This is a genomic window from Billgrantia endophytica, assembly GCF_002879615.1.
Taxonomy (GTDB): Bacteria; Pseudomonadota; Gammaproteobacteria; order Pseudomonadales; family Halomonadaceae; genus Halomonas; species Halomonas endophytica.
On the sequence record NZ_PNRF01000010.1, the window covers coordinates 1 to 112,056 of the forward strand.

The window sequence follows — 112,056 nt, forward strand, 5'->3', positions numbered from 1 at the left end:
GAGGGCGTGCTGACCATCACCGCCATTCCCACCCCAGAACCCGAACCGACGCCGGACCCCGGGGCGGCCGTCATGCCCCCCGGCTACCTGGCGGCGCTGGGCTCTGCTCATACTCAGGCCCGCACCCAGGCCGAGGAGCAGGACCGAGCGGGTGGCGACATCGACACCCGCCTGCCGGCGGGTGACGAAGAGGGTGAGGCTGGCGGCCTCTACCGGGTCGTCGACGGCGGGCTGCGCCTACCGCCCGACCTACCCACGCTTTGACACGATATCGGTCCCCCGCCCCATGCCTCGCTTCGGCAGCGGGGCGGGGGATTGACCTCGTCTTCCCATCAACCACCTGTCTTTTCATCAACCCCGTCTTCCCAGGAGTATCACGATGCGCTTTCACCTTTCCCGGATGGCCACGGCCATGGCGCTATCCGGCCTGCTGCTGCCGTTGGCCCAGGCCCAGGTCACCCCCGACGCGGGCCAGTCGATTCGCGAGATCGAACAGGCACCCCTGTCGCTGCCGACGCGCCAGACCCTAGACCTCGAACTGCCCGACGACCCCGCCGGCGAAGCCGAGCCCGGCGGGCCGAGCCTGTGGGTCGAAGGCTTCCGGCTCTCCGGCAACCGGGCCATCGCCGACGACACGCTGCTCGCCCTGCTCGACGACCTGCGCCAGCGCACCCTCGGCCTCGGCGAGGTACGCGGCGCCGCCGAACGGATTTCGCATCACTACCGCGAGCGCGGCTATCCCCTGGCGCGGGCCTACCTGCCCCCCCAGGAGATCGAGGACGGCGTGGTCGAGATCGCCGTGCTCGAAGGCCACTACGGCGAGGTACGCCTCGACAACCGCTCACGCCTGCGCGACGGCGCGCTCGCCACGCCGCTGGCGGCCCTGGCCGCTGGCGACGCGGTACGCGCGAAGACCCTGGAGCGCAGCCTGCTGCTGTTGCAGGACATCCCCGGCGTGGCGGCCCGCGCCACTCTCGCCCCCGGCAGCGAGCCCGGCACCAGCGACCTGCTGATCGAAGCCGACCCCGGCCCGCTGCTCAGCGGCTCGCTGGAGGCGGACAACCATGGCAACCGCTACACTGGCGAATACCGCCTGGGCGGCACCCTGCACCTCAACAGCCCGCTGGGCCTGGGCGACCGCCTGAGCCTGCGCGCCCTGGGCTCGGACGAAGACCAGCAATACTACCGCGCCGCCTACCAACTGCCCGTCGGCCCCTGGTCGACCCAGCTCGGCGTCGCCTACTCGGACATGGACTACGAGCTGGCCCGCGACTTCAGCGATCTCGACGCCCACGGCAACGCCCGCATCGCCAGTGGCTACGCCATCCAGCCGCTGCTGCGCAGCCGCGACCTCAGCCTCTACGCCCAGTTGCAGTACGACGACAAGCGCCTGCGCGACCGCATCGACCTGTTCGACCAGCGCAGCGACAAACGCTCGCGGGTCGTCACCGCAGCGCTCCACGGCAACAGCCGCGACGACCTGTTCGGCGGTGGTGTCAACGCCTTCGGCCTGGCCTGGAGCCACGGCCGGCTGAGTCTCGACGATGCACTGGACGAACTGATCGACCGCCTGACCGCCGACACCCAGGGCCACTTCAACACCCTCTCGCCGAGCCTGGTGCGGCTGCAACGCCTCGATGAGCGCTTCTCCCTGTATGCCCGGCTCCAGGGCCAATGGGCCGACAGCAACCTCGACTCCTCGGAAAAGTTTGGCCTCGGCGGTGCTCATGGCGTGCGCGCCTACCCGCAGGGCGAAGCGCTGGGCGACCAAGGCTACCTGGCCAATCTCGAACTGCGTTACGCGCTGACCCCCGCCTGGCAGCTTTCGAGCTTCCTCGACCATGGCCGGGTACGCCTCGACAAGGACCCCTGGAGCGATGGCGACAACCACCGCAGCCTCTCCGGCGCGGGGGTCGGCGCCACCTGGGCCGCCCACGGCTGGTACGTCAACGCCGTGGCGGCGTGGAAGCTGGGCAGCGACGAGCCGCGCAGCGACTCGGACCGCAGCCCGAGGATATGGGCGCAGGTCGCCAAGACCTTCTGATATCCTGACAAGATAGAGACCCAAGAGAGAGACCAAGGAGAGCCAGACATGAGCCACAAGATGCATGCCGATTGGCAACGGATGGCCGCCAGTCTGACCTTCGAGACCCGTGCCTTCATCGACGACACCTTCGCCGAGGCGGCAAGCGGCGAAACCTTCGAGGCCATCAACCCCGCAACCGGCGAGCTCCTGGCCCGTGTGGCCAGTTGCGACGCGCCGGATGCCGAGCGCGCGGTACAGTGTGCCCGCGCCGCCTTCACCCGTGGCGAATGGTCGCGCCTGGCCCCTGGCAAGCGCAAGAAGATCCTGCTCGGGCTCGCCGACCTGATGGAGGCGAACAAGCATGAGCTGGCGCTGCTCGACACTCTGGACATGGGCAAGCCCGTCTCGAGTTCGCTGGGCGACATGGCCGGTGCCATCGCCTGCATCCGTTATCAGGCGGAGTGTATCGACAAGCTCTACGGCGAGGTGGCGCCTACCGGTGAAGAGGCCCTGGCGCTGGTGCTGCGTGAGCCTCTCGGTGTGGTGGCCGCCATCGTGCCCTGGAACTTTCCGCTGATGATGACCGCCTGGAAGATCGCCCCGGCGCTGGCAGCCGGCAACAGCGTGATCCTCAAGCCCTCGGAGAAGTCTCCACTGTCGGCACTGCGCCTGGCGGCGCTTGCCCGGGAAGCGGGTGTTCCGCGTGGCGTGTTCCAGGTGTTGCCCGGTTTCGGGCACACCGTGGGCAAGGCGCTGGCACTGTCCATGGAGGTCGACTGCCTGGCCTTTACCGGCTCCACCCAGGTGGGCAAGCAGTTGATGCAGTACGCCGGGCAGTCGAACCTCAAGCGGGTCTACCTGGAGTGCGGTGGCAAGAGCCCCAATATCGTCTTTGCCGATTGCCGGAACCTGGACAAGGTGGCCCGGCATGCCGCCACCGCGATCTTCCACAACCAGGGCGAGGTCTGCATCGCCGGCTCCCGCCTGCTGGTGGAGAATTCGATTCGCGAGGCGTTCATCGAGAAGGTGCTGAAGGCCGCCGAGGGCATGCAGCCCGGCGATCCACTGGACCCGGAGAGTTTCATGGGCGCCATCGTCGATGAAACGCAATATCGGCGTGTGCTCGACTTTATTCGCCAAGGGGTGGAGGAGGGGGCGCAGCTGCGAGCCGGCGGCCAGTCCCTCGAGGGGCCCGGGTTTTTCATCCCGCCCACGGTATTCGATGGCGTGACCTCGTCGATGGCCATCGGGCGAGAGGAGATCTTCGGCCCGGTGCTGGCGGTGTTCGGCTTCGACAGTGAAGAGGAGGCGGTCGCCATGGCCAATGACACACCCTACGGGCTTGCCGCGGGGCTGTGGAGCCAGGACATCGATCGTATCATGCGCGTCACGCGCAGGCTGCAGTCCGGGCAGGTGTTCGTCAACAACTGGGCCGGTGGCGACCAGACGATGCCCTTCGGCGGAGTCAAGCAGTCGGGTAACGGCCGCGACAAGTCCCATCACAGTCTCGAGGAGTATTCCGACCTCAAGAGCGTGTGGATTGCCCTGGGCGGCTGACCACGAAAAGTGGTGCCAACTGCAAAGCCGGGGGGGCAGGGGTCGGTATGGCCGGTATACTGGCCCGGTCTCCCTGCGATGAGCGGTTTCTAATGGATTCGATGGACGCACTCCTGCATTCGCCCTGGTTTGCCGCCGTGCTGTCGGCGCTGGCGGCCTTTCTCGTTGCCTTTGGCCTGGCTGGCTGGCTGGCGTCGCGACGTCGAAACGGCGAGCGGCAGCGCCACGAGACGGCCATTGCCGAGCTCAACGAGCAGCTCGTCATGCGCGACCGACGGCTCGATGCGTTGAACCAGGCGCTGAGCGCAGCGCAACTGGCCGAAGCGCGTCTCTCCACCATCCTGGAGCAGAAACAGCAGCACTTCGCCGAGCAGGTCACGCTGCTGCGGGAGAACCGTGATCAGCTCAAGCAGGAGTTCGAGAACCTGGCCAACGAGATACTGGAACGCAAGGGGCGGGCTTTCTCGGAGCTGTCACAGAAGCACATCAGTGGCCTTCTGCAGCCGATGCAGGCCGAGATGAAGGGCTTTCGCGACAAGGTGGAGTCGATCCATCGCTTCGATACCGAGCAGCGCGCCAGCCTGCGCACCGAACTCAAGCACTTGCAGGGCCTCAACCGCGAGATCACCGACCAGGCCGATCGGTTGACCCGGGCACTGCAGGGGCAGAAGAAGGTGCAGGGCAACTGGGGTGAACTGATGCTGGAGAACGTACTGGAAGGCTCCGGCCTGCGTGCCGGAAAGGACTACCGGCGCGAGGTCAGCTTTACCACCGAGAGTGGCCGCCGTCGGCCCGATGCCATCGTCTATCTGCCCCAGGGCAAGCATCTGGTCATCGATGCGAAGACATCGCTTTCCGCCTATGTGCGTTACGTCAATGCCGAAGAGGAGCCTGGGCGTGGGCAGGCATTGGCCGAGCATGCCCGAGCCGTGGGCGACCGGATTACCGAGCTTGCCGACAAGCACTACTACGATCTGCCCGGGCTCAATTCCCCGGAAGTGGTGGTGATGTTCATACCGGTGGAGTCCGCCTATGTCGAGGCATTGACGTTCGACGAGGCGCTCTTTCAGCGGGCCATCGAGAACAACGTGCTGGTGGCCACGCCCACGACCCTGTTGACCAGCCTGAACATCGTGCGTCAACTATGGCGCTTCGAGGACCAGAGCCGCCATAGTGCCGAACTGGCCAGTCGGGCCGAGACGTTCTACAATAAGCTGCGGCTGTTTCTGGAGAGCATGCAGGAAGTGGGTGGCAAGCTCGACGGGGCCCGCGACAGTTATGACCGCGCCATGGCGCAGCTGGTCAACGGCCGCGGCAACCTGATCAAGCAGACCGCCGAATTCCAGGCCTTGGGCGTGGCGGTGAAGAAGGAACTGCCCGCCGAACTCGTCGAGCGGGCGCGCCTTGAGCTGGATACGACGCGCACGATGTCAGGCGATGCCGGGCGTGAAGGCTGAGGGGTAGGCATGTATGGCTTGAATCCAGGAGTCAGGTGTAGGCCCCAACAGCGATTTTTCCCACCCTGTGGGAACGCCCGGTTCGATGCCTCGACTTTGCGTCGCGACTTTCAATTCGTCGATTTATTCAGCGTTTCCCTACTTGAACCAGGCTCTCTACAGTAAAAGCATCAAAACGTCCTGGCCGGTGTACAGCAACTGACCAGCCGGCAGGCCTCCCCGCCGGGGTTGCGGAAACGGTGGGGGACGTTGGTGTCGAAATAATAGGCTTCACCCGGGCTCAGCATGCGCGTTTCGGCACCGATGGTGATCTCGATTTCCCCTTCCAGCACCACGCCGGCTTCCTCGCCCTGATGGGCGATCATTTCCCGGCCGGTATCGGCGCCAGGCGGATAGGTTTCGACCATGAAGGCCAGGGCCCGGCTGGCCCGGTTGGCGCCCACCAGCTTGTAGATGACATCACCACTGCCCATGTCCGCCAGTTCGTCCGCGCCATAGAACACCTGGTCGCGGCTCTCCAGGTCCATGGTGAAGAAATCGCCGACGCTGATGGGTATGGCGTCGAGGATCTTCTTCAATGAGCTGACCGAGGGGCTGACCTTGCTCTGTTCGATCAGGGAGAGACTGGAGTGGGTGACGCCGCAGCGCTTGGCCAGCTCGCGCTGGGAAATGCCGCGCAGCGTACGCAGGGCGCGTAGACGTGCGCCTACGTCATCCGTCATCCTGATCTCCTCGTGATCCCGCGACAGGGGCATGACGCGCCATCGGCGGCCTGCCCCCGTCGAACTCAGCAGAGCGCGTCGAGCTTCTCTTTCAGCAGTTGGTTGACCTGCTGTGGGTTGGCCGTACCCCGCGAGGCCTTCATCACCTGGCCGACGAAGTAGCCGATCATCTTGCCGCGCTTGTCCGGTTCCGCGTCGCGGTACTGGGCCACCTGGCCGGGGCTGTCGGCAATGACCTGGTCGATCATCGCTTCGATGGCGCCGCTGTCGGTGACCTGCTTGAGCCCCTGGGCCTCGATGATGTCATCGGCCTTGGTGCCTTGTCCGTTCCACAGGGCCTGGAAGACCTGCTTGGCGGCCTTGCCGTTGATGGTGTCGTCCATCACCCGGGCGACCAGTTCGCCGAGCTGACGGGCAGAGACGGGGCTGTCGGCGATGGGCAGGCCTTCGCGGTTGAGTGCGCCAGAGAGTTCGCCTTGCACCCAGTTGGCGGCCTGCTTGGCATCGCCGCAGACGTTCTTGGCCTCCTCGAAGAAGTCGGCCATCTCCCGGGTGGCGGAGAGAACGCTGGCATCGTAGGCCGAGAGGCCCAGTTCGGTTTCGAAGCGAACCCGCTTTTCAGCCGGCAGCTCCGGCAGGTTGCCGCGCAAATGGTCGAGGTAGGCCTGATCGAGCACCACCGGCAGCAGGTCGGGGCAGGGGAAGTAGCGGTAGTCGTTGGCTTCCTCCTTGGTGCGCATGCTGCGGGTTTCGTCACGATCGGGGTCGAACAGGCGGGTTTCCTGCACCACCTTGCCGCCTTCCTCGATCAGTTCGATCTGGCGTTCCATTTCGAAGGCAATCGCGCGTTCGACGAAGCGGAAGGAGTTGACGTTCTTGATCTCGGCGCGGGTGCCATAGGCTTCCTGGCCCTGGGGGCGCACGGAGACGTTGACGTCGCAGCGCATCGAACCCTCGGCCATGTTGCCGTCGCTGATGCCAAGATACGTCACGATGGAGTGAATCGCCTTGAGGTAGGCGGCGGCTTCCTTCGCCGAGCGCAGGTCAGGTTCGGAGACGATCTCCAGCAACGGAGTGCCGGCACGGTTGAGATCGACCCCGGTCATGCCGTGGAAATCCTCATGTAGCGACTTGCCGGCATCTTCCTCCAGGTGGGCGTGGTGGACCCTGATGCGCTTGGTACTGCCGTCATCCAGGGTGATCTCCACCTCGCCGGCACCGACGATGGGGTGATACATCTGGCTGGTCTGGTAGCCTTTGGGCAGGTCGGGATAGAAGTAGTTCTTGCGATCGAACACCGAGACTTCGGGGATCTCGGCGTGGATCGCCAGGCCGAACTGTACGGCCATGGCCACGGCGGCTTCGTTGAGTACCGGCAGAACGCCCGGTAGCCCCAGGTCAACGGCGCAGGCCTGTGTGTTGGGCTCGGCGCCAAACGCCGTGGACGCGCCGGAAAAGATCTTCGAGCGGGTGGCGAGCTGGACGTGGACCTCCAGCCCGATCACGGTTTCCCATTGCATCAGGCGTTCTCCTCGGCAAAGGCGGGACGACGACGGTGCCAGTCGGTGGCCTGCTGGAACTGGTGGGCGACGTTGAGCAGACGGGCTTCGGTGAAGTGGTTGCCGAGGATCTGCAGGCCTACGGGGCGGCTGCCCACGAAACCGGCCGGCACGCTGATGCCGGGAATGCCCGCCAGGTTGACGGCGATGGTGTAGATGTCCTGCAGGTACATCGAGACCGGGTCCTTGTTGGCCCCCAGGTCGAAGGCCGGGGTCGGCGAGGCCGGCCCCATCAGCACGTCGACCTCTTCGAAGGCATCGAGGAAGTCCTGGCGGATCAGTCGGCGAACCTGCTGGGCCTTCTTGTAGTAGGCGTCGAAGAAACCCTCGGAGAGGGTATGGGTGCCGATCAGGATGCGACGTTTGACCTCGTCGCCGAAGCCCTCGGCGCGAGAGCGCTTGTAGAGGTCGATGAGGTCGGCCGGGTTCTCGCAGCGGTGGCCGAAACGCACGCCGTCATAGCGCGACAGGTTCGAGGAGGCCTCGGCCGGGGCGATGACGTAGTAGGCCGGGATGGCGTAATGGGTGTGTGGCAGGCTCACCTCGCGCACGGTTGCGCCCATCGACTCGAAGACCTTGATCGCCTCGCGGGTGGCGGTTTCCACTTCGGGGTCGAGGCCGTCACCGAAGTATTCGCTGGGCAGGCCGATCTTGAGGCCATTGAGCGGTGCGGCGAGCTCTTCGGCGTAGTCGGGCACGCCACGAGCCACGCAGGTCGAATCCCGCGGGTCATGGCCGGCGATGGCGTTGAGCAGCAGGGCGCAGTCTTCGGCGCTCCGGGCCATGGGGCCGGCCTGGTCGAGGCTCGAGGCGTAGGCGATGATGCCGTAGCGCGAGACGCGCCCATAAGTGGGCTTCAGGCCGGTGATTCCGCAGAAGGCGGCCGGTTGGCGGATCGAGCCACCGGTATCGGTGCCCATGGCGGCCGGTACCAGGCCGGCGGCGACGGCTGCCGCGCTGCCGCCGGAGGAGCCGCCGGGCACGGCGCCGAGATCCCAGGGGTTTTTCACTGGGCCGTAAAAGCTGTTCTCGTTGGAGGAGCCCATGGCGAACTCGTCCATGTTGGTCTTGCCCAGGCTGACGGTGCCGGCGGTGGCGAGCTTCTCGACCACGCTGGCATCGTAGGGCGAGACGAAGGTGTCCAGCATCTTCGAGCCGCAACTGGTCTTCACGCCGCGGGTGCAGAAGATATCCTTCAGGGCCAGCGGCAGGCCGGTGAGGGGGCCGGCATTGGCGGCCGATCGTGCGGCATCGGCCGCATCCGCCGCGGCGAGTGCCTGGTCGTAGGTCACGGTGATGAAGCTGTTCAGCTGGCCGTCGAGGCGATCGATGCGACCGAGCAGGTGCTGGGTGAGCTCGCGGCTCGAGCATTCACCGGTCTCGAGGGCTCGGGCGAGTTCGGCAAGGGTCTTGTCATGCATGCGGCATGGCTCCATGAAGTCGTGCCGTTAACGAAAGAGGGCGCGTGCGGTCATTCGACGACTCGTGGCACCAGATAGAGTCCGTTCTCCACCGCGGGTGCGCAACGCTGAAACGCTTCACGCTGGTCGGGTTCGGTCACTTCGTCGGCGCGCAGGCGCTGGGTGGCATCCAGCGGATGGGCCAGGGGTGCGACACCCTCCGTATCGAGGGCCTGGAGCATGTCGACCATCTCGAGAATGCGACCTAGATCGTCGACATAGCGGGCGGCTTCGTCGCCGTTCAGGCCAAGACGGGCCAAGTGGGCGGCCCGCTGCACATCTGCGTGTTCAAGCGCCATGGGCTGGGTGTCCTCACAGGGATTGAGGGGATAAACAGCAGGAAAATGTACCACATTCAGGACGTGACGGGCACTCTTCTCGAGGCAAGCGTTGTGCCATGTCGCTTGCTGCGACGGGGCCGCGATGATACCGTTTGCGTCCGCACAGGGTCCCCGGTCTGCACTAGGTAACGACGTCCATGTTCAAACGCTTGAGGGGGCTGTTCTCCAGCGATTTATCGATCGATCTGGGTACGGCCAATACACTGATTTATGTCCGTGGTCGCGGCATCGTGCTTGACGAGCCGTCGGTGGTGGCGATACGCCAGTCCGGAAACATGCGCAGCGTGGCCGCGGTTGGCGCCGATGCCAAACGGATGCTGGGTCGCACGCCGGGCAACATTACCGCCATCCGTCCCATGAAGGATGGGGTCATCGCCGACTTCACCGTCACCGAGCAGATGCTCCAGCATTTCATCCGCAAGGTCCATCAGAGCACCTTCCTGACACCCAGCCCCCGGGTGCTGGTGTGCGTGCCCTGCATGTCGACCCAGGTCGAGCGCCGTGCCATCAAGGAGTCGGCCGAGGGTGCGGGCGCCCGCGAAGTCTTCCTCATCGAGGAACCCATGGCGGCTGCCATCGGCGCCGGCTTGCCGGTGGACGACGCTCAGGGTTCCATGGTGGTGGATATCGGTGGGGGCACGACCGAAATCGCCATTATTTCGCTCAACGGCGTGGTCTACTCCGAGTCCATCCGTGTCGGCGGTGATCGCTTCGACGAGGCGATCACCGCCTATGTGCGCCGCCATTACGGCAGCCTGATCGGTGAGGCCACCGCCGAGCGTATCAAGGAAGAGATCGGTTGTGCCTATCCCGGCGGCGAGCTGCGTGAGATCGACGTGCGCGGTCGTAACCTGGCCGAAGGCATACCGAGGAGTTTCACCCTCAACTCCCACGAGATCCTCGACGCGCTGCAGGAGACTCTGGCCTCGATCGTTACCGCGGTGAAGAGTGCCCTGGAACAGTCCCCGCCTGAGTTGGCATCGGATATCGCCGAGCGTGGCTTGGTGCTGACCGGCGGTGGTGCGCTGCTGCGCGACCTGGACAAGTTGATCGCCGAAGAGACCGGCCTGCCGGTGATCGTGGCCGAGGATCCGCTGACCTGCGTTGCTCGCGGGGGTGGCAAGGCTTTGGAAATGATCGACCGCCACACCTTCGAGCTGCTGTCCAGCGACTGACGTTCGAATAGTGCGGGGGGCCGACCATTAAACCGCTGTTCTCTCACGGATCGGTGCCGGGCTATCGCATGCTGCTGTGTGTGATGGCCGCTTCCGCCCTGATGTTCGTCGACCATCGGTTCACTCGGATGGAAGACGTCCGCGCCCAGCTTTCCACGGTGGTGGCGCCTATCCAGTGGATGGTGGCCGTGCCCAGCGACGTGTTGGCGTGGGGGTCGCTGGCGCTTTCGGACCAGCGGGCCCTGGTGGAGGAGAATCGACGGCTGCGTGAGCAGATCCTGCACCTGTCCCACCGTGTGCAGCACATGGCCAGCCTCACCGCGGAGAATGTCCGCCTGCGCGAGCTGCTGGGCGCGGCGGCGGGAAATGAGACCCCCTACATCACGGCCGAGTTGCTTTCCCTGGATGCCGATCCTTTCACCCATCAGATGGTGATCGATCGTGGGCGCCGCAATGGTGTCTACGTGGGGCAGCCAGTCATGGATGCGTCGGGCCTGGTGGGTCAGGTGACGGCGGTTTCCGCCTATTCCAGCCGTGTGTTGATGGTGGCGGATGCCAGCCATGCGCTGCCGGTGCAGGTCAACCGCAACGGCCTGCGCTTCATCCTTCAGGGCAGTGGTCGGTACGATGAACTGCACGTCCTGCACGTACCCGAAACCGCCGATATCCGCGAGGGAGATCTGCTGATCACTTCCGGCCTCGCCGGGCGCTTTCCCGCCGGTTATCCGGTGGCGCGCGTGGCCGAGGTGGTATATGACCCGGGGCAACCCTTCGCCAAGGTCACGGCAACGCCCGTGGCCCGGCTGCAGCGTTCACGCCACTTCCTGCTGTTGTTCCCGCCCGATCCTGCCCCCGTGCCCGACGACGAGGAGTGGGACCGAGAGTTGCCCGGAGGCATCGATAACGATGCCATGTTCCCCGAGCCGGCCACTGAGGAGGGCTTGGATGGCTAGCGCGCCTCGTACCGCTCTACCCTGGGTCTGGCTGACATTGCTGCTGGCGCTGTGCCTGCAGGTGATGCCACTGGCCGAGGACTGGCAGATCTGGCGTCCCGACTGGTTGGGGCTGATGCTGATCTACTGGTGCATGTCCGCTCCCGATAGGGTCGGTGTCTTCCATGGCTTCGTCCTGGGTATCCTGCTGGACCTGATCGAGGGGGCGCCGCTGGGGCAGAATGCCCTGACGCTGTCGTTACTGGCCTTCCTGGCGGCGTTGATCTACCCCCGCTTTCGTACCTACTCGCTTCTGCAGCAAGCCTTGCTGATACTGGTGCTGCTGGGATTGGTGCAACTGGTCGAGCAGTGGCTGCGCACGTTGTTTGGACCTTTCTCGATGCATCTGGCCTTTCTGGTGCCTTCGCTGATCGGTGCCGTCTTGTGGCCCTGGCTGACGACCATGTTCCAAGCCATGGAGCGGCGACTGGCAGGGGTGGAATGACCAGGAGTTGGACGGCATGACCGATGTGACCACCCTGCCGGCGCTATGTCTGGCATCGGCCTCTCCGCGGCGTCGCGAATTGCTTGCCTCCATCGGTGTCGATGTGGAGGTGTGCCCAGTGGATATCGATGAGGCGCCACGCGCGGGGGAGCCGGCCGATGCCTATGTCTCACGCCTGGCCCGGGAGAAGGCGCATGCCGGCTCCCGTCTTTCTGCGCTGCCTGTGCTAGGGTCGGATACCGCAGTGGTATGCGATGGCGAGATACTGGGCAAGCCGCACGACCAGCATCATGCGGCCGAGATGCTCCGTTCGCTGTCGGGTCGTGTACATCGGGTGCTGACGGCCGTGGCGGTGACGGGGCCGGCAGGGATGCTCGATGCCTGTGTCGCGACGCGTGTCGTCATGCGCGAGATAGCCGACCAGGAGATAGCCGCCTACTGGGCGACCGGCGAGCCAGCCGACAAGGCGGGGGGGTATGCCATTCAGGGGCTGGCTGCGATCTTCATCGAGCGTATCGAGGGTAGTCATTCCGCCGTGGTGGGACTGCCGCTTTACGAGACCGCAATGTTACTGTCACGTCAGGGCGTGCCATTATGGAACGGTGCTGTCGGCTAATGGGGCATGCCATAATGCTCCGAAGACTGGATTGGACAAGGATTTCCGCATGAGCGGCGAAGTACTGATCAACCTGACGCCGATGGAAACCCGGGTGGCCGTGGTGGAGAACGGTGTGCTTCAGGAAGCGCTCATCGAGCGCACCCGACGACGCGGTATCGTTGGCAATATCTACAAGGGGCGCGTGGTGCGGGTGCTGCCAGGCATGCAGGCAGCCTTTGTCGATATCGGGCTCGACCGCGCCGCTTTCATCCATGCCCATGAGGTCATGCCGCCGGGTACGCCAGCCGACGAGCAGGTTTCCATCGGCCAACTGCTGCATGAAGGCCAGGCTCTGGTGGTTCAGGTCACCAAGGACCCGATCGGCACCAAGGGCGCTCGCCTGACCACCCATCTCTCGGTGCCATCCCGCTATCTGGTCTACATGCCCGACTCTCCTCACCATGGCGTCTCCCAGCGCATCGAGGACGAGCGCGAACGGGATCGTCTCAGGGAGTTGCTCGAGCTTTGCCAGGAGCAGCAGGAGCTCGAGGTGACCGGTGGCTTCATCGTGCGTACGGCGGCCGAGGGGGTCGGCAGGGACGAGCTCCATGCCGACATGCACTTTCTGCTACGGCTGTGGCGAAAGGTCAGTGAACGCAAGATCACCGCGCCAGCGCCGAGTGTCATCTACGACGATCTGCCGCTCTTCATCCGCACCCTGCGCGACCTGATGCGAGACGAGATCGAGAAGGTGCGCATCGATTCCCGGGAAAACTACGTCAAGCTGATCGAATTCGCCGAAGAGTTCATGCCTGACTCGTCGGCACGTATCGAATACTACCCTGGCGAGAGGCCGATCTTCGATCTCTACAGCGTCGAGGACGAGATCCACAAGGCACTGGGGCGCAAGGTCCAGCTGAAGTCCGGTGGTTACCTGGTGATCGATCCCACCGAGGCGATGACGACCATCGACGTCAATACCGGTGGGTATGTGGGGCATCGCAACCTCGAGGAAACCATCTTCAAGACCAATCTCGAGGCGGCCAACTCCATCGCCCGGCAGCTCCGCTTGCGTAACCTTGGCGGCATCATCATCATCGACTTCATCGACATGGAAGACACGGAACACCAGCGCCAGGTACTCCGGGTACTGGAAAAGGCGCTGGAGCGGGATCACGCCAAGACCAAGTGCACCGGCGTGACCGAGCTTGGGCTGGTTCAGTTGACACGCAAGCGCACGCGGGAAAGCCTGGAGCAGACCTTGTGTGAAGCCTGCCCCACCTGTGGTGGACGCGGCACGCTGAAGACCGCGGAGACCGTCTGCTACGAGATATTTCGTGAAATACTGCGGGAAGAGCGAGCCTATAACGCAGAGACTTACATGGTGCTGGCGTCCCAGTCGGTGGTGGACCGGCTGCTGGATGAGGAGTCGGCTGCCGTGGCCGACCTGGAAAGCTTCATCGGCAAGACCATTCGCTTCCAGGTCGAGAATCACTACTCCCAGGAGCAGTACGACATAGTGCTGATGTGAGTCTTCGATGCATCCGATACGTCTGGTAAGCCGCTGGGTCCTGACGCTGGCGGCCATCTTTCTGGCATCGGTGGCCCTTCTGGTGCTGACGCTGCGCCTGGCATTGACCCAGGTCGATCAGTTGGTGCCACGTGCCGAACGCCTGCTGGAGGCCCGCTCCGGGGCGTCGGTCACGCTTGAGTACATGCAGGCCAGGCTGGCCGGGCTCGATCCTGTACTGGAAAGCGGGGGGCTCACCATCCATGCCCACGAGGGTGACGGGGCGCTACCGCTGCTGGAAATCGAACGCGCGCGCCTGCGCCTGGCGACGGCCGCCAGCTTTCGCGATGGTTTCCTGGTGGTGGAGGATGCGCGCCTGACAGGGCTGACACTGCACCTCTACCAGGACGACCAGGGCGGCTGGCACTGGCCCGATCCCGCTGATATTCCCCCCGAACTCATTCCCGATGGCGACTTCGACCTGGATACCCTGGACTTCTGGATCGGGGTGTTGCTGCGTCAGCGTGCCTGGGTGGAGGATGTCCGCCTGGTGCTGCATGGTCAACAGCAGCGTGTGGACATGTATTCCCCGCGCCTGTTGTTGACCGGCGACGAGCGGCACGCCCATCTCGAAGGCGAAGTTCATCTCGAGGGCCAGGAAGAGCCCTCCTTGCAAGCCGCTCTGAACGTTTTTCCCGGCCCTGGAGGACTGAGCGATTTCAGCGCTGCCTTGCAGGCCGACATGAAGCTCGACACCTTGATCGATCTGGTGGAGCTGTTTGCCTACGACGATCCCCTGCGTCTCGAGGAGGCCCAGGGAAATGCGCGCCTTTGGGGGCGCTGGCACCGCGGCTCGCTGGCCGATGCCCGGCTGGATATCGATATGCCGCGGCTTGCTCTGAGTCGTGATCAAGGCATCATCCTTCTGGAGCCGTTCAGGGCTCGTGGCCAGTGGTTGCGCAGTGAGGACGGCTGGGAGGCCTGGCTGCAGGGTGATGCCTCGGCCGCCGACCGGGCGGAGCCCGAGGAGCTCGAGCATCAGGAGAAGCCGGCGCTGCCGCATTTCTGGCATTTGCGCCATGGCGAGGATGGCTGGTGGCTCAATACCAGCGAATTCGAACTGGCGTCTCTGGCCGCATGGCGGGATCACGTCCTGTTGCCTGAAGGGCTGAGCCGGGCGATCGATACCCTGGAGCCTCGTGGCTTGGTATCGGGCCTGGGGTTCGGTCACAAGGATGGACACTGGGTGGCGCAGGCAGCCTTTCATCAGGTGGAAGTTTCGCCCTGGGATCAGGTGCCGGGTGGAGGCCCGCTGGATGCGTGGGTGGAGGCGCGGGACTTTTCCGGGCGAGTGCACTTCACCGGCGTTGGCGAGCCGACCCTCAAGCTGCCCGAGTTGTACCGTGAGCCCATGAGCTTGACACATGCCAGTGGCGAGGTGGCCTGGTCCTACGATGGGCCCCGCAGCTTCGTCAGTGGTCGGCGCATGCGTGCTGGCTGGCAGGGCGCCGAGGTGGAGGGGGGCTTTGGCCTGGCTGTCGGTGGTGGGACACGCGGTGGTCTGGGGTTGAGCCTGCAGTTCCGTGATATCGATGTTCTGGATCGCCCGCTCACCGATTGGTTGCCATACGGTTTGCTCGGTGACGAACTCGATGCCTGGCTGGCTGGCGGTATTGCCGGCCGGGTGCCCCAGGGAGCACTGAGACTTCATTTGCCGCTGTTTCGTGGTAGTGAAAAGGTCCCCCCCGTCATGCAACTGGCCCTGGATATCGAGCAGGGTCGCCTGCCCTTTGCGCCCGACTGGCCAGCGTTGGACTCCGTGGAAGGGACCTTGCGGGCGGGCATCGACACCCTGGAGGCCGAAGTCCACTACGCCGAAAGCCTCGGGGTCGAGGCACGCAACGGCCATGTCACGCTTGCCGACGAGCTCCTGCGTGTGAGCGGTGACCTGGCGGCCGATGCCGATGCGTTGCGTCGCTATCTGCGTGCCATTCCGGTGGATGGCATGGAACGGGTCGATGACTGGCATGGCGCCGGAAATGCGGAAGGCGAGCTGACGCTGAGCCTGCCTCTCGGTGCGCCAGAGGACCTCGTGCTGGATCTCGAGACGGCGGTAGCTCTGGAGCGGGTGGAACATCAGGGGCTTGGTATTGTCTTTCGTGAGGTATCAGGCCCTCTCGCCTGGCGACAGCGTGGTGAAGACGAGGCCGGGCTGGAGGGCCAGTTGGAGGCGCGCCTGCTGGGTGGGCCCATCATGGCCGATATCGACACCCCGGCGGGTCGGGTCGACCTCGAGGGGGCCATCGAGATGGCCCGGTTGAGCGAGATGGACGCCATGCCTGATCTCGGCGAGCTGCTGACGGGGCGACTGCCCTGGCAGGGCAGGCTGCGCATGAATGAGCGCAGCACGTTCCGGCTGGACAGCAGCCTGCAGGGGGTGGGCATCGACCTGCCTGAGCCCCTCGGCAAGGAGCCTGAGGAGTCACGCCCTCTGTGGCTGGATTATGATATCGATGGGGGCTATCTGGAAGCCGAGCTGGGTGGCGAGCTGCGCATGCGCTGGCGGGATGTGCCGGGGTCCGGCCTCGGGCAGGGGCAGGTCTGGCTGGGCCTGCCCGACGCGCCGGCCTGGCCCAGTGAGGAAGGCTGGGAAGTGGATATCTACCAGTCACGGCTCGACCTCGAGGAGTGGGGAAACGCCCTGGCACCGCTGGCTGATGGAGAGGGGGCCGCCTTGGGAGGGGCGGCGCTGCAGAGCGTGAACGTCGAAACTGCCTGCCTGGTGGGGCCAGACGACTGCCTGGGCGTGATGACGGCGCAGGCCCGCCCCCTTGGTGGCAACGGCTGGCATGTGGATCTCGAGGGTGGTCTGCTGGCTGGGCATCTCGACTATCGTCCCACGCTCGATAACCCACTGGATATTGCCCTGCTGCGCCTGACCCTGGATGGGCTGCTTCCTGCCCAGACGGAAGGCGCCGGTGCGTTGCTCGACGAGCTCGACGTGCCTCCCGAGCCGACTCCCTTGCCGGACTGGGTGGGGCAGATACCGGATGGGCGGCTGCGAATCGCCGATATCGAGTACCAGGGCCGTCAGGTTGGGCCGTTTACGGCCCATTGGTACAGCCGCCCCGACCGGTTGACGGTGTCGCCATTGGGCCTGACCCTGGGCCAGGTGTCCGCCCGCGGCGAGATAATCTGGGAATCCGCGGGGCCGGGTGACACGCTGACCCGTTCACGTCTCGACCTGGATGGCAGGGATCTCGGTACTGCCTTGGAGAAGCTGGGTCAGCCGGTGAGCATTCGTAGCCGCGATACCCGGGTGAGAAGCCAATTGGCTTGGCCCGGCGCTCCCTGGCAGTTCGCCCTGACGCGCTCCCGAGGCAGCATTGAGGCAGAGTTGCGTGATGGTCGCTTCGTCCAGTTGGAGTCGCCCACGGCAAGGCTGGTCGGCCTGCTCAACGTGGACAACCTGGTTCGCCGCTTGCGCATGGACTTTTCCGACGTGACCGGGCAGGGTACAGCGTTCGATCACGTGGTCGGTGCGGCCACCCTTTATGAAGGCGTGCTCGAAACACAAGGGCCCGTGAAGATTGACGGACCGGCCACGACCTTCACTCTCGAAGGCACCGTTGACCTTGCCCGACGGGAACTCGACCAGCGCCTGGGCGTCACAGTGCCAGTAAGCAGCAGTCTTCCGCTGGCAGCGATTCTCGCCGGCGCTCCGGTGGTAGGCGGAGCACTGTTCATTGCCGATCGCCTGTTCGGCAGCGCTCTCGACCGGGTCACCCGAATTCACTATCGCGTCCGCGGTCCTTGGACCGCGCCGGATATCACACTGGAAACTGCCGAATGACGACACGACCACATGCCATGCTTGATGCCGCCGCCGAGATCCTGTTGCGGCCAGGGGGGCTGGACCTGGAGTCGCTCGACGCCGGCCTCGGTCATGTCCTGACCCCCGGAGTCGATTACGCGGATCTCTATTTCCAGCGCAGCTGGCACGAAAGCTGGGTGTTGGAGGATGGCGAGGTCAAGGAGGCCGGGTACAACATCGACGGCGGGGTTGGCGTGCGTGCCATGTCGGGTGAAAAGACCGGCTTCGCCTATTCCAACCAGATCACGGCCGATGCCCTGGCTGAAACCGGCCGCACGGCTTCCGGCATCGTTCGCAGCGGCACCTCGCTGACCGGTGCGCCGCCAGTGATCACCCGGGCCACGGTGCGCTATGACGCGATCGATCCTCTTTCCGGGCTGTCGGCCGAGGAGAAGGTTGCCCTGCTCAAGGTGGCCGATGGGGTAGCCCGCGCCGCGGATCCCTCGATCACTCAAGTCAGCGCGTCACTGACCGGCGTGCATGAGGTCGTGCTGGTCCGTGCCAGTGATGGCACCCTGGCGGCTGATGTCCGGCCGCTGGTTCGCTTCAACGTCAGTGTCATCGCCGTGAAGAATGGGCGTCGTGAGCGCGGCAGTGCCGGCGGTGGTGGACGCTACCCCATGGCGCGCCTGCGCGACGACAACGTGGCCGAGCGCTTTGCCAGGGAGGCGGTGCGACAGGCTCTGGTCAACCTGGAAGCCGTGGCTGCGCCAGCCGGACAGTTTCCCGTGGTGCTGGGGCCGGGTTGGCCCGGAATTCTGCTCCACGAGGCGGTAGGGCATGGCCTGGAGGGAGACTTCAATCGCAAGGGGAGTTCTGCCTTTGCTGGCCGGATGGGGCAGCGGGTGGCTTCACCGGGCGTCACGGTAGTGGATGACGCCACGCTGGCCGACCGCCGGGGCTCGATGAGCGTGGATGACGAGGGAACGCCGGGTCAGTACACCCCGCTGATCGAGGATGGCATCCTGACCGGTTACATGCAGGACAAGCTCAATGCCCGGCTCATGGGGATGGCTCCCACCGGTAACGCGAGGCGTGAATCCTTCGCTCACATGCCGATGCCGCGTATGACCAACACCTATATGCTGGCCGGGCAGGACGTACCCGCCGATATCATAAAGAGCGTCAAGCGTGGTCTCTATGCGGTGAGCTTCGGTGGTGGGCAGGTGGATATCACGTCGGGCAAGTTCGTGTTTTCGGCAAGCGAAGCCTATCTGATCGAGGATGGCCGCATCACCGCGCCGGTCAAGGGCGCCACCCTGATCGGCAATGGCCCGGAAGCCATGGGCCGTGTCTCGATGGTTGGCCATGACCTGGAGCTCGACACGGGGATCGGGGTCTGTGGCAAGGAAGGGCAGGGTGTGCCGGTCGGTGTCGGTCAGCCGACACTCAAGCTGGATGAATTGACCGTTGGCGGCACCCAGTCCTGAAGGGATGTCAGAGCTTGGCGGTATCCCTGATCAGCCGGAACAGGCGGCGGGAACTGGTGGGCGGCTTGCCCTGGTCACGCTCGCGGCGGGCGTTGCGGATCAACTGGCGCAGGGCCTGTCGGTCCACGTCCGGGTAATCGACGATGAAGGTCTCGACGGCTTCGTCGCCTTCGTCGATGAGGCGGTCGCGCCATTGCTCCAGGCGCTGAAAGGCCAGGTCGCGCCGGTGGGATTCCTGTTCGATCCTGTCGAAGACCGCCTGGATGGCTTCAAGGTCTTCGCGCCGCATCACCTTGCCGACGTACTGCATGTGACGGCGGCGCCCTTCGTGGGAGCGGATGCGTGATGTTTCCTCGACGGCCGCCAGCATATCGTCCGAGAGCGGAAGTCGGGCGCGTTCGGCAGGCGTCATGGCGATGATTTTCTCGCCGAGCGCCTGCAGTGCATGCATTTCGCGTTTGAGCTGGGATTTACTCGGCCGCTCATCGGCCGGAGAGGGAGAATCGAAGGTCATGCCGCATCCAGGTAGCAAGGTGTGTACGTCGAAGAATCATCGTCTGGCGCCAGTATAACAGCCCGCCGAGTCACGGCGGGATACCGACACGATTGAAGGCCGGCTCGAGGGTCGGCGGATGAGGGAGAATCGCATGACACAGGCTTTCGATGCCATCGCCCAGCAGCAGTTGCTGGAGTCCCGTGCGCAGCAGGCGCTGTCATTGGCCCGTCGACTCGGAGCCGATGCTTGCGAGGTCGGGGCAAGCGTCGACCAGGGGGTTGGCGTCAGCGTGCGCGAGGGAGATGTGGAGACCGTCGAACTCTCCCGTGACCAGGGTATCGCGGTGACCGTCTATGTGGGGGCGCGCAAGGGAAGTGCTTCCTCTACCGATGCCGGTGAGGACTCGATTCGCGCCGTCGTGGAGAAGGCGCTGGCCATCGCTCGTCACACCGGCGAGGATGCCGCCTCGGGGCTGGCCGATGCCGAGCTCATGGCAACACACCTGCCCGACCTGGATGTGCACCATCCCTGGGACCTTTCCACGGAGCAGGCCATCGAGATTGCCTTGGCCTGCGAGTCGGCGGGCCGTGGAGTCGCAGGAATCCGCAGCTCCGACGGTGCGTCGCTCTCCAGTGGCGAAGGGGTGCGGGTCTATGCCAACAGCCATGGTTTCCTGGGCAGCCAGCGTGGCAGTCGTCACTCCCTTTCGTGCATGCTGATTGCCGAAGACGAAGGGGGCATGCAGCGTGACTATGACTATACCAGCGCCCGTCATCCAAGGGATTTGCTGGCGCCGGAGTCCATCGGCAGGAGCGCGGCCGAGCGTACCTTGCGTCGCCTGGGTGCGCGTCGTCCAGTGACGGGACGCTTGCCGGTATTGTTCGACCCCAGTCTGGCCAGCGGCTTGATCGGTCACCTGATGAGTGCCATTGCGGGGGGCTCACTCTATCGCCAGTCTTCCTTCCTCTGCGACCGGTTGGGCGAATCGCTCTTTCCGGAGTGGTTCTCGCTGGGCGAGCGCCCCATGGAAATGGGTGCCATGGCCAGCTCGCCCTTCGACAATGACGGTGTACAGACCCGCAACAATACGTATATCGACAAGGGATACCTGGCCAGCTACATGCTATCGGCCTATAGCGCTCGTCGACTGGGCATGGCGACGACCGGCAACGCCGGAGGGGCACGCAACCTGCGTCTTGACGCTCCGCTGGTAGCGAGAGATGAGCTGCTGGAGAAAATGGGGCGTGGGGTCTTGGTCACCGAGCTGATGGGGCAGGGCGTCAATGGTGTCACTGGCGATTATTCACGCGGCGCGGCTGGCTTCTGGGTCGAGAATGGAGAGCTCCAGTATCCGATCGAGGAGTTCACCATTGCCTCCAACCTGCAAGCCATGTTCAAGGGGCTGGTCGGGGTCGGGCGTGATATCGATACCCGGGGAAGCATCCATACCGGTAGCTGGTTGATCGATGAAATGACCGTCGCGGGAGGTTAGGGGTCAGGCATCTTCCTCGAAACGAGCATCGAAGAGCGCGCTCAAGGCGTCCAGCACCTGCTCGGCGTCTTCCCCCTCGGCATCAATGATCAGTTCGGTTCCGCATGGAGCACCGAGCATCAACAAGGCCATGATGTTGCTCGCATCGGCCTTCTGCCCGCTGTGGCTGACGGACACACGAGCCTGAAAGGGCTGACAGCACTGCACCAGCTTGGTGGCTGCCCGTGCATGCAGGCCGCGCTTGTTGGTCAGAGTAAACTTGCGGCTGGCCACACTCAGGATTCCTTGCATTCGGGTGGCTCCGGGGCCGGTTCTGGGGTCGGGGTAACCGGCGTATGAATGCCGAGTTCGCGGTGGCGCAGCCGAACATCAGGCTGATCCTGGGCTAGGTGGTGGGCAAGTCGTTCAGCCAGGTAGACGGAGCGGTGCTGCCCACCTGTACAGCCGATGGCGACGGTGAGATAGCTGCGGTGACTGTCTCGATAGGCCGGTAGCCATCGCTCGATCCAGGCGATGATGTCATTCAGCATGTCCCCGACCAGAGGATACTGTTCAAGAAAAGCAACGATGCTGGGTTCACGGCCGGTGGCCGAGCGTAGGCGTGGATCCCAGTAAGGGTTCGGGAGGCAGCGGGCATCGAAGACGATATCGGCATCGAGGGGCACCCCTCCCTTGAAACCGAAGGATTCCACGGTGAGGGTGAGCTGATCGGCCCGATGGCTGGCCACCTGGTCGGTAATCCGGCCCCTCAGGTCGTGTACTGACAGACGCGAGGTGTCGATGATAAGGTCCGCCAGGTTGCGAATGTCACTAAGCGTCGTGTCTTCCGTCTCGATGGCCTCGCCCAGCGTCATGTCGCTGCCTCGTGTCAGGGGATGGCGTCGGCGTGTGGCGGAGTATCGCTCCAGCAGGATACGGGCATCGGTCGTCAGGTAGATCACCTGGCAGTCCACCTGGCGTTCGCGGAGTTCCTCTAGCAGACGAGGGAAGCGTTCCAGCGCATAGGGCAGGTTGCGAGCATCGATACTGACGGCAATGGACGACTGGGCGGAAGAGCCGCTGCGAAGCTCGTCAACGAGGGATCCCAGCAGCATGGCCGGAAGGTTGTCGATGGCATAATAACCGAGATCCTCTAGCGCTTGCAGTGCGATCGACTTGCCGGAGCCGGAGCGGCCACTAATGATCACCAGCTGCATGGCGGGTCTCCTGGTCGGTTGGCTGGCCGGGCGGCCCGTATGGCGTCAGGCCGAGGTGTATCGTCGGATTGCCTCAGTAAGCCGTTCATGCAGATCACGCTGGCTTTCACTCTTGCGCAGGCGTGAGCGGGTCTCCGCATCGTTCATCACGCTGGCGACCTGGCTCAGTAGCGCCAGATGAGTTTCGTCGGCCTCTTCCGGTACCAGAAGGACGAACACCAGGTCGACGGGCTCTCCGTCGATGGCGTCGAAGTCAATGGGTTCGGCCAGTTTGAGGAAGGCGGCAACGGGGCCGTGGCAGTGCGGGCTGCGGGCATGGGGAATCGCCACGCCATGACCGATCCCGGTGCTACCCAGGCGTTCTCGGCCGATCAACCTGTCGAAGACCTCCTGGCTCTCGAGGCTCGGGGTGTTCTGGGCGATAAAGGTGCTGAAGAACTCCAGCACCCTTTTTTTGCTGTTCCCAGGGACGCCATACAAGGTGCGCTCCGGGGGCAGAATGGTTTCCAGTGTCATGGCTACTCAGCGAATACCGGCGCCTTGGGCGCGGGCTTGGGCCTTTTCTTTATGCTTGACCAACTGGCGGTCGAGCTTGTCGGTGAGGGCATCAATAGCGGCGTACATGTCCGGGTCCATGGCTTCGGCATGGAGGTCGGCGCCAGCGGCATGCAGGGTGCAGGCGGCCAGTTGACGCTCCTTCTCCACAGAGAGCGTGACATGGACATTGGTGATGTTGTCGTAGTGGCGCTGCACGCGGGTCAGCTTTTCGTTGACATAGTCACGCAGGGCATCGGTCAGTTCAACATGATTGCCGGTAATATTGACTTGCATGACAGGCTCCTCCGTCCTTCGAGTGGTCGTTCGATTGTAACCCTTTTTACTGCTGAGCAAACCCCTGCGGAGGGCTTTTCGCACCCGGGAACTCGAAGTGGGAAGCGATGCTCACCGGAAGCGCTTGCGCTCGCTGGAGGAAGGAATGCCCAGGGCCTCGCGATACTTGGCGACGGTGCGTCGGGCAACCCGTATGCCATCGTCGGCCAGCAGATCGACAAGCCGGCTGTCCGAGAGGGGCTTGCGCGGGGGCTCGTCCTGGATCAGCTTGCGAATCCGGGCGCGGATCGCCGTGCTGGAATGGGCATCGCCTTCCCCCTCACCACCTCCGACATGGCTGGAAAAGAAGAATTTCAGTTCGAAGACGCCCCGGGGGGTATGAATGAATTTCTGAGTGGTGACTCGGGAGATCGTCGATTCATGCATGTCGACGGTCTTGGCGATGTCGGCCAGGATCAGCGGGCGCATGGCCTCTTCACCTTGTTCGAGAAAATCGAGCTGACGGGCCATTATCTCTCGCCCGACCTTGAGCAGGGTGTCATTGCGGCTGGCCAGGCTTTTCATCAGCCAGCGCGCTTCCTGTAGGTGGTCCTTGAGGAACTGGTTGTCCGGGCTTTTGTCGGCACGACGCACCAGAGCGACATAGTCGGGTTGAATGCGCAGCCGTGGCAGGGCTTCTGCGTTGAGTTCGATGCGCCAGCCGCGATCGTCGTGGCGGGCCACCAGGTCTGGCGTTATGTAGTTGCCCCCCACCTCGGCATACGCACTGCCGGGGCGCGGGTCGAGGGAGCGGATCAACCCGACGACCGCTTCCAGTGACTCGTCGTCCAGCCCCAGGCGGCGCTTGAGCAGGCGGCGATCGTCGGCGGCCAGGGCTTCGAGGAACTGGCGTACGAGGCGCCTGGCCTGGGGCAGCAGGGGCGTATCATCCGGCATGACCGCCAATTGCAGCATCAGGCATTCGCGCAGGTCGCGGGCGAAGATCCCGGTCGGCTCGAACTGTTGCAGGCGCAACAGGACCTGCTCGACTTCGCGGGTAGGCAAGCCTTCCAGTCCCTGCTGGCGAAGCCCGTCGCGAATCTCGTCCAGCGACTGGGCGAGATAGCCGGCGCTGTCCACGGCGTCGATCAGGCTCTCGGCTATTTGTCGCTGGCGCTCGCTCAGGTTGGTCATCGCCAGTTGCCATATCAGGTGACTGGCAAGGCTCACGCTGTCGGCCTGGCGCTCGAAGTCCGGCCCTTCACCGCTGCCGCTGCCGCTCATGCCGTGATCGGGGTAGGTATCCGTCCAGTCGCTGTCCGTGGAAAGTTCGGAGGGGATTTCACTCGCCCAGTCGTCCTCGCTGGTCTCGGCCGCCGCTTGCTCGCCGAAGCCGTCGTCGAGCTCCAGCATGGGGTTGGCCTCAAGCGCTTGCTGGATTTCCTGGCGCAGATCGAGCGTCGAGAGCTGCAGCAGGGCGATTGCCTGCTGCAGCTGGGGTGTCATTGTCAGCTGAGTGCCGACACGAAGTTGCAGTGATGCTTTCATGGCCATGAGGAATAAGGGGCTCATTTGCCGGAAAACCCCACCCTAGACCGCTGAAGAGCGACTTGCAAGCCATTTCTGTGCAATAAACATGCCATTGGCAAGTTGCGCGCCATTGACACGTATTTTCATGGTTATCAGTTGCTTGTAGCGGCAACTTGTGGCAAGTCCACCTGTGGCAGGTCAGAGGCGGAAGTCTTCACCCAAGTAAACCTCCCTTACCCGGCGGTTTGCAAGGATGGCGTCTGCATCGCCTTCGGCAATGATCTGGCCGTCGCCGACGATATAGGCGCTGTTACAGATGTCCAGCGTTTCACGAACGTTGTGATCGGTGATCAGTACGCCGATATCGCGAGCCTTGAGCTGACGAATGATCCCCTTGATCTCACCCACCGATATCGGATCGACCCCGGCAAAGGGCTCGTCGAGCAGGATGAAGGCCGGCTCTGTCGCAAGGGCCCGGGCGATTTCCACTCGGCGCCGCTCACCACCCGACAGGCTCATGCCGAGATTGTCGCGGATGTGGGTGACATGGAAATCCTCCAGCAGCTCTTCCAGGCGGGCATGACGTCCCGCCCGGTCGAGATCCTTGCGGGTCTCGAGGATGGCCATGATGTTGTCGGCCACCGAGAGCTTACGGAAGATCGAAGCCTCCTGGGGCAGGTAGCCGATGCCGGCACGAGCCCGTTCGTGCATGGCGGCTCTCGACAGGTCGAGGTCATCGATATGGACCTCTCCCGCATCGGCCCGAACCAGACCCACGATCATGTAGAAGGAGGTGGTCTTGCCGGCCCCGTTGGGCCCGAGCAGGCCGACGATGCTGCCCTGTTCGATGGACAGGCTGATGTCGTGGACGACTCGGCGCCGCTTGTAACTCTTTGCCAGGTGAGTGGCGCGAAGGGTCTTCATGGGCACTTCAGCGCTCCGGTTGCAGGGTCATGCGCACGCGCTGGCGTCCTTCGACACCTTCACCGTCGGAACGGGCCTGGACGACGCGACTATCGAGGAAGTACTCCAGATAGCCGCCATCGAAAGTGTCGCCGCCCTGATGCAGCTCGGCGCGGTCGATCAATTCCACGCGGCGTTCGGAGACATGATAGATGATGGTGCGTCCCCAGCCGCGCACGATGGGTTCGTCGGGGTCTGGCTGCTGTTCGATGTAGGCGCGCTCTCCGGTGGCGGTAGCGCGGGATAGCTCACCGGCGGCGTTGCGTCGAATCTCGACCCGATCGCCTGTTACCTGCATTGAACCCTGCCGAATGTCCACGTCACCTGTGTAGATTGCCGTCCCCGCGCGATCATCCAGGTCCAGGCGATCGGCTTCCACCTCGATGGGTGCATTGGCATCGTCTTCCGCTGTCTGGGCCTGTGCCAGTGTCGTGAGCCCCATGCCGGCCAACAGAAGGCCGCCAAGTATCAGGGCAGGCAGTGACTGTGGAGTTCGCATCATGGCTCGGAGTCCTCGTGAGTGGCGGTGCGGCCTTCCGGTGGATGATGGCCGCGAACATTGTCGGTCAATCGCGCACGGTTGTCATGGATCCAGGCATCGAAGCGGTCACCGCTCATGTGCTGGGGGGGCTGTTGCAACAGCGCGGGGGTGTCGCTCCAGGCGTGCCCGATATCGGCGTCGAAGTGCAGGATTTCGGTGTCGAGCTGCCAGCGTTCCTCCGGGGCGAAGAGGCGGGCGTCGCCCGTCAGCGTCAAGGGGTTGCCGCCCGGCCCGAGTCGACCCTGGTCGCCGCTGGCGATCCACAGCCTCCCTTCCTGATCGAACAGGTGAGCCACCGGCGTGACCGCACGGATGACGTCATCATGGGGCGTATGCACCAGACGCGGACTGTCGAGTCGTTGATGCGCGCGCCCCTCCATGTCGAAACGCGTCAGCCTGGCGTCTTCGAGATAATAGCCGGGTTCGCCTGCGTCATCGGTGGGTACCGGCCCGGGGAGGGGGGTATCCCAGGGGTCGAGCCACACCAGCAGGCCGCCCAGGCCGAGCAATATCAGCAGCAGCCATATCCGGAACGAAGGGCGCAATCGGCGCAGCCACAGGGAAGGCATGGTGTCAGCGCTGGATGTGGAGGTAGGTGTCGACCAGGGCGTCCCGGTGCCCCTGTGCCTCCAGCAGGGTGTCGCAGATTTCGCGTACGGCGCCATGGCCGCCGCTGCGCTCGGTGACCCAGTCGGCCAGGGCCTGTATGTATGCTGGTGCCCCCGGCACGGTGATGCCGATACCGGCCCGCTTGATCGCTGCGAGATCAGGCAGATCGTCACCGCAATAGGCGACCTGGTCGAGGGCGAGATTCTTGCGGGCGCACAGTTCCCGCAGGGTTGCCAGCTTGTCCTCGCAGCTCTGGAAGACATGATCGATGCCCAGGGAGGTCGCGCGGTGGCTGACCATGGAGGATTCGCGCCCGGTGAGCAGGGCGACCTGCAGACCGGCACGGCGCAGCAGCTTGATGCCCAGTCCATCCTGGGTGTGGAATGCCTTGATCTCTACGCCGTCCGCTTGAAAATAGAGGCGACCATCGGTCAGTACGCCGTCTACATCCAATGCCAGTAGCCGGATCTGGCGCAGACGGTCGAGGAGCCGGGGGTCGATGGTCGGGGATGCCAGAGCCATGGGCTCTCCTTCGTTCATGGGTCGTCAGATCACGCCGCTGCGCAGCAGATCATGCATGTGCAGGGCGCCCACCGGGTGCCCTTCGTCGTCCACGACAGCCAGTGCCGTGATGCGATTGTCTTCCATGACGCGAACTGCCTCGGCAGCCAGTACGTCTGGAGAGATGCGCTTGCCGGGGCGGGTCATGACGTCGTCGACCGTGAGTCGGCGGAAATCATGGTGCTGGTCGAGGGTGCGCCGAAGGTCGCCATCGGTGTAGACACCAATCAAGCGATTCTGCTCATCGACCACGCATGTAAAGCCGAGGCCCTGGCGGGTGACCTCCAGCAGGGCATCGCGCAATGGGCTGCCCAGCGGTACGCTCGGTAGCCGCTCGCCCTGGTGCATGAGGTCGCAGACGCGCAGCAATAGCCGCTTGCCGAGGCTGCCGCCGGGGTGCGAGCGGGCGAAATCCTCGGCCGTGAAGCCCCGGGCCTCCAGCAAGGCCACGGCCACGGCATCGCCGAGTGCCAGGGCGGCGGTGGTCGACGCGGTAGGGGCCAGGTCCAGGGGGCAGGCTTCGCGAGCCACGCCTGCGTCCAGATGGGCATCCGCATGTCGTGCCAGCGTCGAGTCGGGGTGCCCGGTCATGCTGATCAACGGTGTCCCCATGCGCTTGAGCAATGGCAGTATGGCGGTGACTTCTGCCGTCTCACCCGAGTTGGACAGCGCCAGAACCACGTCCCCGGGCGTGATCATGCCCAGGTCGCCGTGGCTGGCTTCGCCGGGGTGCACGAAAAAAGCCGGCGTGCCCGTGCTTGCCAGGGTGGCGGCAATCTTGCCGGCAATATGGCCGGACTTGCCCATGCCGGTAACCACTACCCGGCCCTGGCAGGCGAGCATCAGCTCGCAGGCGCGGTCGAAGTGGCTATCGAGGCGGGAGCCAAGTGCGGCTACGGCCTGCTGTTCGATCTCAAGCGTGCGTCGTGCGCTGTCCCGTAGCGGAGACGCGTCGGCGGCAGGGTTGGGGGAGGGCGTGGTCGGGTCGGTAGTCATGCGATAATTGTTGCCCTTCGTGGGGTTTCGCTCAAGTGGCGCCGTTTCCCGCACCAGTAAGAGGGAGGTGGCATGGACGCGGTGGACCACGGCAACGACATGGGCGCTTATTAGACGTGCTGAGCTGGCAAGGTGCAAGCATGAGACAGCGTTGGGCTGGCGCCGCGAGACCGGGTTAGGATACGATGTTCGATAATTTTTTCGACGGGCGGTGGATGATGACCGATTCCCCCTTCGTGGTGGTGGAGGGTCTGCATTTCTCACGAGGCGACAAGGATATCTTCCGCGGTGTGGACATGCGCATCCCCCGTGGCAAGATTACCGCCATCATGGGGCCTAGCGGGACTGGCAAGACCACGCTTCTCAAACTGATCGGTGGACAGCTTGCGCCTGATGCGGGCCATGTCAGGATCGACGGTGCCGACGTGCATGCCCTGTCGCGCAAGGCGCTGTTTGCGCTGCGCCGGCGCATGGGCATGCTGTTCCAGAGCGGCGCGCTGTTTTCCGACCTCAGCGTCTACGAGAACGTTGCCTTTCCACTGCAGGTGCATACCGATCTTCCCGAGGCGATGATCCGTGACGTGACCCTGATGAAGCTGCAGGCCGTCGGCCTTCGCGGTGCTCGCGACCTGTCGCCGGCAGAGCTCTCCGGCGGTATGTCCCGGCGAGTCGCTCTGGCCCGGGCCATTGCCCTGGACCCCGAGTTGATCCTCTATGACGAGCCATTCGTCGGCCAGGACCCGATCTCCAAGGGCGTGCTGGTGCAGTTGATCAGGAAGCTGAACGAGGCCCTGGGCCTTACCTCCATCGTGGTGTCGCACGACATCGAGGAGACACTGTCCATCGCGGACTATGTCTATGTCATCGCCGATGGACAAGTGATGGCCCATGGCACGCCGCAGACGCTGGACGTGGACGACGACCCGCGGGTCAGCCAGTTCGTGCATGGCGAACCCGACGGGCCGGTGCCCTTTCACTACCCGGCGACCGACTTTTTCCGCGACATCCTCGATACGGAGAGGCGCTGATGATCGGGCAGATTCTCAACATGGGGCGTCGTGGTTGCGAGGTGCTCGAGGCCCTGGGCCGGGCGGGCCTGTTCCTGGTGCAGTCGGCTGTGGGTTGGCCGTCGCGAGAGGGCTGGTACTTGTGGCTGCGCCAGATGCATTTCGTTGGTGTCTTGTCCCTGGCCATCGTGCTGGTTTCGGGGCTGTTCATCGGTATGGTGTTGGCTCTGCAGGGCTACACGATTCTGGTCGACTTCGGTGCCGAACAGGCATTGGGTCAGATGGTGGCGCTGTCGTTGCTGCGTGAGCTGTCACCGGTGGTGGCCGCCTTGCTGTTTGCGGGTCGTGCCGGTTCGGCGTTGACGGCCGAGATAGGGCTCATGAAGGCGACGGAGCAGCTCACCAGCATGGAAATGATCGGTGTCGACCCGCTGCGGCGGGTGGTGGCGCCCCGCCTGTGGGCTGGTTTCGTCGCTCTGCCGCTGCTCACCATCGGCTTCAGCGTGGTGGGTGTCTATGGCGGCTATCTCGTCGGCGTCGAGTGGCTGGGGGTGTTCGAGGGGTCCTACTGGGGCAATATGCAGTCCAGCGTCGATTTCATTGGCGATATCGGCAATGGCATGGTCAAGAGTATCGTTTTCGCTCTGGTGGTGACCTGGATCGCGGTCTTCCAAGGCTACGACCTGGTGCCTACCTCGGAAGGTATCTCTCGTGCGACGACGCGTACGGTGGTCTATTCCTCCCTGGCGGTACTCGGCCTGGACTTCGTGCTGACAGCCCTGATGTTTGGAGGACTTTCGTAATGTCGGAAAGATTTATTGTGAAGCTCGGAGAAGCGGGATGAAGCGCAGCAAGACGATGGAACTGGGGGTCGGTCTCTTCATGCTGGCTGGCATCCTGGGGATGCTGTTCCTGGGGTTGCGTGTCAGCGGCCTGACCTTTACGACCCCGGGGGATACGTTCCAGCTGGAGGCCAACTTTGCCAACATCGGCAGCCTCAAGCCACGTGCACGCGTCACCATGTCCGGCGTTACCGTGGGCAGGGTCAGGGCTATCGAACTGGACACCGACTGGTACGACGCGCGTGTCGTGCTGGAGCTGGACAGCGGGCTGGAGGGGCAGCTTTCCCGCGATACCACTGCTGCTATCCTGACTGCAGGTCTGCTCGGCGAGCAGTACGTCGGGCTTTCCGTGGGCGGTGATCCGGAGACGCTCGGTGACGGGGACACCATCCGCGACACCCAGTCGGCGATCGTGCTCGAAGAACTCATCCAGCAATTCGTGTCCAATATGGTCAGCGACTGAGGCTTGGCCTCCTATCATCCCACTTCGCTTCTTTCGAGGTCATTCATGAAACTGACGACCCCTGCTCCCGCTTCCCTTCGCCTGCTGATGCTTGGGCTCGGCCTGGCACTTTTTTCGCTGTCGTTTTCCCTGTTGGCGCAGGCTGCCCCCGAGCGCAGTCCCGAACAGGTGATTCGTGACAGTATCAATGAAATGATGGGTCAGATCGAAGGGCGTGAAGAGTATTACGCCGACAACATCAATGAGCTCAAGGCGCTGGTGGACGAGAGTCTCGATGATATCGCCGACTTTCGCTATATCGGCGCCAGTGTCATGGGTCGTTACTTCCAGAATGCCACTCCCCAGCAGCGCTCCCGCTTCGTGAACACCTTTCGCCAGACTCTGATCGATACTTATACCAAGGGTCTGGTGACATTCGATTATCGGGAGTTGAGGGTGCTGGACAGCCAGCGTCCTCCGCGGCACGAGGACCAGGCCAGTGTTGCCATGGAAGTCGTCGCTGTCGACGGCACCGTCTATCCGGTCAACTATACGCTGCGTCTCGCCGACGGCCAGTGGAAGGTGGCCAACGTCATCGTCAATGGCATCAACCTGGGGCTGACGTTCCGCAACCAGTTCGATCAGGCCATGCGCGACCACAATCGCGACTACGATGCCGTGATCGATCACTGGGCTCCCGAACTGGCAGTCGAGGAGCTCGAAGAGGGTGGCGATGCATGAGTCGCCTTCTCGACAGCCGAGGCATCTCGCTCGAGGCCGGCCCCGAGGGGCTGGTCGTAACCGGGGAGGTCGACTTTGGCGTGGCGACAGAGCTGGCCGAGGCCGGCTCTGCCTGGTTGAAGGAGCAGCCCGCCGGGGCCCGTGTGACGCTGGACCTGTGTGGCGTCGAACAGGTCAGTAGCGCAGCCTTGACCGTACTGTTGGAGTGGACTCGGTGTGCCCGGGCCGCCGGTGTCAAGATTCGCTCGGTGCGCCTCTCTGCCCCCCTGGCCCGGCTGACCCGGGTGGCCGGCCTTGACACCATGCTGCCGATTGACGACGCTTCCTGCCGCTGAACCTCTGCATGTCCGGCATCGCCAAGCGCGGTGCTTTTCATTACCATGTAGGCAATCCGTTATTCTGGCGCCGCTCCTGTCTCCGAGCCGTGTGCCATCCATTTCGATCTACAGGAGTTCCGGTTTCCATGCAACCCAGTGACGTCAAGGCACTGCTCGAGGCTCGTATCGAGAGCTGCGATTTCCATATCCAGGGGGAGGGCTGCAACTTCCAGGTCATCGCCGTGGGCGAGGTGTTCGATGGCCTGTCACCGGTCAAGCGACAGCAATTGGTTTATGGCGCCCTGTCCGAAGAGATTGCCTCCGGTGCCGTTCATGCCGTGAGTATCAAGACCTATACGCCGGCGCAGTGGTCAGTCGCGCCGGAAAATGCGGCTTCACAGAATCAGGGTGCCTGACGGCCGGACTCTACATGGACAAGTTGATCATTACCGGCAACGGCCCCGTCGATGGCGAGGTCTGGGCCAGTGGCGCCAAGAATGCCGCCCTGCCCATTCTGTGTGCCACACTGCTGGCTGACGAGCCCGTGGTCATTGGCAATCTGCCGCATCTGCAGGACATCACGACCACGCTGGAGCTGCTTGGGCGCATGGGTGTCGAGCCGGTGATGGGCGAGAAGATGACCATCCAACTGGATGGCTCCCAGGTGAAGGATTGTCACGCGCCTTATGAGCTGGTCAAGAAGATGCGTGCCTCCATCCTGGTGCTCGGCCCTTTGCTGGCCCATTTCGGACACGCGGACGTTTCCCTTCCCGGTGGATGCGCGATCGGCTCGCGGCCGGTGGACCTCCATATCCGCGGCCTGGAAGCCATGGGTGCGGAGGTGCGGGTCGAGAATGGCTATATTCGTGCCCAGGTGGATGGTCGTCTCAACGGGGCCACCATCTTTTTCGACACCGTCACGGTGACGGGCACCGAGAATCTGCTGATGGCGGCAACGTTGGCGTCCGGCACCACCGTTCTCGAGAATGCCGCCCGCGAGCCGGAAGTGGTCGACCTGGCGGAATGCCTGATCAAGATGGGGGCGAGGATCAGCGGTCACGGCAGCGATACCATCCTCATCGAGGGGGTGGAGCGCCTTCACGGGGCCTATCACGATGTGATGCCCGATCGTATCGAGACCGGTACCTTCCTGGTGGCGGCCGCCCTCAGTCGTGGCAAGGTGCGTGTCCGCAGCACCCGCGCCGACATCCTCGAGGCGGTGCTGGCGAAGCTGGAAGAGGCCGGAGCCAGGATCACGATCGGCGACGGCTGGATCGAGCTGGACATGGAGGGGCGTCGGCCCAGACCGGTCAATATTCGTACCGCGCCCTATCCGGCCTTCCCCACCGACATGCAGGCCCAGTTCGTGGCACTCAATGCCGTGGCGGATGGCACGTCCCGAGTAGTGGAAACCATTTTCGAGAACCGCTTCATGCACGTTCAGGAGTTGAACCGCATGGGGGCGAAGATCGCGCTGGAGGGAAACACGGCGATGATCACCGGTGTCGAGCGGCTCTCCGGTGCTCCGGTCATGGCAACCGATCTGCGTGCCTCGGCTTCGCTGGTTATCGCCGCCATGATGGCCGATGGCGAAACCCTGGTGGATCGCATCTATCATATCGATCGCGGTTACGAATGCATCGAAGAAAAACTGCAGCTGCTAGGAGCTCGGATTCGGCGCATCCCCGGCTGAGCGGGGCGCGGGTCCAGTAGCTTCCGACCACAGGCGAGACCATGAGCAAGCAACTGATTCTGGCCCTCTCCAAGGGCCGTATTCTGGACGAGACCCTGCCGCTGCTGGCCGATGCCGGCATCGTTCCGGCAGAAGACCTTGGCAAGAGCCGCAAGCTGCTGTTCGATACCAACCTGGACGACGTCAAGCTGGTCATCATTCGTGCTACGGACGTGCCTACCTATGTGCAGCTGGGGGCTGCGGATATGGGGGTTGCCGGCAAGGACGTGCTGCTGGAGCACGGTGCCGAAGGGCTCTATGAGCCACTGGATCTCGAGATCGCCGGTTGCAAGTTGATGACCGCCGGCATCGATGGCGCGGAGCCGGCCCGCACGCGTCGCCGCGTTGCCACCAAGTTCGTCAACGTGGCGCGTCGCTATTACGCCGAGCAGGGTATCCAGGCCGAAGTGATCAAGCTTTACGGTGCCATGGAGCTGGCCCCGCTGATGAACCTGGCCGACGAAATCGTCGATATCGTCGATACTGGCAACACCCTGCGCGCGAACGGGATGTCGCCGCGTGAATTGATCGCGCCGATCAGCACTCGCCTGGTGGTGAACAAGGCGTCCATGACCATGAAGCACGCCCGCCTGAAGCCGTTGATAGCACGTCTTGCCGAGGCAGTGACCCGGCGCCGAGACGCGGACAGTGCCACTGTGACCTGATGCCATTTGGCAGGGCCTCTGCCCCGGCAGTGAGCGCATAGATCCCTTTTTGGAGGTGAACGCAATCATGAGCGAAACCCTTGCCGAGACCGCCGACATCGCACGTCTCTCCACCATCGATGGCGACTTCGAGACCCGCCTCGATGCCCTGCTGGCCTGGGAAGGTGTATCCGATGCCGAGATACATCGCCGCGTCGACGAGATCATCGCCGGCGTGAGGGCTCATGGTGACAAGGCGCTGGTCGAGTATTCCAACCGTTTCGATCGGCTGAGTGTCTCGAGCATGACCGAACTGACTCTGAGTGCCGAGCGATTGGAGCAGGCGTTCATCGGCCTGCCCGAGGTGCAGCGTGCTGCGCTGTCGAAGGCGGCCGAGCGCATTCGTGCCTACCACGCGAGGCAGAAGCCGGAATCCTGGACCTACACCGAGGCCGATGGCACGGTGCTTGGTCAGCAGGTCATGCCGCTGGATCGTGCTGGCATCTACGTGCCAGGCGGCAAGGCTGCCTATCCCTCTTCGGTATTGATGAATGCCATACCCGCCCACGTGGCGGGGGTTCGCGAGATCGTGATGGTAGTGCCAACGCCCGACGGCGTCCTCAACGAGCTGGTGCTGGCGGCGGCTCACCTGGCCGGAGTGGATCATGTCTTTACCATCGGTGGCGCCCAGGCGGTGGCTGCACTGGCCTATGGCACCGAGACCGTGCCCCGGGTCGACAAGATCGTCGGGCCCGGCAACACCTATGTGGCGACTGCCAAGCGAGCGGTGTTCGGCCAGGTGGGCATCGACATGATCGCCGGACCCTCCGAGATATTGGTGGTTTCCGATGGCGGTACCGATCCGGAGTGGCTGGCGATGGACCTCTTTTCCCAGGCGGAGCACGATGAAGACGCCCAGGCCATCCTGGTGAGCTGGGACGCGACCCACCTGGATGCCGTCGAGGCGGCCATCGTGCGGTTGTTGCCGACCCTGGAGCGCGAGGCTATCGTACGACAGTCGCTGTCTCGTCGCGGTGCGCTGATCCATTGTCATGATCGCGCGGAGGCCATTGACCTGATCAACCGCATCGCGCCGGAGCACCTGGAGCTTTCCATGGCAGACCCGGAAGCCTTGTTGCCTGAAGTACGTCATGCCGGCGCTATCTTCATGGGCCGCTATACCGCGGAGGCGCTGGGTGATTATTGCGCCGGCCCCAACCATGTGTTGCCCACCTCCGGCACGGCGCGCTTCTCGTCACCACTGGGCGTCTATGACTTCCAGAAGCGCTCCTCGATCATCCATTGCTCGCAGGAAGGCGCCTCGGAGCTTGGCAAGGTGGCCTCCATCCTGGCCCGTGGCGAGTCGCTCACGGCCCATGCCCGCTCCGCGGAGTACCGCATCAGACCGTGATGGCGGGATACCTCCGAGGCATGGCCATGCAACGACGGGCCCCACCAGTTGGTGGGGCTCGTCGTCATGAGTCGGGATCGATGCTGGCCGGAGAGATGGTATCTAGCGCTCTGGGCGACGCAACTGCGGCGGTGGACGTTCGCCTACTTCCAGATTGATGGCCAGCCTCTCTCCGCTTCGCACGACCGTCAATGGCAGCGTGGCACCGGGCTGGATCGCCGCAATGTCGCTCATGGCCACTCGGGCGTCGAGGATGGGGCGCCCATCGACTTCCAGCAGCACATCACCCGGGCGCAGGCCGGCCAGGGCGGCGGGACCATCCGGCACGACGCCGGCGATGACGACACCACGCGGGGCCTGCAGGCCGAAGGAGGCCGCCAGTTCCGGCGTCATTTCCTGTGCCTCGATACCCAGCCAACCGCGAATGACCCGACCCTGCGTCACCAGGGCGTCGAGGATGCTATGGGCCAGGCGGGTGGGGATGGCGAACCCGACGCCCTGGGAGCCACCGGAGCGGGAAAAGATGGCGGTGTTGATACCCACCAGGGCGCCTTCGGCATTGATCAGTGCCCCACCCGAATTGCCGGGATTGATGGCGGCATCGGTCTGGATGAAGTCCTCGTAGGCGCTCAAGCCCAGTTGGCTGCGCCCCGTGGCGCTGATGATGCCCATGGTCACGGTCTGGCCCACGCCGAAGGGGTTGCCGATGGCCATGGCAATGTCGCCCACTGCCACGTCCTCGCTGTCGGAGAGCTGGATCACCGGCAGGTTGTCCAGGTTGATGCGCAGCACGGCCAGGTCGCTTTCCGGGTCGGTGCCGATCACCCTGGCCAGTGTTTCCCGGCCGTCCCTCAGGGCAACCTGGATTTCATCGGCGCCATCGATCACATGATGGTTGGTCAGCACGTAGCCATCCTCGCTGACGATGACGCCGGAACCAAGGCTCGACAGCAGCCGCTGCTGGCTGGGCAGGTCGTCACCGAAGAACTGACGAAAGAAGGGGTCCGACATCATCGGATGCTCTTCCCGCGCCACAACCCGGGAAGAGTAGATGTTGACCACCGCCGGGGCGGCTTTCTCGACGGCATCGGAATAGCTGACCGGCCCCTGCTGGCGCGTCAGGGGTTCGGCTTGACGCACGTCCGGCACAGGCTGCTGCGCCTCGGAGACGGGCTCCACCAGCGGGGCATGCTGCTGAACCTCGGCGGGCGTAGGGGCTCCTGGTCGGCCCAGTAGCTGCGGGAAGGTGTTGAGCAACACGATGGCTAGCAGTATGCCGGTGATGATGGGTAAGGCATAGGCTATGAGCGAACGACGCATGCGGCGCTTTCCTGTCGGCGAGGCGCGGTCGATGACGCCCCGCGCAGTCGTTACAATAGGGTGTATTGTAACATTGCCATCGAACCGCTGTCCGGAGGGCTGGATGATTTCCCGTGATGAACTGGTAAACGCCTGCGATGCTCTGCTCGACACATCGCTGTTCAAGGACTATACGGTCAATGGGCTGCAGGTTGCGGGGCGGGACCGTATCGCCCGGGTCATGACCGGCGTCACCGCCTGTCAGGCGTTGCTCGATGAGGCGGTCGACTGGAAGGCCGACCTGGTGCTGGTGCACCACGGGTACTTCTGGAAGAACGAACCGGTGCCTATTACGGGGATGAAGCAGCGTCGCATTCGGACGCTGTTGCTCAATGATATCAACCTGCTGGCTTATCATCTGCCGCTGGATGCGCACGCCGAGCTTGGTAACAATGCCGAGCTGGCAAGACAGCTGGGCTTCAGGGTGGAGGGTTGTGCCGATGGTGAGCTCGGTGCGGGGTTGATCTGGTTGGGGCGCCTGCCGGAGGCCCGGGAGGCAGCGGATCTGGCGAGCCACGTGGCCAGTTGCCTGGGGCGCGAGCCGCTGCTGATCGAGGCGCCAGGCATTGGCGCGGTACGGCGTGTGGCCTGGTGTACCGGCGGGGCCCAGGACATGATCACCCAGGCCTGGGAGGCTGGGGCCGACGCGTTCATTTCCGGTGAGATTTCCGAGCGCACTACCCACCTGGCCCGTGAGCTTGGCATCCATTACCTGGCCGCGGGCCATCACGCGACCGAGCGCTACGGCATCCAGGCCCTGGGAGAGTGGTTGGCGCGTGAATTCGATGTCGAGCACCGCTTCGTCGATATCGACAACCCGGCATGATCGCCAGCGGACCGGATCGCGCCGGTCCGCGTTGCAGTCACCCTTGATGGAACCGCGTCAGTAGCGCGGTGCCCGGGGGGCGTCGGCGTTTTCGCTGGCTGGCTTGAGTCCGAAGTCCTCGGACAGGGTGCCGCCGGTGCCGTCGGCATAGTCGCGAGGCGCGGGGACTTCACCCCCTTGGTCGGCAAGGGCTGTCGTCGCGGCGATGTCCCGGCTGCGAGCGCTCTGTGGCAACTGATCGAGGGTGCTGGCGTCTTCGGTCAGCCGGTGTTGCAGGGTACGCACCTCGCGCTGGATATTGCTGACCATCATGCCAACCTGTTCGAAGTGCTCCCCCATGCCTTCCTTCAACACGCTCAACTCCCGTTCGCGCTCGACCACCTGTCGACGCAGTTGTTGCAGTCGACTGGCGCCGGTGCCGAACAGGTGGTATCCCATCGCGCCGATGCCCAGGCCGGCCAGCAGGCTGACGATGGCCATGATCCAGTTGATATTGCCGTATTCCACGAAATTCTCCTGATGCTGGTGCAATGTGATCGGGCGATCGATCGACAATGCGTCGGTGCCGCATTCGGCCATCTGGCAGCCCATTATAGGGTCGCTGGCGCCTGGCCGGTCAACGCGTCGATGCCTTTCCTCAACGGGTCCATTTTCCTGCGCGCGCTCGGTGGGATGCGTATAATGCCGAATTTGCGAGTTTTTCGAGTCAAGTCAGCAAGGATTTGCCATGTGTGCGACTGCGACCCCCGCCAATGCCTCGTCAGCCAACGGCACGACACCGCTGGAACGCTACCGTGCCGATCTGGAGCGCGATGATTTCCAGTACGATCCGGCCCAGGAGAAGGCGGTCGAGGCGTTGCAGCAGCTCTATGATCGACTGGTCGCCGCGCCGCGGACCGAGCCGCGTGCCGTCACCACCGGCAAGGGGCTGAAGTCCAGGATGACGGGCCTGTTTGCCAGGCGCGACAAGTCCCCCGACGAGCCGCGGCTACCGAGTGTTCCGGGGCTCTATTTCTGGGGTGGGGTAGGGCGTGGCAAGACGTATCTGGTCGACACCTTCCATGAGTCGCTGCCGTTTCCCGACAAGATGCGGACCCACTTTCATCGCTTCATGCAGCGGGTTCATAATGAGCTGGAGCACTACAAGGGGGAGAAGAATCCCCTCACCCTGATCGCCGGCAAGTTTGCCGCCGAAGCGCGGGTGATCTGCTTCGATGAGTTTTTCGTCAAGGACATTACCGATGCGATGATTCTCGCCAACCTGCTCGAGGCATTGTTCGAGCGCGGCGTCGTGCTGGTGGCAACGTCGAATATCGTCCCCGACGAGCTCTACAAGGATGGATTGCAGCGGGCACGTTTCCTGCCGGCCATCGATCTGCTCAAGCGGCACTGCCAGGTGGTCAATGTCGATTCCGGTATCGATTACCGGTTGCGGGCACTGGAGCGGGCCGAGATTTTCCATGCCCCGCTCGACGAGGCGGCCGAACGGGAGTTGCACCGCAGCTTTCGAGAGATCGCCGGGCATGCCGGCGAGGTCGATGTGCCGATCGAGATCAACCACCGCGTGCTGAAGGCGAGGCGTCTGCATGACGACGTGGTGTGGTTCGAGTTTCGCGAGCTTTGTGACGGGCCGCGAAGCCAGAACGACTATATCGAGCTGGCCCGGGAGTACCACACGGTGCTGGTCTCCAACGTGACACGGATGGGGGCGGCTACCGACGACCAGGCACGACGCTTCATCAACATGGTCGATGAATTCTACGATCGAGGGGTCAAGTTGCTGCTCTCCGCCGAGGTTCCCGCCGAGGCGCTCTACACCGATGGTCGCCTCGGGTTCGAGTTCCAGCGCACCTTGTCGCGCCTGCAGGAGATGCAGTCCCATGAGTATCTGGCGCTGCCTCATAAACCCTGAAAAGCCCCTTATCATGGGCAGGTGAGTCGTGTAGAATGCTGCCTCGCTCGAACGTTGTCGCCATCTCGATGGCGACAACCAAGAAGAATAGGGATGATCCCATGTCGGCAGCCCCGGCGGCAGGATCCAACACATCTATTTTGTGGTGATTTCATCCATGAAGACGTTCACTGCTAAACCGCAGTCCGTCCAGCGCGACTGGTATGTCGTCGATGCCACGGACAAGACGCTCGGCCGTATGGCCACCGAAATCGCTCGTCGCCTGCGCGGCAAGCACAAGCCCGAGTTCACCCCTCACGTTGATACCGGCGACTATATCGTCGTGATCAATGCCGAGAAAGTGCAAGTTACCGGCAACAAGGCCAAGGCCAAGACCTACTATCGCCATACCGGCTATCCGGGCGGCCTGCGCTCCATGAGCTTCGAAAAAATGATTGCCCATGCACCCGAGCGTGTCATCGAGTCCGCCGTCAAGGGAATGCTGCCGAAGGGCCCCCTGGGTCGTGCGATGTATTCCAAGCTCAAGGTCTACGCCGGCGCCGAGCATCCGCACGCCGCCCAGCAGCCGCAAGAATTGACTATCTGAGGGGGTCATTGCCATGACACAGCACTATTACGGTACCGGGCGCCGCAAGACTTCCACGGCCCGTGTCTTTCTCAAGCCGGGAACCGGCAAGATCACCGTCAACAGCCGTGACCTGGATCAATACTTCGGTCGTGTGACGGGTCGCATGGTGGTGCGTCAGCCGCTGGAGCTGACCGAGACCGCCGGTCAATTCGACATTCTCGTCACCGTGAAGGGCGGCGGTGGTTCTGCCCAGGCGGGGGCCATTCGTCACGGCATCACGCGTGCCCTGCTCGAGTACAACGAGGACTTCCGCAAGCAGCTTCGTGCCGCCGGTTACGTCACTCGTGATGCGCGTCAGGTCGAGCGGAAGAAGGTCGGTCTGCGCAAGGCGCGTCGTCGCCCACAGTTCTCCAAGCGTTGATCGCGATCGTTACAGATCGGAAAACCCAGGCAATTGCCTGGGTTTTTTCTTTTAAAAAACAGAATTTTGCATAGAAAATTACACCTTGGTCACGCTGTCTTTGTCTTGTGCGAAGCGGCATGATTCCTTAAGATGTGGCGGATTTGGTATCCGTGGTCGCGGGACTCCACCCCGTGCTTGACCAACGGGTAAGCTGATGGGAGAAACCAGAAAATGGCAGATAACGGCGTAAACAAAGGGCGGCGCCGTCTCCTCCTGGGTGCCACCACCGTCGTGGGTGCGGTGGGTGCAGTGGGAGTGGCGGTACCCTTTGTGGCTTCCTGGCAGCCAAGTGCCAGGGCTAGAGCGGCGGGTGCGCCGGTTCAGGCGGACGTTTCCAAGCTCGAGGAAGGTCAGCGCATGACCGTCGAGTGGCGTGGACGTCCGGTATGGATCGTCAAGCGCACACCGGACATGATCGAGCGTACCGAACAATTCGACCCCGCACGCCTGGCCGACCCGGATTCCGAAGTGCCCCAGCAGCCGGACTATGTCACCGGTCCGCTGCGCTCGATCAGGCCCGACATCTCGGTGCTGGTCGGTATCTGCACGCATCTGGGCTGCTCGCCTCTGTACCGTCCCGGGCCGGATGACGTCGACATGACAGCCTGGCCCGGTGGCTATTTCTGCCCCTGTCATGGCTCCTACTTTGATCTGGCGGGTCGCGTATTCCGCAATGTGCCGGCACCGTCCAATCTCGAGGTTCCGCCATACCGCTTTGAAAGCGACGATGTGATCATCGTTGGCGAAGACGAGGAGACTGCCTGATGGGTAACCCGAATCGTGTCAAGGCGGAAAGCGGCTTCATGCGCTGGGTCGATGATCGCTTTCCCGCCACGCAGATGTGGCAGGAACATCTTTCTCAATATTACGCACCAAGAAACTTCAATTTCTGGTACTTCTTCGGTTCCCTGGCCTTGCTGGTACTGGTCAACCAGATTCTGACAGGCGTGTGGCTCACCATGAGCTACAACCCGTCGGCCGAGGGCGCCTTTGCCTCCGTCGAATACATCATGCGTGACGTGGAGTATGGCTGGCTGATTCGCTACCTGCATTCCACCGGTGCCTCTGCCTTCTTCGTCGTCATCTACCTGCACATGTTCCGTGCGCTGCTCTATGGGTCCTACAAGGCGCCCCGGGAGCTGGTATGGATCTTCGGCATGGCCATCTACCTGCTGCTGATGGCCGAGGCGTTCATGGGCTACCTGCTGCCCTGGGGCCAGATGTCATACTGGGGCGCCCAGGTGATCATCTCGCTGTTCGCCGCGATCCCGGTGATCGGCCCGGACCTGGCTCAATGGATCCGTGGTGACTTCCTGATTTCCGGTATTACGCTGAACCGGTTCTTTGCCTTGCATGTGGTGGCGCTGCCCATCGTCATCCTGGCGCTGGTGGTGCTGCACTTGATTGCCCTGCACGAAGTCGGTTCCAACAACCCCGATGGCATCGAGATCAAGGCCAAGAAGGACGAGACCGGCAAGCCGCTGGACGGCATCCCGTTCCACCCTTACTACACGGTCAAGGATGTGTTCGGCGTAGCGGTCTTCCTGTTTGTCTTTGCAGCCGTCGTGTTCTATTTCCCCGAAGGCGGGGGTTATTTCCTCGAGCGGCCCAACTTCGAGCCGGCCAACCCGATGGTAACGCCCGATCATATCGCGCCGGTTTGGTACTTCACGCCGTTCTACGCCATCCTGCGTGCCATTACCTTCGACTTCCTCGGCCTGCAGGCCCAGTTCCTGGGTGTGGTGTTCATGGGTGCCGCGATTGCCATCCTGTTCGTACTTCCCTGGCTGGATCGCAGCCCGGTGAACTCCATGCGCTACAAGGGGTGGATATCCAAGGTGGCGCTGGCGATCTTTGCGATCAGCTTCGTGATTCTGGGCATCCTGGGCGCACTGCCAGCTACGCCGCTGCGGACAGCGGTGGCCCAGCTGTGCACGTTGCTGTACTTCGCCTTCTTCTTGCTGATGCCGTTCTATACCCGGCTGGAGAAGACCAAACCCGTACCGGAAAGGGTGACTGGCTAATGAAAAAGCAACTGTTCGCACTGCTCTTCGCGCTGGTGCCCGTTGCGGCCATGGCGGCACCGGCTGCCGATGTGCCTTATTCGATGACGCCGGATCTGAATGACGAGGCGTCCCTGCAGCGGGGCATGCAGCTCTATGTCAACTACTGCATGGGCTGTCACTCGCTGGAGCATCAGCGCTTCGCCCGGGCTGCCGAGGACTTCGGCATGCCTCAAGACCTGGTCGAAGAGCATCTGATCTTCTCCTCGGAGCAGGCCTACAATGACCAGATGCACATCGCCATGGATCGTGAAGATGCCGCCAACTGGTTCGGTGCCGCTGCGCCGGATCTGACTCTGCACGGCCGGCTGCGCGGTGCCGACTGGATCTATTCCTACCTGCTGACCTTCTACAAGGACCCGAGTCGTCCCAATGGGGTCAATAATGATGTGTTCGACATGGTGGCCATGCCCAACGTGCTGGAGCCGCTGCAGGGGGTTCAGGAAAAGGTCTGCGCCGAGACGGATCGTCCCGTTGAAGGGGCTGAACTGGATCCGCTGACCGGCAAGTATCAGTCCTGCGACGTTCTGCAGGTCACCAGGCCTGGCTCCATGGAGCCCGATGAGTTCGAGGAGGCGGTCTATGACCTGACCAACTTCCTCGCCTACGTGGGTGAGCCGTCCAAGCTGCATGCGCAGACACTGGGCCCGAAGGTATTGATCTTCATTTTCATCTTCGGTGTGCTGGCATATCTGCTCAAGCGCGAGTACTGGCGCGACATTCACTGATCCATTCAGGATAGGCGTGTTGTGCAGCAGGGGGCGTGTGGCCGTTGTGCCATACGCCCCCTGCGTCTTGTTTCTGCGCCTTCTGGCGCATACGCACGCCCCCACTGGTGCGGGTGCGTGTTATCATCCTGGTTCGAATTGATGCGAGGATTGTTTCATGGGTGTAGTGGCCAAACGGTCGTCGATGATCTTCTATTCCGGGAGCGATGATCACTTCAGTCATCGCGTGCGCATCGTACTTGCCGAGAAGGGCGTCGCGGTGGATATCGTCGAAGTCAGCGGCGACCAGCGCCCTGAGGAACTCGCCGATCTCAACCCCTACAACAGTGTGCCGACGCTGCTCGATCGTGACCTGGTGCTCTACGAATCCAAGGTAATGATGGAATATCTTGACGAGCGTTTTCCCCATCCGCCGTTGCTTCCGGTCTATCCGGTGGCTCGGGCGCAGAGCCGGCTCTGGATGCATCGCATCGAACGGGAGTGGTGTCCGCTTGTCGAACAGATCGAGCAGGGCGCCAAGAAGGAAGCCGAGAAGGCGCGCAAGGAACTGCGGGAAAGCCTGGTCGGAATTTCGCCGATCTTCGAGGACGTACCGTTTTTCATGAGCGAGGAGTTCTCGCTGGTGGATTGCTGTATTGCCCCGATTCTCTGGCGTCTACCGGTGCTGGGCATCGAGTTGCCAGAGAAACAGGTCAAGCCGCTGATGACCTATATGGAGCGCCTGTTCGAACGTGATGCTTTCGTGTCTGCGCTGAGCGAGAACGAGCGCGAAATGCGCACCTGAATACAGCGTCGGCCATATCCGGCGCCTTGAAACGGAGGAGGGCGAAGATGCTGTCGAGCCGTCCCTATCTTGCCAGGGGCCTCTACGAGTGGCTGCTGGACAATGAGCACACCCCGTACGTGGTCGTCGATGCCGAGCAGCCGGGTGTGGTGGTACCACGCCAGTTCGTCCAGAATGGCCAGATCGTGTTGAATGTCGGCCCTACTGCGGTACGTGACCTGCTTATCGAGAACCACGCCATCACCTTCGGTGCCCGCTTCGGTGGCAATCCCATGCAGGTGGTGATTCCCATGCCGGCGCTGGTTGCCATTTACGCGCGGGAGAATGGTGTCGGAATGGTCTTCGGTCATGAGCCAGTGATTCCGTTGCCCGAAAGCAGCGGTGTCGACGCAGGGAGCGCTGAGCGCCCGGAACTGACCAGTGTCGAAAGCAGTGGTGAGGGAGAAGGTGATCGTGGTGACGAGGCTGGAGAGGAACAGGAGGGCACGCCACCCAAGGGGCGTCCTTCGCTTCGCGTCATCAAGTAGCCCTGATATGCCGATACCCGCCTGGTGCCACGGCGCCAGGCGGGTATCCGTAGAAGGAAGCGTCAGCAAGAATGCATAAAAAAGCGGCGGGCCTTATTGGCCCGCCGCTTTTTTCATCCCTGTTCCAGGCTATCAATCCAGGTAGTCGAACACCTTGACGATTCGCTGAACGCCGCCGATGCGGGAAATGGCATCGACGATGCGATCCGACTCGGCGCGGGTAACGATTCCCATGACATAGACGCTGGCATTTTCCGTGACGAATCGCAGCCGGCCGGTATCGATGGTTTCGTCCGCGGCCAGGCTGGTGCGGATGCGTGTATTGATCCAGGTGTCCGACAGGCGCTGGCTTGCCGGGAGATTGGCGGCAATGGCCAGCTCGTTGTGTACGTCGCGGACGTTACGTACGTCCCGGGCGATCTCGGTGGCCTTCTCCTTGAGCTCTTCGCTGGGTACCTGCCCGGTCAGCAGTACGATGGCGTTGTAGCTGTCCACATTGACCCGGGCGTCACCCAGCCTGGCATCTGCCCGGCGCATGTTGTGGGCAATCTTGGTCTCGATGCTCTCATCCTCGACCTGGGCGCCAAGAGTGCGCTTGCCGTAGTTTTCATCAATGGTACCGGGGTTGGTCACGCCGGTCACGGTGGTGCAGCCGCCCAGTGCGAGGGCAAGAACCATCAGGAGGATCAGTCTCGTAGAAGCCATATGGATTACTCACTGCTGCCGAAGAGTTGTTCATCGATGAGGTCGCACAGGCAATGGATCACCAGCAGGTGAACTTCCTGGATGCGCGCCGTGGAAGTGGCCGGGACGCGTATCTCGCAATCGTCCTGGCCAAGAAGTGATGCCATATCGCCGCCGTCGCGGCCAGTCAGGGCGACCACCGTCATGTCGCGATCATGAGCCGCTTGTATGGCCTGGATCACATTGCCCGAATTGCCGCTTGTCGAGATGGCCAGCAGGATGTCGCCGGGCTGCCCGAGTGCACGTATCTGCTTGGAAAAGACCTCATTGTAACTGTAATCGTTGGCGATCGATGTCAGTGTCGATGTGTCGGTCGTCAGCGCAAGGGCAGGCAGGCTGGGGCGTTCACGCTCGAAACGATTGAGCAGTTCCGAGGAAAAATGCTGACTATCGCCGGCACTGCCGCCGTTGCCGCAGGCCAGAATCTTGCCTTCGCTGACGAGGCATTGAACCATCATCTGGCTGGCGACCTCGATGAAGGGTGGCAGGACCTCGCTGGCATAGGTCTTGGTGTCGATGCTGGCGTTGAAATGGCCAAGTATTCGCTGCTGAAAATCCATTCTTTCGTGTCCTGGTCCTGGATGACTTCGCAGAGCCCGTCAAAACGCGTCGAAGGCGCCCTGTACCCACTCGAAGTCGAGAACGGGCGGAGCGCCGGTCACGGCCAGCGCATCGAAGCGGCAGGGACATGATAGCCGGTTGCGGGCAAGATAAAAACGCGCGGCGCGGATCAGGCGGCGCTGCTTGGTGGCGGTGATGGTTTCCAGTGGATGACCATGCCGAGAGTCGGCTCGATGGCGGACTTCAATGAAAACCAGGGTATCGCCGTCGCGCATGACCAGGTCGATCTCTCCGCCCTTGGCATGCTGGTTGCTGGCCACCAGCATCAGCCCCCGGGCGGTCAGCCATTCGGCCGCGAGGCGCTCGATGTGCGCGCCTCGTGCCCGGGCGTCAGTCCTGCTGGCCATTGTCGGGTTGCTCGCTGTCAGGACGCCCGTTTTCCAGCAGGTCGGTGCCGATCAGGTCGATGGCCAGGATCGGACGGGGTACACCGCTCTGGAAGCGTGCCCATGGCAGTTGGCGCTGGATGCGTCCGTCAGAGGCGGGAGTCAGGAGCCCCGTGGCACCGAACAGCTCACTTTCCGGCATCAGTTGGAACTGCGGCAGGCGACGTGCCAGTTCGTAGGCGTCCACGCCCATGGCCATCAGGCGGAAGACCGAAGGGTCCGCATCCTCGTGCAGTTGTTGGTAACTGCTGAGATAGGGCAGGGCTTCCACCCCTCCAACCGCGGCATCGGGAATCTGCCAGGGGATGTCGATGAAGCTCACATCATCCAGGTCATGATCGAGCAGCGGCTGTGGACGACCCTCGAAGAGGTGCGAGGTGGCATAGATTGGCAGGCTGGATGCGTCATAGTAGTCCAGGGTCGGAGGAATCTGGCGGGCATAGCTGGGCAATGCGAGCAGGAACAGCATGTCCGGCCGGCCGCCGGAGAGTGCTCGACGCGTACTCTCGGTCGCGGAGCCCCGGGGGTCATACGCCACCGTATTGGTGATGGTGCCATCCTGGCGGCGCCACTCTTCCTCGAAGGCGCGGCCAACCCGCCTGCCCCATTCGTTATCGGGAATCAGCATTGCGCTGCGGCGATGGCCGTCCTCGCGACCCCGCCTTGCCACCTGGCGTGCTTCGTCCTCGGCCGACAGGCCATACTGGTAGAACCCTTCGGCACGATTGGCGTCGCCATGCCCATAATTGAGGCCCAGGGTCGGCAACGGTACCCGATCGCGGTTTTCGAGTTCCGTTACCTGGTCCTTGTCCAGCGGGCCGATGACCACCTGGGCACCACGGTTGCGTGCTTCCTCGTAAAGGGCATCAATATCACCGTGGCTCGTGTCCAGGAAAGACAGGCTAACGCCGCCGTTGCGCTCGGCGCTATTCATGTGGTGGGCGCGGATGCCGTCGCGGATCGCTTCGGCCACGCCTGCCAGTGGGCCGGATTGCGGAAGAAAGACGGCAATATGGCGAACTTCCCGCCCGCGCAGTTCACGCAGAGCCAGCAGGTCTCGGGGAACGCTGCGGGCGGCGGGGTGCTGGGCATTGCGCTCGCGCCACTCGTCGAAGCGCATGAAAAGCCCTTCGATGTCGCCTCCGCTTTCGCGCACCAGGTTGGCAAGCGTCAGCCAGCCGAGACCCAGAGCATCGGTCTCGTCGCGCATGGCAGCCAGCTCACGGCCATCGAGACGGGAAAGCGACGCCCAGATGGCATCATTGAGCGCTTCGCTGTCGGTTTCGTCCTGTACACCGATGAGGATCGTGGCGGCTGCGCGATGCTCGTCGGTCTGAGCCAGGGCCTTGCCGTGACGTTCCCGGAGAATCAACGAAGCATCGCGGGGAACGTCGATCTCATCGAGCACCTGGGCCGCCTGGATGACCGCCCGGGGGGCGCCTTCGGCCTCGCCGAGCTCGGAGAGCAGCATGGCCCAGTGCAGGCGATGCTCGGCGGGTAGCTGCTGGTCATCGATATTCGTGGCGACGTCGAGCGCCTGGGTGCGCTGCCCCTGGCGTGCTAGGATGTCGGCCGCCTGGAGCCGGGTGATGGCCGCCTGTTCAGGTTCCTGCTGACGTGCCTGCTCGAGTAGGTGGCCGGGGTCGTCATCGGGTACGCGGTCGACGATGCCGGGAGGCGCACAGCCTGCTAGCAGTATGGCCAGGAGCACGGTGGCCAGCAGGCCGCGTGGCGATTTCAGCATGAATCCTTCCTTGTCCGGGGAGCTTGCCAGGGAGCCGACATGTCAGACTCGAACTCGGGTACATTGTACGTGGTCGCTACACCAATTGGGAATCTTGAGGATCTCTCGCCTCGGGCGGCCAGGGTGTTGGGCGACGTGGCGTTGGTGGCGGCGGAGGATACCCGTCACACCGCCCGGTTGCTGCGTCACCTGGGGCTCACGGTCCCAATGCTGTCACTGCACGAGCACAATGAGGCCGCGCGCATCGACCAGTTGGACGAACGTCTGGCGGGCGGTGACAGCATTGCCCTGGTCAGTGACGCGGGCACGCCATTGATCAGCGACCCGGGTTTCGTGCTGGTGCGCGAGCTGCGTGCCCGAGGTCGCCATATCGTGCCGGTGCCTGGCCCCTGTGCCCTGGTGGCAGCCCTGTCGGGAGCCGGACTGCCGACGGACCGCTTCCTCTTCCACGGCTTTCTACCGGCCAGGACAACGGCGCGAAGCCGTCGTCTGGAGGCGTTGGCCCGGCGCGAGGAAACCCTGGTCTTCTATGAGTCGCCGCATCGCATTCGCGAGACGCTTGCCGACATTGGCGGGGTATTGGGAGCGCGGCGACTTGTACTGGCAAGGGAGTTGACCAAGGCCTTCGAAACCTTTCTGGATGGCTCTGCCGAGGCGCTACTGGCGCGGATGGAGGCGGACCCGGATCAAGCGCGGGGGGAGTTCGTGATCATGGTCGCCGGTGCCGAGCCTCAGCAGGTGCCGGAGCCAGACGATGTGGAGGCAGAAGCCCTGCTCGGCGCCTTGCTTGCCGAAGGCATCGGTGTCAGGCAGGCGGCTGCAGTGGCGGCTCGGCTGCTGGGTGGTGCCAAGAAGGTGTGGTACAGCCGAGCCCAGGCAGTGAAGGAAACGCGTTGACGGGACCGGGGGCGCTCTCGACCAGCGGGAAAAGACATTGAGGGGGCTTCGGCGCACTGGTATTCTTGCGCTCGGAGTCGGCCAGACAGTCGCCGCCAGCCCGGTCGTGAAGATCGGTGCCGGGGGAGGAAAGTCCGGGCTCCATAGGGCAGGGTGCCAGGTAACGCCTGGGCGGCGCGAGCCGACGGAAAGTGCAGCAGAGAGCAGACCGCCTACGTCTCCTTCGGGAGACCGGCAAGGGTGAAAGGGTGCGGTAAGAGCGCACCGCGCGCCTGGTAACAGTGCGTGGCATGGTAAACCCCACCCGGAGCAAGACCAAATAGGAACCCCATGACGTGGCCCGCGTCGGGTTCGGGTAGGTTGCTGGAGGGCCGTGGCGACGCGGCCCCTAGATGAATGGCTGTCCTCGACAGAACCCGGCTTATCGGCCGACTCCCCCTGAATGATACCTCCCGATACCGGTCGCAAGACCGGTACGACTACTTCGACACTCCAGAGAAGCGCATGTCGTCAACCGCCCCTGAAACGCCCCCCCGCGGCTTTCGCCATGCCAGCGTACTGCTCGATGGCGCTGTCGAGACGCTCGTTCACGATCCTCGAGGCGTCTATCTCGATGGCACCTTCGGACGTGGCGGGCACTCCAGGGCCATACTCGCCCGGCTGGCACCGGAAGGCCGCCTGTTGGCCATCGATCGTGATCCCCAGGCTATCGCCGAGGCGGCTTCCATCGAGGATCCGCGCTTCATCATCGAACGGACGGAGTTTGCTCGTCTGGATGAACTGGCCCGACGTCATGAACTGCATGGCCGGCTGGCCGGGGTGCTCCTCGACGTGGGCGTGTCGTCGCCTCAACTTGACGACCCCGAGCGTGGCTTCAGCTTTCTTCGCGATGGCCCCCTCGACATGCGTATGGACCCCACCCATGGCGTGAGCGCCGCTGACTGGCTGGCTGGCGCGGCCGAGTCCGACATTGCCAGGGTCTTCAAGACCTATGGCGAAGAGCGGTTTGCCAAGCGGTTGGCCAGGGCCGTCGTGACCCGCCGTGCCGAGCGTCCTTTCACTCGCACCGCGGATCTGGCCGAGGTGCTGAAAGCGGCTCATCCGGCCTGGGAGAAGGGCAAGCATCCCGCAACCCGGGCCTTTCAGGCACTGCGTATTCATGTCAATGGTGAACTGGAGCAGCTCGACGAGGCACTCGAGGCGGCGCTGGAGGCGCTGGCGCCCGGCGGGCACCTGGTGGTGATCAGTTTTCACTCGCTCGAGGATCGTCGGGTCAAGCGCTTCATCCGTGAACATGTGCGAGGTGATACCGATTTGCCTCGTGGCGTTCCGATTCGCGATGATCAGCTCGCCAGGCGGTTGATGTCACTGGGCAAGGCCCGGCGCCCAACCCCCGAGGAGATCGAAGCCAATCCCCGTGCTCGCAGTGCGGTAATGCGTGCAGCGCGCAAGCTGGTCTGAGGCATGGTATGAATCAAGGACGACACACCTCATCTTCATCCTCTTTGGGCTGGCCATTCGGCCGGATGCCCAGCACCCGGTTGATCATCGTCTGTGCGCTCGTGCTGGCCTGCCTGGCCAGTGCCACGGCAGTGATCAACGCCACGCATCTTACCCGGGAACAGTATGCCCGCCTCCAGCAGCTCGAGCGTGAGCGGGATCAGCTGCAGACCGAGTGGGGGCAGCTACTGCTGGAGGAGAGCGCGTGGTCGTCGCCGGCACGCATCGAGCGGCTAGCCGTCGATCGTCTGGAAATGCGCTTGCCTGACGTCAATGAAGTCGAGGTCATCCGGCCATGAAAGCGGAATCCGCCGGCGGCGTGTCGCCGCGCCGCCGCCCGCCCAGCCCGGCCATGGGGCGGGCACGCTATGTGGTGGTGCTGAGTCTGGTGGTGATCGGCATGGTGCTGCTGGCAGGGCGCATCGTGACGCTTCATGTCATCGACCGTACCTTCCTCCAGGGGCAGGGGGATGCCCGGACCCTGCGCACCGAGTCGCTCACCGCGCATCGTGGCATGATCAGCGACCGGCACGGCGAGCCGCTCGCCATCTCGACGCCGGTGGTCACCCTGTGGGCCAATCCCCAGGAAGTGCCCGAAGACCGTATCCAACGGCTGATGCTGGCCCAGGCCCTGAACATGAGCCTGGACGACCTCGATACGCGCCTCGCGCGCTTCAGTGAACGCGAATTCATGTACCTGCGACGGCAACTGACGCCCGTGGCCGCCCAGCGAGTGCTCGATCTGCGCATGGCAGGGGTCTACGCCCAGCATGAATACAAGCGCTACTATCCGGCCGGGGAAGTGGCCGCCCAACTGCTGGGCGTGACCAACGTGGACGACATGGGGCAGGAGGGGATAGAGCTCGCCTACCAGCCCTACCTGGCCGGTACCCCGGGGCAGCGCCGGGTCATCAAGGATCGCCGCGGTCGGCTGGTGCGCGACCTGGCCACGTTGCGAGAGGCGCAGCCCGGCGGCGAGCTGGTACTGTCCATCGATCAGCGTCTGCAGTACATGGCCTATCGCGAACTCAAGGCCGCCGTAGCGGAGCATGAGGCCGATGGCGGGGTGGTGGTGATGATGGACGCCCGCACCGGCGAGGTGCTGGCCATGGCCAATCAGCCTTCCTACAACCCCAACAACCGCGCTGGTCTCGATCCACGGGGGCTGCGCAACCAGGCTATCGTCGATGTCTTCGAGCCGGGTTCCGTCATGAAGCCGCTGGCCATGGCTGCCATCATGGAGAGTGGCCAGTTCGAGTCCGATGTCGTCGTCGATACATCGCCTGGCTGGATGATGCTCGATCGTTTCACCATTCGTGACATTCGCAACTACGGCAGGCTCGACCTGGCCGGCATTCTCGAGAAATCCTCCAACATCGGCATGTCCAGGTTGGTTCTCGAGCTCGAGGAGCCCCTGGTCCCGGAGCTGTATCGTCGGCTGGGTTTCGGCCAGAGCACCGAGACGGGATTCCCCGGCGAGGCCGTGGGACACATGCCGGCCCCGGTGCGCTGGTCGCGAAGCCAGTGGGCCGCACTTTCCTATGGCTATGGCCTGTCGGTTTCCGCCCTGCAGCTGGCGAGTGCCTATACCACGCTTGCCAACGATGGCGTGCGAATGCCCCCTTCGCTGCTCAGGTTGCCGGAAGCGCCGGCCGGGACCCCTACCGTCGATCCCGAGATCGCCCATGATCTGCTGCGCATCATGGAGGAGTCGGTCCAGCCGGGGACCGGTGGTCGCCGAGCTGGTGTGCCCGGGTATCGCGTAGCCGGCAAGACCGGTACGGTACGCAAGACCTCGGTGAGTGGTTACGAGCAGGATGCGTACCGCAGTCTCTTCGCCGGCATCGCACCGGTCTCCGACCCGCGTATCGTGACGATCGTGATGATCGACCACCCCCGCGCCGGCGATTATTTCGGCGGCGCGGTGGCGGCACCTGTATTCTCGCGTGTCACCGGCAGTGCCCTGCGTCTGCTCGATGTGCCTCCCGACCAGCGCGTAAGATGAGTGTTTTCCGCCCCCAGACAGAGGAATACCGATGCTGGTGAATGTTGCCCGTTTCCAGGCTGCGCTGCGTCACTGCTGGCCCGCATTGTCGATGCCCGATATCGGGACGGACGGTCAGGTCCGCCTGGTGCTGGACAGTCGTCGCCTGGTACCGGGTGACGTCTTCCTGGCCGTGCCAGGCGTCACCACCGATGGTCGTGACTTCCTGTCGGAAGCCCTGGAAGCCGGGGCCGCGTGGGTGCTCTATCACCTCGAGTCCAGTGAAACGCTGCCCGCCTCGATACGGGATACGCGGGTCATCGGACTGCCCTTTCTGCGTCAACGGCTTGGCGAACTGGGAAGGGGGCTCTTCGCCGTGCCGGACGACCTCGAACTGATCGGCGTCACCGGAACCAACGGCAAGAGCTCGGTCACCCATTACATTGCCGAATTGAGCACGCTGCTGGGACATGAAGCCGGCCTCGTCGGCACCCTGGGACATGGGCGCCCCGGGATGCTGGCCGAGGCAGGGCTGACGACGCCTGGCCCGCTGGCACTGCAGGCGGCGCTGGGGGAGATGGGCCGGAAGGGGGTCGAGCGCGTGGCCATGGAAGTTTCCTCCCACGCTCTGGAACAGGGGAGGCTCGATGGCTGCCGGGTGAGGGCAGCCGTTTTCACCAACCTGAGTCGTGACCATCTCGACTATCACGGCAGCATGGCGGCTTATGCGGCGGCCAAGGCACGCCTGTTTCGGCGGCCGGAACTGTCGCTTGCGGTGGTCAATGCCAACGACTCGCTGGCGCGCCTGATGCTGGCCGGCCTGGCGCCGAATGTGCGCGTGCTGGCGGTGGGAGAGGATTCTGCCGCGACGCTGCGGGTCGTCGACTGGCGTCCCTCCGAGACCGGGCAATTGGCGCTGGTGGCCACTCCGGATGGTGAGATGCCTCTCGAGTTGCCGCTCATGGGACGTTTCAACCTGGAGAACGTGCTGCTGGCCATTGCCACCCTGTATGGCCTGGGCGAGTCTCGGGCGGCCCTTTTCGAGGCGGCGCAGCGGCTCTCTCCGGTGCCTGGACGAATGCAGGCGGTTCGGCGTGGGAACTGCCCCACGGTCATTATCGACTATGCCCATACCCCGGGTGCGCTCGAGAACGCTCTCATCGCCTTGCGTGCCCATCTGCCAGGCGATGGGCGACTGTGGTGCCTGTTCGGCTGTGGCGGTGATCGCGACGACGGCAAGCGCCCGCTGATGGCGGCGGTCGCGGAGCGCCATGCGGATAGGCTGGTCATCACCGACGATAACCCGCGCAGTGAAGACCCCGCGGCCATCCGCGAGCAGATTCTGTGCGGTCTTTCCCCGCAGGCGAGGGAGGGTGCCTGGACGATTGCCGGCCGGGGCGATGCCATCGCTCGGGTCCTGGCGGAAGCCAGTGCCAACGATGTCGTTCTGCTCGCGGGCAAGGGGCATGAAACCTACCAGGAAATCGATGGTGCGCGTCATCCGTTCTGTGACACACGCCAGGCCGAGGCCGCCCTGGCCCGGCGAGAGAGTGCGGGACATGGGTGATCGGGGGCTGGACTCACTGGCTGGGGTGGCCGACCTGTTGGGTGTCCCGGCCCCCGAGGTCGATTGCGTGTTGCAGGGGGTCGTGACGGACACGCGGCAACTGACGTCCGGCTCCCTCTTCGTGGCTCTGCGCGGCGAACGTTTCGACGCTCATGAGTTCATCGGCCAGGCCCGGGAGGCTGGTGCTGTCGCAGCGGTGGTCGAACGGGAGGTGAAGGATCCGTTGCCTCAACTGGTCGTGCCGGACTCCCGGTTGGCACTGGGCCTGCTGGGTCGTGCCAACCGCCGGGCGTGGGGAGGGCCGCTCATCGCGGTGACCGGCAACAGTGGCAAGACCAGTGTCAAGGAGATACTGGCTCAACTGCTGAGCCTTCGCGGCGATACACTGGCGACCCGTGGCAATCTCAATAACGATATCGGAGCCCCGCTGACGCTGCTCGGGCTGAAGCCCGGTCATCGGCAGGCAGTCGTGGAGCTGGGTGCCAATCATCTGGGTGAAATCGCCTGGACGGCTGCCTTGGCAGAGCCCCAGGCGGCGGTGATCACCAATGTCACCGGGGCACATGTCGGCGAGTTTGGTGGCATGGGACAGATCGCCCAGGCGAAGGCGGAAATCCTGACCGGCCTGCCTGCCGATGGGGTGGCGGTCCTCAACCGCGACGATGCCTACTTCCCGTTCTGGGCGCAGTGTGCCGCGCCGAAGCGTGTGCTGGACTTCGGGCTCGTCGAGGGCAGTTGCGTTCATGCCACCGAGCTGGCCTGCGACGTTCTGGGGCGCTATGCTTTCACGCTTGTCGTGGAGGGCCAGCGGCTTGGCCGCGTGCAGCTCGCCCTGCTGGGGCGACACAGCGTGTCCAACGCCCTGGCTGCCGCTGCCGGCGCGATTGCGCTGGGTCTGCCATCGGATCAGGTGGTCGCTGGGCTCGACGCGGTGACTCCCCTGCCGGGGAGACTCAGTTCGGTTGCCGGTATCAAGGGATCGCGGCTGTTGGACGATACCTACAATGCCAACCCCGGAGCGGTCAAGGCAGCCCTGTCGCTGCTGGCCGAACTGCCGGAACCGCGGTGGTGCCTGTTGGGTGCCATGGGAGAGCTGGGAGCGGAGTCGGATCGATTGCACGCCGAAATCGGCCGGTACGCACGGGAGCTGGGGATAGACGTGCTCGGCACCTGCGGGGAGCTGGCGAAGCCGGCCAGCGACGCCTTTGGAGAAGGCGGGTGCCATTTCAATGACCGCGAGGCGCTGACGCGCCATGTCCTTGACCATCTGCTTTCCGGCGCCAGCGTGCTGATCAAGGGCTCGCGCAGCGCCGGGATGGAAAAGATCGTGGACGCGCTACGCGCAGACGCATCAAGGTGAACGCAACACATGCTGCTTTATCTGGCAAATTTTCTAGCGCAATACCAGAGCGCCTTCAATGTCTTCAACTACCTGACCCTGCGAATGATCCTGGGTACTGTCACCGCACTGCTGCTGTGCCTGTGGCTGGGCCCCTGGATGATCCGCCGGCTGGTCGAGCGCCAGATCGGCCAGGCAGTGCGGGACGATGGCCCTCAGTCGCACCTGTCCAAGGCCGGCACGCCCACCATGGGCGGGGCCATGATCCTGATGGCGATCGCCATCAGCACCCTGTTGTGGGCGGACCTTTCCATTCGCTATGTGTGGATCGTACTGGCCGTGACGCTGGGGTTTGGGGCGATCGGCTGGGTCGACGACTATCGTAAGGTGGTGGAGAAGAACCCAAGGGGACTACCGGCCCGCTGGAAGTATCTGTGGCAGTCTGTCATCGGCCTGGCGGCGGCCCTGTTGCTCTACGTCACCGCGACGAGCGCGGTGGAAACCAGCCTGATCGTTCCACTGTTCAAGGACATCGTCATGCCGCTGGGCGTGTTCTACATCGTCCTTACCTACCTGGTGATCGTCGGCAGCTCCAATGCGGTCAACCTGACCGACGGCCTCGACGGGCTGGCGATCATGCCCACCGTCATGGTCGCCATGGGCCTGGCAGTGTTCGCCTATGCCAGCGGCAACGCCGTCTTCGCCAATTATCTTCAGATTCCCAATATCGTCGGTGCCGGTGAACTGGCGGTATTCTGCGCCACCATCTCCGGTGCGGGGCTGGGTTTCCTGTGGTTCAACACCTACCCGGCCCAGGTCTTCATGGGCGATGTCGGAGCGCTGGCTCTGGGAGCCGCGCTCGGTGTCGTGGCGGTTATCGTGCGCCAGGAGATCGTGCTGTTCATCATGGGGGGGATCTTCGTCATGGAGACCATCTCGGTGATCCTCCAGGTGGGGTCGTACAAGTTGACCGGCCGCCGTATCTTTCGTATGGCCCCGTTGCACCATCATTTCGAACTCAAGGGCTGGCCCGAACCGCGAGTCATCGTGCGTTTCTGGATCATTACGGTCGTGCTGGTCCTGGTTGGCCTGGCCACGTTGAAGATCCGCTGAGCCGCATTGGACGAGCAATGCCCACTGGATGAGGAGGCGAGCATGCACAAGGTGCCGAGAGGGATGACGCTGGTGGTCGGGCTCGGCATATCGGGGCGGGCCATCTGCCGCCACCTGGCTCGTCGGGATGTGCCCTACATGGTGGCCGATACCCGTGCGGTACCTCCGGGAATCGATGATTTCCATGCGGCTCATCCCGGTGTGCCGATCCATTGCGGCCCACTGGCCGCGCTGGACCTGAGCGAGGTGGGCGAAGTGGTGTCGAGCCCTGGCGTGGATCCACGCACGCCGGGCCTGGCAGAGCTCGCCGGTCGGATGAACGAATTCAGCGGTGAGCCAGTGCTGGTTGGCGAGATCGCCCTTTTCAGCAGGGCCTGCCGCGCTCCGATTGCTGCCATTACCGGCTCCAACGCCAAGTCCACCGTCACCACCCTGCTGGGCGAAATGGCTCGCGAGTCGGGCCGTCGCGTTGCGGTGGGCGGCAACCTGGGAACGCCTGCCCTGGACCTGCTCGATGACGAGCCGGATGCCGACTGTTACGTACTCGAACTCTCCAGCTTCCAGCTCGAGACCACACCGCGGCTTGGTGCCGAAACGGCAGCCTTCCTCAACCTTTCCGAGGATCACCTGGATCGCCATGGCGACATGGCCGGTTACCGTGCCGCCAAGCAGGGCATCTTCCGGGGGGCGCGTCACGCCGTCGTCAATGCCGAGGACCCCATGACCTGGCCATCGGACCGGCTTTCCGCCCTGGATCGTTTCACCACCCAGCCTCCGCGGGATGGCGAGTGGGGAATCGCTCCCCACGAGGGGCGCGACTGGTTGATGCATGGCGATACGCCGTTGCTGCCCACGCACGAGATGAAGCTGGCGGGGCGGCATAATCAGGCCAATGCCCTGGCTGCCATCGCCATGGGGCGCCGCCTGGACTTCCCAATGGAGGCCATGTGCCGGGTACTGCGCCGCTTCACCGGGTTGCCGCACCGCGGCGAAGTGGTAGCCGAGATCAATGGGGTGCGGTGGATCAACGACTCGAAGGGCACCAACGTCGGCGCCACCCTGGCCGCCATCGCGGGCCTGGGTCCGACGCTCCAGGGGCGGCTGATCCTGCTTGCCGGTGGGGTGGGCAAAGGGGCCGACTTCGGGCCATTGGCGGGACAGCTGGCACGATATGGCCGTGCGGCCATCCTGTTCGGCCTGGATGCAGAGCGATTGGCACACGCCATCGGCGAACGGGTGAGAGTCATCATGGTGAACGATATCGAGGCGGCCATGTCACAAGCGCTGTCGGTTGCCGAGCCCGGTGACTGTGTATTGCTGTCGCCGGCGTGCGCCAGCCTGGATCAATTCGCCAACTATCAGGAGCGTGGTGAGGTGTTTCGGCGCTGGGTGCACCAACGCGCCGCGGAGATAGCCTCATGATGCGCGTTGCCAGGCTGCGACAGCGTCTTTCGACCCAGGAGCATCCCTTCGACGGCTGGCTGGTCTTTGCGTCGCTTTCACTGATGTTGATCGGATGGGTCATGGTGACCTCGGCATCCACCGGAGTGGCTGCCGCACTGACCGGGAATCCCTGGTATTTCAGCCAGCGTCACGCGCTGTTCGTGACCCTGGCCCTGGTGGCGGCAGGGCTTACGCTACGGGCTCCATTGGCTTGGTGGCGGGCCAACGGCCCCTTTCTCCTGCTGGTCAGTATCGCACTCCTGGTGCTGGTGCTGTTCATCGGCCGTGAGGTCAACGGCAGCCGTCGCTGGCTTTCGATTCCCGGGATTCCCTTCAACCTGCAGGTTTCGGAAGTCGCCAAGCTTTGCCTGATCGCCTACATGGCGGGCTATCTGGAGCGTTTCCTGCCCGAAGTGCGGCGCCAGTGGGGCGCCTTCCTGCGTCCGCTGCTGGTCATGGGGGTCATTGCCGTGCTCTTGATCCTCGAACCCGATTATGGGGCCGTGGTGGTCATGACGGGTTGTGTGATGGGCATGCTGTTGATGGCGGGCGCGCCCTGGGGGCGCTTCGTGTTGATTCTCGGAGGGGTGGGTCTGCTGGGCTTCTATGTCGCCATTGCCGAGCCCTATCGCCTGGCGCGTCTCACCAGTTTTTCCGATCCATGGGCCGACCAGTTTGCCAGCGGTTACCAACTGACCCAGGCCTTGATCGCCTATGGCCGCGGCCATTGGCTCGGCATGGGGCTGGGCAATAGCGTCCAGAAGCTCTTCTACCTGCCGGAGGCCCATACCGATTTCGTCTTCGCCGTGCTGGCCGAGGAGCTCGGGCTGTTCGGTGCGATCGGCGTGGTGGGGCTTTTTGCACTGCTGATCTACCGGGCCATGGCGGTGGGGCGGCGTGCCGAACTGGCGGGTCTCGCCTTCGCCGCGTATGTCAGCTATGGCATCGCCCTGGTCATCGGCACGCAGGCGTTCATCAACATTGCGGTGAGCACCGGCATGCTGCCTACCAAGGGGCTGACGTTGCCGCTGCTCAGTTACGGTGGGTCGAGCCTGCTGGTCAGCGCCATGATGGTGGCATTGCTGTTGCGTGCCGATATCGAGACCCGTCAGGCGTTGCGCCGAGGAAGTCCGACGGCTTCCCAGGTGACGGCAGGGCGGCGGGCGCCACGCTTGCATGGAGTCGTCAAGTGAACAAGGATGAACCACGCCGGGTATTGATCATGGCGGGTGGTACGGGGGGGCACGTCATTCCTGCCCTGTCCCTGGCCCGTGGGCTCCAGGCCGAAGGCGTGGAAGTCCACTGGCTGGGCAGCCCCCACGGTATCGAGAACCGCCTGGTGCCTGACGCGAACATCCCGCTTCACCATATCTCGGTAGTGGGTCTGCGCGGCAAGGGAGCCGCCGGTTGGCTGTTGGCGCCCTTCAACTTGTCCCGTTCCGTGTGGCAGGCCTCGCGTATCATTCGTGAGCTCGATCCGCGTCTGGTGGTCGGATTGGGCGGCTTCGCCAGCGGTCCCGGCGGGCTTGCCGCCTGGTTAGGGCGGCGGCCGCTGGTGATCCATGAGCAGAATGCCGTGGCCGGACTGACCAACAAGGTACTTTCTCGCCTGGCGAAGCGGGTCTATGCCGCCTTTGAACACGCCTTCAATGGCCGCTGCGAGGTGATCGGCAACCCGGTGCGTAGCGGGATCGCGGCCCTGGGCGCGGCACCTCGCAGCGCCGAGGCGATGGCCGGGCGGCGCTTGCGGCTATTGGTGGTGGGTGGCTCGCTGGGGGCGCTGGCCCTCAATCAGCGCGTGCCCGAGGCCTTGGCATGGTTGCCGGAGGAGAGACGACCCCAGGTGCGCCACCAGGCCGGCCGGAACAAGGAGGGTATGACCCGAGAGGCGTATGCCGCGCACAAGGTCGAGGCCGACGTGGTCGACTTTATCGACGACATGGCGTCAGCCTATGATTGGGCGGATCTGGTGGTCTGTCGCGCCGGGGCACTGACCGTTGCGGAACTCGCCGCCGCCGCCAAGCCGGCGCTTTTCGTGCCGTTTCCCCATGCGGTGGACGATCACCAGACCGCCAACGCTCAGGCTTTGGTAGAAGCCGGGGCGGCCGACTTGCTGCCACAGCAGCACATGACCGCAGCGTCGCTGGCCGAGAGCCTGACGATGCTCTTACAACCCGACATTCTTGCCACCATGGCGCGGCGCGCTCGGGCGTGCGCCCATCTGGATGCGGTAGAGCGCCTGGTGGCCGGCTGCATGGAGACAGCTCTTGAGCAATAGCAACCTTGGACCGGTTCCCGGTCAGGCCGCGTTGTCCCGCCATGGGCAGGGCCTGGGCATGCGCCGCACCCGGAATATCCATTTCGTCGGCATCGGTGGTGCCGGGATGTGCGGTATTGCCGAAGTGCTTGCCAATCAGGGCTACCAGGTGAGCGGCAGCGATCTGAAAAGCTCTCCTGTCGTGGAGCGGCTACGCGAAAAGGGCATTCGCGTGGTGATCGGTCACACCGATGCGAACGTGGCGGATGCCGATGTGGTCGTGGTTTCCACCGCCGTGGATGAGACCAACCCCGAGATTCGTTGGGCCCATGAACACCGGCTGCCGGTGGTGCGGCGCGCCGAAATGCTGGCCGAGCTGATGCGTTTCCGGCATGGCATCGCCGTGGCGGGGACCCACGGCAAGACCACCACCACCAGCCTCACGGCAACGCTGCTCGGTGAAGGCGGCCTGGATCCCACCTTCGTGATTGGTGGCAGGCTGACCAGCGCCGGCGCCAATGCCCGCCTGGGGGAAGGCGACTACCTGGTCGCCGAAGCCGATGAGTCCGATGCATCCTTCCTGCACCTGCAGCCCATGGTCTCCATCGTCACCAATATCGATGCCGATCACATGAGCACCTACGGCGGAGACTTCGATCGACTGAAGGGCACCTTCATCGAGTTCTTGCATAACCTGCCGTTCTACGGCCTGGCCATACTGTGCATCGATGATGAGCACGTACGCGGACTGCTGGATCGCGTCCATCGCCAGTTCGTGACCTATGGGTTCAGCGAGGATGCCGACTACCGGGTCGCCGACTTCGTGCAGGAAGCGGGAGAGGTCAGCTTTACCGCGCTGCGCCCGGAGGGGCTGGCGCCGCTTGCAGTGCGCCTGGCAATGCCGGGGCGACACAATGCACTCAATGCCCTGGCTGCCATTGTCGTGGCGACCGATGCGGGCGTCGATGATGCGGCCATCTTGCGCGGCCTGGCAGGGTTCGCCGGCGTGGGGCGTCGCTTCCAGGTCCATGGTCACTTCCCGCCGCCGAATGGCGAGGGAGAGGTCATGCTGGTGGACGACTATGGCCATCACCCTCGTGAAGTGGAAATGGTCATCAGGGCGGTGCGCGCCGGTTGGCCCAAGCGTCGCCTGGTCATGGTCTACCAGCCACACCGCTACACGCGTACCCGGGATCTCTACGAGGATTTCGTGCGAGTCCTCGGTGGAGTCGATACACTACTGCTGCTCGACGTCTACAGCGCCGGCGAGGCGCCCATACCCGGTGCCGATGGCCGAACACTCGCGGGCTCCATCCGCCAGCGTGGCGAGCTGGACCCCATCTTCGTACAGGACAAGTCGGAATTGCCCGGATTGTTGACGAGGGTACTTCGGCCCGACGACATCCTGATCACCCAGGGGGCGGGAGACGTGGGGGGGATTGCGCTCGGCCTCGCCGAGAGTCGACTGAAACTGGATGAGGTGGCGCTATGACGCAGGCGAGGGAGTTCGGTCGTGTCGTGGTGCTCTTCGGCGGGGATTCCGCCGAGCGTGAGGTATCGCTCAAGAGTGGCGCCGCCGTGCTGGCCGCCCTGGAGCGTGCCGGCCTCGATGTGATGGGTTACGACCCTGCCGGCGGTGGACTTGCCGGACTCGAGGCGTTGAATCCTGATCGGGCCTTTATTGCCCTGCACGGTCGCGGGGGCGAGGACGGCGCCCTGCAGGGGGCGCTCGAGCTGCTGCGCATTCCCTATACCGGCAGTGGCGTGCTGGCATCTGCCCTGGGCATGGACAAGCAGCGTACCAAGCAAGTCTGGCAGGCGGTGGGCCTGCCGACGCCGGAGGCGGTGATGCTTGCCGCGGACTCCAACTGGGACGAGGTGATTGCGAGCCTGGGCCTGCCTCTCATCGTCAAGCCGGTTCATGAAGGGTCGACCCTGGGCATCAGCATCGTCGAGTGCCGGGCGTCGCTCGAGGCCGCCTACCGGGACGCGGCCCGTTACGATGCGCGTGTCATGGCTGAGCGCTTTATCGTGGGAGAGGAATATACGGTGTCCCTGCTTGGCGACAGGGTGTTGCCGGCCATACGAGTCGAGGTGCCCGGAGGCTTCTACGACTACGACGCCAAATATATCTCCAATGACACGCTCTATCATTTGCCCTGTGGCCTCGATGCCAGGGCCGAGGCCGAATTGGGAGAACTGTGTCGGGAGGCTTTCGAGGCGATCGGGGGCGAGGGCTGGGGGCGGGTCGATGTGATGCGTGACGCCGGTGGGCGCTTCTGGCTCATCGAAGTCAATACCTCACCGGGCATGACCGACCATAGCCTGGTACCCCAGGCCGCGGCCCATGTCGGTATCGATTTCGATACCCTGGTGCTGTGTATCCTGGGCACGACACTGGAGTCACACCAGGCATGAGCACCCGTGGTTCGTTGACGGGAGTGCTGTTGCTGCTGATCCTGCTGGGAGCCGGTGGGCGCGCACTCTGGATGTGGCTCGATCGACCCATCGAGCGTGTCTCGATTCGTGGAGAGCTCAACCACGTCAACGCCGATTATCTGCGGTCACAGCTGGCGCCCCTGGTTCAGGGGGAAACCTGGCTATCGTCCGATTTACCGGCTCTGCGCCGTCGTGCCCGCTCCATAGACTGGCTCGCGGAGGTCAGAGTGGCGCGCGAGTGGCCCTATGCCCTGGCTTTCGAGTTGGTCGAGCAGGTTCCTGTCGCGCGCTGGAACGATGACTATCTGCTCAACCCCGCAGGCGAGCCGTTTGCCTTCGCACCGGTGGCGCCTCCCGATGGCCTGCCGGATCTCGCGGGTCCCGTGGGAAGTGGTGCCGAAGTGCTGGCCTACCATGAACGGCTGTCGCCACGATTCGACACCTTGGGCTTGACCATCAGTCAGCTTAGACTGGAACCTCGGGGGGCCTGGCGACTCCAGCTCGATGACGGTGTCTGGGTCATGTTGGGCCGCAGTGACCGGGAAGCGCGTCTGGCACGCCTTGCGGCGGCCTGGCAGCGCCAGTTGGGTCCGCAGGCGTCGCATATTCGCTACATAGACCTGCGTTATCCGAATGGTGTCGCGGTAGCTTGGCACGGCGAAACCGATATTGAAGAGGGTGATACCGATGACGCGGGCTAATCGCTTTTTCAAGACGCTATTCAAGCGATAAGTCGACAAATGGTGTTCCTTTTGCCACAAATAACCCGTATCGTAAGCGCTGTTTCTCGTATTGGACTGGTGGTTTAACGCTAGTTGTTCCTATAATAGGCGAAATGACCATTTATCGGATTAATGGAATTCCCTGCGGGTCAAGTTTCAGGAGATACCCCGGCGCATGGCAGTCACTTCCAACTCATCTAATATGGTAGTCGGACTGGATATCGGTACATCCAAGGTGGTGGCTATCGTCGGGCAGCGAACCGATGACGGCGGCATCGAAATCGCTGGTATCGGCTCACACCCTTCCCGCGGCATGAAGAAGGGTGTTGTCATCAATATCGAATCCACCGTGCAATCTATTCAGCGTGCCGTCGAAGAGGCCGAACTGATGGCCGGTTGCGATATCCACTCGGTTTATGTGGGTGTTGCCGGCAGTCATATCAGCTCCATGAACTCGGATGGCGTGGTTGCGATAAAAGAGCGCGAAGTGATGTCATCCGATATTGATCGAGTTATTGATTCAGCGCGGGCACGGGCTATTTCGGAAGGCCAGCGTGTGCTCCACGTACTGCCCCAGGAGTTCTCCATCGATACCCAGGGTGGCATACGGGAGCCGTTGGGCATGTCCGGGGTGCGACTGGAAGCCCGGGTACACCTGGTCACGGCGGCGCTCAATGCGGTGCAGAATATCGACAAATGCGTACGCCGCTGTGGCCTGGAAGTCGACGCCATCATTCTCGAGCAGCTCGCTTCCAGCATGGCGGTGTTGACAGAGGACGAACGGGAACTGGGCGTGTGCATGGTGGACATCGGTGGCGGTACCACCGACATTGCCGTATTCACCGAAGGCGCGATCCGGCACACGGCGGTGATTCCCATCGCCGGTGACCAGGTGACCAACGACATCGCCATGGCGCTGCGTACGCCTACCCAGTATGCCGAGGAGATCAAGGTCAAGTACGCCTGTGCGCTGACGCAGCTGGCCGCCAGCGATGAGATGATCAAGGTACCGAGCGTCGGGGATCGTCCATCACGGGATCTGTCACGCCAGGCGCTGGCCGAGGTGGTCGAGCCGCGCTACGAGGAGTTGTTCACCCTCATCCGTGATGAATTACGTCGCAGCGGCTTCGAGGATCTCGTGGCGGCTGGCGTGGTCTTGACCGGCGGAACCTCGCGCATGGAGGGCGTGGTCGAGCTGGCGGAGGAGATATTTCATATGCCGGTTCGCATTGCCTGCCCGCACAATGTGCGTGGTCTGGCCGATGTGGTCCGAAATCCGATTTATTCTACGGGAGTCGGTTTGCTACATTATGCTCTTCAGGAAGCCCAGCATGGGCGGGGGCGTGAGGGCAGGATAGTAACGGCGCAACCCAGGCGTGATGACGTCTCCCAGCGTGGAGTATGGGAAGGGATTCCGGCGCTGGCAAAAATCAAGGGCTGGTTGAAAGGAAATTTCTGACAGGGCCGCGGTGCGGTCCAGGAGACGGGGCTTATGTTCGAACTGGTAGATAGCGCACCCTCGAGCAGTGCGGTCATCAAGGTCGTCGGCGTGGGTGGAGGCGGCGGCAACGCCGTCAACCACATGGTCGAGAGCAACATCGAGGGCGTGGAGTTCATCTGCGCCAATACGGATGCTCAGGCACTCAAGCGAGTGTCGGCGAAGACCGTACTCCAATTAGGCAACGAGATCACCAAGGGGCTGGGCGCTGGCGCCAATCCCGACGTGGGTCGCCAGGCGGCCATGGAGGATCGTGAGCGCATCGCCGAGCTGATCCGCGGTGCCGATATGGTCTTCATCACTGCCGGGATGGGTGGCGGCACCGGTACCGGGGGCGCCCCTGTGGTGGCTCAGGTGGCCAAGGAGCTGGGCATCCTCACCGTGGCGGTGGTGACACGGCCGTTCCCGTTCGAAGGCCCCAAGCGCATGCGTGTCGCCGAGGAGGGCATGAAGGAGCTCTCCGAACACGTCGACTCCCTGATTACCATTCCCAACGAGAAGCTGCTTTCCGTTCTGGGCAAGAATGCCAGCCTGCTCACGGCTTTCAGCGCTGCCAATGACGTGCTGCTGGGTGCCGTCCAGGGCATCGCCGAGCTGATCACCAGCCCCGGTATCATCAACGTCGACTTCGCCGACGTCCGCACCGTGATGTCCGAAATGGGCATGGCGATGATGGGAACCGGTGGCGCAACCGGGGAAAATCGTGCCCGCGAGGCGGCCGAGAAGGCCATTCGCAGCCCGCTGCTCGAGGATATCGACCTGCACGGTGCTCGCGGTATCCTGGTCAACATCACCGCTGGCCCGGACCTTTCCATTGGTGAATTCAACGACGTGGGCGCCACGGTTCAGGAGTTTGCTTCCCAGGATGCTACCATTGTGGTAGGCACGTCGATCGACATGGACATGACCGATGAGCTGCGTGTCACCGTGGTGGCGGCCGGATTGGAAGGACGGCAGCAGAAGATTGCCGGACGCGAGAGTGCCAAGCGCCCCGAGGGGAGCGAGTATCGTCAGCGGCAGCAGCCTGCCATGCGTCAGCAGAGCGCCGTGGCCACCAAGGCCGAGCCACAGGAGGCCGTGAAGCCACGGCCCGAGAAGCGCCGCTCTCCTCAGGAGCTGGACGATTATCTCGACATCCCGGCCTTCCTGCGGCGTCAGGCTGATTGATAACCGCTATCGACTGATTAGGCAGGGTCAGGAGATGTTTTTTTGTTGAAACACATGTTCGGTGTTATAGTGAACGGTGTTTGATAACTAACAACCGCCTGGCTACTGCCCATGATCAGACAACGCACCCTGCAAAACATCATTCGCGCCACTGGCGTCGGCCTCCACTCCGGCAAGAAGGTCTATCTGACGCTGCGTCCGGCACCGGTCAATACCGGTATCGTGTTTGTGCGCACGGATCTCGATCCCGAAGTGCAGGTTCCGGCCCGTGCTACCCTGGTCAACGACACGACGCTATGCACGGCGTTGTCGCGGGATGGGATCAAGGTCGCGACAGTGGAACACCTGATGTCCGCCTTCGCGGGCCTGGGCATCGACAACGCCTACGTGGATGTCAGCGCTCCCGAAGTGCCGATCATGGATGGCAGCGCTGGTCCGTTCGTATTCCTGATTCAATCGGCGGGGATTGCCGAACAGGATGCGCCGAAACAGTTCATCCGCATCAAGCGCGAAGTCCTGGTCCGTGAGGATGGGAAGGAGGCTCGTTTCCTGCCTCATCAGGGGTTCAAGGTCTCCTTCGCCATTGAATTCGACCATCCTGTTTTCGAAGATCAGAAGCAGACGGCCGTCGTCGACTTCTCCACGACCTCCTTCGTCAAGGAAGTGTCCCGGGCACGAACCTTCGGTTTCATGCGTGACCTCGAATACCTTCGGGCCAACAACCTGGCGCTGGGAGGCAGTCTCGACAATGCCATCGTGGTCGATGACTACCGCATCGTGAACGAGGGTGGGTTGCGTTACGAGGATGAATTCGTCAAGCACAAGGTGCTCGATGCCATCGGTGACCTCTACCTGCTGGGTTACAGCCTGATCGGCGAGTTCCGTGGTGTGAAGTCCGGCCATGCGCTGAACAACCAGCTGTGCCGCGCCCTGCTCGACCAGCCGGATGCCTACGAGATCGTCACCTTCGAGAATGAGCGGGAGCTGGCGCCGATCTCATACGCCCAGCCTGCCATGGCCTGATAGAAATCGGCTAGCCTCATTTGCCGGGTCGCTCCACTGTCATGTGGGAGCCCGGCCCAGAACGCCGTCCCCGGTCCGGGGACGGCGTTCTGGGTTACTGGAACCAACCTTTCATGACGCCGGTTATGTGGCGCATGTCCTCTTCCGGTGTGATATAGGCCGGCATGGTGTAGAGCCATCGACCAAAAGGGCGTAGCCAGACTCCCCGGGCCCGGGCAAGGTTCGCGACGCCCTCGAGATCGGCGGCATTCTTCACCTCGATAACGGCAGTGGCGCCCAGCACTCGCACGTCCCGTACCTGCGGGTGCCGCCGCAGCGCCTCGTCTTCCAGCAGTTCCTCGCGCAGGAGCCGGTTGAGTCCGGCGATCTTCTCCAGGTATCGCTCGTCCTCGAACACGGCCAGGCTCTCCAGCGCCACCCGGCAGGCCAGCGGATTACCCATGAAGGTGGGGCCATGCATGAAGGCATGCGCCGGGCTGTCGCCAATGAAGGCATCATGTACCTTGTCGTTGGCCAGCGTGGCCGCGTGTCCCAGATACCCCCCGGTCAACCCCTTGGAGAGAACCATGATGTCAGGCGCCATGTCGGCATGGTCGGCGGCGAACAGTTTGCCGGTACGGCCGAAGCCGGTGGCCACCTCATCGAAGACCAGCAGGACATCGAATTCCTCGCACAGAGCCTGCGCGCCCTTGAGGTAGAGGGGCGAGGTCATGTTGAGCCCGCCGGCGGCCTGCAGCAGTGGTTCCATCAGTAGCGCGGCGATCTCATGGTGATGCTGCTCCAGCACCGCACGCAGGGCCGCGAGGTCGGCGGACACCGCCTCTGGCTCGGCGTCGAAAGGCGCTGCGGGGGCGGGGGCGAAGTGGTGACGGGGCAGGTAACCGGAGAACAGCGAATGCATGCCCTCCTCGGGATCGCACACCGCCATGCAGCCAGCGGTATCGCCGTGGTAGGCCTTCATCAATGAGAGCATGCGGTGCTTGCCGGGGTTGCCGCGCAGACGGTGGTACTGCACCGCCATCTTCATGGCCACTTCCATGCCCACCGAGCCGCTGTCGGAAAAGAAGACATGATCGAGGCCTTCGGGTGTCACGCGGACCAGCTCCCTGGCCAGGCGGTCGGCAGGCTCATGGGTCAGCCCGCCCAGCATGACGTGACAGAGTTCACCGGCCTGCTCACGAATCGCCGCCACCAGGCGTGGATGCGCGTAGCCATGAATCATGCACCACCATGAGCAGGTGGCATCGAGCAACTGCTCGCCGCCCTCCAGAATGAAGCGAGGCCCCTCGCCACCGATGACCTTCGGCGCCGGTGACTGGGACTTGAGATGAGCGTAGGGATGCCAGACAGGGGACGTCATCGAACCTCCGTGGGCTGGTGGGAAGTCTGGATCTGGGAGTCATGCAACGGGAGTCGGTCGGGATCGGGTGCGTGGCGCATGCGCACGAGTCGCGGAAAGCGAAAGGCTATCGCTGTCGCACTCGGGGGAGACGTAAGGTGATTCGGCGAACGATTGCCGAAGAAATGGTGCGGATGGGGAGACTTGAACTCCCACGCCCGAAGGCACCAGAACCTAAATCTGGCGTGTCTACCAATTCCACCACATCCGCAGGGTTGGGCAGGCGTCCACATTGTACGGACGCACATTCGCAAGTCAATCGCCATGAGGCAGTTTCAGGTAGTGGGCTGCCGCCTCGGGGCGCCTTTCATGATCCATGTCCCGCAGGCGCGGAACGATTCCCAGGCACGGGCCCGGCAGGGCGTGTTCGAGGGTGGCCAGGTTATCGGCATAGAGAGCCGTATCCGCGGCAAAACGCTCATCGAGAAGGTTGCCCACCCATCCGGCAAGAGGCAGGCCGTCGGCGCGTATGGCCTCCGCGGTCAGGCAGGCGTGGCTGATGCAGCCGAGCTTGAGGCCCACGACCAGTATCACCGGCAGTTCCAGGCGCACGGCGAGACGCGAAAGATCCTCATGATCATTGAGTGGAACCCGCCAGCCACCGGCGCCCTCTACCAGGGACAGCGCCCGCCGCCCGGCCAGCAGCGGGGCTATATGCCCGACAAGGGCATCCACGGTAACCGTGGTGCCGGCACGGCGGGCCGCCAGATGCGGGGCAATGGCGGGTTCGAAGGCAAATGGGTTGATCGCCGCGTAGGTCAATGGTGGTGTGCCTTGGGCCTGCAGTGCCAAGGCGTCTTCGTTCTGCAGTCCCGCATGGGTTCGTTCGCAGCCCGAGGCAATGGGCTTCAATCCCAGGGTGCTCATTCCCTGGCGGCGGGCCAGGGACAGCAGCCCGGTGGCGACCAGTGTCTTGCCGACGTCGGTATCGGTGCCCGTGACGAAGAAGGCGGCCATGGGATTACTCCTTGTCGAGTACGAGGGTCAGGCGTGTGTAGCTGACCGGTAGGCCATCCGGCTCGCGCAACGCCTCGAAGCGGCGCGAGGCACGAGCCAGGTCGGACCGGGAGAGACGGGCCCCGGGCCGGGAAGCCTGCGCGCCGACACCCTTGATCGAAGCCATGACCGCGCTGAGATTCGGGTAGAAGAACCGTTCGGTACGGGCCTCTACATGGACACCGGAAAAGCCCGCCAGGCGGGCGCTGGCCACATGGCGATCCCTGGAGTGGAAGGTCAGTAGTGCAGAAGGATTCGACCAGGCATGCCCCACCTCGAAGAGAGTGCCCGGTCCCAGGGTGTTGACCAGGGCGCGCCCGCGAGGGCGGAGTACACGATGGATCTCCGACAGCACGACATCGAGATCCAGGCACCATTGAATGGCCAGGTTGGAGAAGACCACGTCCTGCTGTCCATCGTGCAGCGGCAACGCACCGGCATCGGCGCATAGCCACGTGACAGGGCTGCCATGGATCGCTCTGGCCCTTTCGAGCATCCCGTACGACAGGTCGAGACCGATCACCCGGCTGGTCGGGCCGTACTGTGACGCCAGGCGAGTACTCCAGTGTCCCGGGCCACAGCCCAGGTCCAGGATGTTCCAGGGGGTCCGGTGGCGGCGGTCCGGCAGATACGCCCATAGGGCTTCGCCCATTTCGTGCTGTGCTCTGGCCAACTGGGTATAGCGGGGCGCGGCACGGGAAAAGGCATGAGCCACACGGCGTCGCCAGAGCCCATCTTCCGGGCTGTCCATTGGCTGCGGGGTCAGAGCCAGCGGGGAGGTCATGGGGGCAACGTCATGGCAAGGGGTGTGGCATGGTCCACCCGCGAGAGGACAGCGACCAGGTGTCGAGCCAGTCGATCGGGGCGCGTCAGCATGGGGCAATGGCCAGTATCACCAAGGATATGGTCGGCTGCCTGGCGGATCGATCCGGACAGCAGCGGGTCATTCCGTCCCACCACCTGGTGTATGGGACATGGCGGTGTGGCGAGAATGTGCCTGGCATCGAGTCGTGCCAGCAGGTCCAGTCCCGCGGCCAGGGTCGCGCAAGAAGCGCTCGGCTTGTGGCCGACCAGGTCGAGCAGACGTCGGTAGGCGGTGCGGGAGTCGGGCTCCCCCTGTAACTGCCAGCGCAGGAAATGCCGCCAGGTAGCGTCCGGGTTGCGCTCGAAGGTACGGCGAAAGGTGGCCAGCTCGGTGTCGGTCACGCCATCGGTGGCGCAGAATCGTGGCCCCATGCCGAGCATTACCAGGGCTCGGGGCGGGGGCAGGTAGGCGAGCAGGGAGCTGGCCAGAAGGCCGCCCAGGGACCAGCCGACCCAAACGGCATCGGTCGGCAGTTTGCTGGCCATTTGCCTGGCCAGCCCGGCCATGTCGTCCGGAGTGGCCGGCACGGGTTGCAGGGTATCGGCCGGTGCGCCGTAGCCGGGCCAATCGGGGGTCTGAACATTCAGGCCTTGCGGCCAGTAGGGGGCCAGGGGTTGCCAGATTCGTGCGTCGACACCCCAGCCGGACAGCAGAACCAGTGATGTCATGGGCTGTCCTCGGCTTTCGTCAGGCGGGCCAGTGTGTCCAGCAATGCGTCCAGTGCGTCTATCGAGTGGGCGGCGTTAAGCGTGATGCGCAGCCTTGCCTGGCCTTTCGGTACGGTGGGCTCGCGAATGGCACCGACCAGGATTCCCGCCGCGAGGAGCTCTCCCGCCCAATGCATGACTCGGCGGCTATCGCCCAGCAGCAGTGGCTGGATCGGCGTGGTCGAGGTGGCCAGCGGTAGCCCCAGGCGCTGGGCCTCATGACGGAAATAGGCCACCAGGGCCTGCAGATGGCCACGCCGTTCCGGCTCCGTGGCGAGGATATCCAGCGCTTTCAGGGTGGCGGCGGCCACGCCGGGGGGCTGGGCGGTGGTATAGACATAGGGGCGGGCGAACTGGATGAGATGGTCGATCAACGCCTGGCTGCCGGCAACGAATGCGCCGCCGGTGCCCAATGCCTTGCCCAGTGTGCCGACCAGGATCGGTACGCGAGAGAGGTCATGGGCGCGCCCCACGCATCCATCACCGTGTCTGCCCAGTACGCCGAGTCCGTGGGCATCGTCGATCATCAGCCAGGCATGGTGGCGCGCACTGATCGTGGCCAGGGCGGCGATATCCGCCACGTCGCCATCCATGCTGAAGACACCATCACTGATGACCAGCTTGGGTGCGTTGACCGGGCTTCGAGCGAGCATGCGCGCAAGATCGACGCTATCACCGTGATGGAAGCGTCGGGACCGGGCTCCGGCAAGCTGGGCACCATCGATCAGTGACGCATGATTCAAGCGGTCCTGAAAGAGATGGGTGTCTCCATCGCAGAGCGCCTGGAGGGTGCCCAGGTTGGCCATGTAGCCGGTAGAAAAGAGCAGCGCCCGTGGTCGACCCGTGAGGTCGGCCAGGCGCTGCTCGAGCGTTTCGTGGACCTCGAGATGTCCGCTGACCAGATGTGACGCGCCAGAGCCCGCTCCGAAGCGTCTTGCGCCATTGGCCTGGGCTTCGGCCAGGCGTGGGTCCCTGGCCAGGCCAAGATAGTCGTTGCCGGCGAAATCATGAACGCCGCTGGCGGGTACATGGGTACGGCGATGGCGCCAGAGCCCCTGTTCCCGGCGCTCTGCCGCCCGGCTGGCGAGACGTGTCGACCAGCTGTCCGGCTGGGAAGGCATGCGCTCCTCAGGCCTCGGTCGCGTCATGGGCCAGGGAGGCGGCATGAGTCTGGGCGGTCTGGAAGGCCATGGCGGTTTCCAGGCTTTCCTGCTGGCGGATCTCGTCGGTACAGGTCTCGCGACGCTCGGGGTGCAGGCCCAGCTTGGCAAACAGGGCGCGGTCGAGATCGGCCTGGGGGTTCGCGGTGGTCAGCAGCCGTTCGCCGTAGAAGATGGAATTGGCACCCGCCAGGAAGGCCAGGGCCTGGGTGGATTCGCTCATCTGCTCACGACCGGCGGAGAGGCGGACATGGCTCCCGGGCATCAGGATGCGGGCGACGGCGATGGCGCGGATGAACGTGATGGGATCCAGGTCCTCGACGTCTTCCAGCGGTGTGCCTGGCACCTTGACCAGCATGTTGATGGGCACCGACTCGGGGTGTGGCTCGAGACGTACAAGCTGTTGCAACAGGGCCGCACGGTCACGAGGTGCCTCGCCCATGCCGAGGATGCCCCCCGAGCAGACTTTCATGCCTGCCTCGCGAACGCTTGCCAGGGTTTCCAGGCGATCACCATAGGTGCGAGTCGTGATGATCTCCCCGTAGAACTCCGGTGAGGTATCCAGGTTGTGGTTGTAGTAGTCGAGGCCCGCAGCCGCCAGTTGCCTGGCCTGGTCGGTATCGACCATGCCCAGGGTCATGCAGGTCTCGAGCCCGAGGGCCTTGACCCGGCGCACCATTTCCATCACCACCTCGAGATCCTTAGCGCGAGGGCTGCGCCAGGCCGCTCCCATGCAGAATCGGCTTGCTCCCGCGTCTTGCGCGGCTTTCGCCTGTTCCACCACCTTCTCGATCTCCAGCAGCTTCTCCTTGTCGAGGTCAGTGGCGTAATGGCCGGACTGGGGGCAGTATTTGCAGTCTTCCGGGCAGGCGCCGGTCTTGATCGACAAGAGGGTGGAGACTTGTACCGCATTGGCATCGAAATTGGCACGATGCACCTGCTGTGCGCGAAACAGCAGGTCATTGAAAGGCAGGTCGAATAGTGCTTCGATCTCGACCAGCGACCAGTCGTGGCGGACCTCGGCGTCACCGGCCAGGGCCGGGGCGGGTGTGCTGGGAGCTTGGTATGCTGAGGGCATGGCGAGGCTCGCTTCTTGTCAACTAGTAAAAGAAGTTTGGTTGACAGAGAGCTTACGTGAATGCCATTTGCTGTCAACCCTGACTCGTTACGTTGTTGACGGTTCGAATTGACAGGGGCTGCTTGGCACGGAGTGTCTCGCGTGGGTAACGGGCCGTTGGAGGGCGACCGAGTGTGACGAGGAAAGATAGGACCAGGACCGATCCGGGTCACAGGGGCGTTTCCCGCTCTAGCGGATCGCTCTGGCCTCGATTGGCCCAGGCGGTCATCCAGATGGTGGACGGTGGGCTGCGGCGTGCGCTGCCTGGACGCTGTGCCTTTTGCCTGGCGCCAGGGCAGGGCGGGCACCCCTGGTGTGAGTCCTGCTTCGAAAGCCTTCCCTGGAACGTGCCGGCCTGCCCGGGCTGCGCCGAACCACGGCCGTCCGGCACGTTGGCGGGACGGCTCTGTGGGCGTTGCGTGGTCACTCCCCCGCGCTTCGACAAGGCTCGTGTACCGCTCTGTTATCAGGGCGAAATCACAGCGATGGTGCGGCGCTTCAAGTTTCATGCCTCGCCCCGTGCCGGCAATGTGCTGCTCGAGCTGCTGGAGCTCGGCCTGCCACCGAAGGCCCTGGCCTGGCCCCAGGCCCTGATTCCGGTGCCGCTGCATCCCCGGCGCGCCCGCGAGCGTGGCTTCGATCAGGCCGATTGGCTGGCTCGGCGGCTATCACGGCGACTCGATATTCCTCTCGTGGCGGCCCGTCGTTGTCGCGACACCCGTTCCCAGCGTGGCCTCGATCGCATGGAACGACGTCACAACCTGCGGGATGGTTTCGAGGTGACGGGCCGCCTGCCGGGACGCGTGGCGCTGCTTGACGACGTCATGACAACGGGAGCCACCTTGGATGCACTGGCGCAAGCCTGTCGACGGGCTGGCGCGGAGGGGGTCGAGGCCTGGGCGGTTGCCCGTACGCCACTGCTGTAACTCTGCTAGCATGCAGCTCCCATTCAGGCAGACCGGAGGCACCATGGACGCGAAACACCCCTTTGCCCGGCTTGAGCCGGCGCGAATCGTGGCGGCGGTGGAGTCTCTGGGCCTGTGGCTGCCCGGCGAGCCTTTCGCGTTGAACAGCTACGAAAACCGCGTCTACCTGATCCATGACGAGGAGCGCCGGCGCTGGGTGGTGAAGTTCTATCGTCCCGAACGATGGAGCGATGAGCAGATACAGGAGGAGCACACTTTTCTCGCTGAGCTGAAAGACGCCGGGGTGGCGGTGGCGGCTCCCTGGCAGGATGAGGCCGGCCGGACCCTGCACCATGCCGAGGGATTCCGCTTTGCCCTCTTTCCGCAGCTGCCTGGTCAGGCGCCCGAGCTGGAAAATCCGGCGCACCTCTTCGCACTCGGTGAATTGATCGGAGCGACCCATGCGGTAGGCGAGCGGTCCGCCTTCGTGCACCGTGGCAGAATGGATCTGGACGGGATGGTGTTGGAAGCCCGGGAACGGGTGCTGTCCGGCTCCTGGCTCGATCGACAGCAGCGGCGTGCCTATGAGCGCGTGGCTGGCCTGCTGCATGATGCCTTGCAGCCACATGCCTGGAGCATGGAGCAGACGATACGGGTCCATGGCGATTGCCATATCGGCAACATTCTCGGGCGCGACGATGCATTTGCCCTGGTGGACTTCGATGATTGCCTGACGGCCCCCGCCATACAGGATCTCTGGATGTTGCTGACCGCCCAGCACGATGCCGAATGGCAGATGCAGCTCTCCGAGGTCATGGAGGGGTACGAGCAGCACCGTGACTTCGATCGCAAGGAGCTGGCGCTGATCGAGCCTCTTCGCACCCTGCGGTTGATGCGACACAGTGCCTGGCTGGTGGCCCGCTGGCAGGATCCGGCCTTTCCGCCGGCCTTCCCATGGCTGGCGGACGCCGGCTATTGGGATGGCCATATCCGCATGCTGGAGCAACAGCGACAGGTACTGGACAAGGCGCCACGCTGGCTGGCCTGACTGCGACGCTTCGCTTGAGAATCACAACGCATGACGCACCCTGGGCGGGGTGCGTCATGGGGTCATGAGGGAAAGCGATGAGTCTATCCGCGCTTACTCGTCGGGATCGGGGCGCTCGGCAGGAATCGGATTGGCGATGCCGGTCCCGTCTGCCTGACGCCGCTGTTCGTTGATGCGAGCCGCTGGATTGTCCTGCTCCTCGATTTCCAGGGCGCTGGCGAACTGGAGGTGAAACACGTGGTCGGATGTCAGCTCGCAGCGGCCACCGTCACAGGCGGCCACACCATAGCTGCCATCGGCATCGTATGCAGCAGCAGAAACCTCGCCACTGAAGATCTCACTATCGTCACCATCGGTTTCGACGCAGGTCAACGCCTTGGTCGTGATGCGAACCCGCTCGCCGTCGAGGCGTGCATCGCCCACCAGAACGCAGTACTCGGGCAACTCATGCGAGGCATCGGTTGCGTGACTGACCGGGCGAAGCAGAATGTCGTCATGGCGGGACCTGTCTGCGTCCAGGGTCAGGTCGTCGATGACCTGGACAGCGACGCTGGCATCGGCGGGCAAGGATAGCGTCGCTGCGAAAGCGGCCGACGGAAGGGCCAACAGCGCCAGTCCAGCTGCTGTCAGCAAGGCATCAGGGATCTTGATCATAGGGTCTCTCGATGGACACGGCCATATACGAATGTGCAGACCCATATTATCACAGCGCCCTGCAACCAGCAGTGGGAGGAATGTCGCAGAGTGCGCTCACGGCGTATTCGGGGTGTGCTTTGCCCTGCGAATGATCGAGGCTTGCGTTAGAATCACGGTTTCACGCAATCAAGACGTTGTACAAATATTTTTTATTGTATAGTTCTTGTGCATCGATGTGATGACCAGACCATCACGACAGCTTCCAGTACAGACTGGCACGGGGCCTGACCATGAACGAAGAACTCGCCGACTACTATCGCCAGATCATCCTTGAATTGGGGGAAAACCCCGAGAGAGAAGGGTTGCGCGACACTCCCAAGCGGGCCGCGAAAGCCATGCAGTTCCTCAACCGTGGCTATACCCAGACGCTGGAAGACATCATCAACGGGGCGGTGTTCGAATCCGAGACGGATGAGATGGTGGTGGTGAAGGACATAGAGCTCTATTCACTGTGTGAACACCATCTGCTGCCGTTCATCGGCAAGTGCCACATCGCCTACATGCCCAACGGCAAGGTGTTGGGGCTGTCCAAGTTCGCGCGCATCGTCGACATGTTTGCCCGGCGCATGCAGATCCAGGAGAACCTGACTCGACAGATTGCCCAGGCGGTGCAGCAGGTGACCGACGCCAGGGGGGTCGCCGTCGTCATCGAAGCCCGGCACCTCTGCATGATGATGCGTGGTGTGGAAAAACAGAACTCCAGCATGACATCTTCCGTGATGTTGGGTGCGTTCCGTGACAACCAGCCGACACGGCAAGAGTTTCTGACTCTCGTCAATGGCCGCTGATTGCGGCGTTTCCGACTTGACCTGGAGAATTCGTCATGACGCTGCACGCCCTGGATGACCAGCATCTCGATCATGATTTCGCCACCATTCGCATCAAGAATCTTCGCTTGCGTACCTACATCGGGATCAAGGATGACGAGATCAATAATCGCCAGGATGTCGTGATCAACGCAGTGATCCGCTACCGGGCGGACAAGGCCGTGGCGTTCAACCGTATCGAGCAGGCCCTGAACTATCGCACCATCACCAAGTCCGTGATCTCCCTGGTAGAGGAGAATCGCTTCCTGCTGTTGGAACGGATGACCCGCGAAGTACTGGATCTGATCATGTCTCATGAAGCGGTGCTCACCGCCCAGGTGGAGATCGACAAGCCCCATGCGCTGCGCTTCGCCGACTCCGTTTCCATCACGCTATCGGCTAGCCGCGAACCCCGGAGGTCACGTTGAATGTCGCTCGTTCCACGGTTCGGGACCCGGCGTTTCCCGCTGTGCCGTTTGGTGCAACGGAAGGTTTGCGCGTAGCATGGAGTAAGGTAAGGTTTAGCCCCCCACAGGGAGAGATGAGTAGTTGGAAAGCGACAACACCCCCCGCCGGCAATATTCCCCCTGGGCCATGGCGTCCATCGTCACGGCGCTGATTTCGCTGCTGCTTGCTGGCAGCATGCCTCCGGTCAACATCGCGGCTGCCATCTTCGCTGTCATGGGGCTGCGGCAGATTCGCCGAGACCCCGATCGCTACACAGGCCGGGCCTTTTGCTGGATCGCCATCGCACTGGCGCTGATACTTGCCATACTGACGGCCATGGTCCAACCCCAGACGCAGGTAGGAACGGATGGTTTCATGGTGCCGGATGAAGGTGCCGGTGCCGTGGAGTGACAAAGCCAACTTACACGCTACAACGAGGCCGCGCGACGGCCGGGAGATGATCATGGAAGCCCTGAAGGAAACGCAGCTCTACTGCCCTTTCGCCTACATCGACGGGAGCTGGGTCGCCGCAGACAGCGGTGAGCAGATCGAGGTCATCAACCCCGCCACTGGAGAGTCCTTCGGTAACGTCCCGCGTCTTGGTCGCGCCGAGACCGAGAGGGCCATCGCCGCTGCCGAGTTGGCGCTGGTGGGGTGGCGTGCGCTGACGGCCCAGGAGCGCGCCGACATCCTCATGAAATGGCACGACTTGATGCTCGAGCATCAGGACGATCTGGCCATGATCATGACCTATGAGCAGGGCAAGCCACTGAAGGAGGCCGCAGGCGAAATCGCCTATGCGGCCAGTTTCCTGCGCTGGTTTGCCGAAGAGGCCAGGCGTGTCTATGGCGAAACCATCCCGGCTGCCAAGCCCAATCAGCGCATCGTCGTGACCAAGCAGCCAGTGGGTGTGGTGGGTGCCATCACACCCTGGAACTTCCCGGCGGCAATGATTACCCGCAAGGCCGGCGCGGCCCTGGCCGCCGGTTGTACCATCGTGGTGAAACCCGCCAGCCAGACCCCTTTTTCCGCGACTGCCCTGGCGCTACTGGCCGAACGGGCCGGCGTGCCGCGCGGGGTGTTCAACGTGGTACCGGGTCACGCCAGCGAGATTGCCGCGGCCATGACCGAATCGCCGTTGGTGCGCAAGATCACCTTTACCGGTTCAACCGAGGTGGGGCGTGAGTTGATGGCCCGGGCGGCACAGAACATTCAGAAGATTTCACTGGAACTGGGCGGCAACGCTCCCTTCATCGTGTTTGAAGACGCCGATCTGGATGCCGCCGTGGAAGGGGCCATGGCGGCCAAGTTCCGCAATGCGGGACAGACCTGTATCTGCACCAATCGCTTCCTGGTTCAGTCCAGCGTGGTGAATGCCTTCTGCGAGAAGCTGGCCGTGGCCATGAACAGCGAGCTGAAAGTGGGCGATGGAACCAAAGCCGGCATCAACATCGGGCCCCTGATCGATGACAAGGCGGTGGCCAAGGTCAGCGAGCACGTTCACGATGCGGTAGACCGGGGTGCCGAGCTGCTGCTGGGTGGCAATCCGCATCCGCTGGGTGGCAATTTCTTTACGCCGACCCTGATCAGCTTCGCGACCGGTGACATGAAGGTGGCCCATGAGGAAACCTTCGGGCCCCTGGCAGCGGTCTTCCCCTTCGAGGATGAAGAGGATGCGGTGAAGATGGCCAATGACACCCAGTATGGCCTCGCCTCCTACTTCTATTCTCGTGACCTGGGCCGCGTCTGGCGGGTGGCCGATGCGCTGGAATACGGCATGGTGGGTATCAATACCGGGCTGATCTCCAATCCCACGGCGCCGTTCGGCGGCGTCAAGGCTTCGGGCCTCGGACGCGAGGGCGGCCACCAGGGGCTGGAGGAGTTTCTGGAGACCAAGTACCTTTGCATCGACCTGGGCTAACGGTAAAAACCAAGGCCACCGGCTCCAGGCTACGGCTTTCCGGCGACAGGCGCTACGCGGAGGCGCTGTGAACCCTTCCTTGGGCGCTACCTTTTCCATCCCTGGAAAAGGACCTCCGCTGCGGCCTGTCCCCGGCGCCGCTCGCTCGCATCGACAATAAATAGACACCCCATCGATTAACATCGATGGGGTGTCTATTCCAGCGTTTTTAATGCTTGAAGTGGCGCATGCCGGTGAACACCATGGCGATCCCCGCCTCGTTGGCGGCGTCGATCACCTCCTTGTCGCGCATCGAGCCGCCGGGCTGGATCACGGCGGTAATGCCGGCGGCGGCGGCGGCATCGATACCGTCGCGAAACGGAAAGAAGGCGTCACTTGCCATCACCGAGCCCGGTACCATCAATGCTTCATCCGCGGCCTTGATGCCGGCGATCTTCGCCGAATAGACGCGGCTCATCTGTCCGGCGCCCACGCCGATGGTCTGCCCGGCCCTGGCATAGACAATGGCATTCGACTTGACGTACTTGGCCACTTTCCAGGCAAACGCCAGATCACGCATCTCCTGTTCGCTGGGCACCCGCTCGCTGACCACGGTCAACTCGTCGCGACCGACCATCCCCAGGTCCCGATCCTGCACCAGCAGACCGCCGGTAACGCGCTTGAAATCATGAGCATGCTCGCGCTTGCCGGGCCAGTGTGCTCCAACGTCCAGCAAGCGCACGTTCTGCTTCTCGGCAACGATGGGCAGGGCGTCATCGGCCACCCCGGGGGCGATGATCACCTCGACGAACTGCCGGTCGATGATGGATCGGGCCGTTTCGGCATCCAGGGGCACATTGAAGGCGATGATGCCACCGAAGGCGCTGGTCGGGTCGGTGGCGAATGCCTTGTCATAGGCCTCGCGGGCGTTCACACCTACCGCCACGCCACATGGATTGGCATGCTTGACGATGACGCAGGCGGCGTCGGTAAAGGCCTTGACGCACTCGAAGGCGGCATCGGTATCGGCGACATTGTTGAAGGAGAGTTCCTTGCCCTGGAGCTGGCTAGCCGTGGCCACGCTGGCTTCCCGGGCATCGGCTTCCACGTAGAAGGCCGCGTTCTGATGCGGGTTCTCTCCGTAGCGCATGGACTGCTTCTTGTGGAACTGCAGGTTGTAGGTGCGGGGGAAACCGTCCTCGCCACCTGCCACGCGGCTTCCCAGGTAATCGGCAATGGCGGCATCATAGCCGGCCGTATGCTCGAAGGCCTTGACCGCCAGGTCGAAGCGGGTCGGCTCGCTCACACCACCGGCGTGTTCCGCCATGTCGGCCAGCACTCGCTCATAGTCCCCGGCATCCACCACGATCGTGGTATAGGCATGGTTCTTGGCGCAGGCGCGTACCATGGCGGGACCACCGATATCGATGTTCTCGATGGCGTCCTCCAGGGTGCAGTCCGGCCTGGCCACGGTCTGGGCAAAGGGGTAGAGGTTGACCACCACCATGTCGATCGGATCGATGCCATGTTCGGCCATGACGGTGTCGTCCTGTCCGCGACGACCGAGAATGCCTCCATGGACCCTTGGATGCAGGGTCTTGACCCGTCCATCCATGATCTCGGGAAAACCGGTATGTTCGGAGACTTCCGTTACGGCAACGCCGCTCTCCTGCAACAGGCGGAAGGTGCCGCCAGTGGAGAGCAGCTCGATGCCTTGTGCGCTCAGGCCCTGGGCAAAATCGATGATGCCGGTCTTGTCGGAAACGCTGATCAGCGCGCGGCGAACCGGTTGGGAGGCAGAAGTATCGACCATGGAACGACTCTGTGTTGGAGGTGAGGGAAGGGGATCGGTGGCCCGTGTCGATCGGGTCGGCCCGAAAGCCAGCCGGATCAGATCAGATCATGCTGCTTCAGCTTCTTGCGCAGCGTGCCCCGGTTGAGGCCGAGGATTTCAGCAGCGCGCGTCTGGTTGCCCTGGGTGTAGTCCATCACGGCTGCCATCAGCGGTGCTTCTACCTCGGTCATGACCATGGCGTAGAGGTCGGTTGCCGTACCCCCATCGAGGTGGTCGAAGTAACGTCGCATGGCGCAATCCACAGCTTTTCGCAGCGGCTGCTCAGCCACTTTAGGGGACGATGCGCTCATCAGGGAGGGTGTGCAGTCGAGACCGCTCAGTTCGGTGCAGGAACCGATATCAAGGTTCGACAGGTTGGGGTTCCGGTTAAAGGCTTCACGATTCATGCGGCACTGATTCCATTCGATGCCTTGGAAGCGGGATGGCCACCGCCAAGGCAAAAGAGTTCGTCGATGAAGTCATATTGTTCGTCTGGGCGCTCCAGGCTATTGAAGGCGGCCCGCCATTCGCGCTGCTGGCACGAGTCGAGTCGTCTGTCTGAAGCGAGGTACCAGCCGAGGTGTTTGCGTGCAATGCGCACCCCCATCGTGTCACCGTAGAAGTCGTGCAGCGCCGCCAGGTGCCCTTGCAAGACGCCGGCGCGCTCGTGTTCATCGGGCGGGGGCAGTGCCTGTCCATGGCGAAGGTAATGGTCGATCTCCCTGAATATCCAGGGGTTGCCCTGGGCACCTCGACCGACCATCACGGCATCCGCACCAGTATAGTCGAGAACGAAGGCGGCCTTCTGCGGAGAACCGATATCGCCGTTGGCAAATATTGGGATATTCACCACGGCCTTGATGGCGGCAATGGTGTCGTACTCGGCTTCGCCGGTGTAGCGTTGTTGGCGATGGCGGCCATGAACGGCCAGTGCCTGGATGCCGGCGGACTCGGCGAGTCGGGCCACGCGTACCGCATTGTTGCTTTCGGCACACCAGCCGGTCCGGATCTTGAGTGTTACCGGCACATCCACGGCGGCGACGACTGTCTCGAGTATCTCGGCTACCAGCTTTTCATCACGCAGCAATGCCGAGCCGGCAGCCTTGTTGCACACTTTCTTGGCCGGGCAGCCCATGTTGATGTCGATGATTTCCGCACCTTGGTCAGCATTCAGGCGTGCGGCTTCGGCCAGCATGGCTGCATCGCCACCAGCAATCTGCACGGCGCGGGGACCCGGCTCTCCCCGGTGGTCCATTCGCTGCCGTGACTTGCGGGTGTGCCACAAGGTGGCGTCCGACGTTACCATTTCACCCACGACGAGACCCGCTCCAAGCTGGCGGCAGAGCTGTCGAAACGGGCGGTCGGTCACGCCGGCCATGGGGGCAAGGATCACCCGGTTTGACAGGCGATGGCGGCCGATCTGTGGCAGTGGACGACTATCGGACATGGGGCTGTCTAGTGGCTCGGGGGCTGCATATCATACGCTCCCGATCGTTGATGGTGAAGGTGCCGTGAAGTGGTGTCGTGGTTCAGGCCGGTCTCTGGCCCGTCAATCGCACCCAGCCCTCGCGATACTCGGGTTCGTCCATGATCAATCCCTGGTCATGATAGGCATCGACGACCTCGTGGGCCTGTGTCTCGAGAATGCCGGAGAGCGCCAGGCGGCCACCCGGTGCCACATGCCCCGCGATGGTCGGCGCCAATTCGACCAGAGGGCCGGCCAGGATGTTGGCCAGTACCACCGGGAAGGTATCCTGTGGTGCGTCACCGGTGCCTAGCTGCTCAGGATAACAGAGTCGCAGCTCAGACTCGGCGATGTCGTTGCGCGTCGCGTTGTCGCGGCTGGCCAGGAGCGCCTGGGGGTCGATGTCGGTGCCGGTGGCGTGCCGGGCCCCCAGCTTGAGCGCGGCGATTGCGAGTATTCCCGAACCGCAGCCGATATCCAGGACCTCGCGGTCATCGAGCTCACCGTGTACCGCCAGGTCATCCAGCCATTCGAGGCACAGTGCCGTGGTGGGGTGTGTCCCGGTGCCGAAGGCGAGACCCGGGTCCAGGTGAAGGTTGACGGCATCCGGGTCGGGTGGCTCGTGCCAACTGGGGACGATCCAGAGTCGCTGGCCCATGCGCAGCGGTTGGAAATCATCCATCCATTCGCGTTCCCAATCGCGGTCGGCAAGCAGCTCATGCTCGATCTCCGGGCAGGGCTCGTCAGGCACGGATTGGGCCCAGGCAGTCGCCAGACGCTCCAGCATGGGCGCCAGGCCCTCCAGGTCATCGTAGAGGCCGGTCAGTACGGTTTCATTCCATAGAGGCGTGGTGCCGCGTTCGGGTTCGAATACCGGGTCGTCGTGGGCATCCTGGAGAGTGATGGCGGTGGCCCCTTCGGCCAGCAGCAGTTCTTCGAGTAGCTCTGCCTGCTGAGGGGCGACACGAGCCTTCAATTGCAGCCACGGCATGAAAATCTCCATCGGAACGCGGGCGGGGTGGCCTAGGCCACCCCGCTGAGTTTTGCAGCCAGGCTCAGAGAGTGTTTACAAACTACTGCGCTAGGCCATACTACGTTGAAATCAGCCTAAAAATACTCATTTACAGCGCGTAAACTCCGCTTTTTTTGACTGATCTCGCCTTGTCTGTCCTTCGCTCGCCACTTTTGTAAACACCCTCTCAGGAGCCGAGCTTTTTCTCCAGATAGTGGATGTTGACGCCACCCTGCTGGAAGTACCCGTCCCGAACCAGATCCTTGTGCAGGTCGATATTGGTCTTGATGCCTTCCACCAGCAGCTCGTCCAGCCCGTTGCGCATGCGGGTCAGGGCGATTTCCCGGCTGTCGCCCCAGGTGATCAACTTGCCGATCAGCGAGTCGTAGTGGGGCGGGACCGTGTAGCCCGTATAGAGATGCGAGTCCACGCGTACGCCCAGGCCGCCCGGTGGGTGGTAGAGTGTCACCTTGCCGGGTGATGGCATGAAGGTACGAGCATCTTCCGCATTGATTCGACACTCGAAGGCGTGGCCATTGAGCTTGACGTCATCCTGGGTGATCGACAGCGGCAGTCCTGACGCGATACGAAGCTGTTCGCGGACGATGTCCACGCCGGTCACCATCTCGGTGACAGGATGCTCCACCTGGACACGGGTATTCATTTCGATGAAGAAGAATTCGCCGTCTTCATAGAGAAACTCGAAGGTGCCGGCGCCGCGATAATTGATCTCGATGCAGGCCTGGCGGCAGGCTTCCAGCACGCGCGCCCTGGCTTCGGGATCGATGCCGGGAGCCGGTGCTTCTTCCAATACCTTCTGGTGCCGTCGCTGCAGCGAGCAGTCGCGATCATAGAGATGGATGGCATTGCCCTGGCCGTCGGCCAGCACCTGCACCTCCACATGGCGTGGCCGCTCGAGGAACTTCTCCATGTAGACGGTGCCGTCGCCGAAGGAGGAGTGGGCCTCGGTGCGGGTTACGTTGACCGCGGAAAGCAGGTGGGCTTCGGTGTGAACGACCCGCATCCCGCGACCACCACCCCCTGCGGCGGCCTTGATGATGACCGGGTAGCCGATGCGTCTCGCAATGGCGATGATATCGCCTTCGTCATCACCGAGAGGGCCGTCCGAACCCGGCACCGTGGGGACGCCGGCGATCTGCATGGCTTCGATGGCACTGACCTTGTCACCCATGAGTCGAATGGTCTCGGCCCGGGGGCCGATGAACACGAAGCCGGACCGTTCGACCTGTTCGGCAAAGTTGGCATTCTCGGAAAGGAAGCCGTAACCGGGGTGAATGGCGCTCGAGTCGGTGACTTCCGCAGCACTGATGAGAGCAGGAATGTTCAAATAGGACTGGGCCGAAGGCGCCGGGCCGATACACACGGCCTCGTCGGCCAGGCGTACGTGCATCAGTTCACGATCGGCCTTTGAGTGCACGGCCACGGTCTTGATGCCCAGTTCCTTGCAGGCACGCAGGATGCGCAGGGCGATCTCGCCGCGATTGGCGATGAGTACCTTGTCCAGCATGATGGAGTCCGCCAGTGTCTGGGTGATGGATCAGGAAAGGATGAGCATCGGCTGGTCGAACTCGACCGGCTCGCCGTCCTCGACCAGAATCGCCTCGACCACGCCGTCTCGGTCGGCTTCGATCTGGTTCATCATTTTCATGGCTTCGACGATGCAGACGGTCTCACCTTTCTTGACGCTCGAGCCCACCTCCACGAACGGTTTCGAGCCGGGAGCGGGGCTGCGATAAAAGGTGCCCACCATCGGTGAGGTCACTGCATGGCCCTGGGGCACGGCCGTAGCGGCTTCGGTCGGTTCAACTGACGGAACTGTTGGGCCAGGGGCGGCGGGCTGGGGTGCGCCATAGAAGGGCATGGGAGGCTGTGGCCAGCTCACGCCGTTGGGATGACGGCTGATGCGTACGGACTCTTCGCCCTCCTGAATCTCGATTTCGCTGATATTGGATTCTTCGAGCAGCTCGATCAGCTTCTTGACCTTGCGGATATCCATGACTCTGTCTCGATCAGTGGGTAGGTGACGGCGGACCAGGGCGCTGTTAACCCAAGCCAACTTCCAATAGATCCCGGCAAGATAGGGAACATTGCCGACGCTATCGGCCTTGATAAGCGTTGTCGGCGGAGTGTGCCTAAAATCGACGTGTATGTCCAGCGGGCAAAAGAACAGTGTTTGACAAGTCGCCAAACACCGTTCGACATCGTTCTTCATGAGATGTCACCCCGGGATTCAGCCCTGGCGACTGCCCAGCCACTCCAATACCCCATCCAGATGGCTTGCCAGGGCAGGGGCCCCCACTTCTCCCTGGATGCGGGCCTCGCGAATCTCCTCGGTATTGTCGAAGAACAGCAGGCTGGGCGGCCCGAACAGGCCGAAGCGGTCGAGTAGCTCCCGGGCAGCTTCCCCGGTATCGGTGACATCCACGTTGATGCGCGCGAAGGAGGAGAGTATTTCGGCCACCCGGGGGTCGGGATAGACTTGACGCTCCATCTGCTTGCACGAAATGCACCAGTCGGCGGTGAAGTGGACGAAGGCCGGGCGACCCTCGTCTGCGGCGTTGGCCAGGGCTTGTTCCAGGCCATCGAGGCCGCTGACAGTGGTGATCCCGGCCTCCTCGATGCCGCTCTGGGCCACTCCGTTCACGCCGGCCAGAGGGCGCAGGGGATCATGGGCACCGCTGGCGGCACCGAACACCAGGGCGATGCCCCAAGCCAGTAACAGTAGTCCAGCGGTCTGGCGAACCCTTGGCCATCCCTGCTTCTGGTTGAAGGTCAGCGCGCCCAGTGCCAGGGCGCTGCCAATGGCCAGTGCTGCCCACAGCAGCAAGGCTGCGGTCGAGGGCAGCAGGCGTTCCACCAGCCAGATGGCGACACCCAGCATCAGAATGCCGAAGGCGATCTTCACCCCGTTCATCCAGGCGCCGGTGCGAGGCAGCAAGGTGGTGCCGAAGGTGCCGACAAGCAGTAGTGGAACACCCATGCCAAGGCCCAGGGCGAGAAGCGCGGCGCCTCCCATCATGGCGTCGCCCGTGGTGGAGATGAACACCAGGGCGCCGGCCAGGGGGGCGGAAACACAGGGTGATACCACCAGTACGGAGAGTGAACCGGCCACGGCCAGGCCGCCGGGGCCGCTGCGCTGGGCACGGGCCTGCCAGGCATCGATGCGCCCGGCCAGGCGGGGGGAGAGGCGCATGTCGAAGGCGCCGAACATGGCCAGTGCGAAGGCGGCGAAGAGTGCCGCAAAGGTGATCAGCACCGGAGCCGACTGCAGGCGTGCCTGAAGATTGAGTCCGGCGCCGAACAACCCCATGAGTACACCGACCGCGGCATAGGTGATCGCCATGCCGGCCACGTAGCTGGCCGACAGGACGAAAGCGCGTGGCCGGGTGGGATTCTGGCCGACGATGATCGAGGAGAGAATCGGCACCATCGGCAACACGCAGGGAGTGAAGGTGAGCCCCAGCCCGGCCAGAAAGAACAGGCCCAGGGCAAGCGGCAGACTGGCATCGCTCATTATTGCACTAAGACGGCCATCTTCGCTCTGTGGTGCCACGGGGGCGGCTGTGGTCGTGCTGGCGCCGTTACTTCCATCTCTCCAGCCGGAAAAGGCCGCCGGCATGGCGCCTTCCGGTGCCTGCAGGTCGACCTGCTCGGGGGGGTAGCAGAGCCCCGCATCGGCACAACCCTGGAAGCGAACCTTGATGTCCAGGGGGCCTTCGGCGCCTCCCTGGATGGGCGCTTCGAAAACGACCCGTTCGTAGAAGACATAGACGTCACCCAGGAACTCGTCGCTCTTGAACTCGCCGGGAGGGACGGCGGGGTCGCCCAGTTCGAGGCTGTCGTCCAGGCTCTCGACCCCCAGTTGATGACGGTAGAGATAATAGCCCTCGGCGTTCTCGAACCCGATGTAGAGTGTCTCGCCGTCATGCCAGGCGCTGGGCTGAAACGCTTCCAGGACCGGCAGGAAGTCGCCTTGATTGCTCGAGGAGGAGAACCATTGGGCGTGGGCCGCCAACGGGAGCAGCAGGACAAGTAATAGAGCTAACCGTCGAGCGTGGAGGCGGATAGACAACGCGATCGTCCTTTTTTTCTGAGCAAGCCGGGCGCTATTAAGAGACCCCACACGATAGTCGTGGTTCCGGTGTGGCGGCCGACGTTCCGGAGCCGCCTGCACCCGATGGACGTCTCGGTCCGGCCGCTCCAAGAGTAACTCACGAGCAGGTCGGGATAGAACCGCGGAGTCACCGTGTGACTGCGTTTCTTTGCCGCATTTTGATGCAGGGCAAGCCGGCATGCCCGTCTTCGGGGTAAGCGCGCTTGCCGATAAGCGAACGGGCCGCTGGTGAGCGACCCGTTCGGGATATTGGCCAGGGCGCTGATGACGCGATGGCTATCAGGCTTTTTCGTAGGCGGCCACGGATTTTTCGATGGCCCTGCGGGCGGCATCGGCGCCCTCCCACGATTCGACCTTCACCCATTTCCCCTTCTCGAGATCCTTGTAGTTCTCGAAAAAGTGAGCGATCTGCTGGCGCAGCAACTCGGGCAGGTCGGTGACTTCCTGTACATCGTCATACAGGCTCGTCAGCTTGGCATGGGGCACGCAGACCAGTTTGGCATCCTCGCCGGCTTCATCGGTCATGTTGAGGATGCCGACCGGGCGGGCGCGAATGATGCTGCCTGGCTGAACCGGGAAGGGCGTGACCACCAGCGCATCCAGGGGATCGCCGTCATCAGCGAGGGTATGAGGGATGAAGCCGTAGTTCGCTGGATAGAACATGGGCGTGGCCATGAAACGATCCACCAGCAGGGCGCCCATGTCCTTGTCGATCTCATACTTGATCGGCGCATGGTGGGCCGGGATCTCGATCGCCACGTATACGTCGTTGGGTAGGTCCTTGCCGGCAGAGATATTGTCGAAGTTCATCATCGCTTCCTTCGTTTGGCGAAAATACGGTACCCGAAATGCGGCGAATTATACGGAGCTGGCCTGGGGATTACCAATGCGACATAGGTGAGATAAGGTGATGGGGTCGGTTTGGCACGGTGAACTGGGGTCGGGTCGGGCTTCCGTTGACAGGCTGGGGTCGGAACAAGCGTGTATGATGGCCGGCGCGAGGGAGAGTCCGGCGGCCAACTGGTGGTGGCCGGATAATCGGCGAAACCAGAAGGAGCTTGACTTGTCATCCACCCAGTTGTCGCTGAGCGTTGGTCAGGCCTTTGTGGCACCGGACCGGCGCCGTCATCGCAGCTCCATGTCGGTACGCATTCCCGACCAGACAGGGCTGCTGTCGGCCAAGGGTGCTTGTGCGTTGATCAGCGACACCAGCTCGCGCAATGCCATCGCCAAGCAGGCAGGGGACCTCAGCGTACGCGGTTTTCTGGCAGATTACTTCTCCACCCCGGATCACTGGGACGTCAAGACATCGGCGACCCGGGTGCTGCGAGCACTCAATGGCTGGTGTTACAGCCAGAGTACGTTCGTGAAGAATGGCAGCTACGTGGCATCGCTTTCCGCCATGGTGTATCGCGCCCGCGACGCCCATCTCTTTCACATGGGCGACACGCTGGTCTTTCGCCTGCGTGGTGCCGAATTCGAGCAGCTTTCCCGAGACCATACGACCGACCTGGGCGGTTACCGCTATCCATCCCGGGCGCTTGGCCTGGATGGCAGCATCGACATCGACTATCTGCAACTCCCCCTCAAGCAGGGCGATATCTTCCTGTTCACTACCCAGGCGGTGCGAGGGACGCTGATGCCGTCGGACTACGTGCAACTGATCCGCAAGGATGCCAGTGACCTGGACGCCGCCTGCGAGCGGTTGGCCGAGGCCGCCAGTGAGCGCGCCCAGTCCCGTGGTTACGGAGCGGACCAGTTCTGCTTCCAGTTGGTGCGCATCGACCAGCTTCCCGAAGAGGAGCGGGACCACCCGGGGCGAATCTACGGCGACCTGCCGATACCGCCGGAACTCTCGCCAGGTGAGCGTATCGATGGGCTGGAAGTGCAGGAGGCGCTGTCGCGTACCGCCCAGTCGCGGGTCTATAGGGTTCGGGATGTCCATACCGAGCGCGAGATGGTAATGAAAGCGCCGAGCCCCGAATTGTCCAACCGCAATGCCTATCTCGAGCATTTCCTGCTGCAGCAATGGGTGGTGGAAAGGGTGAAGTCACCCTTCGTGGCTCGGGTCATGGAACCTTCACGACCGCGGCGCTATCTCTATTACCTCATGGTCTTTGTCGAAGGGCAGACGCTGACGGAGTGGGCGCGGCGTCATCCTCAGGCAAACCTGACCCAGCGTCTCGATATCGCCGTGCAGCTTGGCAAGGCGGTACAGGCTTTGCATCATCGCGACCTGCTGCACCAGCGCATCCATCCCGACAACGTGCTGATCGACGTGCATGGACAGGTGGTGTTGACCGATTTCAGCGCTTGTCACATGCGTGACATGGATGGACACCGCCGTTCCCGTGAACTGGCCCGACAGGTTGGTCTCAGCGAACACAGCGCGCCCGAGTATGCCCTGGATGACAGTGTGGGGCGGCGTAGTGACCAGTACTCCCTGGCGTCGACCATCTATTGGCTGTTGACCGGGGGGGTGCCCTACGAGTTGACGCCGAATCGACTGCGTAGCCATACCGACCTCGAGCAGTTGAGCTACCGAAGTGCTCGCCTGCACAACCCCGAGGTGACACCAGCCCTTGACGATACGCTGCGTCGTGCACTGGACCCGCAACGCTCACTGCGTTTCCGGCGGATGTCCGAATTTCTCTATACGCTGCGTCATCACGATGGCAGGATCGGCAAGGATCGCAAGGCTCCGCGACGGCTGCTGAGGGAGCCAGCCAATTTCTGGCAAGGCATTGCGGGGATCCTGCTGCTGCTGCTGGTACTGTCCTGGCTGCTGCGCTAGGAACCCATGGCCCCGGCTTTGCCGGGGCCCATTTGAGGTGCCTGAAAAATCGACTCGCGGATGAAGCGTGTTGCGTCAGGCTCAGAGCGTGAAATCCGGAAGCTTGCGCTCGACCTTGTGCAGGGCCAGTCTGGCGACCTTGGGCAGGCCATTCTCGAACGGCGGGAAATCCTCGCCCTGAATCAATGGCGACAGGTACTGGCGGCAGGCTTCCGTGATGCCAAAGCCGTCCTCGCGAATGTACTCGGGCGGCATGAACTTCTCGCGGTTGGCCACCTCGGCCAACGGTGCTGCCTCGATACGCCATTCATAAGGCGAGTCGCTGACACGCTTGATCGCGGGCATCATGGAGTTCTTGCCCTCGACAGCCAGCTCAACGGCCTTTTCGCCCACGGCATAGGCCTGTTCGACATCGGTTCGGGAAGCCAGGTGGCGCGCGGCGCGCTGCAGATAATCGGCAACTGCCCAATGGTACTTGTACCCCAGGTCCTGCTTGACCATGCCTGCCAGGGTGGGTGCCACGCCACCCAGTTGGCGATGACCAAAGGCATCGGTATTGCCCGCGTCGGCCAGGAAGGTGCCATCCTCGTAACGAGCGCCCTCCGAAACCACGATCACGCAGTAGCCGTACTTCTGAACGGCCTCTTCCACTCTGGCCATGACGGCGGCACGGTCGAAGGCCACTTCGGGGAAGATGATCAGGTGAGGCGGCTCGCCTTCGCCCTGTCCAGCCAGGCCTCCCGCGGCAGCGATCCAGCCGGCGTGGCGGCCCATGACCTCCAGGACGAACACCTTGGTGGAGGTGGCGCACATCGAGGCAATGTCCAACGAAGCTTCCAGAGTAGAGGTGGCAATGTACTTGGCCACGCTGCCGAAGCCTGGGGAGTTGTCGGTGACCGGCAGGTCGTTGTCCACGGTCTTGGGCACATGGATGGCGGTCAACGGATAGCCGAGCCGTTCCGAGAGCTGTGAGACCTTGAGGCAGGTGTCGGCACTGTCACCGCCGCCATTGTAGAAGAAATAGCGGATATCATGGGCCTTGAAGACGTCGATCAGGCGTTCGTACTGCGCGCGATGGCTGTCGATGTCCTTGAGTTTGTAACGGCAGGAGCCAAAGGCGCCGCCGGGGGTGTGGCGCAGGGCGGCGATCGCCTCGCTCGACTCGCGGCTGACGTCGATCAAGTCTTCGGTCAGGGCGCCGATGATGCCGTTGTGTCCGGCATAGACCTTGCCGATGCGGTCGGAGTGGCGATGGCAGGCCTCGATCACCCCGCAGGCGCTGGCATTGATCACGGCGGTGACACCGCCAGACTGGGCATAGAAGGCGTTATGCTGGGCCATGGGGCTGACTTGCTCCTGGTCACGTGCAGGGAAGGGGTTGGTCGGTTCATGAAAAGGCGAATTATTCTAGACGAAACTGAGCGAGCCTGCACGTCGCTGGAGGGGCGTCGTCAGGTCGTGCTAGTCTGCGGCTTGCTTTCCGGCGGGCGATGGACGCCTGCTTTCCGGCGATCAGATTGGAAACTTCATGCATCTTCATATCCTCGGCATCTGTGGCACCTTCATGGGTAGTCTGGCGCTGCTGGCGCGAGACATGGGTTTTGACGTCAGCGGCTCGGATGCCGGTGTCTATCCACCCATGAGTACTCAACTCGAAGAAGCCGGTATCGTCCTGCGCGAGGGCTATGCAGCCTCCAATCTCGACCCCCGCCCGGATCGGGTGGTCATCGGTAACGCGTTGTCTCGCGGCAACCCTGAGGTGGAAGCGGTGCTGGACCGGGGGCTGACCTACGTGTCCGGCCCCCAGTGGCTGGCGGAGCAGGTCTTGCCCGGGCGGCGCGTCATTGCCGTGGCCGGTACCCACGGCAAGACGACGACGGCAAGCTTGCTGGCATGGTTGCTCGAATCCTCCGGGCTGGAGCCGGGCTTCCTGATCGGCGGTGTGCCACGCAATTTCGGGGTATCGGCCCGCCTGGGCGGGCAGGGCGCGCCTTTCGTCGTGGAAGCCGATGAATATGACACCGCCTTCTTCGACAAGCGCTCCAAATTCGTCCATTACCGGCCCGATATTGCCATCCTGGGAAACCTGGAATTCGATCATGCGGATATCTTCGATGACCTGACCGCAATCGAGCGGCAGTTCCACCATCTGGTGCGCACCGTGCCCGGGCGCGGCCGGCTGCTGGTGGCCGATGGCGAGCCGGCGCTGGAGCGGGTGCTCGAGATGGGTTGCTGGACCCCCGTCGAGCGTTTCGGCAACCAGTCCGCCAGTGCCTGGCGGTTCGAGCTGGAACGCGAAGATGCCAGCCGCTTCCGGGTCATTCACCAGCAGGGGGACACGGATGAGGACGCCGTGATCGACTGGTCGTTGACCGGCACCTATAACGCTCGCAATGCGCTGGCGGCGCTGGCGGGAGCCCATGCCTGCGGGGTCGATCTGGCTCGGGGCTGCGCGGCTCTGGCACGCTTCGAGACACCCAGGCGCCGCCAAGAGGTGCGGGGAGAAGTGGCTGGCATTCAAGTGATCGATGATTTTGCCCATCACCCTACGGCTATCGCCGCCACCCTCGAAGGGCTGCGCGCTGCCACGTCGCGTGGTCGGCTGCTGGCCGTTATCGAGCCACGTTCCAATACCATGCGCTTGGGCACCTTGCGCAGCCGACTGGCGGAAAGCGTTGCATCCGCTGACCAGAGCTTCTGGTACCAGCCGTCGGGTATCGACTGGTCGCTGGAGTCGATGTTGGCGGAGATTCCTGCATCGTCCCACCTGGTCGAGGATATCGATGCCCTGGTGCAGGCGCTGGTGGCCGAGGCGAAGCCGCTGGACCGTATCGTGGTCATGTCCAACGGTGGTTTTGGCGGTATCCACGAGAGGCTTCTGGCTGCCCTGGAGGCTGCCCATGGTTAAGGCGGGCATGGACGAGGGTTTCAATGAGCCGATTACGGTGGCCATTACCGGTGCCTCGGGCGCCCAATATGGACTGCGTTTGATCGAAGCGCTGGTGTCGGCGAATCATGAAGTCTGGGTGATGATCTCCAAGGCGGCGTACCTGGTTATCGCAACCGAGACCGAGCAGGCGCTGCCGGCCCGCCCCGAGCGGCTGGAAGAAGTGCTGGTCGAGCGCAGCGGTGCGGTTCCCGGGCAGATTCGCTGCTTCGGTCGTGAAGACTGGATGGCGCCGGTGGCCTCGGGTTCCGGTGCGGCCTCGGCCATGGTGATCTGTCCCTGCTCCACTGGCACGCTGTCCGCCGTGGCGACGGGGGCCAGCAACAACCTGATCGAACGGGCCGCCGACGTGGCCCTCAAGGAGCGACGGCGCCTGATCCTGGTTCCGCGTGAAACGCCCCTTTCGGCCATTCACCTGGAGCACATGCTGAACCTGACCCGATTGGGCGCCGTGATCCTGCCCGCGGCACCGGGTTTCTACCACCAGCCTGTGAGCATCGATGATCTCGTCGATTTCATCGTCGCCCGGATCCTCAATCAGCTTGGCATCGCGCATCGGTTGATGCCTCGCTGGGGTGAGCGGAGCGATGGGAGAGAGAACGCTTGATCAAGCTGTCGCTCCTTTCGGTATTTCTCCCGACCTTTCTCTTCGTATCGTTGACGCCCGGCATGTGCATGACGCTGTCGATGGTGCTTGGCATGACCCAGGGGGTGAGGCGGACGCTCTGGATGATGGCCGGCGAGCTGGTTGGCGTGGGGCTGGTGGCCGCTGCCGCGGGTATTGGTGTTGCCGCGCTGATGCTGCGCCAGCCAGAACTCTTTGCCCTCTTCAAGTGGGTGGGTGGTGCCTACCTGGGTTACCTGGGTGTCATGATGTGGCGCTCCCGAGGGCGCATGGCGATCTCTGTGGAGACCGTCGACCTACCACCGGCGTCTCGAAGCCAGCTGGCACTGCAGGGGTTCGTCACCGCAGTGGCCAACCCCAAGGGATGGGCCTTCTTCGTGGCACTGCTGCCGCCCTTTCTCGATGCGTCACGGGCGCTGCCAGGTCAGCTCCTGGTACTGATCATGCTGATACTCGTCATCGAGTTTCTGTGCCTTCTGCTCTACGCCGCGGGTGGTCGTGGCCTGCGCCGCCTGCTTGGCGAAAGCGGGAATGTGCGTCTGCTCAACCGTATTGCCGGCTCACTGATGGTCGGGGTCGGCCTCTGGTTGGCACTGGGATAGCCGGTCGTTTTCCCTCCGGCCTGGCCGGGAGAGCATCGCTATACCGGCGGCAGCCAGACGACCCGGGCGCTGATCAAGGCCAGGGAGGCGGCGGTCAACATCAGCCAGGGGCAGGGAGTCAGTGCGGTGCGAGGCTTGCTCTGCCAGGCCAGGCGCACCAGGGCGCAAACGACCAGCCCCAGCAGGGCGCCACCAACCAGGTCGCTGAGCCAGTGTACTCCGATGATGAGTCTCGATATTGCCATGGGGATCACCAGGGCAATGGCGCCCCAATAGATCCAGAAGCGGTGGCGGTGAGGTAATTCCTGGGCGATGAAGGCAGCGGCCAGACCGTAGAGCACGACGGCGGAAGAGGCATGGGCGCTGGGATAGGCCAGTGAACCGGCCAGGTAATCTGGCGTGTCGGGGCGGGGGCGCCCGATCAGTGCCTTTCCCAGCACATTCAGCAAGGCAATACCGGCAAGGCCCGCGCCGATATGACCCAGTGCCGCCAGATGGCGTTTCGCGAGAAGCCACAGCGCCCAGGGAAGCACGAGAGCCAGGATGCCGTACATGTCACCGATGCGGGCCAGCAATTGGCCCGCTGCCGGCAGTATGGGCACCACCATGCCCTGGAACAGGGTGTGTACCGCCAGGTCCATCTCGAAAGGGCCATCCTGATGGATGACGGCAATGGTCCATCCCGAGAGCCCTCCCAGAGCCAGGATCAGTAGCAGCCAACTGCCCAGGGGTATCTCGCCCTGGCCACGCCAGCTCTGGGTCAGCCACAGTCGTCGCATCACCGGGTGACGCCGAGCGCCACCAGCCAGTAGCCGGTAAAGACGGCCGTTGCGGCTCACCTGATGACGCAGCCAGGAAAAGACCACGGCCAACACGACGATCAGTACCGCCAATGCGATGAGCCAGGGCTCCAGGCCTGGCGGTAGGTCGAGCAGTTGCTGCCAGGTCTGGCCAAGCAGGTAACCTGGCAGGACGTAGGCGGGTGCCCAAAGCAGTGCCGACGCAACGTTGGCCCAGGTGAAAGCCCGTGGTGACATGTGCAGCATGCCGGCGATCAGGGGAATGACAGGGCGTACCGGGCCAACGAAACGGCCGAAGAATACCGATAGCGTGCCGTAACGGTGGAAGAAGCGGGCGCCTCTCGCCAACCACTCGGGATGACGGGAAAGTGGCCATAGATGGGGTATGCGTTCGCGTTGGGTATAGCCCAGCGCAAAGCTCAGGCCGTCGCCGATCACGGCGCCGGCGAAAGCGGCCAGCAGCACGCCCGTGACTGCCAGGTCCTGATGTCCGGCAAGGGATGCCGCGGCGGTGATCAGAACCACGCCGGGCAATAGAAGACCGACCAGGGCCAACGACTCGAGCAGGGCGATGATGCCGATGAAAAGCAACAGCATCCCGGGAGAGGGTGTCAGCTGATAGAGGGCCTCGGTCAGACTCAAGCGTCGACTCCTTGGGATGGTGGGGTAGAGATCACTGCTCGATGAGCTGCTGTGTCAGAGTCTGTAGCCGCTGCTCGTAATGCGGCCAGGTCTCTCCAGCCAGGCGTTGACATAGTGCCATGGGGGCTCGGAGCGGGCCGGTATCCACCAGGACGGTATGCTCGAGGGCCTGTTCTATGCGATGCCGTACCAGTTGTGCGCCGCTCTCGCTGGTGTCGGGCAGGACCAGCCAGAAGCTGGCTGAGCTTTGCCTGCCGAGGAAGTCGTGACGGCGGGAGCAGCGGTTCACCTCCCAGCACAGGGAATCCAGCAAGGCCTGTCTTGCGCGAAGGCCGAACTGCTCACTGACCATTTCCAGTTGAGGCAGGTGAATGACGAGGACGGCGAGCGGCTGCTGAAGGAGCTGGGTGCGCTGGTATTCATTATCCAGGAGTTCATGCAGGGTGTCCTTGGCCAGCGCATTGCACTGGGCGTCCCTGGGGTCGGTGGCGTGAAGCAGGGCCTGCTGGCGGCGCTGCTCCCAGGGAATCAGCATGGCAACCATCATCATGGCGAGAAAACCCAGTGTCGTATCAATGCCTGGCTGGTTCTGGCTATCGCCGAGCAGGAACAGCCAGACAGGCAGGAGGACCACATTGAGCAGAATGGCTGGAGCCAGCGGCAGCAACAGCAGCGTCAGCATCGGGGCGAGGCCGGCCCATAGTGAGGCGGATTCACCAAGGCGTGGTAGTTCCAGTGCCAGCATCAGATAGCCGGCAATCAATATCAGATAGGCCGAAAGGCGAGCCCTGTTTGCCAGCGCCAGCCGTAACAGAGAGGAAACCAGCATCACCAGGGCCAGTATCGCCGGCAGCAGGATGCGGTCATAGTCTCCCATCAGGTAGTGCCAGAGGGCATAGCCTCCCAGCAGCAATGCGCCGGCGGCATAGGCAATGGCAAAGCGCGTAGCCGACCACTGGTTGTCATCGTCCATGAACCGTCTCCGAGTCGATCTCCAGGGAGGTGCGTTGCTTCTCGAAGCGCAGGAGCTGGTCTTCGAGGGAGCCGATGGCATTCAGCGACGTGAAGCGCGCCTTGACCGGAGACCGCAGGCCCTTCAGCAGCGACTCGCGGCGATCGCTGGCCTGTGCCTCGTCACGGCTGAGCAACAGTGCCGCCAGGGTATGGCGGTCGAGGCGGTAGCAGTTTTCGAAGTCATGGGTCTGCTGGCACAGATTCTGTGCCAGGGGCCAGAGGAGGTGGCGTGACGAACTCAGCAACAGCAGCTCTCCGTGCACGCCTTCGCGTCGACAGCGGGCACGCTCCCGACGCAGATCACTGGTCAGTTGATGGGCGGACCAGAGAGGAAGCCCCGGTACCAGGCGGACTCGCTGGCGAGTGGCGAACTGCAGCGGTTGCAACTGACGGTTGCGGGCCAGTCCGGGGAGCACCAGGATCAACATCACAAGTCCGGAAAACAGGGCCTGTTCAAAGCCCAGCAGATCCTGGACCGACCACCAGGTCAGGGCGGCCAAGGCGACGGTCAGGCCCAGCATCCAGCTTGGCTGGGGCAGCATCAACAGCGCCGGCCAGATCCATATCCACAGCGCATGGCGCTCGGGATCCGTCCACAGCAGGCTTGCCAGCAGCAGGCTCGGCACCAATTGCCAGGGCAGTGTGGCGGGGCGGAGATGGCTGAACTCGATCCTGATGGCGGTAACCGTCAACCAGGCGACCCCCAGCCACAGTAGCAGGGCGCTCGTGACCAGTTCCGTCTGGTGAGCCAGCAGGGCCAGCAGAAGTGCCGCGGCCAGCAGGTTCAGGCGCATCAATCCGACTTTGTACTTGCTTTGCATGGTGCCTTACTATGGTGGCCTACCCGATGTGCCTTACTATGGTGGCCTACTCGATGTAGTGCCAGTATAACGTTCGCAGCGCTGTCTGGCGCCCTGGCCCAGGAGACCTTCGCACCCCCATGTCTGATTTCGCCTCCCAGACCGAACCCGCGGCTGCGGCCCATGAGATCGGTGATGTCGACGCCTATATGGTGCGTCTCGGCAAGGCCGCCCGAATGGCTGCAACCCAGATGCGGCGCGCTGTCACCGCCGACAAGAACGGCGCTTTGCTGGCCATGGCCGACCATCTGCAGCGTGATCGTGTCGCGGTACTGGCGGCCAATGCCGAGGACCTTGCTCGTGGTCGCGAGAGCGGGCTCGATGCCGCCTTGCTGGATCGCCTGGCACTCGATGATGCCCGCCTGGATGCCATGATCGAGGGATTGCGTCAGGTCGCTGCCCTGCCGGATCCGGTCGGCGAGATAGACGGCTTGCATGCCCGGCCCAGCGGTATCCAGGTGGGCCAGATGCGCGTGCCGCTTGGCGTGATCGGCATCATCTATGAATCACGCCCCAATGTGACCATGGAGGCCGCCAGCCTCTGCCTGAAGTCCGGCAACGCCTGTATCCTGCGCGGTGGCTCCGAAGCGTGGGCATCCAATGCCGCGATTGCCTCCTGCATCCGGAGTGGCCTGCGCGAGGCGGGGCTGCCGGAAGCGACCGTTCAGGTCGTGTCGACGACCGATCGTGCTGCGGTGGGCTGTCTCATCTCGATGCCGGAATACGTCGATGTGATCATACCCCGAGGCGGAAAGTCCCTGATCGAGCGTGTTTCACGTGAGGCCAGTGTGCCTGTCATCAAGCACCTCGACGGGGTCTGCCACGTCTATATCGATGCCACGGCCGACCCGGAAAAGGCGCTGGCGATCGCTGTCAATGCCAAGACCCAGCGCTATGGCACCTGCAATACCATGGAAACGCTGCTGGTCGACGCTCCGGTATCCGAGTCTCTGCTGCCCCGGCTGGCCGCGGCGTATGCGGAACACGGCGTAGCGCTGCGGGGCTGTGACAGGACCCGGGCCGTGCTCGGTGATATCCCTGTGGCCAGCGAGGAAGACTGGTACGCGGAGTATCTCGCACCGGTGCTGGCCATTCGGGTAGTGGACGGTATCGAGGCTGCGATCGAGCACATCGAACGTTACGGTTCTCATCACACCGACGCCATCATTACCGATCACTATGGGCTTGCGCGGCGCTTCATGGCCGAGGTGGATTCCAGCTCGGTCATCGTCAATGCCTCGACTCGATTCGCCGACGGCTTCGAATATGGCCTGGGGGCGGAGATCGGGATCTCCACCGACAAGCTGCATGCCCGTGGCCCGGTGGGTCTCGAAGGGCTCACCACGCGCAAGTACGTGGTGCTGGGCGATGGCCAGGTGCGCCGATGACCGATGAGGACGAGCGGGCTGCAAGAAAGCCGGTTCGCACGAACGAAGGCACGGCCATGACACAACGGCGTGTCGCCATGCTTGGCGGTACCTTCGACCCCGTCCATCTCGGGCACTTGCGCAGTGCCGTGGAGCTGCGCGAGCTGCTGTCCCTGGATCGCGTGCACATGGTCGCTGCCGGGGTGCCGCCGCTCCGGGGCGAGCCGAGGGTGACGCCCGAGGAGCGACTGGAGCTGCTACGGCTCGGCATCGGTGATACGCCGGGGCTGGTGGCCGACCCGCGGGAGCTGCGGCGCGATGGTCCTTCCTTCAGCGCCGATACGCTGGCGAGCCTGCGCCAGGAGTATGGTGCCGAGGCGCGCCTGGTCATGGCCCTGGGGCATGACGCTTTCCTGCGCCTGGCCGATTGGCATTCTCCATCGCGGCTGTTCGAGCTGGCCCACCTGGTGGTCATCGATCGCCCCGACTTCAAGGCCCCGTTGCCCGCCGCTTTGGTCGAGCTGATCCGGGGCAGGGAGGTCGATGGCGTCGAGACTCTCTTCGAGGCCCCGTCGGGAGGGCTGCTGCGCGTGGCACTGCCGACACGCATGGCGATATCAGCCACGGACGTGCGCCATCGACTGGCTAGTGGGGCAACGGTCCGTTACCTGTTGCCTGAATCCGTTGAAGAACGAATATACGAAAGAAAACTCTATCTGGTTCAGTGAACGCTGCCAGCCGCCTCGCAAGAGGATACAATGGGTATCGACCAAGACTTCCCGTTGACGAGGGGCTATGCACATCGATTCGCTCAAGACTCTAGTGGTAGGCGCACTGGAAGACCTGAAGGCCAGGGACGTGGCAATACTGGACGTCTCGCGACTCACCAGCGTCACCGACCTGATGATACTGGCGAGCGGTACGTCCACCCGTCATGTGGCGGCGTTGGCCAATCACGTCGTCGAGCAGGCCAAGGCCCAGGGTCTTCGGCCCCTCGGCGTCGAGGGGCAGGCCGACTCCGACTGGGTGCTGGTAGACCTTGGTGACATTGTGGTCCATGTCATGCTGCCCGAGACCCGCCAGCTCTACGACCTCGAGCGACTCTGGGCGGACCTGCCGGATGATATCGAGCTCCGCGAGGAGCACCGAGGGGCATGAAAGTCCGCCTACTGGCGGTGGGTACCCGCATGCCGGCCTGGGTGAACGAAGGGGTGGAGGAATACCGCAGGCGGTTGCCCCGGGATTTTGCCTTGGTGATCGAAGAAGTCCCCCCTGGTCAGCGTGGCAAGAATGCCGACGTGGCACGTGCCGTCTCGCTCGAGGCACAACGAATCCGTGACCGTCTTCGGGGGGAGGAGTTCACGGTGGCCCTGGAAGTTGGCGGCAAGGCATGGAGTACCGAGCGACTGGCTCAGGAGGCCGAAGAGTGGCGGCTGGAGGGGCGTGACGTGGTACTGATGGTCGGTGGTCCCGACGGTTTGTCACCCGAGCTATCCGGCAGTGCCGACAGGCGTTGGTCGCTATCGCCGTTGACCCTGCCCCATCCGCTGGTAAGGGTCATCCTGGCCGAGCAGCTCTATCGTGCCTGGACCCTGATGGTGGGACACCCATATCACCGCTGATCGGCGGTTGCTCAGCCAACTCTTTTCGAGGTCCTTGCCGGCATGCGTTTTCGCCGTGACACCCTGAAAAATCCGCAGCAGGAGCTGCGCATCTTTCGAGTGCGCTCGCTGTTGGCGACCTTGCTGGTCCTGACGCTCACTGGACTGCTGATGGGGCGGATGGTCTACCTGCAGGTGGTTCAGCATGAGATATACAGCACACGCTCGGAGAAAAACCGTGTGCGGGTCGAGCCTCTGCCGCCGACTCGCGGGCTGATTCATGATCGCAACGGCGTACTGTTGGCTGAAAATCGACCCACCTACAATCTGACGCTGACGCGCGAGCGGGTCGAGGATCTCGAGGGCACGCTCGACCTGCTGGAGGCGTTGCTCGAACTGTCGGTCGAAGAGGCCGAGGCCTTCCGGGTACGCTCCCGGCAGCGTCAAAGACCCTTCCAGCCGGCCCTCCTGATGAGTGATCTCAACGAGGAGCAGATAGCCCACCTGGCGGTCAATCGGCATCGCCTGCCCGGTATCGAGATCGAGGCGCAGCTACTGCGTTACTATCCCGATGCCGAGATCATGGCGCATGCCCTGGGCTATGTGGGGCGCATCAATGCCGAAGAGCTGAAGACGCTCGATGCCGGTCGTTACGCCGGCACCCATTTCATTGGCAAGACCGGAGTGGAGCGCTTCTACGAAGACGTGCTGCATGGTCAGGCCGGCTTGCGCAAGGTCGAGACCAACGCCCGTGGCCGGGTATTGCGTGAGCTTGGCCGCACCGACCCGGTGCCGGGACAGAACCTGAGGCTGACGCTGGACAAGGAACTGCAGATCCTTGCCTATGAGCTGCTCGATGGGCGCCGCGGCTCCATTGTCGCCATCGCACCGAAAACCGGCGAGATATTGGCCATGGTGTCGGCGCCTGGATTCGACAGCAACCAGTTCGTCACCGGGATCGACTTCGCCTCCTACCGGGCGCTGCAGGAAGACATCGACCTGCCATTGTTCAATCGGGCGATTCGAGGGCAGTATCCTCCGGGGTCGACCATCAAGCCGTTCCTGGCCATGGCCGGGCTGATCGAGGGAGCCATCACCCCTGACCGGACGATCAACGACCCCGGGTTCTACCAGTTGCCCAACGATTCGCGGCGCTACCGCAACTGGCTTCGCTGGGGGCATGGCCGCGTGGACATGGAGCGTTCGATTGCGGTTTCCAATAACACCTATTACTACTCCCTGGCTCATGAACTGGGTATCGATCGACTGCATGAGCAGATGAGCGCCTTCGGGTTTGGCCAGCGTGTCGGCCATGATGTCTTCGGTGAAAGCGCCGCCCTGATGCCCTCCCGGGAGTGGAAGCGGGGGCGTTTCGGGCAACCCTGGTTTCCCGGTGAAACCCTGTCGGTGGGAATCGGCCAGGGGTACTGGCAAGTGACCCCCCTGCAGCTCGCAACGGCAACCGCCGTTCTGGCCAACCGCGGGGAGTGGGTGAGGCCGCGTCTGGCCAGTCAAATCGACGATGAGCCCGTATCGCTCCAGCTTCCGGGTACGCCGCCTGATCTCGCGGTCAACGACGGGGCCTGGTGGGACCGGGTCTTCTCGGGCATGGAAAAGGTGCTTACCGGACACGAGGGAACCGCCAGGCGTACCGGGGTAGGACTCGAATATCGCATGGGTGGCAAGTCTGGTACTGCCCAGGTTTTCTCACTGGGACAGGACCAGCGCTACAACGCCGATGAGCTTGCCGAGCGGCTGCGTGACCACGCCCTTTTCATGGCTTTCGCACCCTTGGAGGATCCACAGATTGCCGTAGCGGTAATCGTCGAGAATGCCGGTGGCGGCAGCACCCATGCGGCTCACCTGGCCAGGGCCATGACCGATGCCTGGTTGCTGGAAGAGGAAGCACTGGATGTCGAAGAGCTGCGAGAGGCAATGGAAAATGACACCGGCAGCGTGGCGGGAAACTGATTCATGGCATTGATCGATCTGGCTAGAGGACTGCGCGCCCACCCGGTTCGGGCCCCCGAGAGCGGCATCGCCCGGCGCAAGAGCCTCTGGGAGCGTACCCACCTGGACCCCTGGCTCTTGCTGATGCTGCTGGTGTTGATGGCGGCGGGGCTGGCAATGCTCTATAGCGCCAGTGGCCAGCGCATCGAGGTGGTGATTGCCCAGGGGACGCGGTTCCTGGTGGCAGTGGTCATCATGCTGGTGCTGGCGCAGCTGACGCCTACCACCTTGCTGCGCTGGTCACCGCTGATCTATGGCGGTGCCGTATTGATGCTGCTGGCAGTGGAGCTGGTTGGTGATGTCGGCATGGGGGCCAAGCGCTGGCTGGTCATTCCCGGTGTGGTGCGTTTTCAGCCGTCGGAGCTGATGAAGCTGGCCATGCCGCTGATGGTGGCGGCCTGGTTGAGCCGTCGTGAGTTGCCACCGCGCTGGTATGACCTGGCATTGTGCGCCGTGCTGATTGGCGTGCCGGTGGTGATGATCGCACGTCAGCCGGATCTCGGCACGTCGCTGCTGGTGATTAGTGCGGCGGTGTTCGTGGTGCTGCTGGCCGGCCTGTCCTGGCGCTTCATCGGCGCACTGGCGGCATTGGCGGCAGCGGCACTTCCGCTGCTGTGGATGAGCCTGCATAGTTACCAGCGCCAGCGTGTGCTGACGTTTCTTGACCCCAACAGTGATCCGCTTGGCTCCGGTTGGAACATCATCCAGTCGACGACGGCCATCGGTAGTGGCGGCATGTGGGGCAAGGGTTGGCTGCAGGGTACCCAGTCGCAGCTGGAGTTTCTCCCCGAGCGTCATACGGATTTCATCGTGGCGGTGCTCGGCGAGGAATTCGGCCTGATCGGAATGCTCGTGATACTCGTGCTGTACCTGCTGATCGTGACGCGGGGTCTATGGCTGGCGGCAGGTGCGCACGATACGTTCGGGCGCCTGGTCGGAGGCAGTATCATCTTGACTTTCTTCATTTATGTCTTCGTCAATGTGGGCATGGTGAGCGGTATCCTGCCGGTGGTGGGCGTGCCCTTGCCGCTGGTCAGCTATGGGGGGACCTCCAGCGTGACCTTGCTGGCCGGTTTCGGTATTCTCATGTCCATTCATGGTCACCGTCGCCTGTTGCCGCGTTAGCGATGGCATGCGATGGCCGAATCTTATCGACAAGACCCAGTCAGGGAGTGGCAAGCGCATGATGCCAGTGGGGAAGTGGAAAAGGGTCAGTGGCACTGCCGTGGCGGCATTCGCCTTGTGGGTGCTGGCGCCCGGGTTGAGTGCCGCCGACTTCGACCCTGCGGAACACGAGGGAGCCCGGCAACTTGTTGATACGCTGGTCGAGCGCGGTATCGAGCGTGATTGGCTGGAGTCGGCCTTGCGCAGCGCCGAGTTCCAGCAGGGTGTGCTGGATGCCATGGAAGGTGCCGCGGAGCGGCGGCTGCGCTGGGACGAGTACCGGGAAATCTTCCTGCAGCCGGAGCGCATTCACCGGGGTGTGGCCTTTATCGAGGCTCACCGCGATGCGTTTGCGCGCGCCGAAGCCGAATATGGCGTACCAGCGGAGGTGATTGCCGCCATCATCGGCGTCGAGACCAGCTATGGACGATTCACCGGGCACCATCGGGTCATCGATTCACTATCGACCCTGGCCTTCCACCATCCCGTTCGTGGCGGTTTCTTTCATGGCGAACTGACAGCCTTTCTCGAAATCACCCGGGAGCAGGACGTGGAACCGGGCAGCCTGCAGGGCTCCTATGCCGGAGCCATGGGCTATCCGCAATTCATTCCCACCAGCTATCGCGCCTATGCCGTGGATTTCGACGGCGATGGGGTTCGTGATCTATGGACGAATCCAGTCGATGCCATCGGCAGTGTCGGCAACTATTTTGCGGAGCATGGCTGGCAGCCGGATCTGCCGATCTATCATGAGGCCAAGGGACCGGAAGCGCCTCCGAAGGTGATCGACTTCAATCGTACGGCAAGACCCTATGTGAGCGTGGCCGAGCTTGACGAAGCGGGCATCCGGGTCGAGGGTCTCGAGGACGATGCCACCGTCGTTCCGCTGGCCCTGGAGGTTTCGGAAGAGGCCTGGCGCTACCGGGTGGGGCATGAGAACTTCTATGTCATTACACGCTACAACCATAGTCATCTCTATGCCATGGCGGTGACCGAGCTGGCCGAGGCGATCGAGGCATCGCGTGCATTGGATGCGCATCAGCTCGAGCCAACGGGCAATGGCGAAGGGGAGGAAGCATGAGGCCATGGTATCTCGGCCTGGTGTTGGCCACCTTCCTGGCCGGCTGTGCCGGTGGTGGTTCACAGCCGTCAGGCCAGCGGGAGGCGGCGGGCACTGCGTCCCCGGCGGCACCCGCCAGCGATGGGCGATACGCCATGTCCGGGGATGCCTACCCGGAAGATCCACCCGATGTCAGCGAGATCCCGGATGCCGTTCCCCGCGTGGAGGCACCGTCGCGGGGGGGGAATCGTCCGACCTATGAGGTGTGGGGCAAGACCTATCAGGTGTTGCCCGACGCCAGAGGCTATGCCCGCCAGGGAACCGCCTCCTGGTATGGCGAAAAATTCCACGGCTATGCCACTTCCAATGGCGAGATTTACGACATGTACAAGATGAGCGCTGCCCATCGCTCATTACCGCTGCCCACCTATGCGCGCGTCACCAGTCTGGACAACGGCCAGTCGGTCATCGTCCGGGTCAATGATCGCGGCCCCTTTCACAACGATCGGGAAATCGACCTCTCCTATGCCGCCGCCGCGCGCCTGGATATCCTGGACCACGGTACCGGCCGGGTGAAGGTCGAAGCGATCGACCCTGAACAGTGGCTGGCGGAAAATGGCCGCAATGACTCGAACCGGAGTGCCCCATCGATGGTCCAATCGCCTCCTGCCGCTGCGTCGCAGGCTACGATGGCCGAGCCGGCTCGCGAGGCCTCGACCGAGTCTGCCAATGGCCTTGCCCAAGGTGGTCCAGAGCCGAGCCGAGGCACGGCGGAGCCAGCCGAACCGGGCCAGATCTATCTGCAGATCGCGGCGCTGGGTTCGGGCGACAGCGCCCGGGCGCTGAAGGCGCGGCTCCAGAACGAGCTGTCGCATCCCGTGCGAGTGGCCGATTCGCCTGGCATGTACCGGGTGCAGGTTGGACCACTGTCCAGCGCAGCCCAGGTCGAGCCTGCCCGCGACGAACTGAGGCGAGCCGGTTTCGATCAGGCCTTTATCGTCAATGGCGCTGACTGATCGGCGCCTTTCCCTGACCATCTCGACGTTTCTGATGAGACCCATGCCCATGAGAGTGCTGTTTCGTAACCACCGTCCGCGCGTGATGTCGGTGATGTTGTTGAGCCTGGTGCTGGCCATTCCCCAGGCTCTGGCCCAGGCCGTGCCGACTCCCCAGACCATGATTCCCGCACCGCCCCAGATTGCCGCCAAGTCATGGTTCCTGATGGACGCCGACAGCGGCCGGGTACTGGTCGAGCACAATGCCGACGAGCGCCTCCCCCCCGCGAGTCTCACCAAGCTGATGACCGCCTATCTGGTCGAGCGGGAGTTGGATCGTGGCAACATCTCCCTGGATGACACGGTTCGCGTCAGCGAAAACGCCTGGCGCACCGGTGGCTCGAAGATGTTCATCGAGGTCAATAACGACGTGGCGATTCGTGATCTGCTGTATGGAATCATCATCGCGTCGGGTAACGATGCCAGCGTCGCCGTGGCCGAGCACCTGGCCGGTGGGGAGGCTCCCTTCGCCGACCTGATGAACCAGCATGCCACCCGTCTTGGGCTGCAGAATACCAACTTCACCAACGCCACTGGGCTGCCCCACCCGGAGCAATACTCTTCCGCGCGTGACATGGCGCTGCTCTCCCGTTACATCATCAACGACTATCCCGAGCACTACGCGATCTACTCCGAGAAGTATTTCACCTACAGTGATATCCGCCAGCCCAATCGCAACCGTCTGCTTTGGCGTGATCCGACCGTTGATGGCCTGAAGACAGGCTGGACCACCGAAGCCGGCTACGGACTGGTCGCCTCCGCCAAGCGAGACGACATGCGTCTGATCTCGGTGGTGATGGGCACCAGCTCCGAGGAAGCGCGTGCCCAGGAGACCCAGAAACTGCTGAGCTACGGTTTCCGTTACTACGAGACGATGAATCTCTATGAGCAGGGAGCCGTTCTCAATTCGCCACGAATCTGGGGTGGTGACAAGAACGAGCTGCGTTTGGGGGTGGATGAGGACGTGTTCATGACCGTTCCTCGCGCTCGCAATGAAGAACTCAGTGCCCGTCTGGACATACGCCAGGATATGACTGCTCCGATCAGCCAGGGTGAGCGTGTCGGAACCCTGGAGGTGCGCCTCGGTGACGATATCGTGGGAGAGCAGCCCCTGGTGGCGCTCGAGTCCATCGAGGAGGGCGGAATCTTCAAGCGTTTGCTCGATCAGGTTCGACGGTTCTTCAGCAATCTCGTCGGCGGCTGGTTTGGTTGAGGCTCGCGGGCCGTCCCTTTGAAAAGCGGGCGCTCTTGGTTGCCCGCCAAGGGTTGAGTAAAATACTCGGAAATGTGCGTAACGGTATGGCAGACATGACCGACAAGAACCTGCGTGATCTTCGCAAGGCGGCGACAGTCGAGTCGCCGTCCTCACCGCCGACGATCACCTTTCCCTGCGACTACCCCATCAAGGTGGTGGGCGATGCCGCCGAGGATTTCGCTGCCGTCGTCTGTCAGGTGGTGTCGCGCCACGACACGACGTTCGATGCGACCACGCTGGAGGTCGTGGAGAGCCGTAACGCCCGTTTCCAGTCGGTGCGGCTGACGATGCGGGCTACCGGCGAGCTCCAGCTCAAGGCGCTGTTCGATGAACTCAAGGCCACCGGCCGTGTTCACATGGTGGTCTGATGGCCCGCATCGAGGTTCATTGTCTGGGACGGCGTTCCTACGAGCCCGTCTGGCATGCCATGCGTGAGCTGACCGATACTCGCGATGATCGCACCGCTGACCAACTGTGGCTGGTGGAGCACGATCCGGTCTTCACTCAGGGGCAGGCGGGAAAGCCCGAGCATCTTCTGATGCCGGGAGATATCCCGGTGGTACAGACCGACCGTGGCGGCCAGGTGACCTACCACGGCCCCGGCCAACTGGTACTCTATCCGCTGTTGGACGTCCGCCGCGCCAGGATTGGCGTACGCGACCTCGTGTCAGCCCTTGAAAACGCGGTCATTGCACTGCTGTCCGAGCATGGTGTGGCGGCACGGGCGCGTCCCGATGCCCCGGGTGTCTACGTCGGTGAGGCCAAGATCGCCTCGCTGGGGCTTCGTATTCGCCGCGGGGCCAGCTTTCATGGGATTGCCCTCAACGTTGACGGCAACCTGTCTCCGTTCGATCGGATCAACCCCTGTGGCTATGCGGGCATGGCCATGACGCGGCTGGCGGATCTGGTCGACGCGTGCCCCTCCGTGGAAGCAGCCGGGTTGCGGCTGGCCGAGTGCCTGGGACACGAGCTGGGCAGGGAGCTGGTGTTTCCGGAAACGACGACCGCCTTGCGACCCGCCAGCTGACCCCTCCTGTCCCAGCCGTGTTTCCCCTGTCGCAGGTATACCGCTTCACCCTACGTTGATGGTGGGGATCCGGCTGGCGTCGACCGCCTGACCGGGTACCTCGGCAGGCGCCGCCAGCCCCAGGTTGTTCTTCTCGAAGACCTGGTCGGCTCGATAGCTGGAGCGAACCAGGGGGCCGGATGCCACTTCCATGAAGCCTTTTTCCAGCCCCAGCTGGCGGTAACGCTCGAACTCCTGGGGTGTCACCCAACGCTCGACCGGAAGATGATTGCGGGTGGGGCGCAAATATTGGCCTAGGGTAACGATGTCCACTCCGATGGCGCGGAGGTCATCGAGGGTGGCCATGATCTCCTCTTCGGTCTCGCCCAGTCCCAGCATCAGGCTGGTCTTGGTCAAGACCTCCGGCTTGTACCGCTTGGCATGGGCCAGTACGTCGAGGGTCTTGCGATAGCCCGCCCGGGGGTCACGTACATGGTGGGTGAGTCGCTCCACTGTTTCGACATTCTGCGCGAACACTTCCAGGCCGGAGTCGACGACACGCTCGATGGCGGTCTTGTCGCCATCGAAATCCGGCGTCAGCGCTTCCACGACCACGGCGGGAGTGCGGGTCTTGATGGCATGGATGCAGTCGGCATAGTGGGCAGCGCCCCCGTCGGGCAGGTCATCACGATCCACCGAGGTCAGCACGACGTAACGAAGCCCCATCAGCTCCACCGACTTGGCCGTATTGGCTGGCTCCTCGTCATCGAGCCAACCCTTGGGATTGCCGGTATCCACGGCGCAAAACCGGCAGGCGCGAGTGCAGACCGAGCCCATCAGCATGATGGTCGCCGTGCCGTTGCTCCAGCACTCACCCATATTGGGGCAGTGGGACTCGGCGCAGACGGTGCTCAGGCGGTGCGTGCTCACGTTCTTCTTGACCGCCTCGAAGCGTTCGCCGCCGGGGATCTGAGCACGCAACCACTGTGGCTTGCGGCCCGGTTCGGGGCGTTCTTCCACCTGCTTGCGCTGTTTCATGCCATCCTTGATCACGGCCATGCCGTGCTCATTGCGGAATTTTTCACCGCTGGGGATGCGTTTTGAGGTGTTGTCGCTCATTTGGGTCTGAGCCCCTCCAGTCGACGGCTGCCAGTGCCGGTGCGATCATGCCGGCAGGCGGCTCGAGAGGCGAGCGTCGTTGGCGGCACGAGACCAGACTGACGTCAGGATTGTTACGTTAGGCGTAGGCGGTAATCTATCATATGAGCCCCCCGGGGTGACAGGCGTATGCAAAGGCCGCCACATTCTCCAGTCCGGTTGCGACAGGGCAGGATGTCACGGGGTGTGGATCGGCAGGCACACCACGCCATGATCGGGCATCGGCTGGAGCGGTGCCTTGAAGTGAGTCTCGAATTCCCCAAGCCGTTCGCGGACGAAGCGCAGGAAGAGCTCGGTCACCGGGGTGGGAAAACGATCGCGTGGATAGACCGTGCACCAGGAACGACGCAGTGGAAAGCCGGGCAGCGCCAGTTCGGCCAGCAAGCCCATGCCCAGCTCCAGCTTCACGGCAAGACGTGGCAGGATGGCGACCCCCAGGTGGGCCATGACGCCCTGCTTGATGGCTTCGTTGGTCCCCAGTTCCATGGTATGGGAAAGCGCGACATCCTGCTCGGCGGCCAGTTGCTCGAAGGCGGTGCGGACACCTGAACCCGGTTCCCGCATCAGCAAGTAGTGCTGGGCAAGGTCTTCCAGGGTTGGGCCGGTAGCCTCCAGTAGCGGGTGTCCTGGCCAGACCACGGGAATCAATTCGTTGTCCAGGATTGGCATGAACACCAGATCGTCGTCGTCTTCAGGCACCATGGCCATGATCACGAGGTCGTCTCGCCTGGCGGCCAGCCGCTCCAGTGCCTGGCTTCGGTTACACACCCGCAGGCACACCTGCACATTGGGGTAATGCGCGCGAAAGCGGGCGATCAGATGCGGGACCACGTACTGGGCCGTGGAGACCGCCGCCAGGTTGAGCTCACCGGAGATGGTGCCGTCCATGTCCGATAGCGTCATCTGCAGCCGCGATACCTGGCCGAAGATGGCCTGGGTCGAGACCGCCAGGGCGTCCGCAGCCGGTAGTGCATGCAGTGTCTTGCCGGTGTACTTGAACAGCGGCTGTCCCAGCGCCTGCTCCAATTGGCGAACCTGTGCACTGACGGCCGGCTGGGTCAGGCCAAGCTGCTCGGCGGCTCGCGAATACGATTGCTGGCGATGGACGGCCTGAAAGACCTGCAGTTGGCGGAAGGTCAGGCGGTTCAGCAGCCTTGGCATGGTCATCGGCGAATCCGCTGAAGGGCGCAGTGCCCGTTGAGGAACTGACCTTCATGCTATCACCGCCAGCGGGGGCCGGCCATGCCTGCCCCCGCTGTCAACGAGGAATGTCCTGAATGCAGCGCGAAGGGTCATTGAGAGAAAAGCCGCGGGACTGGCGCCGTATCATGGTAGCCGGCACGGGTCTCGCGGCGCTTCGGGCCGGACAGGCTTGTACCGAACTGGGGCTGGCCTGGTGTGACAGTGCCGGCGAAACCGGGAATGCGCTGGTGGCACGCGCGCGCCGGCTTGGCTGTGACGTGCTGCATCCGGGCGAGGCTGGGCCGGCGGAGCAACTGGGACTGGCTCAGGCAAGTCGACAGGCAGGGCTCGTCTTCATCGGCCAGCGGGAGGCACTGATGGCGGCCATGCACGATAACCAGGCCAGCCGCCAGCTGCTACGCGAGGCGGGAGTACCGCTCAGCCAGGCCGGACGGGATGCGGCACGGCTGCTTTTGCCGGTTCTGGTCGACAGGAAGGGCCAGGCACTGGCACTGATCGAGCATGAGATCCTCGATGAGACCACTGCGATGGCGCCAAGTGATCGTCTGACACCTGAACAGCGCGTCTACCTTGGGCGACTGGCCATACAGGGGGCCCGGGCAATGGGGCTGGTGGGGCTTGCGACGATGAGTTTCACCCTGGAGGGCAACCGGCTGGGTTTTGACGCCATGCGCCCTGGCTTGACAGGCCGGGAAGGCCTGGCCGAGGCGCTGACCGGGCTCGATCTCTCCGTCGAGCAGTTGAGACTGGTGGCGGGGGAACGACTGCGTCGCCCACGGGTCGGCCATATGGGCCATGGTCCCGGACGCCCCGGTCAGGCCCGTCTTCGCCTGTTGCACACCCCCCGGGGACGTCTTGGCGGAGGGCCCGGGGTACGCCTCGATCAATCCAGCGATTTCGGCGAGTCGATGGCCAGGTTGCTGGTCTGGGGGCGCGATGGCGCGGAGGCGAGTCGACGTGAAAGGCGTGCCTTGACAGAGTGGAATGACGCTTAGGGTTCGGCGGAACGACGAGGCGGTCGACCGTCGGCGCGGTCGGTATTGTAACAAAAAATCGACAAAAACGGCTGCGCAAGCCCGGTGTAGGGCGTATCATGATTGTTGCAGCGCAGCAATCACTCTCCCTCCTGGTGCCGATGCGCTCGGGGCCAGCGAACAATGGAGCCAAGCATGAACTCACTGATGCCGACACCGCCTGAACAGGCGCTGACCTTTCTGGATCCTTTCGGTTTCGGCCGTGCCGCCTTCGACT

General features: G+C 63.4%; 111 protein-coding genes, 1 tRNA gene and 1 other RNA gene (1 of these 113 only partly in view). 70 read left to right on the top strand and 43 right to left on the bottom strand.

The window, feature by feature from the left end; all coding sequences use genetic code 11:
* The 4 genes from C1H69_RS23525 to C1H69_RS03845 form a co-directional block, all read left to right on the top strand.
* The coding region (locus C1H69_RS23525) for a hypothetical protein (protein ID WP_205738405.1) at positions 1-264 on the top strand (264 nt) is incomplete at its 5' end.
* Positions 265-379: 115 nt separating this feature from the next.
* Entirely contained in the window at positions 380-2,044 is a 1,665-nt protein-coding gene (locus tag C1H69_RS03835) for a ShlB/FhaC/HecB family hemolysin secretion/activation protein (RefSeq protein WP_102652093.1), read from the top strand.
* A 48-nt stretch (positions 2,045-2,092) separates the two neighbouring features.
* On the top strand, positions 2,093-3,583 hold the full coding sequence (locus C1H69_RS03840; protein ID WP_102652094.1) for an aldehyde dehydrogenase: 1,491 nt from the start codon (positions 2,093-2,095) through the stop codon (positions 3,581-3,583).
* Between the two features lie 92 nt (positions 3,584-3,675).
* The gene (locus tag C1H69_RS03845) at positions 3,676-5,040 is read left to right on the top strand and encodes a DNA recombination protein RmuC (RefSeq protein WP_205738406.1); all 1,365 of its coding nucleotides are present in this window, start codon (positions 3,676-3,678) and stop codon (positions 5,038-5,040) included.
* Positions 5,041-5,210: 170 nt separating this feature from the next.
* Here the strand turns inward: C1H69_RS03845 and C1H69_RS03850 are convergent, their stop codons facing one another.
* The 4 genes from C1H69_RS03850 to gatC all read right to left on the bottom strand — a co-directional run bounded on the left by C1H69_RS03850 (position 5,211) and on the right by gatC (position 9,080).
* The gene (locus C1H69_RS03850) at positions 5,211-5,762 is read right to left on the bottom strand and encodes a cupin domain-containing protein (protein WP_102652096.1); all 552 of its coding nucleotides are present in this window, start codon (positions 5,760-5,762) and stop codon (positions 5,211-5,213) included.
* A 65-nt stretch (positions 5,763-5,827) separates the two neighbouring features.
* Positions 5,828-7,282, bottom strand: coding sequence for an Asp-tRNA(Asn)/Glu-tRNA(Gln) amidotransferase subunit GatB (gene gatB / locus C1H69_RS03855; RefSeq protein WP_102652097.1), 1,455 nt, complete (start codon positions 7,280-7,282; stop codon positions 5,828-5,830).
* Positions 7,282-8,742, bottom strand: a complete 1,461-nt coding sequence (gatA, locus tag C1H69_RS03860) for an Asp-tRNA(Asn)/Glu-tRNA(Gln) amidotransferase subunit GatA (RefSeq protein WP_102652098.1) — start codon at positions 8,740-8,742, stop codon at positions 7,282-7,284. Before gatA ends, gatB begins: the two co-directional genes overlap by 1 nt.
* Before the next feature lie 50 nt (positions 8,743-8,792).
* Complete coding sequence (gene gatC / locus C1H69_RS03865) at positions 8,793-9,080, bottom strand: Asp-tRNA(Asn)/Glu-tRNA(Gln) amidotransferase subunit GatC (RefSeq protein WP_102652099.1); 288 nt, start codon at positions 9,078-9,080, stop codon at positions 8,793-8,795.
* Between the two features lie 179 nt (positions 9,081-9,259).
* Here gatC and C1H69_RS03870 point away from each other — a divergent pair, with 179 nt between their 5' ends.
* The 7 genes from C1H69_RS03870 (at position 9,260) to tldD (ending at position 19,146) form a co-directional block, all read left to right on the top strand.
* Entirely contained in the window at positions 9,260-10,297 is a 1,038-nt protein-coding gene (locus C1H69_RS03870; RefSeq protein ID WP_102652100.1) for a rod shape-determining protein, read from the top strand.
* A gap of 68 nt (positions 10,298-10,365) precedes the next feature.
* Positions 10,366-11,250 carry a rod shape-determining protein MreC gene (gene mreC, locus C1H69_RS03875; RefSeq protein WP_102652101.1) on the top strand — a complete coding sequence of 295 codons (885 nt, stop codon included), beginning with the start codon at positions 10,366-10,368 and terminating at the stop codon, positions 11,248-11,250.
* Positions 11,243-11,734 (top strand): rod shape-determining protein MreD, encoded by a 492-nt coding sequence (gene mreD / locus C1H69_RS03880; RefSeq protein WP_102652102.1) that lies wholly within the window; start codon positions 11,243-11,245, stop codon positions 11,732-11,734. Before mreC ends, mreD begins: the two co-directional genes overlap by 8 nt.
* A gap of 16 nt (positions 11,735-11,750) precedes the next feature.
* Positions 11,751-12,350, top strand: coding sequence for a Maf family protein (locus tag C1H69_RS03885; protein ID WP_102652103.1), 600 nt, complete (start codon positions 11,751-11,753; stop codon positions 12,348-12,350).
* Between the two features lie 49 nt (positions 12,351-12,399).
* A complete protein-coding gene (gene rng, locus C1H69_RS03890; protein ID WP_102652104.1) occupies positions 12,400-13,863 on the top strand; it encodes a ribonuclease G in 1,464 nt (487 codons plus the stop codon).
* A gap of 7 nt (positions 13,864-13,870) precedes the next feature.
* Positions 13,871-17,695 (top strand): YhdP family phospholipid transporter, encoded by a 3,825-nt coding sequence (locus C1H69_RS03895; RefSeq protein WP_102652105.1) that lies wholly within the window; start codon positions 13,871-13,873, stop codon positions 17,693-17,695.
* Complete coding sequence (gene tldD / locus C1H69_RS03900) at positions 17,692-19,146, top strand: metalloprotease TldD (RefSeq protein WP_102652106.1); 1,455 nt, start codon at positions 17,692-17,694, stop codon at positions 19,144-19,146. Before C1H69_RS03895 ends, tldD begins: the two co-directional genes overlap by 4 nt.
* Positions 19,147-19,153: 7 nt before the next feature.
* On the opposite strand, the gene yjgA is transcribed toward tldD, so the two are convergent.
* Positions 19,154-19,660 carry a ribosome biogenesis factor YjgA gene (yjgA, locus tag C1H69_RS03905; RefSeq protein ID WP_102652107.1) on the bottom strand — a complete coding sequence of 169 codons (507 nt, stop codon included), beginning with the start codon at positions 19,658-19,660 and terminating at the stop codon, positions 19,154-19,156.
* 133 nt (positions 19,661-19,793) lie between these two features.
* On the opposite strand from yjgA, the gene pmbA reads away from it, so the two are divergent.
* A complete protein-coding gene (gene pmbA, locus C1H69_RS03910; protein WP_102652108.1) occupies positions 19,794-21,134 on the top strand; it encodes a metalloprotease PmbA in 1,341 nt (446 codons plus the stop codon).
* Between the two features lie 3 nt (positions 21,135-21,137).
* Here the strand turns inward: pmbA and C1H69_RS03915 are convergent, their stop codons facing one another.
* From C1H69_RS03915 to C1H69_RS03960, 10 genes are all read right to left on the bottom strand, one after another.
* Positions 21,138-21,407: an HPr family phosphocarrier protein gene (locus C1H69_RS03915; protein ID WP_422666881.1), complete on the bottom strand. Its 270-nt coding sequence runs from the start codon at positions 21,405-21,407 to the stop codon at positions 21,138-21,140.
* A 2-nt stretch (positions 21,408-21,409) separates the two neighbouring features.
* Positions 21,410-22,330, bottom strand: coding sequence for an RNase adapter RapZ (gene rapZ / locus C1H69_RS03920; RefSeq protein WP_102652110.1), 921 nt, complete (start codon positions 22,328-22,330; stop codon positions 21,410-21,412).
* A 45-nt stretch (positions 22,331-22,375) separates the two neighbouring features.
* Complete coding sequence (ptsN, locus tag C1H69_RS03925) at positions 22,376-22,846, bottom strand: PTS IIA-like nitrogen regulatory protein PtsN (protein WP_102652111.1); 471 nt, start codon at positions 22,844-22,846, stop codon at positions 22,376-22,378.
* Between the two features lie 6 nt (positions 22,847-22,852).
* On the bottom strand, positions 22,853-23,161 hold the full coding sequence (gene hpf / locus C1H69_RS03930; RefSeq protein ID WP_102652112.1) for a ribosome hibernation-promoting factor, HPF/YfiA family: 309 nt from the start codon (positions 23,159-23,161) through the stop codon (positions 22,853-22,855).
* A 111-nt stretch (positions 23,162-23,272) separates the two neighbouring features.
* Positions 23,273-24,694: an RNA polymerase factor sigma-54 gene (locus C1H69_RS03935; RefSeq protein ID WP_102652113.1), complete on the bottom strand. Its 1,422-nt coding sequence runs from the start codon at positions 24,692-24,694 to the stop codon at positions 23,273-23,275.
* Positions 24,695-24,868: 174 nt separating this feature from the next.
* Entirely contained in the window at positions 24,869-25,594 is a 726-nt protein-coding gene (lptB, locus tag C1H69_RS03940; protein WP_102652295.1) for an LPS export ABC transporter ATP-binding protein, read from the bottom strand.
* Between the two features lie 7 nt (positions 25,595-25,601).
* Positions 25,602-26,135, bottom strand: coding sequence for a lipopolysaccharide transport periplasmic protein LptA (gene lptA / locus C1H69_RS03945; protein WP_422666879.1), 534 nt, complete (start codon positions 26,133-26,135; stop codon positions 25,602-25,604).
* Positions 26,132-26,743, bottom strand: a complete 612-nt coding sequence (lptC, locus tag C1H69_RS03950; RefSeq protein WP_102652114.1) for an LPS export ABC transporter periplasmic protein LptC — start codon at positions 26,741-26,743, stop codon at positions 26,132-26,134. Before lptC ends, lptA begins: the two co-directional genes overlap by 4 nt.
* Before the next feature lie 4 nt (positions 26,744-26,747).
* Positions 26,748-27,305: a KdsC family phosphatase gene (locus C1H69_RS03955; RefSeq protein ID WP_102652115.1), complete on the bottom strand. Its 558-nt coding sequence runs from the start codon at positions 27,303-27,305 to the stop codon at positions 26,748-26,750.
* 24 nt (positions 27,306-27,329) lie between these two features.
* Positions 27,330-28,340 (bottom strand): KpsF/GutQ family sugar-phosphate isomerase, encoded by a 1,011-nt coding sequence (locus C1H69_RS03960; RefSeq protein ID WP_102652116.1) that lies wholly within the window; start codon positions 28,338-28,340, stop codon positions 27,330-27,332.
* A 218-nt stretch (positions 28,341-28,558) separates the two neighbouring features.
* Here C1H69_RS03960 and C1H69_RS03965 point away from each other — a divergent pair, with 218 nt between their 5' ends.
* The 9 genes from C1H69_RS03965 (at position 28,559) to hisD (ending at position 35,476) form a co-directional block, all read left to right on the top strand.
* Entirely contained in the window at positions 28,559-29,368 is an 810-nt protein-coding gene (locus tag C1H69_RS03965; RefSeq protein ID WP_102652297.1) for an ABC transporter ATP-binding protein, read from the top strand.
* Positions 29,368-30,150 (top strand): lipid asymmetry maintenance ABC transporter permease subunit MlaE, encoded by a 783-nt coding sequence (gene mlaE / locus C1H69_RS03970; RefSeq protein ID WP_102652117.1) that lies wholly within the window; start codon positions 29,368-29,370, stop codon positions 30,148-30,150. The genes C1H69_RS03965 and mlaE overlap by 1 nt, the downstream gene beginning before the upstream one ends.
* A gap of 37 nt (positions 30,151-30,187) precedes the next feature.
* Entirely contained in the window at positions 30,188-30,652 is a 465-nt protein-coding gene (gene mlaD, locus C1H69_RS03975; protein ID WP_102652118.1) for an outer membrane lipid asymmetry maintenance protein MlaD, read from the top strand.
* Between the two features lie 45 nt (positions 30,653-30,697).
* The gene (locus C1H69_RS03980) at positions 30,698-31,372 is read left to right on the top strand and encodes an MlaC/ttg2D family ABC transporter substrate-binding protein (protein ID WP_102652119.1); all 675 of its coding nucleotides are present in this window, start codon (positions 30,698-30,700) and stop codon (positions 31,370-31,372) included.
* Positions 31,369-31,707: an STAS domain-containing protein gene (locus tag C1H69_RS03985; RefSeq protein ID WP_102652120.1), complete on the top strand. Its 339-nt coding sequence runs from the start codon at positions 31,369-31,371 to the stop codon at positions 31,705-31,707. Before C1H69_RS03980 ends, C1H69_RS03985 begins: the two co-directional genes overlap by 4 nt.
* 128 nt (positions 31,708-31,835) lie before the next feature.
* Positions 31,836-32,105 (top strand): BolA family protein, encoded by a 270-nt coding sequence (locus tag C1H69_RS03990; RefSeq protein WP_102652121.1) that lies wholly within the window; start codon positions 31,836-31,838, stop codon positions 32,103-32,105.
* 14 nt (positions 32,106-32,119) lie between these two features.
* A complete protein-coding gene (gene murA / locus C1H69_RS03995; protein WP_102652122.1) occupies positions 32,120-33,382 on the top strand; it encodes a UDP-N-acetylglucosamine 1-carboxyvinyltransferase in 1,263 nt (420 codons plus the stop codon).
* A 41-nt stretch (positions 33,383-33,423) separates the two neighbouring features.
* Positions 33,424-34,086 carry an ATP phosphoribosyltransferase gene (gene hisG / locus C1H69_RS04000; protein WP_102652123.1) on the top strand — a complete coding sequence of 221 codons (663 nt, stop codon included), beginning with the start codon at positions 33,424-33,426 and terminating at the stop codon, positions 34,084-34,086.
* A gap of 67 nt (positions 34,087-34,153) precedes the next feature.
* Positions 34,154-35,476, top strand: a complete 1,323-nt coding sequence (hisD, locus tag C1H69_RS04005) for a histidinol dehydrogenase (RefSeq protein ID WP_102652124.1) — start codon at positions 34,154-34,156, stop codon at positions 35,474-35,476.
* A gap of 102 nt (positions 35,477-35,578) precedes the next feature.
* Here hisD and C1H69_RS04010 read toward each other — a convergent pair whose 3' ends face one another.
* Entirely contained in the window at positions 35,579-36,796 is a 1,218-nt protein-coding gene (locus C1H69_RS04010; protein ID WP_102652125.1) for a Do family serine endopeptidase, read from the bottom strand.
* Positions 36,797-36,899: 103 nt separating this feature from the next.
* Here C1H69_RS04010 and C1H69_RS04015 point away from each other — a divergent pair, with 103 nt between their 5' ends.
* Positions 36,900-37,661 carry a Nif3-like dinuclear metal center hexameric protein gene (locus C1H69_RS04015; protein ID WP_102652126.1) on the top strand — a complete coding sequence of 254 codons (762 nt, stop codon included), beginning with the start codon at positions 36,900-36,902 and terminating at the stop codon, positions 37,659-37,661.
* Between the two features lie 57 nt (positions 37,662-37,718).
* On the opposite strand, the gene C1H69_RS04020 is transcribed toward C1H69_RS04015, so the two are convergent.
* On the bottom strand, positions 37,719-38,168 hold the full coding sequence (locus C1H69_RS04020; RefSeq protein WP_165789413.1) for a Z-ring associated ZapG family protein: 450 nt from the start codon (positions 38,166-38,168) through the stop codon (positions 37,719-37,721).
* 220 nt (positions 38,169-38,388) lie between these two features.
* Here C1H69_RS04020 and zapE point away from each other — a divergent pair, with 220 nt between their 5' ends.
* From zapE to C1H69_RS04060, 8 genes are all read left to right on the top strand, one after another.
* Positions 38,389-39,573, top strand: a complete 1,185-nt coding sequence (gene zapE, locus C1H69_RS04025; protein WP_102652128.1) for a cell division protein ZapE — start codon at positions 38,389-38,391, stop codon at positions 39,571-39,573.
* Positions 39,574-39,730: 157 nt separating this feature from the next.
* Complete coding sequence (rplM, locus tag C1H69_RS04030) at positions 39,731-40,159, top strand: 50S ribosomal protein L13 (RefSeq protein ID WP_102652129.1); 429 nt, start codon at positions 39,731-39,733, stop codon at positions 40,157-40,159.
* A 13-nt stretch (positions 40,160-40,172) separates the two neighbouring features.
* Positions 40,173-40,562, top strand: coding sequence for a 30S ribosomal protein S9 (gene rpsI, locus C1H69_RS04035; protein WP_102652130.1), 390 nt, complete (start codon positions 40,173-40,175; stop codon positions 40,560-40,562).
* 213 nt (positions 40,563-40,775) lie between these two features.
* Entirely contained in the window at positions 40,776-41,369 is a 594-nt protein-coding gene (petA, locus tag C1H69_RS04040) for a ubiquinol-cytochrome c reductase iron-sulfur subunit (protein WP_102652131.1), read from the top strand.
* Complete coding sequence (locus C1H69_RS04045; RefSeq protein ID WP_102652132.1) at positions 41,369-42,628, top strand: cytochrome b; 1,260 nt, start codon at positions 41,369-41,371, stop codon at positions 42,626-42,628. Before petA ends, C1H69_RS04045 begins: the two co-directional genes overlap by 1 nt.
* Positions 42,628-43,395 carry a cytochrome c1 gene (locus tag C1H69_RS04050; RefSeq protein ID WP_102652133.1) on the top strand — a complete coding sequence of 256 codons (768 nt, stop codon included), beginning with the start codon at positions 42,628-42,630 and terminating at the stop codon, positions 43,393-43,395. Before C1H69_RS04045 ends, C1H69_RS04050 begins: the two co-directional genes overlap by 1 nt.
* A 157-nt stretch (positions 43,396-43,552) precedes the next feature.
* The gene (gene sspA, locus C1H69_RS04055; protein ID WP_102652134.1) at positions 43,553-44,179 is read left to right on the top strand and encodes a stringent starvation protein SspA; all 627 of its coding nucleotides are present in this window, start codon (positions 43,553-43,555) and stop codon (positions 44,177-44,179) included.
* A gap of 47 nt (positions 44,180-44,226) precedes the next feature.
* Positions 44,227-44,706 (top strand): ClpXP protease specificity-enhancing factor, encoded by a 480-nt coding sequence (locus tag C1H69_RS04060; protein ID WP_102652135.1) that lies wholly within the window; start codon positions 44,227-44,229, stop codon positions 44,704-44,706.
* 132 nt (positions 44,707-44,838) lie between these two features.
* On the opposite strand, the gene C1H69_RS04065 is transcribed toward C1H69_RS04060, so the two are convergent.
* Genes C1H69_RS04065 through C1H69_RS04080 form a run of 4 tightly spaced genes read right to left on the bottom strand, consistent with a single transcriptional unit; the run spans position 44,839 to position 48,201 of the window.
* Positions 44,839-45,384, bottom strand: a complete 546-nt coding sequence (locus C1H69_RS04065) for a BON domain-containing protein (protein ID WP_240609802.1) — start codon at positions 45,382-45,384, stop codon at positions 44,839-44,841.
* A 32-nt stretch (positions 45,385-45,416) separates the two neighbouring features.
* Complete coding sequence (locus C1H69_RS04070; protein ID WP_102652137.1) at positions 45,417-46,010, bottom strand: phosphoheptose isomerase; 594 nt, start codon at positions 46,008-46,010, stop codon at positions 45,417-45,419.
* Between the two features lie 39 nt (positions 46,011-46,049).
* Complete coding sequence (locus C1H69_RS04075) at positions 46,050-46,418, bottom strand: YraN family protein (RefSeq protein WP_102652138.1); 369 nt, start codon at positions 46,416-46,418, stop codon at positions 46,050-46,052.
* Positions 46,402-48,201: a penicillin-binding protein activator gene (locus C1H69_RS04080; protein WP_102652139.1), complete on the bottom strand. Its 1,800-nt coding sequence runs from the start codon at positions 48,199-48,201 to the stop codon at positions 46,402-46,404. The genes C1H69_RS04075 and C1H69_RS04080 overlap by 17 nt, the downstream gene beginning before the upstream one ends.
* A 39-nt stretch (positions 48,202-48,240) precedes the next feature.
* Between C1H69_RS04080 and rsmI the strand changes: the two genes are divergently transcribed.
* The 17 genes from rsmI to lpxC all read left to right on the top strand — a co-directional run bounded on the left by rsmI (position 48,241) and on the right by lpxC (position 67,150).
* Positions 48,241-49,098: a 16S rRNA (cytidine(1402)-2'-O)-methyltransferase gene (gene rsmI / locus C1H69_RS04085; protein ID WP_102652140.1), complete on the top strand. Its 858-nt coding sequence runs from the start codon at positions 48,241-48,243 to the stop codon at positions 49,096-49,098.
* 73 nt (positions 49,099-49,171) lie between these two features.
* Positions 49,172-49,538: RNase P RNA component class A (gene rnpB / locus C1H69_RS04090), an RNA gene on the top strand.
* A 64-nt stretch (positions 49,539-49,602) separates the two neighbouring features.
* Positions 49,603-50,559, top strand: a complete 957-nt coding sequence (gene rsmH / locus C1H69_RS04095) for a 16S rRNA (cytosine(1402)-N(4))-methyltransferase RsmH (RefSeq protein ID WP_102652141.1) — start codon at positions 49,603-49,605, stop codon at positions 50,557-50,559.
* Between the two features lie 8 nt (positions 50,560-50,567).
* Positions 50,568-50,897 carry a cell division protein FtsL gene (gene ftsL, locus C1H69_RS04100; RefSeq protein WP_102652142.1) on the top strand — a complete coding sequence of 110 codons (330 nt, stop codon included), beginning with the start codon at positions 50,568-50,570 and terminating at the stop codon, positions 50,895-50,897.
* Positions 50,898-50,950: 53 nt separating this feature from the next.
* The gene (locus C1H69_RS04105) at positions 50,951-52,603 is read left to right on the top strand and encodes a peptidoglycan D,D-transpeptidase FtsI family protein (RefSeq protein ID WP_422666882.1); all 1,653 of its coding nucleotides are present in this window, start codon (positions 50,951-50,953) and stop codon (positions 52,601-52,603) included.
* A gap of 31 nt (positions 52,604-52,634) precedes the next feature.
* The gene (locus tag C1H69_RS04110; protein ID WP_102652144.1) at positions 52,635-54,149 is read left to right on the top strand and encodes a UDP-N-acetylmuramoyl-L-alanyl-D-glutamate--2,6-diaminopimelate ligase; all 1,515 of its coding nucleotides are present in this window, start codon (positions 52,635-52,637) and stop codon (positions 54,147-54,149) included.
* A complete protein-coding gene (locus C1H69_RS04115) occupies positions 54,142-55,509 on the top strand; it encodes a UDP-N-acetylmuramoyl-tripeptide--D-alanyl-D-alanine ligase (RefSeq protein WP_102652145.1) in 1,368 nt (455 codons plus the stop codon). Before C1H69_RS04110 ends, C1H69_RS04115 begins: the two co-directional genes overlap by 8 nt.
* A gap of 9 nt (positions 55,510-55,518) precedes the next feature.
* Entirely contained in the window at positions 55,519-56,601 is a 1,083-nt protein-coding gene (gene mraY / locus C1H69_RS04120) for a phospho-N-acetylmuramoyl-pentapeptide-transferase (RefSeq protein WP_102652146.1), read from the top strand.
* A 42-nt stretch (positions 56,602-56,643) separates the two neighbouring features.
* Positions 56,644-58,023, top strand: coding sequence for a UDP-N-acetylmuramoyl-L-alanine--D-glutamate ligase (gene murD, locus C1H69_RS04125; protein ID WP_102652147.1), 1,380 nt, complete (start codon positions 56,644-56,646; stop codon positions 58,021-58,023).
* Positions 58,020-59,237, top strand: coding sequence for a putative lipid II flippase FtsW (gene ftsW / locus C1H69_RS04130; RefSeq protein WP_102652148.1), 1,218 nt, complete (start codon positions 58,020-58,022; stop codon positions 59,235-59,237). The genes murD and ftsW overlap by 4 nt, the downstream gene beginning before the upstream one ends.
* 29 nt (positions 59,238-59,266) lie before the next feature.
* Positions 59,267-60,322, top strand: a complete 1,056-nt coding sequence (murG, locus tag C1H69_RS04135; protein ID WP_240609810.1) for an undecaprenyldiphospho-muramoylpentapeptide beta-N-acetylglucosaminyltransferase — start codon at positions 59,267-59,269, stop codon at positions 60,320-60,322.
* Between the two features lie 58 nt (positions 60,323-60,380).
* Complete coding sequence (murC, locus tag C1H69_RS04140) at positions 60,381-61,793, top strand: UDP-N-acetylmuramate--L-alanine ligase (protein ID WP_102652298.1); 1,413 nt, start codon at positions 60,381-60,383, stop codon at positions 61,791-61,793.
* Positions 61,790-62,719: a D-alanine--D-alanine ligase gene (locus tag C1H69_RS04145; RefSeq protein WP_102652150.1), complete on the top strand. Its 930-nt coding sequence runs from the start codon at positions 61,790-61,792 to the stop codon at positions 62,717-62,719. Before murC ends, C1H69_RS04145 begins: the two co-directional genes overlap by 4 nt.
* The gene (locus tag C1H69_RS04150) at positions 62,716-63,441 is read left to right on the top strand and encodes a cell division protein FtsQ/DivIB (protein WP_102652151.1); all 726 of its coding nucleotides are present in this window, start codon (positions 62,716-62,718) and stop codon (positions 63,439-63,441) included. The genes C1H69_RS04145 and C1H69_RS04150 overlap by 4 nt, the downstream gene beginning before the upstream one ends.
* A 196-nt stretch (positions 63,442-63,637) precedes the next feature.
* Positions 63,638-64,921, top strand: coding sequence for a cell division protein FtsA (gene ftsA / locus C1H69_RS04155; protein WP_102652152.1), 1,284 nt, complete (start codon positions 63,638-63,640; stop codon positions 64,919-64,921).
* A 33-nt stretch (positions 64,922-64,954) separates the two neighbouring features.
* Entirely contained in the window at positions 64,955-66,127 is a 1,173-nt protein-coding gene (gene ftsZ / locus C1H69_RS04160; RefSeq protein ID WP_102652153.1) for a cell division protein FtsZ, read from the top strand.
* A 111-nt stretch (positions 66,128-66,238) separates the two neighbouring features.
* Complete coding sequence (lpxC, locus tag C1H69_RS04165) at positions 66,239-67,150, top strand: UDP-3-O-acyl-N-acetylglucosamine deacetylase (RefSeq protein ID WP_102652154.1); 912 nt, start codon at positions 66,239-66,241, stop codon at positions 67,148-67,150.
* Positions 67,151-67,244: 94 nt separating this feature from the next.
* Here lpxC and bioA read toward each other — a convergent pair whose 3' ends face one another.
* The 7 genes from bioA to bioB form a co-directional block, all read right to left on the bottom strand.
* On the bottom strand, positions 67,245-68,510 hold the full coding sequence (gene bioA, locus C1H69_RS04170) for an adenosylmethionine--8-amino-7-oxononanoate transaminase (RefSeq protein WP_102652155.1): 1,266 nt from the start codon (positions 68,508-68,510) through the stop codon (positions 67,245-67,247).
* A 165-nt stretch (positions 68,511-68,675) separates the two neighbouring features.
* Positions 68,676-68,760: transfer RNA gene (locus C1H69_RS04175), tRNA-Leu, on the bottom strand.
* Between the two features lie 44 nt (positions 68,761-68,804).
* Entirely contained in the window at positions 68,805-69,506 is a 702-nt protein-coding gene (gene bioD, locus C1H69_RS04180) for a dethiobiotin synthase (protein ID WP_102652156.1), read from the bottom strand.
* Between the two features lie 4 nt (positions 69,507-69,510).
* On the bottom strand, positions 69,511-70,329 hold the full coding sequence (locus C1H69_RS04185; protein ID WP_102652157.1) for a methyltransferase domain-containing protein: 819 nt from the start codon (positions 70,327-70,329) through the stop codon (positions 69,511-69,513).
* Positions 70,326-71,078, bottom strand: coding sequence for an alpha/beta fold hydrolase (locus tag C1H69_RS04190; protein ID WP_102652158.1), 753 nt, complete (start codon positions 71,076-71,078; stop codon positions 70,326-70,328). Before C1H69_RS04190 ends, C1H69_RS04185 begins: the two co-directional genes overlap by 4 nt.
* Positions 71,075-72,238, bottom strand: a complete 1,164-nt coding sequence (bioF, locus tag C1H69_RS04195) for an 8-amino-7-oxononanoate synthase (RefSeq protein ID WP_102652159.1) — start codon at positions 72,236-72,238, stop codon at positions 71,075-71,077. Before bioF ends, C1H69_RS04190 begins: the two co-directional genes overlap by 4 nt.
* Before the next feature lie 7 nt (positions 72,239-72,245).
* The gene (gene bioB, locus C1H69_RS04200; protein ID WP_102652160.1) at positions 72,246-73,355 is read right to left on the bottom strand and encodes a biotin synthase BioB; all 1,110 of its coding nucleotides are present in this window, start codon (positions 73,353-73,355) and stop codon (positions 72,246-72,248) included.
* A 272-nt stretch (positions 73,356-73,627) separates the two neighbouring features.
* Between bioB and C1H69_RS04205 the strand changes: the two genes are divergently transcribed.
* Positions 73,628-74,320, top strand: a complete 693-nt coding sequence (locus C1H69_RS04205; protein WP_102652161.1) for a ComF family protein — start codon at positions 73,628-73,630, stop codon at positions 74,318-74,320.
* A 43-nt stretch (positions 74,321-74,363) separates the two neighbouring features.
* On the top strand, positions 74,364-75,347 hold the full coding sequence (locus C1H69_RS04210) for a serine/threonine protein kinase (RefSeq protein WP_102652162.1): 984 nt from the start codon (positions 74,364-74,366) through the stop codon (positions 75,345-75,347).
* Between the two features lie 93 nt (positions 75,348-75,440).
* Here C1H69_RS04210 and C1H69_RS04215 read toward each other — a convergent pair whose 3' ends face one another.
* Complete coding sequence (locus C1H69_RS04215) at positions 75,441-76,001, bottom strand: TraB/TrbI/VirB10 family type IV secretion system protein (RefSeq protein ID WP_102652163.1); 561 nt, start codon at positions 75,999-76,001, stop codon at positions 75,441-75,443.
* 272 nt (positions 76,002-76,273) lie between these two features.
* Between C1H69_RS04215 and folE the strand changes: the two genes are divergently transcribed.
* The 4 genes from folE to C1H69_RS04235 all read left to right on the top strand — a co-directional run bounded on the left by folE (position 76,274) and on the right by C1H69_RS04235 (position 79,217).
* Entirely contained in the window at positions 76,274-76,831 is a 558-nt protein-coding gene (folE, locus tag C1H69_RS04220; protein WP_102652164.1) for a GTP cyclohydrolase I FolE, read from the top strand.
* A 35-nt stretch (positions 76,832-76,866) separates the two neighbouring features.
* Positions 76,867-77,277 carry a dihydroneopterin triphosphate 2'-epimerase gene (gene folX / locus C1H69_RS04225; RefSeq protein ID WP_102652165.1) on the top strand — a complete coding sequence of 137 codons (411 nt, stop codon included), beginning with the start codon at positions 76,867-76,869 and terminating at the stop codon, positions 77,275-77,277.
* A 121-nt stretch (positions 77,278-77,398) separates the two neighbouring features.
* Positions 77,399-77,707 carry a DUF4190 domain-containing protein gene (locus C1H69_RS04230; protein ID WP_102652166.1) on the top strand — a complete coding sequence of 103 codons (309 nt, stop codon included), beginning with the start codon at positions 77,399-77,401 and terminating at the stop codon, positions 77,705-77,707.
* A gap of 52 nt (positions 77,708-77,759) precedes the next feature.
* Positions 77,760-79,217, top strand: coding sequence for an NAD-dependent succinate-semialdehyde dehydrogenase (locus C1H69_RS04235; RefSeq protein WP_102652299.1), 1,458 nt, complete (start codon positions 77,760-77,762; stop codon positions 79,215-79,217).
* Between the two features lie 208 nt (positions 79,218-79,425).
* Here C1H69_RS04235 and purH read toward each other — a convergent pair whose 3' ends face one another.
* The 8 genes from purH to ppa all read right to left on the bottom strand — a co-directional run bounded on the left by purH (position 79,426) and on the right by ppa (position 88,452).
* Positions 79,426-81,009 carry a bifunctional phosphoribosylaminoimidazolecarboxamide formyltransferase/IMP cyclohydrolase gene (gene purH, locus C1H69_RS04240; protein ID WP_102652167.1) on the bottom strand — a complete coding sequence of 528 codons (1,584 nt, stop codon included), beginning with the start codon at positions 81,007-81,009 and terminating at the stop codon, positions 79,426-79,428.
* Between the two features lie 77 nt (positions 81,010-81,086).
* Positions 81,087-81,341, bottom strand: coding sequence for a DNA-binding transcriptional regulator Fis (gene fis / locus C1H69_RS04245; RefSeq protein ID WP_240609811.1), 255 nt, complete (start codon positions 81,339-81,341; stop codon positions 81,087-81,089).
* Between the two features lie 92 nt (positions 81,342-81,433).
* A complete protein-coding gene (gene dusB, locus C1H69_RS04250) occupies positions 81,434-82,477 on the bottom strand; it encodes a tRNA dihydrouridine synthase DusB (protein WP_102652169.1) in 1,044 nt (347 codons plus the stop codon).
* An 82-nt stretch (positions 82,478-82,559) separates the two neighbouring features.
* The gene (gene prmA / locus C1H69_RS04255; RefSeq protein WP_102652170.1) at positions 82,560-83,486 is read right to left on the bottom strand and encodes a 50S ribosomal protein L11 methyltransferase; all 927 of its coding nucleotides are present in this window, start codon (positions 83,484-83,486) and stop codon (positions 82,560-82,562) included.
* Between the two features lie 208 nt (positions 83,487-83,694).
* Positions 83,695-85,035: an acetyl-CoA carboxylase biotin carboxylase subunit gene (gene accC, locus C1H69_RS04260; RefSeq protein ID WP_102652171.1), complete on the bottom strand. Its 1,341-nt coding sequence runs from the start codon at positions 85,033-85,035 to the stop codon at positions 83,695-83,697.
* Positions 85,036-85,065: 30 nt separating this feature from the next.
* Positions 85,066-85,524 (bottom strand): acetyl-CoA carboxylase biotin carboxyl carrier protein, encoded by a 459-nt coding sequence (gene accB / locus C1H69_RS04265; RefSeq protein ID WP_102652172.1) that lies wholly within the window; start codon positions 85,522-85,524, stop codon positions 85,066-85,068.
* A gap of 234 nt (positions 85,525-85,758) precedes the next feature.
* Positions 85,759-87,600: a protein-disulfide reductase DsbD gene (dsbD, locus tag C1H69_RS04270; RefSeq protein ID WP_240609803.1), complete on the bottom strand. Its 1,842-nt coding sequence runs from the start codon at positions 87,598-87,600 to the stop codon at positions 85,759-85,761.
* 321 nt (positions 87,601-87,921) lie between these two features.
* Complete coding sequence (gene ppa / locus C1H69_RS04275; RefSeq protein WP_102652174.1) at positions 87,922-88,452, bottom strand: inorganic diphosphatase; 531 nt, start codon at positions 88,450-88,452, stop codon at positions 87,922-87,924.
* 253 nt (positions 88,453-88,705) lie between these two features.
* On the opposite strand from ppa, the gene C1H69_RS04280 reads away from it, so the two are divergent.
* A complete protein-coding gene (locus C1H69_RS04280; RefSeq protein WP_102652175.1) occupies positions 88,706-90,436 on the top strand; it encodes a bifunctional protein-serine/threonine kinase/phosphatase in 1,731 nt (576 codons plus the stop codon).
* Positions 90,437-90,517: 81 nt separating this feature from the next.
* On the opposite strand, the gene C1H69_RS04285 is transcribed toward C1H69_RS04280, so the two are convergent.
* Positions 90,518-91,777 carry a 6-phosphofructokinase gene (locus C1H69_RS04285; protein WP_102652176.1) on the bottom strand — a complete coding sequence of 420 codons (1,260 nt, stop codon included), beginning with the start codon at positions 91,775-91,777 and terminating at the stop codon, positions 90,518-90,520.
* Positions 91,778-91,964: 187 nt separating this feature from the next.
* On the opposite strand from C1H69_RS04285, the gene mpl reads away from it, so the two are divergent.
* Genes mpl through C1H69_RS04300 form a run of 3 tightly spaced genes read left to right on the top strand, consistent with a single transcriptional unit; the run spans position 91,965 to position 94,610 of the window.
* Positions 91,965-93,344, top strand: a complete 1,380-nt coding sequence (gene mpl, locus C1H69_RS04290; RefSeq protein ID WP_102652177.1) for a UDP-N-acetylmuramate:L-alanyl-gamma-D-glutamyl-meso-diaminopimelate ligase — start codon at positions 91,965-91,967, stop codon at positions 93,342-93,344.
* Positions 93,337-93,990: a flavin prenyltransferase UbiX gene (locus tag C1H69_RS04295; protein WP_276308745.1), complete on the top strand. Its 654-nt coding sequence runs from the start codon at positions 93,337-93,339 to the stop codon at positions 93,988-93,990. The genes mpl and C1H69_RS04295 overlap by 8 nt, the downstream gene beginning before the upstream one ends.
* The gene (locus tag C1H69_RS04300; RefSeq protein ID WP_205738407.1) at positions 93,987-94,610 is read left to right on the top strand and encodes a LysE family translocator; all 624 of its coding nucleotides are present in this window, start codon (positions 93,987-93,989) and stop codon (positions 94,608-94,610) included. The genes C1H69_RS04295 and C1H69_RS04300 overlap by 4 nt, the downstream gene beginning before the upstream one ends.
* A gap of 38 nt (positions 94,611-94,648) precedes the next feature.
* Here C1H69_RS04300 and C1H69_RS04305 read toward each other — a convergent pair whose 3' ends face one another.
* Genes C1H69_RS04305 through C1H69_RS04315 form a run of 3 tightly spaced genes read right to left on the bottom strand, consistent with a single transcriptional unit; the run spans position 94,649 to position 97,887 of the window.
* Positions 94,649-96,052 carry a bifunctional DedA family/phosphatase PAP2 family protein gene (locus C1H69_RS04305; protein WP_102652178.1) on the bottom strand — a complete coding sequence of 468 codons (1,404 nt, stop codon included), beginning with the start codon at positions 96,050-96,052 and terminating at the stop codon, positions 94,649-94,651.
* 31 nt (positions 96,053-96,083) lie between these two features.
* Entirely contained in the window at positions 96,084-97,025 is a 942-nt protein-coding gene (locus C1H69_RS04310) for a diguanylate cyclase domain-containing protein (protein WP_102652179.1), read from the bottom strand.
* The gene (locus tag C1H69_RS04315) at positions 97,015-97,887 is read right to left on the bottom strand and encodes a hypothetical protein (RefSeq protein WP_133154952.1); all 873 of its coding nucleotides are present in this window, start codon (positions 97,885-97,887) and stop codon (positions 97,015-97,017) included. Before C1H69_RS04315 ends, C1H69_RS04310 begins: the two co-directional genes overlap by 11 nt.
* A gap of 119 nt (positions 97,888-98,006) precedes the next feature.
* On the opposite strand from C1H69_RS04315, the gene C1H69_RS04320 reads away from it, so the two are divergent.
* From C1H69_RS04320 to lipB, 11 genes are all read left to right on the top strand, one after another.
* Positions 98,007-99,314, top strand: a complete 1,308-nt coding sequence (locus C1H69_RS04320) for a glutamate-5-semialdehyde dehydrogenase (RefSeq protein WP_102652181.1) — start codon at positions 98,007-98,009, stop codon at positions 99,312-99,314.
* A 56-nt stretch (positions 99,315-99,370) separates the two neighbouring features.
* Positions 99,371-100,021, top strand: coding sequence for a nicotinate-nucleotide adenylyltransferase (gene nadD / locus C1H69_RS04325; protein ID WP_102652302.1), 651 nt, complete (start codon positions 99,371-99,373; stop codon positions 100,019-100,021).
* Between the two features lie 67 nt (positions 100,022-100,088).
* Positions 100,089-100,451, top strand: a complete 363-nt coding sequence (rsfS, locus tag C1H69_RS04330; RefSeq protein WP_102652182.1) for a ribosome silencing factor — start codon at positions 100,089-100,091, stop codon at positions 100,449-100,451.
* Positions 100,448-100,915, top strand: coding sequence for a 23S rRNA (pseudouridine(1915)-N(3))-methyltransferase RlmH (gene rlmH / locus C1H69_RS04335; RefSeq protein WP_102652183.1), 468 nt, complete (start codon positions 100,448-100,450; stop codon positions 100,913-100,915). Before rsfS ends, rlmH begins: the two co-directional genes overlap by 4 nt.
* Before the next feature lie 42 nt (positions 100,916-100,957).
* A complete protein-coding gene (mrdA, locus tag C1H69_RS04340) occupies positions 100,958-102,865 on the top strand; it encodes a penicillin-binding protein 2 (RefSeq protein WP_102652184.1) in 1,908 nt (635 codons plus the stop codon).
* Positions 102,866-102,868: 3 nt separating this feature from the next.
* On the top strand, positions 102,869-104,029 hold the full coding sequence (gene rodA / locus C1H69_RS04345; RefSeq protein WP_102652185.1) for a rod shape-determining protein RodA: 1,161 nt from the start codon (positions 102,869-102,871) through the stop codon (positions 104,027-104,029).
* A 7-nt stretch (positions 104,030-104,036) separates the two neighbouring features.
* Positions 104,037-105,149, top strand: a complete 1,113-nt coding sequence (gene mltB, locus C1H69_RS04350; protein ID WP_240609804.1) for a lytic murein transglycosylase B — start codon at positions 104,037-104,039, stop codon at positions 105,147-105,149.
* Positions 105,146-106,144: a septal ring lytic transglycosylase RlpA family protein gene (locus tag C1H69_RS04355; protein WP_102652186.1), complete on the top strand. Its 999-nt coding sequence runs from the start codon at positions 105,146-105,148 to the stop codon at positions 106,142-106,144. The genes mltB and C1H69_RS04355 overlap by 4 nt, the downstream gene beginning before the upstream one ends.
* A gap of 49 nt (positions 106,145-106,193) precedes the next feature.
* Complete coding sequence (locus C1H69_RS04360) at positions 106,194-107,396, top strand: D-alanyl-D-alanine carboxypeptidase family protein (protein WP_102652304.1); 1,203 nt, start codon at positions 106,194-106,196, stop codon at positions 107,394-107,396.
* Between the two features lie 95 nt (positions 107,397-107,491).
* Entirely contained in the window at positions 107,492-107,806 is a 315-nt protein-coding gene (locus C1H69_RS04365) for an HP0495 family protein (RefSeq protein ID WP_102652305.1), read from the top strand.
* Positions 107,806-108,465: a lipoyl(octanoyl) transferase LipB gene (gene lipB / locus C1H69_RS04370; protein ID WP_102652187.1), complete on the top strand. Its 660-nt coding sequence runs from the start codon at positions 107,806-107,808 to the stop codon at positions 108,463-108,465. The genes C1H69_RS04365 and lipB overlap by 1 nt, the downstream gene beginning before the upstream one ends.
* A 45-nt stretch (positions 108,466-108,510) precedes the next feature.
* Here the strand turns inward: lipB and lipA are convergent, their stop codons facing one another.
* Entirely contained in the window at positions 108,511-109,563 is a 1,053-nt protein-coding gene (gene lipA / locus C1H69_RS04375) for a lipoyl synthase (RefSeq protein ID WP_102652188.1), read from the bottom strand.
* A gap of 216 nt (positions 109,564-109,779) precedes the next feature.
* On the bottom strand, positions 109,780-110,769 hold the full coding sequence (locus C1H69_RS04380) for a LysR family transcriptional regulator (protein ID WP_102652189.1): 990 nt from the start codon (positions 110,767-110,769) through the stop codon (positions 109,780-109,782).
* 110 nt (positions 110,770-110,879) lie between these two features.
* Here C1H69_RS04380 and C1H69_RS04385 point away from each other — a divergent pair, with 110 nt between their 5' ends.
* Complete coding sequence (locus tag C1H69_RS04385) at positions 110,880-111,800, top strand: ATP-binding protein (RefSeq protein ID WP_102652190.1); 921 nt, start codon at positions 110,880-110,882, stop codon at positions 111,798-111,800.
* A 174-nt stretch (positions 111,801-111,974) separates the two neighbouring features.
* Positions 111,975-112,056, top strand: the 5' portion of a protein-coding gene (locus tag C1H69_RS04390) for a DUF3141 domain-containing protein (RefSeq protein WP_102652191.1). Its footprint extends 2,462 nt past the window's final position; 82 of the gene's 2,544 nt are visible here — the first part of the coding sequence; the start codon lies at positions 111,975-111,977; the stop codon falls past the right edge of the window.

Excerpts from the sequence above, each read along its gene's own strand:
- bioD (WP_102652156.1), bottom strand. The coding sequence starts at position 69,506 with ATGGCCGCCTTCTTCGTCACGGGCACCGATACCGACGTCGGCAAGACA.
- ftsZ (WP_102652153.1), top strand. The coding sequence starts at position 64,955 with ATGTTCGAACTGGTAGATAGCGCACCCTCGAGCAGTGCGGTCATCAAG.
- ftsA (WP_102652152.1), top strand. The coding sequence starts at position 63,638 with ATGGCAGTCACTTCCAACTCATCTAATATGGTAGTCGGACTGGATATC.
- purH (WP_102652167.1), bottom strand. The coding sequence starts at position 81,009 with ATGGTCGATACTTCTGCCTCCCAACCGGTTCGCCGCGCGCTGATCAGC.
- C1H69_RS03850 (WP_102652096.1), bottom strand. The coding sequence starts at position 5,762 with ATGACGGATGACGTAGGCGCACGTCTACGCGCCCTGCGTACGCTGCGC.
- C1H69_RS04380 (WP_102652189.1), bottom strand. The coding sequence starts at position 110,769 with ATGACCATGCCAAGGCTGCTGAACCGCCTGACCTTCCGCCAACTGCAG.
- dusB (WP_102652169.1), bottom strand. The coding sequence starts at position 82,477 with ATGTCCGATAGTCGTCCACTGCCACAGATCGGCCGCCATCGCCTGTCA.
- C1H69_RS04360 (WP_102652304.1), top strand. The coding sequence starts at position 106,194 with ATGAGAGTGCTGTTTCGTAACCACCGTCCGCGCGTGATGTCGGTGATG.
- C1H69_RS03840 (WP_102652094.1), top strand. The coding sequence starts at position 2,093 with ATGAGCCACAAGATGCATGCCGATTGGCAACGGATGGCCGCCAGTCTG.
- tldD (WP_102652106.1), top strand. The coding sequence starts at position 17,692 with ATGACGACACGACCACATGCCATGCTTGATGCCGCCGCCGAGATCCTG.
- mlaE (WP_102652117.1), top strand. The coding sequence starts at position 29,368 with ATGATCGGGCAGATTCTCAACATGGGGCGTCGTGGTTGCGAGGTGCTC.
- C1H69_RS03965 (WP_102652297.1), top strand. The coding sequence starts at position 28,559 with ATGACCGATTCCCCCTTCGTGGTGGTGGAGGGTCTGCATTTCTCACGA.
- C1H69_RS03960 (WP_102652116.1), bottom strand. The coding sequence starts at position 28,340 with ATGACTACCGACCCGACCACGCCCTCCCCCAACCCTGCCGCCGACGCG.
- C1H69_RS03870 (WP_102652100.1), top strand. The coding sequence starts at position 9,260 with ATGTTCAAACGCTTGAGGGGGCTGTTCTCCAGCGATTTATCGATCGAT.
- murA (WP_102652122.1), top strand. The coding sequence starts at position 32,120 with ATGGACAAGTTGATCATTACCGGCAACGGCCCCGTCGATGGCGAGGTC.
- lptC (WP_102652114.1), bottom strand. The coding sequence starts at position 26,743 with ATGCCTTCCCTGTGGCTGCGCCGATTGCGCCCTTCGTTCCGGATATGG.
- hisD (WP_102652124.1), top strand. The coding sequence starts at position 34,154 with ATGAGCGAAACCCTTGCCGAGACCGCCGACATCGCACGTCTCTCCACC.
- mpl (WP_102652177.1), top strand. The coding sequence starts at position 91,965 with ATGCATCTTCATATCCTCGGCATCTGTGGCACCTTCATGGGTAGTCTG.
- C1H69_RS04205 (WP_102652161.1), top strand. The coding sequence starts at position 73,628 with ATGGTGGACGGTGGGCTGCGGCGTGCGCTGCCTGGACGCTGTGCCTTT.
- C1H69_RS04320 (WP_102652181.1), top strand. The coding sequence starts at position 98,007 with ATGTCTGATTTCGCCTCCCAGACCGAACCCGCGGCTGCGGCCCATGAG.
- rsfS (WP_102652182.1), top strand. The coding sequence starts at position 100,089 with ATGCACATCGATTCGCTCAAGACTCTAGTGGTAGGCGCACTGGAAGAC.
- ftsW (WP_102652148.1), top strand. The coding sequence starts at position 58,020 with ATGATGCGCGTTGCCAGGCTGCGACAGCGTCTTTCGACCCAGGAGCAT.
- nadD (WP_102652302.1), top strand. The coding sequence starts at position 99,371 with ATGACACAACGGCGTGTCGCCATGCTTGGCGGTACCTTCGACCCCGTC.
- rpsI (WP_102652130.1), top strand. The coding sequence starts at position 40,173 with ATGACACAGCACTATTACGGTACCGGGCGCCGCAAGACTTCCACGGCC.
- C1H69_RS04185 (WP_102652157.1), bottom strand. The coding sequence starts at position 70,329 with ATGACCTCCCCGCTGGCTCTGACCCCGCAGCCAATGGACAGCCCGGAA.
- lpxC (WP_102652154.1), top strand. The coding sequence starts at position 66,239 with ATGATCAGACAACGCACCCTGCAAAACATCATTCGCGCCACTGGCGTC.
- C1H69_RS04145 (WP_102652150.1), top strand. The coding sequence starts at position 61,790 with ATGACGCAGGCGAGGGAGTTCGGTCGTGTCGTGGTGCTCTTCGGCGGG.
- C1H69_RS04080 (WP_102652139.1), bottom strand. The coding sequence starts at position 48,201 with ATGCTGAAATCGCCACGCGGCCTGCTGGCCACCGTGCTCCTGGCCATA.
- accB (WP_102652172.1), bottom strand. The coding sequence starts at position 85,524 with ATGGATATCCGCAAGGTCAAGAAGCTGATCGAGCTGCTCGAAGAATCC.
- C1H69_RS04365 (WP_102652305.1), top strand. The coding sequence starts at position 107,492 with ATGACCGACAAGAACCTGCGTGATCTTCGCAAGGCGGCGACAGTCGAG.
- C1H69_RS04150 (WP_102652151.1), top strand. The coding sequence starts at position 62,716 with ATGAGCACCCGTGGTTCGTTGACGGGAGTGCTGTTGCTGCTGATCCTG.
- sspA (WP_102652134.1), top strand. The coding sequence starts at position 43,553 with ATGGGTGTAGTGGCCAAACGGTCGTCGATGATCTTCTATTCCGGGAGC.
- lipB (WP_102652187.1), top strand. The coding sequence starts at position 107,806 with ATGGCCCGCATCGAGGTTCATTGTCTGGGACGGCGTTCCTACGAGCCC.
- gatA (WP_102652098.1), bottom strand. The coding sequence starts at position 8,742 with ATGCATGACAAGACCCTTGCCGAACTCGCCCGAGCCCTCGAGACCGGT.
- bioF (WP_102652159.1), bottom strand. The coding sequence starts at position 72,238 with ATGCCTTCCCAGCCGGACAGCTGGTCGACACGTCTCGCCAGCCGGGCG.
- rodA (WP_102652185.1), top strand. The coding sequence starts at position 102,869 with ATGGCATTGATCGATCTGGCTAGAGGACTGCGCGCCCACCCGGTTCGG.
- C1H69_RS04285 (WP_102652176.1), bottom strand. The coding sequence starts at position 91,777 with ATGGCCCAGCATAACGCCTTCTATGCCCAGTCTGGCGGTGTCACCGCC.
- ptsN (WP_102652111.1), bottom strand. The coding sequence starts at position 22,846 with ATGACACTGGAAACCATTCTGCCCCCGGAGCGCACCTTGTATGGCGTC.
- C1H69_RS04295 (WP_276308745.1), top strand. The coding sequence starts at position 93,337 with ATGGTTAAGGCGGGCATGGACGAGGGTTTCAATGAGCCGATTACGGTG.
- C1H69_RS04015 (WP_102652126.1), top strand. The coding sequence starts at position 36,900 with ATGATTTCCCGTGATGAACTGGTAAACGCCTGCGATGCTCTGCTCGAC.
- folE (WP_102652164.1), top strand. The coding sequence starts at position 76,274 with ATGAACGAAGAACTCGCCGACTACTATCGCCAGATCATCCTTGAATTG.
- mreC (WP_102652101.1), top strand. The coding sequence starts at position 10,366 with ATGCTGCTGTGTGTGATGGCCGCTTCCGCCCTGATGTTCGTCGACCAT.
- accC (WP_102652171.1), bottom strand. The coding sequence starts at position 85,035 with ATGCTGGACAAGGTACTCATCGCCAATCGCGGCGAGATCGCCCTGCGC.
- rlmH (WP_102652183.1), top strand. The coding sequence starts at position 100,448 with ATGAAAGTCCGCCTACTGGCGGTGGGTACCCGCATGCCGGCCTGGGTG.
- mlaD (WP_102652118.1), top strand. The coding sequence starts at position 30,188 with ATGAAGCGCAGCAAGACGATGGAACTGGGGGTCGGTCTCTTCATGCTG.
- C1H69_RS04050 (WP_102652133.1), top strand. The coding sequence starts at position 42,628 with ATGAAAAAGCAACTGTTCGCACTGCTCTTCGCGCTGGTGCCCGTTGCG.
- murG (WP_240609810.1), top strand. The coding sequence starts at position 59,267 with ATGGCGGGTGGTACGGGGGGGCACGTCATTCCTGCCCTGTCCCTGGCC.
- lptB (WP_102652295.1), bottom strand. The coding sequence starts at position 25,594 with ATGAAGACCCTTCGCGCCACTCACCTGGCAAAGAGTTACAAGCGGCGC.
- C1H69_RS04235 (WP_102652299.1), top strand. The coding sequence starts at position 77,760 with ATGGAAGCCCTGAAGGAAACGCAGCTCTACTGCCCTTTCGCCTACATC.
- rapZ (WP_102652110.1), bottom strand. The coding sequence starts at position 22,330 with ATGCAGCTGGTGATCATTAGTGGCCGCTCCGGCTCCGGCAAGTCGATC.
- C1H69_RS04060 (WP_102652135.1), top strand. The coding sequence starts at position 44,227 with ATGCTGTCGAGCCGTCCCTATCTTGCCAGGGGCCTCTACGAGTGGCTG.
- C1H69_RS04110 (WP_102652144.1), top strand. The coding sequence starts at position 52,635 with ATGCTGGTGAATGTTGCCCGTTTCCAGGCTGCGCTGCGTCACTGCTGG.
- C1H69_RS04310 (WP_102652179.1), bottom strand. The coding sequence starts at position 97,025 with ATGGACGATGACAACCAGTGGTCGGCTACGCGCTTTGCCATTGCCTAT.
- hisG (WP_102652123.1), top strand. The coding sequence starts at position 33,424 with ATGAGCAAGCAACTGATTCTGGCCCTCTCCAAGGGCCGTATTCTGGAC.
- C1H69_RS03990 (WP_102652121.1), top strand. The coding sequence starts at position 31,836 with ATGCAACCCAGTGACGTCAAGGCACTGCTCGAGGCTCGTATCGAGAGC.
- gatB (WP_102652097.1), bottom strand. The coding sequence starts at position 7,282 with ATGCAATGGGAAACCGTGATCGGGCTGGAGGTCCACGTCCAGCTCGCC.
- prmA (WP_102652170.1), bottom strand. The coding sequence starts at position 83,486 with ATGCCGTGGCTGCAATTGAAGGCTCGTGTCGCCCCTCAGCAGGCAGAG.
- petA (WP_102652131.1), top strand. The coding sequence starts at position 40,776 with ATGGCAGATAACGGCGTAAACAAAGGGCGGCGCCGTCTCCTCCTGGGT.
- C1H69_RS03955 (WP_102652115.1), bottom strand. The coding sequence starts at position 27,305 with ATGGCTCTGGCATCCCCGACCATCGACCCCCGGCTCCTCGACCGTCTG.
- C1H69_RS04075 (WP_102652138.1), bottom strand. The coding sequence starts at position 46,418 with ATGGCCAGCAGGACTGACGCCCGGGCACGAGGCGCGCACATCGAGCGC.
- gatC (WP_102652099.1), bottom strand. The coding sequence starts at position 9,080 with ATGGCGCTTGAACACGCAGATGTGCAGCGGGCCGCCCACTTGGCCCGT.
- C1H69_RS03935 (WP_102652113.1), bottom strand. The coding sequence starts at position 24,694 with ATGGCCATGAAAGCATCACTGCAACTTCGTGTCGGCACTCAGCTGACA.
- lptA (WP_422666879.1), bottom strand. The coding sequence starts at position 26,135 with ATGATGCGAACTCCACAGTCACTGCCTGCCCTGATACTTGGCGGCCTT.
- ppa (WP_102652174.1), bottom strand. The coding sequence starts at position 88,452 with ATGAACTTCGACAATATCTCTGCCGGCAAGGACCTACCCAACGACGTA.
- C1H69_RS04355 (WP_102652186.1), top strand. The coding sequence starts at position 105,146 with ATGAGGCCATGGTATCTCGGCCTGGTGTTGGCCACCTTCCTGGCCGGC.
- C1H69_RS04010 (WP_102652125.1), bottom strand. The coding sequence starts at position 36,796 with ATGCGTCGTTCGCTCATAGCCTATGCCTTACCCATCATCACCGGCATA.
- hpf (WP_102652112.1), bottom strand. The coding sequence starts at position 23,161 with ATGCAAGTCAATATTACCGGCAATCATGTTGAACTGACCGATGCCCTG.
- C1H69_RS03835 (WP_102652093.1), top strand. The coding sequence starts at position 380 with ATGCGCTTTCACCTTTCCCGGATGGCCACGGCCATGGCGCTATCCGGC.
- fis (WP_240609811.1), bottom strand. The coding sequence starts at position 81,341 with ATGAGCGCATCGTCCCCTAAAGTGGCTGAGCAGCCGCTGCGAAAAGCT.
- C1H69_RS04115 (WP_102652145.1), top strand. The coding sequence starts at position 54,142 with ATGGGTGATCGGGGGCTGGACTCACTGGCTGGGGTGGCCGACCTGTTG.
- ftsL (WP_102652142.1), top strand. The coding sequence starts at position 50,568 with ATGAATCAAGGACGACACACCTCATCTTCATCCTCTTTGGGCTGGCCA.
- C1H69_RS03885 (WP_102652103.1), top strand. The coding sequence starts at position 11,751 with ATGACCGATGTGACCACCCTGCCGGCGCTATGTCTGGCATCGGCCTCT.
- C1H69_RS04385 (WP_102652190.1), top strand. The coding sequence starts at position 110,880 with ATGCAGCGCGAAGGGTCATTGAGAGAAAAGCCGCGGGACTGGCGCCGT.
- C1H69_RS03985 (WP_102652120.1), top strand. The coding sequence starts at position 31,369 with ATGAGTCGCCTTCTCGACAGCCGAGGCATCTCGCTCGAGGCCGGCCCC.
- rsmH (WP_102652141.1), top strand. The coding sequence starts at position 49,603 with ATGTCGTCAACCGCCCCTGAAACGCCCCCCCGCGGCTTTCGCCATGCC.
- C1H69_RS04215 (WP_102652163.1), bottom strand. The coding sequence starts at position 76,001 with ATGATCAAGATCCCTGATGCCTTGCTGACAGCAGCTGGACTGGCGCTG.
- rng (WP_102652104.1), top strand. The coding sequence starts at position 12,400 with ATGAGCGGCGAAGTACTGATCAACCTGACGCCGATGGAAACCCGGGTG.
- zapE (WP_102652128.1), top strand. The coding sequence starts at position 38,389 with ATGTGTGCGACTGCGACCCCCGCCAATGCCTCGTCAGCCAACGGCACG.
- rplM (WP_102652129.1), top strand. The coding sequence starts at position 39,731 with ATGAAGACGTTCACTGCTAAACCGCAGTCCGTCCAGCGCGACTGGTAT.
- C1H69_RS04210 (WP_102652162.1), top strand. The coding sequence starts at position 74,364 with ATGGACGCGAAACACCCCTTTGCCCGGCTTGAGCCGGCGCGAATCGTG.
- pmbA (WP_102652108.1), top strand. The coding sequence starts at position 19,794 with ATGACACAGGCTTTCGATGCCATCGCCCAGCAGCAGTTGCTGGAGTCC.
- C1H69_RS04045 (WP_102652132.1), top strand. The coding sequence starts at position 41,369 with ATGGGTAACCCGAATCGTGTCAAGGCGGAAAGCGGCTTCATGCGCTGG.
- lipA (WP_102652188.1), bottom strand. The coding sequence starts at position 109,563 with ATGAGCGACAACACCTCAAAACGCATCCCCAGCGGTGAAAAATTCCGC.
- bioB (WP_102652160.1), bottom strand. The coding sequence starts at position 73,355 with ATGCCCTCAGCATACCAAGCTCCCAGCACACCCGCCCCGGCCCTGGCC.
- yjgA (WP_102652107.1), bottom strand. The coding sequence starts at position 19,660 with ATGACCTTCGATTCTCCCTCTCCGGCCGATGAGCGGCCGAGTAAATCC.
- C1H69_RS03895 (WP_102652105.1), top strand. The coding sequence starts at position 13,871 with ATGCATCCGATACGTCTGGTAAGCCGCTGGGTCCTGACGCTGGCGGCC.
- C1H69_RS04315 (WP_133154952.1), bottom strand. The coding sequence starts at position 97,887 with ATGCAAAGCAAGTACAAAGTCGGATTGATGCGCCTGAACCTGCTGGCC.
- folX (WP_102652165.1), top strand. The coding sequence starts at position 76,867 with ATGACGCTGCACGCCCTGGATGACCAGCATCTCGATCATGATTTCGCC.
- C1H69_RS03980 (WP_102652119.1), top strand. The coding sequence starts at position 30,698 with ATGAAACTGACGACCCCTGCTCCCGCTTCCCTTCGCCTGCTGATGCTT.
- C1H69_RS04065 (WP_240609802.1), bottom strand. The coding sequence starts at position 45,384 with ATGGTTCTTGCCCTCGCACTGGGCGGCTGCACCACCGTGACCGGCGTG.
- murD (WP_102652147.1), top strand. The coding sequence starts at position 56,644 with ATGCACAAGGTGCCGAGAGGGATGACGCTGGTGGTCGGGCTCGGCATA.
- mraY (WP_102652146.1), top strand. The coding sequence starts at position 55,519 with ATGCTGCTTTATCTGGCAAATTTTCTAGCGCAATACCAGAGCGCCTTC.
- mrdA (WP_102652184.1), top strand. The coding sequence starts at position 100,958 with ATGCGTTTTCGCCGTGACACCCTGAAAAATCCGCAGCAGGAGCTGCGC.
- mltB (WP_240609804.1), top strand. The coding sequence starts at position 104,037 with ATGCGATGGCCGAATCTTATCGACAAGACCCAGTCAGGGAGTGGCAAG.
- murC (WP_102652298.1), top strand. The coding sequence starts at position 60,381 with ATGCGCCGCACCCGGAATATCCATTTCGTCGGCATCGGTGGTGCCGGG.
- bioA (WP_102652155.1), bottom strand. The coding sequence starts at position 68,510 with ATGACGTCCCCTGTCTGGCATCCCTACGCTCATCTCAAGTCCCAGTCA.
- C1H69_RS04190 (WP_102652158.1), bottom strand. The coding sequence starts at position 71,078 with ATGACATCACTGGTTCTGCTGTCCGGCTGGGGTGTCGACGCACGAATC.
- C1H69_RS03845 (WP_205738406.1), top strand. The coding sequence starts at position 3,676 with ATGGATTCGATGGACGCACTCCTGCATTCGCCCTGGTTTGCCGCCGTG.
- mreD (WP_102652102.1), top strand. The coding sequence starts at position 11,243 with ATGGCTAGCGCGCCTCGTACCGCTCTACCCTGGGTCTGGCTGACATTG.
- C1H69_RS04105 (WP_422666882.1), top strand. The coding sequence starts at position 50,951 with ATGGGGCGGGCACGCTATGTGGTGGTGCTGAGTCTGGTGGTGATCGGC.
- C1H69_RS04070 (WP_102652137.1), bottom strand. The coding sequence starts at position 46,010 with ATGGATTTTCAGCAGCGAATACTTGGCCATTTCAACGCCAGCATCGAC.
- rsmI (WP_102652140.1), top strand. The coding sequence starts at position 48,241 with ATGTCAGACTCGAACTCGGGTACATTGTACGTGGTCGCTACACCAATT.